The organism is Paenibacillus sp. JCM 9796 (assembly GCF_055379675.1).
On record NZ_AP043723.1, the window covers coordinates 1,838,412 to 1,953,754 of the forward strand.

Sequence of the window (115,343 nt, forward strand, 5' to 3'; positions counted from 1 at the left end):
GGCTGTTTCAATCGGCCCCAGCGAAGGAAGCTCAATTCCTGCATCGGTGCGGCTGCTTTGAATTTCGGAAGCGAGCAGGAGCCCCTTGATGCTTTCCACCTGAATAACCAGCTCTCCCAGCTTTTCCTGAACATGCTGGTAGCTGTCGGCTCCGATCGATTGGGCGACTGCAACCGACACCCCTGTGACAAACTCCAGCTTCGCCAGCAGTCTAACGACGGTTTGATGGAACGCGAGCGCCCCGGCGGTCCGGTTCATGCGCAGCTTCCAGACTCCGTCGATGTCTCCCTTCAGAAAAACGCGCTCCCAAGGAACCAGCACATCGTCAAAAAACAAAACGGCGTCCATCTCATCATATTTTTCACTTAGCGGATGATCGTCGCCGCTAAGGGAGGCGAAGGATTCTCTGCATATGATGTGCAAACCGGGGAGATTAGCGGGAACAATCAGGAAATGGGCGTATTCCCGCTCGGTTTCTTTTAGCCGATAGTACGGATAAACGAGAAAATCATGGGCGTAGGGGCCGGCTGTTGCAATCATCTTGGCTCCCCGGACGACCACCCCTTCCTCCGTTTCTTTGACAATACGCAGCACGGAATCGGGATTCCGGTGCTCGCCCGCGCTTTTGGTCCGGTCGATCTGCGGGTCGAGCAGCGCAGTCGTCAGAAATAAATCCTGATCCCTCGCCTGTTCGTAATACCGCGATATTTTATCGGCGAAATGCGGATCCAGCGAAGTGAACTCGTGCCGCGCCGCATACCAGCCCGTCACCAATGAACGGGCAAATTCGGACAAGCGGCTCATCACGCCGTGGGTCTCGGTCGCCCAGTAGGAAAACGCGGCACGCCGCCTTTTCAAATCCTCCCGGTTTGCAGGCACCAAAAATGCATGATGAGCATAAGTACCGGTTTCGGCATTTCGGAACCCGATTTGCGCTTGAATTTGCTTGTCGTCCAACATGTCAAACAAATGCTTGATCGTCGTTAACGTGCCCTGGAACGACGGGTGTGCCGTCACATCGTCCAGACGCTGCCCGTCTATCCAAACGTTTCGTTCATCTCTAAGGCTTTGAATAAAGCGTTCGCCTCGTGTCAGTGTCACACCGGACTCCCCTTTCATTATGCCAAACTGACGTTGCCCACTCGTTGATTTCTGAATTGCGGCAGCAATAATTGCCCGACCCGTTCGGCTTCTTCCAAATGGGGGAACCCGGAAAGAATAAAATGCGTGACGCCGATGTCGATATACTCCTGCAAGCCTTCCCTGACCTGTTCAGGATTTCCCACGACGGCCGTACCCGCCCCTTTGCGAACGCGGCCGATGCCTGCCCATTTGTGCTTGCCGAACCGGTAATCCCCTTGCAGCAGCCGGTTCATTCTCTGCTGGGCCACCGAATCGGCCTCCCGGTAATACTCGCTCATTCTTAGCTCGACCGACGGGTCAATGTCGGAAACGAGCTTGTCGGCGGCTTCCCACGCTTCCTTCTCTGTGTCCCGGACAATAACATGAATGCGGATGCCAAACTCCAGCGTTCTTCCATACTTGCCGGCCCTTGAACGGACATCCTCGATTTGTTCGGCCACCTCCCGGGCATCTTCCCCCCACTGCAAGTAGACGTCGCCGTATCGGGCGGCCGCCTCCTTGCCCGCATCCGAAGACCCGCCAAAATAGGCAGGTATTTTGGATTGAATATTGCGGGGGACGAGCTGAGCATCCTTTAAGGAGAAATAAGGCCCCTCATAATCCGTCTTCTCTTCTTCCCAGAGCTTCCACAACACCTCCATAAAATCTTCCGTTCGTTCATATCTCTTATCATGGGGAAGGAAATCGCCGTCCTGCCCGAGCTCGCCGGGCGAGCCTCCGGTGACAATATTAATGTCAATTCTTCCGCCGCTGAACCGGTCCAGCGTTGCAGCCATTTTGGCGGAAAGCGAAGGCGCGATAAAACCCGGACGGATCGCGATTAACGGACGGATGGTAGAGGTATGATGAACGACAGCCGACCCGACCATCCAGGAATCCAGGAATGGAGTTCCTACCGGAATTAAAATCCCGTCAAACCCGGCTCTTTCCGAAGCCCTCGCCACTTCGACGATATAATTCAGGTTCGGTTCCCTCTCCGGTTTCTTCAATCCGATCCGTTCTCCGTCTCCGTTGGTCGGTGTAAACCAAGAGAAATGCAGCTTCATATAATCCCCCTCCGAGAATAAAAATGGTCCGGCACCGCAGCTTGCAAACCGAGTAAGCTATCTGCCAAATAGCAAAAAAGACACAATACGCCAACGGCCATATTGTGTCTCCAGTGATCCGGTAGACAAAATTCAGATATATTTCATCATTATTCCTATAATTATACTTTGGATTTTGTAAATTTCAAGCATTTTTTATCATTGCTGTAAAAGACAAATAACCCGTACCGGCTTGCGCCAGTATCGGGTTACTTTCGTTGCTGATTTAATTACCGTATCAAACCATGATTTTGCAAATATCATTGGTGAATTCTACGGGATCCTGAATCGGCAAGCCTTCGATCAGGAGTGCCTGATTGTATAACAGGTTGGTGTATAGATTCAGTTTCTCTTTATCTTGTTCATATGCGGCTTTTAAGGATTGAAATACCTCGTGATTGACGTTAATTTCCAAGACCTTGTCCGCTTTTACATCTTGGGCGTTAGGCATGGCCTTCAATATTTTTTCCATTTCTATCGTTAGCTCACCCTCCGTAGACAGGCATACCGGATGAGTTTTCAGTCTCTTAGACGCTTTGACATGCTTCACTTTGTCCTTCAGAATATCTTTCATATGTGCAAAGAGGTCCTTGTTATCGTTCTCTTCTGCATCGGCTTGATTTTCATTAGCTTCGGATTCAATGCCTAAGTCACCGCTCGATACCGACCTGAATTGTTTATCTTTATAGGTCATGATCATTTTGATGGCGAACTCATCGATATCATCGGTAAAGTACAGGATTTCATAGCCCTTATCGGCTACCAGCTCGGTTTGCGGGAGCTTCTCAATTCTTTCAAGCGATTCGCCGGAGGCATAGTAAATGTACTTTTGATCCTCAGGCATTCTCGATACGTATTCATCCAGGGTAACCAGCTTCTTCTCCTTGGAGGAGTAGAACATCAAGAGGTCTTGCAGCACTTCTTTATTTGCTCCGTAATCGCTGTATACCCCATATTTCAATTGTCTGCCAAACGATTTATAAAATTGCTCGTATTTCTCTCTTTCATCGTTCAACAAGCTTTGCAGTTGACTTTTGATTTTGTTCTTAATGTTCTTGGCGATCAGACTTAATTGTCTGTCATGCTGCAGCATCTCCCTCGAAATGTTCAGCGATAAATCTTCGGAATCTACCATCCCTTTGACAAAGCTGAAATAGTCAGGAAGCAAATCGGAGCATTTATTCATGATCAGCACGCCGTTGGAATAAAGCTCTAGCCCCTTCTCATATTCCTTCGTGTAATAGTCGAACGGCGGATTCTCCGGGATATAGAGGATGGCCTGGTAGACCACAGCACCGTCGGCACTAATATGGATATGCTTAAGCGGCTTATCGAAACCATACCGTTTTTCCGTATAAAAATTGTCATAATCTGCAGCTGTAAGCTCGTTCTTATTTTTTCTCCAAATCGGGACCATACTATTCACGGTTTGTTCTTCGTAATAATCCTCGAATTCATTTTCGCTGCCTTCTTTAGGTCTCCAGCCTTTCAGATCCATCTTGATGGGGTATCTGATGAAATCAGAGTATTTTTTGATAATCGCTTTGAGCCGGTACTCTTCCAGATACTCATCATATTGATCCTCTTCAGTGTTCTCTTTAATTTTCAAAATAATGTCCGTACCTACCGCGTCTTTCTCGCACGGCACAATGGTATATCCGTCCGCACCCCTGGATTCCCACTTGAAAGCCTCATCGCTGCCCAGAGCTTTGCTGATGACCGTAACGACATCGGCCACCATAAAAGCCGAATAAAATCCAACCCCAAACTGACCGATGATATTGTGCCCGTCTTTCAATTCATTTTCTTTCTTGAATGCCAGTGAGCCGCTCTTGGCAATAACCCCCAGGTTATTCTCAAGCTCCTCCTGCGTCATACCAATCCCCGTATCGGAGATGGTTAATGTTCGGTTTGCCTTATCCGCCGTTACTTTGATGTAGTAATCTTCTTTGTTAAATACCAATTGATCATCGGTTAATGCTTTGTAGTATATTTTGTCAATGGCGTCACTGGCATTCGAAATGAGCTCTCTCAAAAATATTTCTCTCTGTGTATAGATGGAATTAATCATCATTTCCAGTAATCGTTTCGATTCTGCTTTAAACTGTTTTTTGGCCACGATCAGGTCCCCTTTCCCTATATAAATCATGAAATACTTAACACGGCTAAGGGTTAGCACTCCAATCATCAGAGTGCTAATCCTTATTTCTATATAACACATACGAATTTTGGGTGTCAATATGTTGCTGCATGAAGATGGGCCAAAGTTCTTCGAAGCGGTGTTTACCGGGTTATCCATATATTTGTGATTGAACCATTGACACTGCCGCATGATCCGGGCGAACATTCTCTCAGGCTCGATCTATTAAGCGCTGAACAAGATGGAGGAGGAAGGCCTTATTGCGGCTGAGGCGGAAGAGCGTACAGGTGCGCGGCTTCGCAAAATTTACGCGATCACGGATGCTGGAAGAGTCCATTTCAATGAACTGCTGCTTCATTCACTGAGCACCCCTCCTCATTCGGCAAAATCCGACTTTACTTTGGGATTAGCATGAATCCATATGCTCCCTAAGGATGATGCGCTTGCCGTGCTTCGCCATAATTTATCGCAGCTGGAACAGCAGAAGCAGCTTTGGGAATTAGGGAAACGGATCAAGGGAGAGGGACGGACTTTCATCCTTTGTGGAAGCAGGCTTTGATAATGCCATTGAACTGATGGAAGCGGATATCCGCTATATAACAAGGCTCATCGCCTTGCTGCAATTGTGATTTTTTTTCATCCCTTTAGCCAAGGTTGGATATACAAATTAAACTATAGGAGGACGGATTCGAATGTTGATGCAACATGTACTGCGAAGCATCGTTGAGAAGCAATATTTGAAAGGATTAAGTCAAAAGGTAGACCGCAAGCTGGTGCGGCAAATTGAGGAGCTGTACAAGGAGATTGTGAAGACGAATCAGCACTGGGCCATCGATCGACCTTCCGTTTTTAATCTTGCGATATCCTCCCTTGTTCTAGCTTCTTATAAAGTGCTTAAGCCGGTATTGGCGGAGGACCAGTGGCGGAATGTGATTCGGTATGCCTTGATCGAGCGAACACAAGAGAAGCAGCGGTTCTTCATGAGACTGTTCTTAAAGCTGGACCCCAATCCCTTTGCCCGTATCGGGAAGATTTCCAAGACCAACAAATCAAACATTACGGAGAAAATCAATTCACGCATGAAATCGTCGTGGATACAGAGAAGAAATATGTGCTGCGGGTGCATAAATGCTTTTACCATAATTTCTTCCGGGAACATGATGCCGGAGAATTAACCGTGATCTTTTACGGGCTGGATAACATTTGGGGCTATTTGCTGAAACCGGGGAATCCGCACGGCGTTCATTTTGAGAGGCCTGCGATGCTATCCACAGGTCAGCCTGCCTGCTCTTTTGAATTCGAAAAGCTGAACACCAACTATTAAAAAAATGATATAATAGGATGGAGCTAGAGGGGGTAACATAATGATGAACCTGTTCCTATCTGGGCTATTTTTGAAGTAATAAGTCTAGGTGAATTCGGCAACTTTGTTTCTTGTGATAAATCCTTGAACCTGCTGGCATACAGAATATCTCCTTCAATACAATAGCCGACTATTTGATTTTGGTAGTGTACTTGCAAAAAAATTTCAAGACGCCAAAACTCGACTTGTTAAAGGTAGTGTCACGCTTTGAAAGCATTATTAACAACTTTCGAAACCAGATTCCCACTAATGTATACAATCTAATTCTTTACACGGACACAAGAAACAAGATAAATTTACTTAAAGCATTTATCCGCCTTTAGCTTCTTGCATAGTTTGGCTGGGAAGTGTATAGTATATATACGGAATAGCGGTGGATGTCTTCGGACTACACCTAAGGGAATTGGATGAGTCCAATTCCCTTTTCATTTTTTCAAACTGCAATCTCGTTTTTATTAACAATAACTTCCTCTCCACGCTTTACCACTATTTGTGATACGGTTCACAATATACCACTCTGCAACTTTTCTCTGCAATTTCAAGCCGTCTTGGGTCAGCTGTTTCCGAAATACCGTGACATCTTCGCCTGATCGAATACAAAAAGCCGCAAGCCCCCAATTATTGAAGGCCCACGGCTCTCGATACTAACCGTTATCTAATCTCTTGAAGTCTGCGTATTGCAGGCAATGGATTATTGCAAGTCAGAAGCGTGACCCCGCAATCGAGCGCATATGCCACCTGCTCCTCCGTATCGGGGCAATAGCACCAGGGAAGAAGCCCCTTTTCTTGAAAAGCCTTCACTCTATCGGCGGTCAACAAGCGCATCGGGAAGGTGTGCGCACGGAGTTCTTGAACGATTCCGATGAGTTCATGGAAGCGGCGGCAAACTGGATTGAACAGCGCGTTGAACCATAAATAGGGGCTGTTCCCAAAGCCAGGAATATGGCTTGGGACAGCCCCGCGTCTGTAACCAATAACCGATTACGGCTGCCCGGCTACATTTCTATTCGGTTCCGCTTGTACCTTTGGTTTGGCTGTCAGCAGCTCGCTGCCTTTCGCCGAGACGTAGCCTAGAAGGGCGCCCACGATTAACCCAACGGCACTGCCCGTAAAATTTAATCCGGTTCCGAAGTAGGTGGCCGTTCCAAGAAATACGCCCGGGACGTACGATAAAATAGCGGCCTTCGATACCAGACACATGACGCCGGCAACGATGCCTAACGCCACACCTAAGGCGACGGTTGATTCCAAACCTGCGGAAGAGGTGATGACATTCGAAAACTGGATGATCAGGAACCCCCAAACGACACCGCTAAAGTTCGTAATCAACGTCGTTTGCAATCCTTTCCCTCCGCCGCCTGCGGCAAAAAAGCATGCCCATGATACGAAGGCCGCAAACGTAACCCATCCCCACATGATGCTCAAGGAAGTCCACACGCCTGCCAAAACTGCGACCACGACCGCTAATGCGATCCGTGCCGGCATATCATCACCCCATCATCATTCATAATGATGAATCAAATAAGACTTACGCAATTTTATTAGCGCTCGCGATCATCTTCGCCAGTTCACAATGGCGCAGCTTTTCCTTCTGGCTCTCGATGTCGATGTTGTACAATCTGGCCGCATTTTCCCCGAGGATTTTCTTCTTCACCTTCAGATCGAGCGTCGCACCGGTTTCTTTCTGAATATCTTCCGGCAGCTCCATGGCGATGAACTTCTCGATCAGCCAGCCCGGCTCCCATATCGCATAGTCGCTTCCGAACAGAATCCGGTCTTCGCCGATCCAGTACAGCAGCTCGCTGATGATTTCCGCGAAATAGCGGGGACGCGTATGGATGAACGGGAGCGCAACCGCCAAGGCCCCGTACACGTTCTTCTCTTGCGTCGCGATCCAGCAGAAATCCTCCAACCGGGGAAGTCCGACGTGCTCCACGATAAAGTTCAAATCCTGGAAAGCGCTTGCAACATCGTCGATATCGGCGACATCGAACGCATCCCGGTTCAGCGGGGTGATCGTCGGCCCCTTATGCACGTGGATGTTCTTGATCCCAAGCTGGACGCACTTCTCGAGGTAGCGATAAGACCAGTCGTCGGATAATTTATACCCTTTCGAATCCTTGTACCAGTCGGCCGTATACAGCTTGATGCCGGACCACTTGTATTTCTCGTAATCCTTCTCAAGCTGCTCCAGGCCTCGCTCTCCATGGCGCGGATCGAACGTTCCGTTACAGATGAACCGCCCCGGATATTGCTGCGCAAGCGCCTCGTTGGCATCGAAGTCGCCGAAGCCGTTCTTGTAGAACTCTTTCAAATACACCGGCTGGAAGATCGCCATGTCGCTGTACCCTTTGACAAACACATCTTCGATCAACGTGCCTGCCTCATATTTCAGAAATTTGTCCTTCGGCCAGAGATGCTCTTTCGGGCTCAGGTTTTTGTGATAATCGTAAAAACAGCTGATGAACTGATCCCCTTGAACGTTCAATTGGTTCTCCTGGCTGCCGTCCCATAATGCAATGTGCGCGTCGATGATGAAAATTTCTTCTCCGTTCGGTAAGCGATACATAGCCATTCCTCCTTGAAAGGTGTTAGCAAAAGGAAACGCTTACAACAGAACAAAGGCGGAAGTTCTCTTTCGTCCCTTCCACCCTGAAACGCATGAATCGCATGATGTTCGTTCCCAATGCTTACTTACAAGTATAGCTATGGCCATAACCGAATGAAATGTGCATTTATCTAAAAAACAATGCCGAACATTGGATAATTTCTGTAGAAAGAACCATCAGGAAACGCTTGAATTGTCCACCGCTTCGAGCAGCAGGTCGGCCAGATGCACGGCTCTCATTCTCTCCTCCGCTCCCTCGCGAATAATGCCGAGTTTCATCTGCAACAGACAGCCCGGGTTGGCCGTTACGATCGTTTGCGCACGTGCTTTGTTGACCTTTTCCATCTTATAGTCCAGGATTTGCATCGACATTTCTTTCTCCGTTATGTTATAGACCCCGGCCGATCCGCAGCAATGATCCGCCTCTTCCATCTCCTGATAGTGAACGCCTTTAATGGAAGCCAGTAATGTCCGTGGCGCACTGGCTGTGCCCATGACATTCCGCAGATGGCAGGAGTCCTGATACGTAATGACTTGCTCCGGCAGCGAAAGTCCTCTTTCGGCAAATTGAAGCTCAACAAGAATCTCGGAAAAATCCCTCACTTTGCGGGCAAATGCTTCGGCTCGATCTCTCCACTGCTCTTCATCCTTCAACAAGTGGTCATATTCAACCAATAAGGCGCCGCACCCGCCCGCATTCAACACGATATAATCGACATCCAGCGATTCGAAGGCCACGATGTTGGCCTTGGCTAACTGCTTGGCCATATCTTTCTCTCCGCCGTGTGCGTGCAAGGCGCCGCAGCAGCCTTGGCCGGGAGGAATCACGATATCGCAGCCTGCCTTCTGAAGCAGCTTCATCGTGGCATCGTTCGTCTCCATAAACATCGTATCCATCAGACAACCGGAGAAGAAAGCGACCTTCTTCCTTGCTTGTCCTTCGGCAGGGATATGGGTAGGACGGTTGCTCAACGCGCTGACGCTGGCAATCGGCGGTAGCGTTCGTTCAAGCTCCGCGATATTCCCAGGCATTATTCGTAACAATCTGCTTTTTTGAACGACGCGCTGCAGACCGCTCTTTTGATAAAACCTAAGAAAATAATGCAGGCGTTTGAGCCGGTCTTTGCGCGGGAACAATTGTTTAAACACAAGCCCCCGTATCACCTTCACGTGCATGCTATGCTTTTTCTTTTGTTGAATCACGTCCCGGGCTTCCTCAAGCAGATGACCGTATTTCACGCCGGACGGACAAACCGGCTCGCAAGCCCGGCAGCCGAGGCAGAGGTTCAGCTGCTTCTCCACATCATCGTCCGGTTCAATGACCCCGTCGACAACCCCCTTCATTAGCGCGATCCGGCCGCGCGGAGACGCCGCTTCATATTGATCGGTTTGGCCATAGGTCGGACACGTCGGCAGGCAGAAGCCGCATCTCATACAATTCATTAGCTCGTCGTAATCCAGCCGTTCTTTAAAGCCCTGTCGAATCTCACTCTGCACCTGCTGATTCATCCGTTAATCACCACTCTTTTGCGGGCATCTCTTGCGAACATTTTTCCGGGATTCATGATTCCGTTCGGATCAAAAGCTTGTTTGATCGCCTTCATCGCTGCTACGCCTTCCTCTCCAACCTTTAACGATAAATAAGGCAGCTTCATCTCGCCAACCCCGTGCTCTCCGGTAATGGTACCCCCCAGCTCGATCGCTTTCCGGAAAATTTCATCGAACGCTTGTTCGACCAGGTGCATCTCTTCCTTGTTTCTTCCATCCGTCAGGCAGGTGGGGTGCAAGTTTCCGTCACCGGCATGACCGAATGTACAGATCGTTACCTGATACTTTTCTGCAATCTGATTAATGGCACGCACCATTTCGCTAATTTTCGATCGAGGGACCGTCGCATCCTCCAGAATCGTCGTAGGCCTCAGCCGCGCAAGCGCGGATAACGCCGCCCGCCTTGCCGTACTTAATGCCTCGGCTTCCGTCTTCGACTGGGCGATCTTCACGGATCTCGCATGTCCGTCCTTGCAAATTTGAGCGATTCGTTCCATGTCCCTTTCCACGACTTCAGGCGGTCCGTCCTGCTCAATGAGCAGCACCGCATTCACATCGGTCGGTAAACCGACCTTGGCGAAATCCTCGACGACTTTACACGTAGGCTGATCAAGAAATTCGAGCGTGGCCGGGATAATCCGGTTTGAAATAATCGCCGACACCGTACTGGCCGCTGCGTCGAGATCTTCAAAAAGCGCCAGCATCGTTTTTTTCGTTTCCGGAATGGGAATGAGCTTTAGCGTCGCTTCCGTTACGACGCCTAGCGTCCCCTCGGAGCCGACAAACAGCTTCGTTAGATCATATCCTGCCACATCCTTGGGCGATTTCCCGCCCGTTCGCATACAATCTCCGTTCGGCAGAACGATTTCCAGCCCAAGGACATAGTCCTTCGTGACGCCGTATTTTAAACCTCTAAGCCCTCCCGAGCATTCATTAATGTTGCCGCCGATGGTTGAGATTTTCATCGAGCTTGGGTCCGGGGGATAAAATAAGCCCCTTGCCTCCACGGCTTCGATTAATTTCTTCGTAATGACGCCCGGTTGAACCGTAACGGTCAAATTCTCTTCGTCAATCTCCAAAATTCGATTCATATGATTGAACACAAGGACAATGCCGCCTTGGGTTGGACATGTACCGGCACTTAAATTGGTGCCGGAGCCTCTTGGAACAATCGGAATTGTATGCTGATTGCATATTTTTAATACCGCCTGGATTTGTTCCCTGTTCTTAGGCATGATGACGGCGTCAGGGAGCGCCTGGTAGTTCGGCGTCGCATCATACGAATAAGATAGTTTCGCTTCATTCGAGTCATGATACTGGGCGCTTCCGACAATTTCTATAAGCTGACTTCTGATCGCTTCCGTAATCACGAGAAGTCCCCCTTTCGTTATCACCATTATAGAAATTGCCCGTTGAAATAACTATGTGCGAACATACAAAGATTTTCAATTCGGATCCTGATTTATTGAATGATTATCCAATTTTAATAAAGAAAGTGCGATTAAAAATAACGTAATGCCTTCCGGACATTTGGGATTAATGCCCGTAAGCTCTTTGATCTGGTTTAGGCGGTAGTGAAGCGTATTGATGTGAATATGAAGCGCATCGGCGCTATCTTTAATGGACAATTGATGCTTATAATAAATATGGATCGTCTCAAGAAGCTCTTGATCCGATTGAATTTCCGATAAAATCCGGTCGATAAACTCTTGCCTCGTTTTTGCGCTGATCTCCTCTAACACGATATCGAGCAATAAATTTTCATAATAAACGATTTCATGATGCTTTTGAGCCACCTTCAACGCTTTCTTCGCTTCGTTGTACGTATGATTCATTTTGAAAGGCTCGAAGGTCTTGCCCACGCCGACGGCTAAATTAATGCCGTAATGCTTTTTAAAATATTGATGCCATTTTGCCAATTCCCGGGAAAGCTTTGTTGGCGAATTATTATTTTTGGCATTTTTGATCAGAATGAATTGGCCGTTGCCCCAACGAATGAAAAAATCGGTCGGATCGCGTTCAAAACTTCTTTGAAAAAAGTCGGTCATCAGCGACTGCGCTTCTCGCAGCACCTCGTCGCGGTGATGGACATCCACTTGGAAAAGGACGCAAATATACGGAATCTCAACGGAAACCCCCAGGATTTGGCCTCGGTCGATAAACTCCTGATCCACGTCCTGGATATGAATCCACTCGTAAAAAAAGGCTTCAAGCCCCCTTGTTTCCCACTCCTCCTTCTCTTTCTGCTGGGCCTCTCTAATAATGAGCTCGGTCATTCTCCGAAGCAGCTCCGCGTAAGGCTCAACAACAGAAGGAGTACCTGTGATGCCAATGACGCCTATCACCTTTTTGTTGTAATAAATCGGCAAATTGATTCCCGGCTTCACCCCTTTTAACCGCTTCGCATCCTCATCGGAAATGTACAGCTTATGACCCGACTTCATGACAATCGTCGCACCTTCATGAAAAGAGCCAATTCGGTTTTTGTCCGTTGATGCGATAATGATCCCCTGACCGCCTACAACAATCAGCTGCTCGGTCATGACCGATTCCACTTCATGGATAATCTTCTTGGCTAATTCCGGTAATAATTGCAGACGAATCACCCAACCTTCTCAAAAGTGATAAATGGGAAAAACCAGCGCACTCCGGTGTCAAGCCAGAGTGCACTGGTTCCAGGTCAGCAATCACGTGTAACCAGCTGCTCGAACAACGATTACACCGTTACTTTCTCGTTCACATTCAACAGATTGAGGAATTCTCTCATAAATCCCGGCAGATCCGGCCATGCATGACCCGTTACCAGGTTGCCGTCAACGACAAGCATCTGCTCGACATAATGGGCTCCCGCCGCTTCCACTTCCGGACGGCAGCAAGTATAAGCGGTCATCGAGCGGCCTTGAATATGCTCGCGCACGGTCGTCAACACCAGTTGACCGTGGCAAATGACGCCCATCGGCTTGTTCTCCTGCAGGAAATGGGCCGTAATTTCTTGTACTTTTTTGTTCATGCGGATGTATTCCGGCGCGCGTCCGCCCGGGATAATCAGCGCATCGAAATCGGCTGCGTTAATGTCGTCGACGGAAGCATGCGAATCGATTTTATAGGCGACCAATTCCGTGAAGGTTTCCATTTGCGGAAGGAAATCGTGACAAACCGTTTGAAGCTTCTTTTTCGTAGGCGAAGCAATCGTCACGTCGATTTGCTCCTCCAACAAGCGATAGTAGGGATAGAAAACTTCCAGGCAATCTACGGCATCACCAGTTAGAATAAGCACCTTTTTACTCATCTTCATCACCGATCCTTTTGAATGTGTTTTGTTTATGATGATCAAGAATGTATGAACATTCCCGATAGCATATGGAACTGCACTGCTTATGACATCTCCGTGCCTGTGGCTTCCAAATCGTAACGGGCCTCTAGCAGACCGCGGCAATAGTGGCCGTTAAATTCCATGCTTAATCTTGTCCTTTTGGCGCCCAATAAGTAATCCGAGAATCCTTCCAGTGTCAAAGCATCCCCTTCCGGAGTTGTAAACGCCTGAACGCCGGAATGGTGGAGCTGCGCTTTCTTCTCCAAATATCCCTCTCGCATGCCGCTTCCCTCTTCCGAGAGCGGGAGCTCATGCAGCTGCTCCAAAGTCATCGCAAGGATCGCTTCATTCGACCAGCCTGCAGCCAATAAATGCTTGATCAGCTTTTCCTCCCGGGCATAGAACGCTTTGATTTGGAATGTCCTCCGAAGCTCGTCAAGATCTCCATCGGACGCCCCGAACTGACTCGTGGATTCGCTGAAGCGCTTCCCCTTCGAAACCCCTTGATTGATTTCGTCGGAAGCACAGTGGTCGATCAAATTTACTTTGACCTCCCGGACCCATTCCAATCGGGAGACACAGGTCCGGATATCTTCCGCCATGATGAAAGCGAAGTTGGGGGAGCACCAATAGGTCGGCAAACGGAATACGACTTCCACTTGATCGTCATGGATCTTCGTATGATCGATAAACCCCAATTCGGTTAAGGGCTGATCAAGCTCCGGATCATATACCTTATCGAGCTGCTTGTATACCTGCTGTTCCTTGGTCATCAACATAGCATGCACCTCCTGTGAGTGAGCTGTTGTAAAGAAGCTTACGCGATTTTATTAGCGCTCGCGATCGTCTTCGCCAGTTCGCAATGGCGCAGTTTCTCCTTCTGGCTCTCGATGTCGATGTTGTACAATCTGGCCGCATTTTCCCCGAGGATTTTCTTCTTCACCTTCAGATCGAGCGTCGCGCCGGTTTCTTTCTGAATATCTTCCGGCAGCTCCATGGCGATGAACTTCTCGATCAGCCAGCCCGGCTCCCATATCGCATAGTCGCTTCCGAACAGAATCCGGTCTTCGCCGATCCAGTACAGCAGCTCGCTGATGATTTCCGCGAAATAGCGGGGACGCGTATGGATGAACGGGATCGCAACCGCCAAGGCCCCGTACACGTTCTTCTCTTGCGTCGCGATCCAGCAGAAGTCTTCCAACCGGGGAAGTCCGACGTGCTCCACGATAAAGTTCAAATCCTGGAAGGCGCTTGCAACATCGTCGATATCGGCGACATCGAACGCATCCCGGTTCAGCGGGGTGATCGTCGGCCCCTTATGCACGTGGATGTTCTTGATCCCAAGCTGGACGCACTTCTCGAGGTAGCGATAAGACCAGTCGTCGGATAATTTATACCCTTTCGAATCCTTGTACCAGTCGGCCGTATACAGCTTGATGCCGGACCACTTGTATTTCTCGTAATCCTTCTCGAGCTGCTCCAGGCCGCGCTCTCCATGGCGCGGATCGAACGTTCCGTTACAGATGAACCGCCCCGGATATTGCTGCGCAAGCGCCTCGTTGGCATCGAAGTCGCCGAAGCCGTTCTTGTAGAACTCTTTCAAATACACCGGCTGGAAGATCGCCATGTCGCTGTACCCTTTGACAAACACATCTTCGATCAACGTGCCTGCCTCATATTTCAGAAATTTGTCCTTCGGCCAAAGATGCTCTTTCGGGCTCAGGTTTTTGTGATAATCGTAAAAACAACTGATGAACTGATCCCCTTGAACGTTCAATTGGTTCTCTTGACTGCCATCCCATAATGCAATGTGCGCGTCGATGATGAAAATTTCTTCTCCGTTCGGTAAGCGATACATGGCCATTCCTCCTTGAGATTCGTTGTTCAAAAAGAGTGAAATCGACAAAGGGAAACGCTTACAGCCTGACTGTGATTTGAAGTATACAGCCTCAATACGAAGAAAGAAATATATTTTCATATAACAAATTTACCATAACAGGCTATATTTTTTGTATGTTCATACAAATGAAGGAAAAACCAAGCCCGTCTATTGGCCGCCGAAACCTATATAAAATCCGATTTTGCCTAATTGCGCCGCGCGCTCCATCCGCTCGAACGCCTGCGCATATTGCTCTAACGGTACGACCCGATCCAGCACGGGTTTGATTTGATGGGATTCAATAAACTTGATCATATCCCGGTACTCTTCTCCGCTTCCCAGCGTCGTCCCCAGCAAATTATGATGTCCATAGAAGAAGTCGCGCAAGTTGAGTTGGACGACATCTCCCGCAGAAGCTCCGAACGTCACTATGGTGCCTCCCAGGCGCAGCCGTTCAAGCGACTTGTGAAACGTCGCCGCGCCGACGCTTTCAATGACGACATCCACCTTCGCTCCGTCAAGCGCCGCGCCCCAATCTTCATGGCTGTCGATCGCCCGGTCGGCGCCGTATTCCAGGGCTTTCCTGCATTTCTCCTGCGAGCGGGAGGTTACATACACGGTAGCGCCCGCCGCTTTAGCAAATTGAAGTAGAAACGTGGCGGCCCCGCCGCCGATACCCGGGATCAGCACCTTCATGCCGGGCTGGATACGGGCTCTCGTAAACAATGCGCGATACGCTGTGAGCGCAGCCAATGACAGCACGCCGGCTTCTTCCCATGTTAAAAATCGAGGTTTAGGGGCGACATTGTCGCCGGGCACGATGACCTTCTCCGCAAAGGTGCCGTGCGTCGGCAAGCCGAGAATTTCAAAGCCCTCGGGAGGCGCATCGCTGTTTACCTTCCATCCGAGACCCGGGTTAATCATCACCTCGTCACCGGCTTGGACATGCGTCACGCCTTCGCCGACGGCATCGATAATACCGGCGCCGTCTGAACCGATAATGAGCGGCGGATCTGTCGGCTTATGACGTTCCAGGACAAAAAGATCCCGATGGTTCAGCCCCGCCGTTCTTATTGTGACCCTTACTTCTCCCGCCTTGGGCTGCAGCTCTTCCATCTCCCGAATGGATAAACCTTCCAACCCGTTCTTCCCTTCATGAACTAGCGCTTTCATCCAATCACTCCTTTTTCGAGTCTTATGTTTACAAAAAATGTATGGAAAATCAAGTGGGCTCGGCAAATATTTGTTTCGTGAACGCGATCCATTCTCTTGCGGCCAACGATTGATACCCTTCCCGTCTCCAGGCCATCACGGGCTGCCACGGAATTTCCGGACTGACCAGGGAAATCGCTTTCACTTTATTCGGATCTAATAATCGGCAAATGGTGCCCGGTAGAAACGCGATGCCGAGGTCGGCTCTTACCATCTCCCTGATTAAATCCCACTGGGAGCTTTCGGATACGATGCGGGGAACGAAGCCCGCCGAACGGCATGCGTTCTTGATCCGGTCATGCATGGCGAAATGGCTGTTAAAAAATATAAACCGCTCCAGTTCCAGTTCGGCCAGCTCGATTCGCTCCCGGTCCGCTAACCGGTGTGCGGGATGCATCACGACCTTTAACTGATCCCTCACGATCGGAAATGAATCGAATACCGCCTGATCGACCGGCCATAACAATATGCCTACGTCCAGCAAGCCTTCTTCGATGCTTCTCTCGATCTTGCTCGCGCCGTCCTCGACCATCTTCATCGTGATCCCCGGGTAACGATCCTGGAATTTTTTAATCACGTCCGGGAAGAAACTCGATCCGGCCATGGGCGGTAAGCCGATTCGAATGCTGCCCTTGTTCAAGAAGGTCAGGTCATTGATTTCCGTTTTTAAACTTTCGAACATTTGCAGAATCGGACCGGAATGCTGCAAGATCGCTTCGCCCACATCCGTCAATTGGATCTGTCTTCCGCTCCGGACAAAGATGTCCGCATTCAATTCTTTCTCTAAATTTTGGATCATTTTGCTTATGGTCGGTTGCGTAACATTCAGATTTTCTGCGGCTCTGGTAAAGTTGTTGCACCGCACGATTTCTGCGATGTATTGCAAGTGACGCAACTCCATCGGCATCCCCCTTTTTCAACCATAAATAAATGGAATGAATTTGATTCTATATATTCATTTTACATATGGAACTCCTTTTTGTATACTCGCTGTAATCAGTGGCGGAAGGGGTGCGATCCATGAAGTCATGGTTGATCACAGGCGTGCAGGTGTTGTTTTTTGTTGTAATTGCCCAAATAGCGGACGTCATCGTCCAATGGCTTGGTATCCCGGTGCCGGGCAGTATCGTGGGGATTGGAATGTTGTTCGCGCTTCTGAAGTGTAAGATCATTCGCCTGGAGTGGATCGAATTGGGCTCCCAATGGCTGCTTGCCGAAATGTTGCTGTTTTTTATTCCCGCCTTCGTAGGCATCATCGATTACAAAAGCTTGCTGGCGGATCACGGTATCGCCATCGTCGTCATCATCGCCATTAGCCTGCTTGCCGTCATGATTTGCAGCGGTTTCATCGGCCAGCAGCTGTCCGCCCGGAAAGAAAGACAGGTCGAGTGATGGAAGCGATCTTATGGCTGGGTTGTACTGTTGCGATTTATTGGGTGTCCAGACGAATTTATGGCCTGTATCCTAAGCTGTATTTAACTCCGCTGCTCGTTACGCCGATTGCCGTCATTGCGCTCGTCGAAATCGCCGGCGTGTCTTTCGAAAGCTACAACAAAGGAGGCGAATGGCTCACAGGCATGATGGAACCCGCTACCATCGCGCTCTCCGTCCTCTTATACAAGCATCTCGACGTGCTTCGAAACCATGCTTATGTCATCGCCGCAAGCGTAAGCTGCGGTTCCCTCGCCGCCATCGTCACATCGGCCGGTCTCGCCCACCTGTTCGGCTTACGTGCGGAGCTCGTCTCCAGCCTCGCCCCGCGTTCCGCAACGACACCCGTCGCCCTTGCCGTCTCCCACATGACCGGCGGCATTACGTCCGTCACCGCGCTTGCTACGTTGATTACCGGATTGCTCGGCATCCTCGTCGGTCCGCTGATCATCAAGTGGTTCCACTTTCAAAGTCCCGTCTCGCGCGGCGTCCTCCTGGGAACCAGCGCTCACTCGGCCGGCATACGCCAAGCGTTGGAATATAGTCCCGTCTCCGGCTCCATTGCGATGGTTTCGATGATGCTGGCCTCGTTCATCACGCTGTGCGGCACGCCATGGATCGTTTGGTTGTTCCGGTAAAGTTGTTGGGCGGACAACGCCGCCGATGGGTGCGCCCGTGCGACCACACCAAAAACCTCCAGCATTCCGCTTGGAAGCATAAGAACCCGAACGATTGAAAACTCAATCGTTCGGGTTCTTTGCTTGCGGTAGACTATAACAGTTTCAATCCAATATCCTTTGTTAAACCCATTTCCGATAACATCTGCTGTAGTCGGATAAAACCTTTGTTTTACTGGTTTTTTTGTCCCTTTTTTACGACTTAAGCTGAACAATCATTTCAATCTCAACCGGCGTATTAAAAGGCAGTTCCGGAGCGCCTATCGCGGATCTTGCATGCTTGCCGGCATCCCCAAAAATTTCTTCAAGTAAGGAGGAGGCGCCATTAATGACATAAGGCTGTTCCACAAAACCCGGTGCGCTATTGACAAACCCCAACAATTTCACGATTCGCTCCACGCGATCCAAATCCCCAATATGATTCTTAAGAACGGCTAAGAGATTGATCATTGTCTGGCGGGCAGCTTGTTGCCCCTGCTCAACCGACAGATCGCTGCCCACTTTACCCATATATATCAGTTTACCATCTTTACGGCAATCATTGCCCGATGTATAAACCAAGTTGTTAACCGTCACAGCCGGTATATAAATGGCTGCCGGTGCCGCCGGTTCAGGCAATTCAATATTTAGGCTTTTTAAACGATCTTCTATGTTTCCCATGTTTTTTTCCTCCTACTGATTTCTTGGATCGTATAAATTATCGAATACGACGGTTGCCGCTGTTCTCAAAATAATCGGGATTATCACCCAATTTATGCAACAACGGAGCTGTAATTACATTTAGCTGATCGCGAACTACAGGCGACAAAAGATACGAAGCCGCTTCCAAGTTTGATTTTAACTGCCGCACGTCGCGGCATCCGCAAATTGTCGTCGCGACTTTCGGATTCGATAACGCCCACGCCAAAGACAATGTGCTGACGGATACGCCTAGATCGTTCGCAAGCTCTTGAATATGATTCAGCGCTTGCTGCAATTCGATTTCCGCGCCTTCTTCGCCATGGCGGCAGCCTTGATCTCGGCTATAATGAAAATGTCTGGATCGTGCCCGCCCTTGCGGAATGTCGTTAAGCGAACGATATTTTCCGGATAAAATGCCCTGATGCAAACCCATATAACCAATGACACCGATTCGATGGTCAGCGCAGTACGGAAGAATCTCGGTCTCGACTGCTCTGCAGATCAGATTGTAAATTAACTGGTTCGCAACAACTTGTACACCGGTTTTCCTGACTTCTTCCATCTGTTCTATTCCATGATTGCTGATGCCGATGTAACGAACCTTGCCTTCTTGCTGCAGTTCCTTTAACGTATGGAATACTTCTTCTACTGTCGGCGGATCGGCTATCAGACTTTCATCATTGCTAAAATGTAAGATCGATTGGGCGTTGATCGGCCAGTGAAGCATATACAAATCGATATAATCGGTTTGCATGCGCCGCAAACTTGCTTCGCAATGTTCCCTTAACGTCTTGGATTTCGTATTCGAAGGTTTGATTTTAGTGCCGATAATAGCCTTATGCCGTCTTCCCTTTAACGCCAATCCGAGGGATCTTTCACTCTCACCATCATTGTACATCTCCGCCGTATCAAAATAATTAATTCCGTTATCCAGCGCCATGCTGACCACTTCAACCACATCTTTTTGACTCTGGTCTCCCCAATAGCTGTTGCTATCTCCACCGAACTGCCAGCAGCCCATCCCCAAAATACCAACTCGCAGTTCGGAACTCCCAAGCATTCTGGTTTCCATTTTTGTTCACGTCCTGTACACAGTCAAATTTTATATCTGTCATTTGAGAGTGATCTTCGTAATGGCTTACCTGGATAAATTCCCGTAAAGATACCGTTCTCCAGAACGATTTCCCCGTTCACCAAGACCGCTTCGATTCCACTTGGATTGACCGCGGGTTCGGCATACGTCGAATGATCATCAATCGTATTTTTATTGAAAAGGGTTATATCCGCGACCATCCCCGGCCGGATCAATCCGCGATCGAATAAACCCAATCGATTCGACGGGAGATAGGTCATTTTATAAATCGCCCGTTCCAAATGCAAGGTGTTTTTTTCTCTTACATATTTGCCAAGGACCTGAGGGAACGTGCCGTACAGTCTGCGATGCGCCTTCTTCCCTTTTTGCGGAATGCCGTCGGATCCGAACATTTGCAGTTCATGCTGCATGACGGTTTCCATTTCATCCAGATCTTGCTGAAACATGATGAGAATGATGCGGCCCTCCTCTTCAACCAGCAAGTCCAAAAACAAATCCAAAGGCGGGATGTGCCGTTTTTCAGCAATTTCCTTGATGCTGCTGCCTTCCAATGATTTGTTCTTGTCTGATTCCACGGTGCAAATCATCATATTTTCCCATCCGATCAAGTTGCTCATGCTCTCCCAAGCATTATTCGGAATACCGTTGATCAGGTTGTCTTTGATTTTCGCACGAGTTTCTTCATTTCGCAGCCGCTCCAGCATTTTTCCGTGTCCACCTTCGAGCGCCCAAGGAGGAAGGATTGTCGTCGCTGTCGTACTGCCTGCATGGTAGGGATATTGATCAAATGTAATGTCGATGCCCTCCATTTTAGCCTTTTCAATTAAATGCAGTGCTTTTCGAGCCTTACCGAAATTAGAATTTCCTACCGCTTTCAAATGCGAGATTTCCAAAGGCACGCGCGCTTCACGCGCAATTGTGATCATTTCTTCGATCGATTCCAATAAATAGCTCGCTTCATTCCGCATATGGGAAGCAATAAATCCGCCTTCTTCGGCTACAACCTTACTTAATTCGATCAATTCCTCCGTATCGGCGAATAAACCCGGGGCATAAATTAATCCCATCGACATGCCGACAGCTCCACTGCGCAAAGCGTCTCTGAGCAAACCTTTCATTTTTTCCATCTCGGCAGACGTAGGTTTACGATTATCATATCCCATGACCGCAACCCTTATAACCCCATGTGCAACAAGAGAAGCAACATTGATGGCGCTTCCAACCTTTTGGAATTCCGCGAAAAAATCATCTAACCCCGAATAGCCCAGCTCCCCTTTTTCCGGTGCTCCGAACAGTCCTGCTGCGTATTTATTAAAATAATGACGGGTTTCCGGCAGCACAGGGTAAAGCCCGAAGCCGCAATTTCCGATAACTGTCGTCGTTACCCCTTGCCGAATCTTCACGTCCATATATGGGTTTTCTAAAACATGCAGATCGTCATGTGTGTGGATATCGATAAAACCGGGGGCAACAACAAGCTGATCCGCTTGAATCACCCGCTTCGCTTGAACGCTTTTTAATATACCGATGGATCGGATCAATCCGTCTTTGATAGCAACATCCGCGTGATAACCTGGAGCCCCGCTGCCGTCAACAACCAGCCCGCCCTGAATCAAAATGTCGTACATCATATTTCCTCCATGTATCTTTCTATCTTTTTAAATGATTTTCCCGCGGGCCTCCACTTTCCATTCGTCGATGACTTCATCGTTCCGGACTACAAATACCCGGTCCATGAGGTTAACTACCGGACACACGTGATTGGGGATGATCTCCACCCGCTGGCCGATCTGTAAATCTTCTGTATGATGAACCTTCACCATCCCATGTTCCTCGCTCAGACGCTCAATCACCGCCGATGGAGCTTGTTTGATGTATCCATACCCTGGAGAGGTGGATATGTCCGACGTTAATGATTTGCTGCCCGTGTCGAGAATCAATCGTTCCGCTGCCGGACGACTGACAACGGTAGCCAAAATAGAAAACGCACATTCCGCCATCGGCGTAGCGAGCTGCATCTCACGAACGTCGTTAAACACGTAAGTCCCGGGTCTCCACTCCGTCACACCTTCGACAGCTACACCGGCTCGGCATGCAGGTGTTGTGCCCGTGCTGACTTCTTCAATGTTGAAACCATGTTGACGAAGCATGTCGGCGATCCCTACCATCATCAGGCCCGCCGCTGTTGCCGTTCTAACGATTTGTTCCGTGTCTTTCGCTAAATTAACGTGTCCTTCGTGAGTCATAATGCCTTTAAGCCGCACATGATCAAAAAGCGAGATGCTCTGAGCCAGCTCCAATGCCTCTCGTTCGGAAGCAACCCCATCCCGATTGTCTCCGGTATTGATAATCATATACAGCGGTATCACTACACCGCGCTTTTTAGCGGCTTCATGCAGTCTTTCCGCTCCGTAAACGCTGTCGAAGGCTACCGATACGGAACAATCACGCGAAAGATTCAAAATCCGTTCCACCTGAGCTTCTCCGACAGTCGGAAAGGCAAGCAAAATATCCTTCGCACCGTACTGTGCCATGACTTCAGCTTCACTGATTTTGGCACATGTAATACCAGCCGCTCCGGCTTCCAATTGCATTTTGGCGATAGCCGGAATCTTATGCGTTTTAATATGCGGACGAAGCTTCTTGCCTGCTTGCTTTGCAATCTGCGCCATCAATTGTATGTTTTTTTCCACTATATCTAGGTTGACAATTGCGGCAGGGGTGGATAGCTGATGTAAATACATGTGATCCTCCTTGTATGTCTGGAGGGGAGCAGAGCTCCCCAACGACAGGATGCCAATAGAACCTTTATTCCTTCCAAACGTTCCAATAGAATGGGAATGCGGTGCCTTCCAGGCCTTTTACCTCTTTGGTCTTTACACTCAATACGAAGAAATCGCCGACCTTGAGCAACGGAACTTCTTCCCAGAAGTAGGCTTGCAGAGCGTCCAAATGCTTTTTACGCTCTTTTGGATCCATCTCTGAGTTCAATTTTTTCACCATTTCATCTTTCTTAGGGTCTACCCAGAATCCAGGCCAACTGCTTTCCCAAATCGGCCAAATTCCCGGGTCCGGAGTGAATGTTGTCGCACCCATAAAAATTTCATATTCCTCAGGCTTCATTCGTTTGGAAACGATCGTTGCATAGTCTACTACCTGCAATTCAATATTAAAGCCGATTTTCTTCAACTGTTCCGTTGCAACCAGCGAGTTTTTATACATAAAGTCATATTCTTTCGTCGTCAGCCACCGCAGCTTCTCGCCTTTATAGCCGGCTTCTTCCATCAGTTTTTTGGCCTTTTCCAGATTGGCTTGATTATAATTTTCCTTCCCAGCCTCAGACCACCACTCCTTCTGTTCCTTGAACATTATACTTGGGTCCAAACGATAAAATTCTTCGGAGGCAAAAGCGGCCTGCATCATCGGTTTCATATCCAAGGCCAGTGAAAATGCTTGGCGCAATCTCTTATCCGTGAACGGTCCTGACTTTTTGTTAAACACAATTTGCGTAAACCAATAGGGCTTGGTGATCAACGCATCTACTTGATTGTTTGCTTGAATCTGCTTGTACATGTCGGAGTTCACTTGCTCGGCAAAGTCGAATTGCCCCGTCTGTACGCCATCCAAACGCACCGAAGTTTCCGGAGTCGGGATAAACAAAATTTCATCCAAATAAGCTTTGCGGCTGCCACCCATACCTTTGGCCGGTCCTTCAAGCGGTTTATAGTCTTCAAAACGGGCTAGCTTGATATATTGATCCGGCTTGTGCTCAACAAAACGGTAAGGTCCTGTGCCGATATATTGTTTAATCTCACCGTCTCCGGCAGCTTCAACAATTTCCTTAGGAAAAATCGCGGACTGCTGATTCGGGAACGCGAGCAGAATCGGTACGATAGGCGATGGACTCTTTAAAACAATATCAATCGTAAGATCGTCAACCTTTTTTAACTCTTGCAAATTCTGAAACAGAATTTTTCCGTAGTTTGCTTTCTTCCCCCAACGATTTAGAGAAGCGACGACATCATCCGCGGACAGTTGTTTGCCGTTGTGAAATTTAATCCCTTCACGTAAATGGATGGTGTACGTATTCTTAGCTTCATCAAAAACATAATCCTTGGCCAGCATTGGAGTAGCATTGTAATTTTCATCAATAGTAAATAGTCCTTCATAAATATGCCAACCGATCTCTTGCGCGGAATAAGCTGTCGTTTGAGTCGGATCAAGCGTTGGCGGTTCCCCGGTAGTTGCGACCTTTAACGTGCCGCCCATCTTAGGCTCACCTGCTGCATTCGTTCCAGGGCCGGACGACGGTTTTTCTTGACAAGCGGACAACAAGACTGAAAGCATAAGAATTAGAGACAAAAAAATCTTGAATCTTTTTTTACTTTCCACTTTGATCGCCCCTTATTTTATATTGAGTACAGACTGAGTCTGATGACTCTGAATTTAAAGTACAAGAAGAGAGCAGCAGTTATAGCCATATCCATAAATGTCCTAAAATAACGAGTTTTCGATTTAATTGTACAGATGACAAGAAACCAATTGATCGCCTATCTGCTTGGCCGCAGGTTTTTCGATTTTGCAAATATCCATGCAGCTAGGACACCGCGGATGAAACGAACAACCGCTGGGCGGATTGGCCGGATTAGGAACGTCTCCGCTTAAAATAATTCGCTCCCGGTCCCTCTGATCAACCGACGGAATGGAAGACAATAACGCCTGCGTATAGGGATGAAGCGGATTTTCGTATAACGTTTCTTTTGGACCGATTTCCACAATTTCTCCAAGATACATCACCCCGACACGGTGACAGATATACTTCACGACACTTAAATCATGGGAGATGAATAAATACGACAACCCGTATTTTTCCTGCAAATCGATCATCAGATTCAATACCTGAGCTTGTACGGATACGTCTAATGCGGAAACCGGTTCATCGGCAACTATTAATTTGGGATTTAAAGCAAGTGCCCTTGCAATTCCGATGCGCTGCCTCTGTCCGCCTGAGAATTCATGCGGAAACCTCGTTCGATAAGCAGGGCGAAGCCCTACCTCTTCCATCAACGAAATAACACGTTTGTTACGTTCTTCCGTCGTATATAAACCTTGTAATTTATACGGTTCCGTCAATATTTTCTCAATCGTCATCCGAGGGTTTAGCGAAGCGTACGGATCTTGGAAGATCATCTGCATTTCTCTACGCATCGTCCGCAGCTCTTTTTCCTTCGCCATCGTTACATCCTTTTCGCCAAACGTGATAGACCCGCTTGACGGTTCGATCAATCGGATCGCCAACCTGCCCGTTGTCGACTTTCCGCATCCGCTTTCGCCTACCAATCCGAATGTCTCGCCTTTGTTAATCGTGAAAGAGACATCGCGAACGGCCTGTACCTTCTTCTTCTTAATGCCAGCCCCTACTGTAAACACCTTTTTTAGATTTTTTACCTCAAGCAGCGCTGAAGTCATCCTTATCCCTCATTTCCAGTGGCATTCCAGCATTTTGCGGCATGATCATCAGTAACATGCACCATTAAAGGTTCATTTGCGCATTTTTCCGTTGCCGAACCGCATCTAGGCATAAAACGACACCCTGACGGCATTTTACCAAACTGTGGAACGGTCCCTGGTATTGTATCCAATCGTCTGCGCGTTTCCTTCAGCCTAGGTATGGACTTAAGTAGCCCGATTGTATAGGGATGCTGCGGATTGTTCAGAATTTCTTTCACCTTTCCGCTTTCCACGATTTGACCGGCATACATGACAATCACCCGATCGCACATTTCGGCGACGACACCCAAATCATGTGTAATGAACAGCATGGATGTTTTCGATTCAAGATTAATTTTCTTTAACAATGCCAAAATTTGTGCTTGAATCGTTACATCCAACGCGGTTGTCGGCTCGTCTGCAATCAGCAGCTTCGGATTGCAGGATAATGCCATCGCAATCATTACCCGTTGACGCATCCCCCCTGACAATTGATGCGGATATTCATTCATAATATTACGCGAACGATGAATACCGACGCTTTCCAGAATGGAAAGCACATGATCATTCGCTTCTTTATGGGTCATTTTCAAATGAAGTTTAACGGATTCAGTCAATTGATCACCGATGGTAAACACCGGATTAAGCGATGTCATGGGTTCTTGGAAAATCATAGCGATTTCTTTACCCCGTATGGCACGTATTTGTTGTTTATTCAGTCCTGTCAATTCAATATCGCGGAATTTGATCGATCCAGCTGTGACTCTCGTAGATTCATTTGGCAAAAGCCCCATAATAGACAAGGAAGTAATGCTTTTTCCACATCCCGACTCCCCGACTAAACCGACAATCTCACCCTCCTGAATCTCGAAAGAGACGTCGGCAAGGGCTTGAACTTGACTTTTGGGCGTTATAAACGAAAGCTCCAAATGGTTGATTTGCAGCAAGGGTCGTGTCATTTCCATTTCCGCCTCCCATTTCACCGATACTTGATTCGCGGATCAACCCACGTATATATGATGTCCACGATCATATTGATGAGTATAAACACTACAGAAATAAACAAAACAATGCCTTGAATAAGCGGGTAATCCCGCCTGGACACGGCGCTGATCATCATTCTGCCGATGCCCGGTAAACTAAACACCGTCTCGATGGCGATTGCTCCACCCATTAATACTGCGACAGTAATTCCAATTACCGTTAAAATCGGGATGAATGCATTGCGCAAAATATGCTTAAATACGATCACCCCATTCGACAATCCTTTGGCCTCTGCAGTTCGAACGAAATCCTCATGAATGACGTCAAGCATGCTGGTTCTTGTAATCCTGGCGATAAACGCCGCCTGCACGAAGCCAAGGGACACAGCCGGTAAAGTCAATGAACGAATACATTCGAAGAATCCTTCTGATAAAGGAACATAGCCTGTAACCGGGAACCACTGTAAGTTGACGGCAAATACCAGAATCAGCATCAGGCCAAACCAAAACTCCGGCATGGACACGCCTATCATCGCTCCGGTCATCGCGATCTGGTCAATCGACTTATTACGGTAAATGGCCGAAATGATGCCGGAAAGCAAACCGATCACGATTGCAATGATCAAAGCGTAAATCGTCAGTACAAGGGTCGTTTCTATATGATCCAAAATAACCGTCAACACAGGTTTTTTTAGAAAGATGGAGTCACCGAGATCGAGTGTAACCAGTTGTTTCAGAAAGGCAAATAGTTGGATCAGCAGCGGTTCATTTAAACCCATTTTCTCTCGCAACTGTTCAACCTGTTCGACAGTTGCATCCGCTCCCAGCATAATGGATGCAGGATCCCCGGGCGCCAAACGAAGCATAAAGAAAATAAGCAGCAAGGGAACGAACAATGTCGGCAGCAACGAAAGAAAGCGTTTGATAATATAGGACATCATGCGGCTCGGCACTCCTTTCACTCAGGGCTCAAACATAATAATTGACGAATTGACTCCGTATCATCCGGACTTTTGAGCTGATGAACAACAGGTGACATTTCCCGGTACACCTTGAAATCTTTATATCCGTGGCCGGTGACCATACATACTACTTTACTGTCCTGCGAAATGCGATGGTTTTGCTGCATTTTGATGAATCCTGCAAGGGAACAGGCTCCGGTCGGTTCGGCAAGCACGCCTTCCGATTGGGCCAATATTCTCATTGCATTCCGGATTTCATGATCCGTAACGGAAACCGCTCCCCCACCGGATTCTCTTATCAGCCTTAGCGTATAAGTGCCGTCCTTCTCATAACCGATCAGCGGATCAGAGATCCCGGATGCGATTGTTGCCGGTTGATCCCAAGCTGTCACCTCCATGTCGCCCGAATAAAACGCTTTCACGATTGGGGAGCAGCCAGCCGCTTGTACGGCGATGATCTTCGGAATCCCTTTGCGCGCATCACCCGATTCGCGCAAAGCTTCTTGGAAGCCTTGATAAACCCCTTTCACTAAAGGGCCGGAACCCACTGGAACAAACACGTAATCAGGAATTTCTCCTCCCGTCTGTTCATACAGCTCATAACCAACCGTTTTTAGCCCATCCGTTCCGTACGGATTCAAATAAGTTGTCGTCACATTGACATAATTAAACTCCTTAGCCAACCGTTCAGCAAAACGATACGAATGACTGTAGTGTCCATCAATAAGCACAACCGTTGCGCCATACCCGGAAATTTGGGTTAATTTCTCAATGGGCGTATGACTCGGAGCGACGATAATCGCTTTTAAACCAACTTTTGCGGCATATGCGGCTGCAGAAGCTCCGGCGTTCCCGCTTGAGGCGCAGATGATTCCGTTGCAACCTAATTCTTGTGCCCGACTGATCGCAACACTGACCAACCGATCCTTAAATGATCCCGTCGGATTGGTTGTTTCATCCTTTATATACACAATGCCTCTAAAGCCTGATAGCGACTGCTCCATGCGCAAGGCACGATGCATCGGAGTCATTCCTTCATACAGCGAAACGATATGATCCGGACTGCGGACCGGCAATTTCTTGCTATAGCGCCACATGCTTGTCTGTAAAGCACCATCTGTTTCCACGCCATTGGGATGGATAACCTCGAGAATCCCTCCACAATCATCGCATTCGTATAACATTTCCGGCGGCAAGACTTTTCCGCATTCGACGCATCGTAAATTCACCTCTTCTCACCTCCAACACCGTTGTTATACCTTCCGCAGCTTTGGATCCAGCATATCCCTCAAACCGTCGCCGAACATATTCAAACCTAACACCGTTAACATAATGGCCGCTCCCGGGAATACGGCGATCCACCAAGCCTGCACGATATAAACTCGCGAATCGCTGAGAATATTTCCCCAACTGGGCGTTGTCGGAGGAACACCCACTCCAAGAAAGCTTAGAGCAGCCTCACCCAACACCGCATAGGAAAAAATAAATGTAGCTTGAATAATGATAGAAGACAGGCAGTTGGGTAAAATATGAGTGAATAATATATATATTTTACTTGCTCCAAGCGCCCGCTCCGCCTCGATAAACGGATATTCCCTAACGACGAGAACCGAACCGCGCACGACCCGCGCTACTCGCGGCATATAAACGATGCTTAATGCGATGATCACGGTCGTTAAACTTCCGCCCAGCACTCCCATCATGGCAATGGCGAGCACCAGGCCGGGAAACGACATCAATCCATCCATGATTCGCATCAATACATGATCGAGCGTTTTATAAAAGCCAGAAAACAATCCGATTAGCGATCCTGCCCCGACTGCCAGCAACATGACGGTCGCTCCAATAATCAATGATGTTTTACCGCCATGAATGACCCTGCTGTACACATCGCGACCGAAGTCGTCTGTGCCGAAAATATGCTGCATGCTGGGTGACATTAAACGTTCTTCCACTTTGACTCCATTAGGGTCATAACTCGTCAAAAGTGAAGAAAATACAGCCAAACAAATGACAAATACAACAAGCCCCAAACCGATCAAAACCGTTTTTCTTCGGAATAAATGATATATCATCCCAAATTTGTCTCTCTGATATTCAAACGAATCGTCGTCAGCTGTAAAATTGGGTTTATTAGGATGTTTCTCCAAGGCAGGTACATTTGCCATTACACTCACCACCTTTTAATCTATCCGTTCTTCCGTTACATCCAGTGATGCAAAATTAATCCGGTAAATCCTTCGTGGTCTGCCTTGACCCGAGCTGATTTCCTCTCCGATCGGTTCTGCGAATCCTTCCTTATGGAGATGAGTCAAGATCCGTCTTGCGCTTCGTTGGGAAAGTCCCAGTTCGTTGGAAAGCTCTTCGGCAGTAAAATGATAGCGGCGTTCATTTTTAAACAAGTGGAATAGCTTCGCCATGGTCGGAACATTAATTCCGCTTTCTTTGGCCATCGTCTGTAGCTGTGTGCTTATCGTTCTCACAATAATTCTGCTGGTGTGCCCCCCTAATGGTCCAAGAAGTTCTTGATTGTCCAGAATGATGAATGCATGACCGTCTCCGGATTTTTCCGCCTTTAATAAAGCTTTTCTTGCACCTTCTTCAGCAATAGAAGAAGTATTGCCCGTGCCAATTCCGATACTCAGCACAATGTTTAAATCTTTAAGTGCCGTTAGATCCGGGACCTCTTTGAAGCCGTTCGTCACTTGTTTCAAAACACCGTAAGTGGTATAGAACAAATACAATCCTTCATTTAATTCCGTCAGCCCCGCCTTAAGCTTCTCCGCATAGTTCAGCAAATGCTGATGAATCTCAATTTGATATCTGCGAGAATGAATGATCGATTCCTTTACCAGGGTAGGGGACTTGACTTTGATTAGCCCAATTGCAATTTGTGAGCCTTGATACTTCGAGCGTTCGTATGCGGCATTCAATTGATTTATAGCGTTGATGATTGATGTTTTCGTTGCAATCATGTTATAACACGGTATTTGCTTGCTCACCAAATGATCATATACGATCGAACGGCAGGTCAAAGCGAATGCCGTTGTTCCGTTGTTATAAAGTTCCATATGGAACGTCGTATAATCATCACTCACTTTCAGTTCAGTCAGAGGTTTAATTTTAAGCCGCTCAAACGGAAGCTGCAATTCTTCGCATACATTACGAAGAGTGCTTTCAGGAATCGTATCGATACTGACTCTTTCCAAATCAACTCCCATTTTCTGCAGTTCAAACAACGCTTTCATGAGCGATACTTCATCATGGGATACAAAATCTGCCGGAACCATGATGGCCGCAGCCTTATTGGCCAGATAATAAGGTACAGGTCCACCATAAAGAATCACATCTACCTGATGATTAAGTTCAAGTGTCAGTTCGACGGATTGGCTTTCGTGAACATACCATCTAAGGTAAAACTCCAAATCCAGCGATGCTACCTCGTTTACAGCCTTTAAAATCTTTCCTTTAAAATTTTCGTGCGAAATAATGCCCATCTTTAACATCTTCACTATCTCCCCTGTTATACAAATCGGTCGGTTAAGCGCACCTCCTCTCAAACCCAAAGTCCGCATTCGATGAACGACTCAACAACACTTATACTGCAACGGAACAAATACACCGGGCCGTTCCGCAGTCTTATGGTTGTGACGGGCGACAAGCCGACCATTAACCATCACGTACTTAATCCCATCGGGGTACTGTCTCGGTTTCTCAAACGTCGCGCGATCCCTGATTTCCTGTTCGTTGAAAACCACCAGATCAGCAAAATAACCTTCCTGCACAATCCCTCGCCGTTTAAACCCAAACCTTTGCGCTGAGAAGGATGTCATTTTCCGGATGGCCTGTTGAAGCGGCATCACTTTCTCATCACGCACATACTTACTGAGCAATCTGGGAAAAGTACCAAAATGGCGGGGATGAATTTTTTCCGAAGACAGCGGCAGCCCATCCGAACCAATCATGGAATAATCCGAACGGAGAACCGCTTTTACATCTTCTTCTGACATTTGATGTAAAATCATTGTAACGCAGCCTTGCTCCTCCAGTAACAAATCCATTAAACATTCAACCGGCTCCTGTTTGCGATGTTCGGCAATTTCCAAAAAATTCATGCCTTCAATCGCTTTATTGGTATTGGCCTCTCCGTTTACGGCCGAGACGACCACTCGATCCCAACCGAGCATCTCCACAAAATTATCCCAGCCTTTAACGCTCCTACCCATGTCATTTTTGATTTTGGCCCGCTGTTTCGGGTTGGATAGCCGCATGAGAGCTTTCTCCACTCCACCTTCGGAAACCCAGGACGGAAGGACCGACATCAACGTGCTGCTGCCTGCGGTATACGTGTAAATATCGCAAGTTACATCAAGTCCTTGAGCCTTTTTAGATTCGATCCATTCAAGCGCATGATGAATTTTCCCCCAATTGTTGACTCCGATGAGCTTCAAATGACTGATATGAAGCGGAATTTCCGCCGCTTCGGCAATATCGAAAACTTCGTTCATGGACTCCAATAAGCTGTCTCCTTCTGCCCGCATGTGGCAGTTGAGAATACCTCCATATCGAGCAGCCACCTTTGACAAAGCAATGAGCTCCGCACGATCCGCATAACAACCAGGTGCATACAGCAAGCCTAAAGATAATCCGATTGCGCCCGCTTGCATGGCCTCTTCCACTAAAGCTTTCATCTCTTCGATCTCTTGGCTTGTCGCAGGGCGGCTTTCAAAACCCATTACTGCAATGCGAACCGCCCCATGAGCAACCTGCGATACCAAGTTCATCGAAGTTGACCGCTCAGATAAAACGCTTACATATTCCTTGAAGCTTTTCCAGCCCCATTCGGGGGAATAAGTCCCTAATACTGGTGAGATATATTGCAACAATTGTTTACGTGTAAGCTTATTTACAGGCGCACAACCAAAACCGCAATTTGCTAATACTTCTGAGGTAACACCTTGAAAAAGCTTTGGTTCATGATCAGGATTGGATATGACTGCAAGATCATCATGCGTATGAACATCTATAAAACCTGGACAAACGATCTGATGCTCTGCATCGATAACATGAAGCGACTCCCCTTCAAGATTTTTGGATACGCTTACAATTTTACCGTCTTTAACGCCAATCTCCCCTCTGAACCAAGGATTTCCGGTGCCGTCGACAATTCTGGCATTAATGAATTTGTAGTCATACATCCTTCCGCCCCCCATTTTAGAGTTTGTGATGATTAGCGCTAATTATAGACATAACCATAAATGTCCATAAATATTAGTTCATCGTTTATTTATTTTTAAGTTCATTATAGTAGTTTTTTTAAAAAAATCAATATCTAACTAGCAACGAACAGACTCCTGCGGTCATTTGACTAAAAGTAAGCGGGTTCTTTTCCCCAACCAAAAAACTTTCCAATTCCTTCTTTTGGTGCTGCCCTTGACATGGAACCTCTACGGGCATGAATTCCTCGCGATAGGGCGATGCGGGTAAACAGGCATCGCGAGGCTAGCGAGCTTATCATGCCCGTCTCTCCATGTAAAGGGCTTATCCATCTGCTAGACCTTTATGACCAGCGGTGGCACACTGTGCTCTTGCATAGCTTGTACAATCGATATCACCCATCTGATCATCATCTTAGAGCCCGCCATGTTCACCACTTCTGCTATCCTGCCCATCTTCGATAATAGGATGCCGGATTTCGACTCTAAATCCTGTATTCGGATTCGGATGCACCAATAATCCGAACTTATGCCCAAAATGCAGCTCTAGCCGTTTATGAACATTCACTAATCCGATTCCGCCAGTTCCGTCCCTCTCCGCAGGATTGCCCAAGTTCAACAAGGGCCCGCCATGATAGCCGGGCCCATTATCTTCAATGATGAAGACAATTTCATTCCCATCCCGTTTCGCGGTCAGCTTAATCTTCCCTTTTCCTTCCGGATGCTTGCTGATGCCATGCTTCACCGCATTCTCCATAATCGGCTGCAAAATTAATTTAATAATCTTTTTTTTGCGAACATCCGGTGCAATTTGGCTGAACACTTGGAAAGAACGATTGCTGCGAAGAAGCTCAATGTCAAGGTAATTTCGGGCATGCTCAATTTCCCGCTCAACGGTCGTCCATTCATCCCCATTGTTCAGACTGAACCGCAGCAAACTGGCTAATTTAGTGACCATCGCGGCAATCGTCGTCTCGTTGCTGTGTTCGGCTCTCCACTTAATCGCATCAAGCGTATTGTAAAAGAAATGGGGGTTGATTTGATGATTTAAGGTCTGCAGCTCCAATTGCCTTTTGTCTGATTCCATGGCTTTCGTCTTGTGAAGCAATTCCAGCATACCCGATACCATCTGATTGTAGCCGCGAACAAGCTGGCCGATTTCATCTCGTCTCTCTTGATAGAGAGCAAAAGGATTTAGCAGCCCTCTCTTCACTTCATTCATATGCAGAACCAAATTTTTAATGGGAATCGTAAAGGTGCGTACAAGTATAACAAGAAACAGCGTGACAACAATCATACTGATCATCACAATCCAGAAGGTGAAATCTTTAATTTGGTAAATGGTTCCCGTGAGCTCATCCCTTGGGACAGCCGCAATGAGCTTCCAGCCATCCCTGTTCAGCCCGACTTCTCCCTTCTTCCATTTTTCCGTCGGAAAATATTCTTCATAGTAATACTCCTTATTGTAGAAGCTTGTATCCGTATTAGAGATGATATGATTTCCGCTATCCACCAGCATGACTTTATAGTTCTTAAATGAAGATGGGAAGACTAATCCCCCACGGACTAAATACTCCGGAATCTCCAGCGTTAGAATGCCGATGGTATCATAGGCGGAGTTCCTGATCAAGGCGATATAGATAAATACCGGGCTGGACATATCCCGATCCCACTCATGAATCCATACCCCCTTTTTTCCCGCTGCTTGAATGAGAGGATATAGCTGCGAATAAGACTCCGAATTCTTAGTCAATACATCCATGCGGTAAGCGCTGGTTAGCTTGATTTGAAGTCGCGTTTCCACCACGGAGAACGGAACCTGATCCGCTTCATTAGCTAAGGGGTAGGTCTCCAGATAGTCCTGAATTTCTTTGGATGCAGCTAAGCGTCGTGACTCCTCTTCCACACTAACCATTATTTTTCTAACCAGCTTGGCATTTAATGCGAGATTATCCTGAAGAAACTGGGAGGTGACGGATTCAATTTGCTGCTTAGACTTCTCAAAAGAAAGCATGCCTAGTACGGCGATCGGGATTAACATCGATACAGACATAATCAGAAGCATTTTAATGAACAGCGTGTTAAAATTCGTTCTCTTCCTCATTTGCCATACCTGAACTCTTTCGGAGTTTCACCTGTTTTCTTTTTGAACAGCGTGCCGAAATACTGCAAATCATTGTAGCCAACAGCCGTGGCAATCTCATAGATTTTCATACTTGTCTCTCTTAGCAGCGTCTTCGCGCGGTTAATCCGGAGATCGGCAAGATAATCCGTGAAGGTCTGGCCGGTTTCTTTCTTGAACACCTGACTGAGCCACACGGGATGAATCGATAACTCGTCCGCGACTTTACCTAATGTAATATCTTCCATATAAGCGGCAGCCATTTTCTCTAATGCACGTTCCACAATCGCATTCATCCTGGGAGCGAACAGCTGTCGGCCTAGATTGGTGAGGTAGTCACGCAAAACCTGCTGATACTCTTGAATCGTGCTGCACTCGTCGAGCATCTCCCACACTCTCATCGGAATTTCTTCCAATTCCTTGGCCGTTCTCTCACTCAGGCTGATATGAATTTGCGAAAGGTAATTTAAGACGCCGCGAGTAACATCCTCTTTGCTCTCCGTTCCTTCCAGCATGACGGTGCCTCGGATGAATTGTTTGACAGCCCGTGCAATCGCCTCCTCGTTCTGCTCGCACAACAAGGAGGCCATCTGGTCCGGCGTCACATAACCGCTTGATTTAGATGGATTGGACTCATAGAAGAACTCCGAATGGTCCGATAAGGAATGGATTCGGAATGCTTTCAGTGCATCTTGGTAAGCGGAATGGATATGTTCGAAAAGCTCCATCTTTGCGCTGATCCCTATTGCCAATTCAATTTTCTGATAACTTTTGACACTGTGGATAATCGAATGTATCAACTCTTGAACCTTGTCGTTCCCTGTTATTACAACCCAACGATGCTTGGAATCCTTGAAAAATACAGTAGCAGCGTAGTCCATCAATACTTCATTCAAAATGTTCCCGATAGCGAAGGTTTGCAGCGCATAATTACTCCCGATCGGCTTACCGTCCGGATAGCCTTTGGTTTCCATCACCATAATAGAATAGGGTTGGTCCGCCAGCCATGCCAGGTTCCATAGCTTTAACCTTTGGTAAATATGCTCTTCAAGCGGCGTATATTTTAAACAGAAATCGGCCAAATAATTATCACGCATCAACCGATTTCCCATTTGGGCAAAGGTATACTGCTGCTGCAGATGGTGATTCTGTTCTTTTTCTTGCTGAATCAGGAGTAGAAACTTGCGGATTTTCTCTGCGAACTCCTCCGTATGGAACGGCTTTAACAAATAATCGGCGGCTCCAACACGAATGCTTCTTTGTGCATATTCAAAATCGTTGTATCCGCTTACAACAATGATTTTAGGTTGATAATGTTTCCCAACGAAATGCTCGACAAGGTCCAAGCCTGTCATGCCCGGCAGCATAATATCTGTAACGATCAAGTCCGGCCGGTGCTCCGCAATGATTCCCATTGCCTCTTCGGCATGGTTTGAAGTAAACAGGGACAAATTCATCCCCATCGATTCGACCGCTCTTCTCATCCCCATTAATGAGTTCGGTTCATCTTCAACGACAATGACTTTCATTGGTAATCACCCCTTGCAATTGAAGTCTCTGGTATACGAGAAGTACAGGTGAGTGTGCTGCTATCGTCTATTATAACACGTGTTAACCCATGATGAGGTAAGCTAGGATTTCATAATCAGGCACTGGAGAAGCCAATAAGAATGAACCCCTAGATCGGATTCCCGTTCCAGGGGTGCTGCTCTTTCCTTGCATCCTATTTCCCTTGCTATCCGTCCAGCCTTCCTCATAACCCCGGGAGAGTGAACGCACGGCCGTACAGCATGTTTTAGCAGTCCCGGATCCCGCCTTCATTAGGGATTAGGACGCAGGTTTTTTACCGAACGCAACCGCCAGAATAATAATCGCGCCGCTGACAATCATCTGCTGGCTGACGCTCAGTCCCATAATAATGAGCCCGTTATTAATGGTCCCAATCAGCAGAGAACCAATGATCGTACCTATGATTGTACCCGCACCGCCGAAGAGGCTGGTTCCTCCCAATATAACCGCAGCAATCGCGCTGAGCTCATCGCCCTGCCCGAAGCTGTAACGCGCACTTTGCATCATGCCGGCATAGAGCATTCCTGCGATCGCTGCAGCACCACCGGAAAGCAGGAACGCATAAAACTTGATTCGCTTCGTATTGACACCCGAATATTCAGCAGCAAGCCGGTTCCCCCCCGTAGCCAGCACCTCACGTCCGAACGGGGTGTGCTTGAGTATGTAATGCCCCGCCCCTAAGAACACGAGAGACCATAACAGTAAGACGGGTATGGAGCCCAAATTGCCGGAACCGAAGAAGAAGTTAAAGTTGGCATTCTTGATCACAACCGGATTGGTGTTGGTCAGCCACATATCCACACCACGCAGCAGCTGCATCATTCCCAGGGTCACAAGAAAGGAAGGAATGCCTACTTTCGTAACAAGTATGCCGTTAGTGGCGCCAATCAGCAGGCCAGCCAGCAGACCCGCGATAACTCCTCCTGCCATGCCATATCCGGCATTCATGGCCATGGCCGAAATCAGAGCGGAGAATGCCGTTATCGAACCGATGGATAAATCCAGCTCCCCCGCGGAGATGACGAAGGTCATGGCAATGGCCATAATGGAAATCATCGTCGTAGCCCGGACGATATTAAACAAATTGGAAGGCAGGAAAAAACCGTCCGCAGCAATCGTAAAAGCGAAAAAGATCAAAACAATTGCGAATGCGATATAAACAAAGTAATCCCTCCAATGGAAAGGAAAGCTTAACCGAGAAATCGAAATGAGCTCCTTGCTTTTAATATCCTTGGATTGCATGATGAAGAACCTCCTCGGTCTCAATATCCCGTCGATATATGTCTTTCATGATTTCGCCGTTATATAGAACAAGAATTCTGTCGCTTAACGCCAGAAGCTCCTGCAGTTCGGAAGAAATAACAAGAACGGATATTCCTCTGTCGGCAAGCTCACGGACGATCTCAACAATTTCTGATTTTGCTCCTATGTCTACGCCGATCGTAGGTTCATCCAGGATCAGCAAGGTAGGATTTTTAGCCAGCCATTTAGCCAGTACGATTTTTTGTTGATTTCCGCCAGACAGCAGCTTTACAATCTTATCAGGGCCGTCTGTTTTAATATTCAGCTTCTGAATGTAATGGTTCGTCATATTCGTGCCTGCATAATCATTCACGAACAGATGCTTTGATAACTGATAGATGTTCGTCAGCATGACATTGCTTCGAACCGAATGATCGAGAATCAATCCTTGTTTGCGCCTATTCTCCGGGACTAGAGCAACCCCTTGACCTATTGCATCGCGAACGTTCTTGATTTTCTTTCCTCGGATGAGGATTTCTCCTGCTTCCGGTTGGCGAATGCCGAAGATGGCTTCCGCAATTTCTGTTCTTCCGCTGCCCATTAAACCTGCCAGGCCTACAATTTCCCCAGGGTAAAGATCAAAGCTAACATTCCTTACTCTGCTCCCATAAGCCAGATTACGCACCTGCACAACGGGTTCGGGAGTAAGCTCGTATTGCCTCTCCTGCCACTCGAAAGAGGCTGTCTCTTTGCCCAGCATGGACACAATAACCTGCTCCATCGAGATCCGGCTGCATTCCTCCGTTAAGACGTTCTGTCCGTCCTTCATTACCGTGATGCGATCACAGATTTCAAAAATCTCCGCCATTCGATGTGAAATGTAGACGATCGATATCCCTGCATGTTTAAGGCGTTTGACCAATTGAAACAGGGATCGGGTTTCACTTTCCGATAAGGAGGCCGTAGGCTCATCCATCACGAGAATTCGCGCATTTTTGGATAAGGCTTTGGCAATCTCGACCATTTGCCAGTAACCAACGCTCAGCGAATCAACCGTTGCGTTAGGATCAATCTGGACATCCAAATCGTTCAGAATTTCCCTGGATCTTCTAACCATCTCCTTGCCGTCGATGGAGAAGGGCAAGCCTCTCCTGGGTTCGTGCTTCAAGAAGATATTTTCTGCAACCGTGAGTGTAGGGATTAGGCTGAATTCCTGGAAGATCATCGCGATACCGCTTCGTTCGGCATCCTTGGGCTTGTTGAACTCCACCTTGCTGCCTTCTAATAAAATGGTTCCGGAGTCTTTGGTGTACACACCGGTAAGAATTTTCATCAACGTTGATTTCCCTGCACCGTTGCCTCCCATAAGGGCATGAACTTCACCTTTGCGCAGCTCAAAGTGTGCATTCTTCAGTACAGGCACACGACTGAACGACTTATTGATGTTCTCCATTTCAAGAATGTGTGGGATCGTCATGGTCTCACCGCCTACGTGTATAAATGGATGGCACGGCAGAGACGTCCCCCCCCCTGCCATGCCTTCGTTACGCTCTTATTTCATCAATGCTTCAAGAATATCGGCCGGGGCATCCTTGTGATAGATCACCTTGTAGGACTCTTTAAGGTTTTTCCGGTTGACGGCCAATGAACTAACCGCGACATAAGCCGGCGTCGGCTGGCCGATCATCGCCAGTGCCGCCAATTTAGCTTCTGCGACACCTTGGTCGAACGGACGCTGCGAGCCGATGCCGGCGATAAAGCCGTTCTGCGCCATGTCAAGCGCCACTTCATTACCAAGATTATCATTTGAAATCTTAAAGTTCGCAGGCGTCTTACCTGCAACGCGAGCTGCTGCTACGGCCCCCATTGCCGGTACATCCCAGCTGGCATACATCCCTTTCAAGTTCGGATATTTCGTCAGCAGGGCAGCCGCTACTTCCTGTGAACGGTTCGGATCCTGGAAGCCCTGTACCTCAACCAGCTTAATGTCAGGATACTTGGCTGCCAGACGAGCTACGAACCCTTGATAGCGCTGATTGGTCACATAGAAGTTCGGAGCGTAATAGAGCGCTGAAACTTCACCCTTGCCTCCTACGGCTTTGGCTAATTCATCCGCAATGTTCATGCCAAGACCGAAGCTGTCTGCGGACACCACAGAAACGTAGTCCTTGCCCGGCAGCATGCCTTCCGCCGGCTGGTCCATAAAGACGATCTTCGTGCCTGCATTGGCCAGAGCTTTGTATGCGCTTGCCGTTGTCTGAGCGTTGAGCGGAATACTTACAACAATGTTCGGCTTCTTACCGGCAATAGCTTGAAGATCGGAAATTTGCGTCGTATCCTTGAAATTTGCATTGGTTTCAGCGACGACTTCAATACCCAGCTTGCGGAACTCCGACTTCAAACCGGCGAGCTGCTGCTCGGACCAATCATCCCCGAGGAATCCCATAGCGATTGCTGCCGTAAATTTGCCTTCCTTGATCTTGGCAGCTTGCTCTTCCGTAATGATAATTTCGCTGGCAGGAGTTGCTTTCTCACCATTAGGACCGCTGCTTACAATCACATCGGAAGGATTGTCCAATTTGACGGCTTCCAATTGATCAGCCGTTGGTTCCTTATACCATGGCGGCTGCTTTAGTCCTGCATGAGTACTGCCATCCGCTTCAGATTTCACGGATGACCCGGCAGCATTCTTGTCAGCTTCCGCTGTACCCTCAGCTTTACCGGAAGATGTACCGCTGTTATTGCCGCAAGCCGTCATGAACATGAATAGAACGACAATGGCTACAAGAACCGGCTTATTCCATTTCACATTCCGTTCCCCCTTTGATCGTCGATAGAATCAGACCCTTACTTACAACATCACGCCACTGCATTCATGTGGCGTGATGTCAAGATATTATTTACTGATAAAGTTAAGCAGGATTTCGCTCAATTCGTTCGGACATTCCTCTGCCAATTGGTGGCCCCAAGGCAGGCTTGCTTCCTCCACGTTCTCTGCAACCAGTTTCATCTCGCGTGTATTCTCTTCACCAATGAAGTAAGTACTTCCGAGTGCGAGAACCGGCATTTTCAACTTGTTGTCGAGTGCTGTTTTGAAGAAGGCCGCATCTTGGAATGTCGCGCGGTATACTTCGAACATCGCCCGCAGTCCGCCCGGTGCAGCGTAGCAGCGCACATACTCTGCAATGGCCTCTTCGGAAACGGCAGTAGGATCATAGCACTCATGACGGATGAAATGAGAGAAGTACAGCATTTCTCGACCCGAGATCAGAAGTTCCGGGAAATCACGAACATTGTAGAAGTTGATGTGCCAAATCCAGTGGTTCGTGCGCACATTCTCTTCCGTCAGGTGCGACCAATCTTCCAACCCGAATCCAGGGAGAAGCATTTCAGTGTATACGAACTTCTTAACCCGATCTTGATATTGCATGGCGAGCGCCATGCCCACCGCTGCTCCCCAGTCTTCACCGACAAGGAAGAACTTCTCATGTCCGAGAGCCGTCATCAGTTGAGCAATATCTTCCGCCATGTTAGGCATATCGTAACCAGTCAATGTCCGAGCCGAATCGCCGAAACCGCGAAGGTCTGGTACGATTACCTTATATTTATGAGACAGCTTTGGCAATACATTACGCCAGTAGTAAGAGGTTTTCGGTACACCGTGCAGAAGGACAACCGGCTCACCTTCTCCAGCAGTATAGTAATGGAGACGAACTCCGTTAACGGTTTCGCGGCCATGTGTGACAGGGTTTCCATTGTGATCCAAAATCTTTTGAGCCATTTTTTCTCCTCTTTTCTTCTGAGATATTGAAAGACATATTGAGAAATGTCCGCTTGGGGCTTTCTCTCGTTGTCCTCTTTACACTTCAATTTTACCTGTGCCGGCCTGTTCCATGAACATGGGGCAATTAACGTTTCTCATGGTTTTTTTAGTGTATTTTGTAATTTTCGCTCGAATCGGAAAAGAAAATCCCTTATTTTCCTGTGACTCCTGTTATACGATACTGTCCAGACGCAAAAAGAGGTGCCGCGGCACCTCCTATATGTAATGTTAGGGCTTTTTTTCATTCGGTATTGTTCTGTATGGTTAGCTATTTCAATGTCTTGAAGGCCCAGATATGCAGCTTGTTTGCCCCTCCTACGATATGTTCATGATGTTTGTTCCAGAATGGGGAATCGGGATTCAAGCGCTCTGTTTTTATCATTTGATAGCGTCCAATGTCCGCGATGAGGAATTCCTCCACGATCAGATTAGGCTGGTCCGTCCCCTCATAGATTTTGTATTCCCGTCCACCATGCTCGTCTGTATTTCGTTTCAAATCGGGCAGAAGTTGCATAAAAGTATCTCTTTTCTCTGAAACGATTTTGTATTCGATAAAAACCTTGACCTCCACTTCAAGTTCCTCCTCTTCATTACACATTCATTTCCTATCCCTTTATTACGGCTGTTTTCGTTCTACCGGGTCCTGCCAACGTTTGGTTAGCGTATTATCGATGCCGAATTGGTCCAATGTCCGCGCCACAATATGGTTTACCATGTCATCTAATGTCGTCGGTTTGTTGTAAAATGCGGGCATCGGCGGCAGGATAACCGCGCCCATCCGCGAAAGTGCCAGCATATTTTCCAGATGTATGTCGCTTAGCGGAGTTTCGCGAACGAGTAACACGAGTTTTTTGCGTTCTTTTAATATGACGTCAGCTGCTCTGCCGAGAAGTCCCTCGGCGAAACCGACACGGATAGACGCCAATGTTTTCATGCTGCAGGGGGCAATGATCATACCGTCAACGCGAAACGAGCCGCTAGATATGGATGCAGCCTGGTTCATCGGATTAGGGCTCCGGTTGCCAAAATCAATTTTGTATTCAAGTTCCGCTTTTTTACACTTAAAACAAAAGGCAGCCCGATGATATGGAACGGAGCAGATCGGATTCGGCAACTGGACCATTGCCTGGACTCAGCCAGGTCTTGTCGGGAGATTTGATATTAACCCCGAATTGGACTTGGCATTCTCATCATAATCCGACCAATGAACAAATCATTTGGATGGATATTATCGATGGCTCGATGTATTCCGTGGAAATCCGACCTTGCATAAATACCGACCGCCACCGAACCGGAAAAAGTACGGCCACGGCTATCCGTCACATTTTCGAATAAAAATCCGCGCCGCTGCTCTTCTTCCAACCCCCGAAATTGCCATCTTACTAGCGGCATCAATTCCGTATCCTTATTGACAGATTTTGTGATACGGTGCAGCTTCTCTTTGGAATCCAACAGTTTTATGTGAGTACGCAAATCCTGTTTCACTGACATCTTTTTCACTCCTTTTTTTATAAAAAAACAGCCTTTAAGAATCTTTCGATTCTTAAAGGCTGTTTTTTGTCTGCGAGAGTTAGTAGTTGAAGCTACTAAAGCAGATAAAGAGCCGAATATGAATTAACATTTTGTATATATGAAACCGCTTTCTAAATAAAGAATACGTTGTCTTTTCTTAATTTAACATACAACGGAGTTAATTTCAAGATAAAAAAGAAAGCTAACAAAACTTGTAGTCGTAAGCCGTGTTATACAGCTGGACGATCTCCTCGTGGGTCGGAATCTTCAGATTATTCGCGGGACTGCCGCTGTCGAGAGCATCGAACGCCATTTTATGGACAGCGTTCGCCCATTTGTCCCGTTCGATCCCCCACTGGTTTATATTCGGTATGCGCAGAGAACGGCACAATTTTTTGATGGCGTCAATCGTCATGTCCGCGCGCTCCGGGATGGCGGTACCGGTCGTGTCCAGCCTCATGGTCTGCGCAATATGGGCAAGCCGTTCCTCCGCGCTGCTTTTCGTATAATCTAACACAGCCGGCAGCAGCATTGCATTCGATAACCCGTGCGGCACATGAAAGAGTGCGCCCACCGGACGCGACATCCCGTGGATCAGCGTAACCGACGCATTCGAGAAAGCGGCTCCCGCCAGCATGGCGCCGAGCGCAAGTTTTTCTCTCGCCTCCACATCGTCTCCCTGAATGAAAGCTTGATGCAAATGATTCATAATCAGTTCTATCGCCGACAGCGCATACAGGTCCGTTACAGGCTGCGAGCGGCGCGAAAGGTACGCTTCCACAGCATGGCACAGCGCATCGATTCCGGTAGCCGCCGTAACGGCCGGGGGACAGGAAACAGATAATAATGGATCGACAATGGCTATCGCAGGAAGCAGCGCCGGATCCGAAATCATCATTTTCACATCGTTCGCCGTATCGATGATGACTGTGACTTTGGTGACTTCAGATCCGGTTCCCCCCGTGGTGGGCACGGCAATGAGCGGGATCGGTTTGGTGCGGAACCGGTTTTTGCCGCCGACGTATTTGCTGAGATGGCCTTCGTTGGTCATGAATACCGCCACGGCCTTGGCAGTATCGATACAGCTTCCTCCGCCTAAAGCGATGATGACGTCGCATTGCTCCTGACGGCAAATTTCCAGCGCTTCCTGCACGTGAACATCGGTCGGCTCTGCATCCACATTCAAATAGGTGGCGTATGGAAACGAATACCGGTTCAGATGCTCGATGCATAAATCGACGTTACCGATCTTTGCCATGATCGGATCGCTGATAATGAACGCTTTGACGCCCAAGAGGCTTGCCTGCTCGCCTACTTGGGTGAAAGCTCCCCGCCCGTATAAGACCTTTCCGGGCATAAGCAATTGATGGATCGATGTCATGCCGGGCCTCCTTATTGTTCTGTAGAATGGGTGTTCCGTTCAGGGATAAAGCAGATGCAAGGCGGATTTGACTCATGAATTGGATCGCCACTTGTATAAACGTATATTGTATACGCTTCCATATTTAGTAATAATACCATGCCCGGGCGACTCTAAACAAATTTCCGGTTTGCCCGGCCGTTTCGTGTTCTCCGTACACAAACAAAGACCCCACGATTCTACTCGTAGGGCCTCTTTCATGAGCTTTCATTTCTGCTAGGTGCGGTTCCATCCTGCCGTCAGGTGGCGTGACTCTGGCTGGTAACCTGTTACTTGAACCAGCCCTTCTCCTTGAACCGCATAATCGCTTCGATCCGGTTACTGACCCCGAGCTTATCCAGAATAGTGGAAATGTAATTGCGGACGGTTCCGGTTGTAATGTACAGCTCGCTGGCGATTTCCTTCGTATTCTTGCCGTCGGCGATAAGGACGAGCACTTCCTTCTCCCGCTCGGTCAACGGACTTTCTTCGCTATAAGCCTCATCCACCAGCTCCGAGGCGTAGATGCGCCTGCCGGCCATGATGCTGCGGATCGAGTCAGCGAGCTCCTCGCTGGGGCTGTCCTTCAGTAAATACCCGTTGGCGCCTGCCTTGACGGCCCTCTCGAAGTAGCCGGAGCGGGCGAACGTGGTGAGAATCATCACCTTGCAGCCGGATCCCTTCAATTCCTCGGCCGCGTCCAACCCGCTCTTGCCCGGCATCTCAATGTCCATGATGCAAATATCCGGCTTATGCAGGTGAACCAGCTTCACGGCCTCCTCGCCGTTGCTCGCTCGACCTACGACCTTCATATCCTCTTCCAAATCAAGCAGGGAAGCCAGCGCGCCCAGCAGCATCCGCTGGTCCTCGGCAATCACAATTCGGATCATGTCCCCGCCTCCTTCTCCGCTGGTTTGAAGACGTTCGGCACTTTCATCACGAGTAACATTCCATGATCGGAACTGATTTCCAAACTTCCGTTCACAAATTCAAGCCGCTCTTTCATGCCCCGCAGTCCGTTCCCCCGGACGCATAAGGATTCATCCGCTATGCCGATCCCATTGTCCTTCACCCGGATAACCAACTCGGTTCGCGATGGTTCGATGGCAATCGAGCACATCGATGCGCCGCTGTGCTTCACCACGTTGGTGACAGCTTCCTTCAGGCACATGCTGAGCACATTCTCGGTCATCAAGGAGGTGTCGGTCAGCTTAGGGTCCCCTTCCAAAACGAACTCAATTTGAGCGGCTCTACAGATCTGCTCAATTCGAAACATCTCATCCTCCAGCTTCGTACCGCGCATTTGGGTAACCATCTCCCGGACTTCCTTCAACGCGGTTCTGGCCGTCTGCCGGATTTCCTGGATTTCGATCTGGGCCTGGTTCGGGTTCTTATTTATTAATTTACCCGCCAAATCGCTCTTTAAGCCAATTAAGGAGAGCTTCTGCCCTAACGTATCGTGCAGATCGCGGGCGATGCGTTGGCGTTCTTCCAGCTTGACCAGCTCGGAAATTTTCTTATTCGCATTCTCCAGCTGTCCCTGTAATTGATCCCTTTTGTTCCGGTCGTAGGTGGTGACGGGAAGTAGGATCACGGCAATCAGACTGAGCAGGACGAACGGGAGCTGGGTAATAAATACAGGATTTTTCGATACGAACCCATAGTTGATAGTCGCCAGCGTGCTAACCAGATGAATGGAGTACAACGTAATAAATCCGATCCGATTTTGTATATTGCCGATAAAAAAAGCCAAAAAGAGGGAGAAATACACATAGCCGAACTGCAAGGTCATCGTGATGGAAATCAATATTTGCACGCTTGTCCAAAAGTACACCAGCCAGCCTTTGGAAACAAAGGACAGCACGTAGCAAACAAAGAACACGATAATCATGATGAAGCCGATCACCACTTCGTACGTAGAGGATGACCGGAATATGAAATAAAACGGAAGGATGTAAAAGACGACCCACACATAAGGACTAAGACCCGTATTTTTGTGAAAAATTTGATACCACTTCTGCATGGTCGCCCATCCTTTGTTCTTTGCCGATAAAGTTACTTGTATCATAACATAAAGGTTTGGCGCAGAGTTACTTTCCTTGCAGACTCGGGCTATGTTTTTTTATGGAATGGACTGCAGGATCGGTCTTGCCGAGCACCCGTTTGATGTCTCTGAAACCGACAAACGTTTTGTTACGCTCATCCCATAGATGGAAACGAAGCGACTTCAGGCTGGTGCGGAGCGTAATGGTCGTCGCCATTTGAAGGGGCGGCGTAGCCTCATGCGCCTTCTCCAGGTTATAGTTCGGTACTTTCGGACTTAAATGATGAACGTGATGAAATCCGATGTTGCCCGTGATCCATTGCAAAACCGTGGGAAGCTTGTAATAAGAGCTCCCCTCCACCGCGGCTTTCACATAGCTCCATTCTTCTTCGTTCTCAAAGTAGGAATCCTCGAACTGATGCTGGACATAGAACAGCCAGATGCCCAACAAGCCGGATACGAAGAAAATCGGCCCTTGAACCATGACGAATGCTTGCCAGCCGACGGCCCAGATCAACAGCGCATACAAAGCGACCAGGAGTACATTCGTCAAATAATTGCCCATGCGCTCCCTGCGTCTCGCTCCCTTGCGGTTAAACCGGTACTGCAGCAGAAAAACAAAGCTCGGTCCGAGTCCGAACATGACGAGCGGATTCCGATAAATCCGGTAAGCGATTCGCCGCCACAATGAAGAAGCCGCATATTCGTCCACGGTCAAAATCCATATATCGCCGATCCCCCGTTTATCGAGGTTGCTGCTCGTCGCGTGGTGGATGGCATGAGCATTTTTCCACTGTTCATACGGACAAAGCGTAAGGACACCCGTAATGGTGCCGAGTATATCGTTAGCCAGGCGGTTCTTGAAGAACGATTGATGACAGCAGTCGTGAAAGATGATGAACGTCCGAACCACAAACCCGGCCGCAACGATCGCGATCGGCAGCGTTAACCAATACGAAACGGACAGGCTAAGATACGCGCCGTACCAGAGCAGCACAAGTGGAACCAGGGTGTTGACAAGCTGCCGGATACTCGCTTTCGTATCGGTTTTCTCATAAGGAGCGACGTTCTTTTTCAGATGGGCTATGCTAGCTTGGTGCATTGCGGGCTTCCTCCTCGATATGACGCGCGGGGAACGTTGTTGAACACCGGACGCAGTTTTCTATCTTCAATTATAGAAAATGCAGCCCGTTCGCTGTAGTCATAAACGTCAAGTAGAAGGTATGACATTTGTCATATAGGAGGAGGCTTGCGGTTCGTATTCTCGCTAGCAGCCATTGTGATCGTGCCACCCTTTCGACATGCACACAAAAAGACCAATCAACAAAATCCTGACTGGTCATGATGTTCTCTGGATTAAGCGATGCTCATTTGCTGCCTGGAACAAAATCGGCCCGGTTAATGAAAGTTAACATCAATTTTTTTCTTCGTATCGGGTTTGGTTTTAGGCATACGAATTTCAAGTACACCATTCTTATAAGTCGCTGTAACGCCTTCTGAAGATACGCTTGAAGGCAAGCTGATGGAGCGTTGAAAACGGCCGACAAAACGCTCCTGCCTGTGCAAATTTTCTTCTTTGACTTCGTTTGCTCTGTTGATGGACCCGGTAATGGTAAGGATGTTGTTGTCAATATCGATATTCACATCTTCTTTCTTTTCTAATCCCGGTATATCGCAAGTAGCCACGACTTCATTTTCGGTTTCATGGACATCAACCCTTAAACTGCCGAGATTTTGACCGAATCCTGTTTTAAAAGTCGACAAGTCTCCTGTGAAGAAACGGTCAAGCTCCCGTCTCATGTTTTCGAGATGCCGGAATGGTTCATAAGGGATTAGCTGCATCTTAAACGTTAGCCTCCTAGATCGTTGTTTTTGGATGAACAAGATTATAATTTCTCGAAAACCAAGCAATTATGCAAGGAAGCGTTTGATTAAATAACTATTGTGGAATGGCTTCCAAGAAAACCCCTTTTACCCGCTCGTTAACTCCCTCTATGGAGAATCGTTTTCCTCTTAGATACGCTTGTTTCCTTAGATTTTGAACGTTTTTCTTTCGTACAAGACAACCATTAGATGGGACAAGATTGTAGAAGATGAAAAATATGGGGGCGAAGAAAGCGCAAAAAGACATCCACCCTGACCACTCGTTTTAAAAAGTGGACATTCTGGAGATATATGGTCGCACCTTTGGATCTCCACATAGCCTCATGGCGGTCAACCCTCCCATGTCTCACAGAGTCTACGCTCCCACATTCCTTCATTCAACCTGTCCATGAGGTGGAGGTCGGATATGCTGCCCGACAGGATCTTCGTCCGTATGTTAGTTTTGTTCCGACTCATCCGTGCTTCAATTGTCTGTAACGTGGTTATTTACGTTCGTCTTCTATGAAAAAACGTGAAATCTAAGCTGCTACGACACTTCCATGAACCGTGGGATATCCTGCAACATCTTTTCTTCACTAAACCGATGCCCCTTTTTCAGGACACCAAAGAGAATTCGAATTAGCTTACCGCAAAGCGCAATGAGTGACTGCATTTTTTTCAATGGATTAGTTGGCCGTTTTGTATAGTACTGATGCAATACCTTAAAGGCACGATTCTTTGCCACCAGTGGCATCATGACGCGAAATAGCAGCGCTCGTAGTCGCTTACGACCGCGCTTCGTGATCTTCGTCTGTCCCCTGTGTTTGCCAGAGGTGTTTTCTTTTAGGTTTAAGCCCGCCAGCTTAATGATTTGCTTAGGGTGCCGGTAACGCTCGATATCGCCGACTTCAGCGAGGAAACCAGCTATGCTATCCCGACCAATTCCTTTAATGGCCATTAATTGCTTCACATGAGGGATTTGCTCCAGGAGCTCGTCCAGTTTTGCTTCAAGCTCTGCAAACTTACTTTCAAGCAACTCGTACTGTGTTAACAACAGCTTAAGCTCGAGCTTTGCTAATTCTGTACCTTCTCGTATGCCAACAGAACGACTTGCAGCTACTTTCAAACACCTCATACGTTCCATGCCGAGACCTCGCTTAGCCACCTCTCTAAGATGCCTTAGCAAGGCTTCCTCTGACTGAGCAACCAGTTCATGCGGCAACAAACAAAGACTCAGCATTTGGCGTGCGGACTTGCATTCCCAATCCTTAAACACCGTGAGGAACTCTGGAAAGTACCGATCCAACCAATTATGAACCCGGCCTTGCACCACTCGCAGGTCGGTCGACAGATGATCGCGAATTTTCATCGCTTCCCTTAGTTCGGCATATTTGCCTTGGAGAAGATTAGGTACGGCGTATCTTCCATCTTTGACAAGCTGTGCAATGACTTTGGCATCTTTAATGTCGTTCTTGGTCGGCGAATTGTCATCTAATTCTTTGCTTTTCTTCACGTGCAGCGGATTAACTACGCCGCATAAAACTTGTTGTTCTCCCAGGTAATACGCGAGGTTCAGCCAGTAATGACCGGTGGGTTCCATGCCAACTATGGCGTCCTTGAATCCTTGCTCCGTCGCAATTTTCCGGAACCATCTAACGAACATTTCAAAACCTTCTCGGTTATTCTCAAACGTAATTGGCCTCCCGAGCTCGACTCCGCGGTAGTCTTGCGCTCGGGCCACATGTTTGAATTTTGCGATGTCGACACCGACAATTAAGGTAGATGCAGTGATTTGAGTTATTCGCTCGTTTTGGGTAGAATTCATGATGTAATCTCCTTGGTTTGTTTTTGGATCCGGTCGCTGGCCAGCATCTGGGACCCACATACATCATACCAAGGAGTCTTTTTGTTTCTCAAACCTCGTATTTCATCTTAATAGGAATGCTGCCCGTATATCTCTAATAACCTGCCCCCGACTTTCATGCTGTCGTGATAATCTTCTATGAATTTCCTCGACTCTACCCCCTTCTGAAACCGTGTCTCCGGCGATAATAATAAAGATTTCAGCACGTCATAGAACGTATCCGGATTGGCATTGCAGATCGGGGGTTGAGTCGGATACCGGCTCATCAGATCATCCCGCACATAGGCGATGACGGGCTTTCCGAAAGCCATCGATTCTACACAAAGCAAGCCATAAGAGCCGGTTATAATTTGATCGACAATAATGTCCGCTTGTCGGTACAACTGTTTAGCTTGCTCATGGCTGGTTTTATCTACACGTTGATAACGGAACGGAATTTCCCGCTGAAGCATTTCGATCGTCCGTTCTATCACATCCGTTCCTTTCACTTTCGGGTTGGAAGGCGCATGAATCACAAGAGGATTACTCTGAAGAGGGTTAGGAAAGACCGGAATGAATTTGGAAGTATCGATCGCTACCGGCAGGATATGAACTTGACGGTAATAGTCCGAGACGAACGGCAGCACTTCATAATCCTGTACAATCGCCGTGGAAATATATTTTGAGACCGTCATCAGCTTCTCATGGGTCTCCTGCTCGGGCACAAATCCCACGGACAAATACGGGTTCAGCAGCTGTGCCTTTGCGGTTCGAACATCGCTTCCCCAGTGATGCATAATGGCGTGTTTCCCTGCTGCGGCCACCATCTCCAAGTCCCGGTAATCCGTCATTGCCGTTAATAAGTGATGGTAGTGAAAGATGTCGAAATGCCTTAACGCCTCGCCCATAATGTTAACGATTTCCATCCCGTCAGCCGGTATAATATTTTCTTTATAATTTAATGCGGTATGGTAGTAGTTTAACCCGATCGCTTCATGGCCGTAGCTTTTTAACGCCCCGCATAAACTCCCCATTTGGCCCGCGATTTCAATAGGCAGATGGAGTATTTTCATAGAGCTCACCCTTCTCTCCGGAATTTCATGATTTTAATAAGAATGATCTTATACTGTTTTATGATGACGAACGATTACTTGCTATTCCATTCGCTGAAAATGGGACATTGCCGTATTCCGTATGAAATTGCATGTGCATATCTTGTAATGAAAAAGAGGTTCTATGTATGAAAGGGTGCGTGAATAGCAGTGGAAGGCTCTGTATATGGATATTATCATCCGGCAGCCCAGGGCGTGCAAAATCACATTTGCGTTTTGCCATGCGGCGGTATATTTGAACATCCGATCTATAAGTGGACCGTTTCCGATCTGAAGTATTATGTGAAATATCATGCAGGGGATCAACCTGTCGACAGCATGTTTAACGGGTTTGTATTTAAAGGGTATTCTGTTGAAAAAGGGCGCTATATGCATCCGCTGCATGCCGCTTTCGGTCAACAAGCCAACCGGCAGGACTGGGAGCAATGGACGGAATCCTTGTTTGCTCCGGATACAAACCTGAAGGCCTTGTATGCTTTAGCCGATGATTCACCTTTGGACGTTTGGGTCTCCATCCCGTATCCGTTTATAGATGATAAGGGTTTCGGGGAATTGCACGGCAGCGCGCTTTACTTTGATACGACAGAACGACGATTTGCCGCCATTTCATGGTGGATAGATCAGTTTATCGCACGGTGGCACGCAGAATCCTATTTATCGCAAAAATTGCATTTTCGCGGTTTTTTGTGGCAGCGGGAATCGATCAATGAATATGATGACGAACTAGTGAAGCGGACCAATGCCTATATCCGAACCAAGGGCTTTCTTAGTTTGTGGCTGCCCTACTACGCCTCGTATGGCACGACGAATTGGAAAGACTTCAATTTTGACGTTGCAGCTTATCATACGAACTATTACGGCAACACGATGTATGACTATCAATGGGTGAACGCCGTATCCTATTCCGCCAGCTATTACAATACGGGAATTCAAATGATTTATGGAAAAGGTCCTATCTATAACGGCACTCATCATCTGGATCATTTCAATTTGGGATTACCGGAGTATCAGGATTATATGAAGCATTCCTTCATCGTCTATCAGTTCCCGAATCAAACCATGAAGACCATCTATAGCGAAAACATCGTCGACTATATTCGGATCTATATGTTCATTAAGGGATTGTATACCAAAATTCCATATCCCAATATGGTCTATTAATCTGCCTATATATTTATCAAATTGATGGATCGGGGGAATTCAGGTGCACGCATTTCATAAAATCCTGGTTCTTTCAGCACATACCGATGATATAGAACTGGGATGTGGAGCAACGGTCAATAAATGGATTAACGAGGGAAAAGAAGTGCATTATTTGGCATTTTCCGCGGCGGAAGAATCCGTGCCCTATCCATTCCCGAAAGATCAACTGCGCAAGGAAGCGTTTCAGTCCACAGCCGTATTAGGGATCAACGAACAAAACATTCAAGTTTTGAAGTATCCCGTCAGACGATTTTCCGAGTACAGACAACATATTTTGGACGATATGGTGAAAGCAAAAACTCAAATCCAACCCGAGTTGATCATCCTTCCCTGTCTCAAAGATGTCCATCAGGATCATCAAGTCGTCAGTATGGAAGGAATCCGGGCATTCAAGAATCATTCGATATTAGCTTACGAGCTGCCCTGGAATCTGTATTCCTTTAAAAATATGTGCTATTCCTTAGTCGACGATGTTCATATGGATCATAAATACAAAGCGCTTCAATGCTATAAAACGCAAGAAAACAGACCGTACTTTAATAAGGATTTTATATACGGACTAGCTAAAATGAGAGGCGTACAGGTAAATTATGCTTATGCCGAATGTTTTGAAATGGTCAGGTGGATCATCTAAAGAAGCCCTCCCATGGCAACTCTGCTTTTAAGCAGTTGCTTGGGAGGGCTTTATAGGTAGGATGCCATTCATTTCACGGGTCGTGCCTTCCACTCTTCGGCCAGCATACCATATACCACATGATCTATGAATTGATCGTACAGCCATGCGGATTGACGAGCAATTCCTTCCTCTTTAAATCCAAGCCTTTCCGGCACAGCACGGCTCTTGAAGTTTTCAACAGCCGTTCTGATTTCAACCCGATGCAGGTTCATTTCCTGAAATGCGTGGTCCACAAGAGCCGCGCAAGCTTGGGTTATAATTCCTTTTCCCTGGAATTGCTGGCCCAACCAATAACCGATGGATATATGTTTTTGACGCCAATTGACACTGTTGAATCCGATGATTCCGCAGATGGCGTCTTTATAAAAAATACCTGCTGTGAAGCCTTCATGGTCAGCCCATTGTTTCCTGGTTCGGCCTATGAACGATTTCGTATCTTGCGCACTGCGCATCCCATCGACCCACGACAGCCATTCCCGCAAGTTATCGCGATTATGGTCTATTAAATCATAAAGCTCTTGATCATAACGATATTCCAGCAATCTCAACTGCGTATCTTCGTTGATCTGGTACGAAAACATGCTCCTCCCCCCTTCTGCCGCATGCACTTAAGCATCCTTTTGCTGAATCATCCATTGGCGGGTTTTGTGCAGACCTTCTTCCAGCGAATGGGCTGGCTTCATGTGGAGATCCTGTTCCAGGAACGTGATGTCGACGGCCCTGCGATATACTTTATCCACCACTCGTTTCGGCTTATATTCAATCGGATAATTCTCGTGTCCCATGATTTTGCCGATCGTTTCAGCCAGTTCATGAATGCTGACTTCCTTGCCCGTCCCCACATTATATAGCTTGCCTATGGAATCGGGGTGAACGCTTGCCGTGAGGATGGCCTCCATTGCATCGTCGATAAATGTAAAGTCTCTCGTCTGCGTACCGTCGCCGAATATAGGAATCGGCCGCCCATTCTGAACCGCATCAAAGAATAGGGTTACGACTCCGCAGTAAGGATTGCTCAATAATTGGCCAGGACCGTACACATTCGATAATCGAAGGGTCGTAACAGGCAGCTGGTACATATGATAAAACATTTGACAATAATGCTCCGTGGAAAATTTGCTTGCGGAATAAGGCATCGTAATCTGATGAAAGCTCTCGGGGGTCGGTATGACGGGTGCATTGCCGTAAACGGATGCGGTAGAGGTATAAACAAACCTCTTTAAGTTAGGGCAATGGGATTTGGCCTTCTGAAGCAGCAGGAAGCCTCCATACAAATTAGTATCGAAATCTTGTCTTACATCCACGGCCGATAAATACAAATTTCGGCAGGCCAGATGAAAGATCCACTCCACTTTAGGCATAATCTCCTCAAGAAGTTCCTCATTCGTAATACTGCCCTGAATAAAGGTGATTTGGTCCGAGTCAGGCAGAGCACGGGGATTCCCCGTAGACAGATCGTCGATGACATAAATATGTTCAGATCGGGGCAGCAATCTCTTCACCAGCTGCGACCCCAGGAAGCCTGCGCCGCCTGTGACCAGTACTTTTCCAAGCTTCATTCATTCTCCTCCTTACGTTTAAATTGTTTCCTTGTATCGTATTCAACTGGTAGAGAAAATGGAATTCTTTCCATAGCGGAAATCTGTTAGATCGGTCGCCTGATGATACCGCGGCTCCGGTTATTCAGCGGTCTGCCTGGAAGATTGGCGTAAAATATCGGCCGCCGCATGCCCCGTGTTAAACAACAAATCCACAACCGATAAATGAGACTCGAACCCTTCGTAGAGCTGCGGGTATGTCGGCGGCGAGAAATCGTAATATTGAAGCGTTATTCCTGCATCCTCAAATTTCTTTGCGTCCTGATATGCCGCGGCGCCTTGACCGGACAAGTAAATATGACCGCCCACCCTTTGTGCGATTTCAATTAATCGCCCATTCGAAGCGTCGCTTAGCGTAAATTCGGAGGTGGAACGGATTTGACAAGGAATTTGCAGCCACCCGGCGATCTGACCAATCAAGGCTTTGTTTAACTGACTCAAGTTTCTCGTATTCATGGTTTCATAGATTTCAAACAGCTTAGGACGGTAAAGCTCATAATAAGGCGCTTTGGCGTAGCACGTGTCAAGCGTTCTCATATGCTTCTTTGCCCAATGACGATCGGCGCACTCGATCTCATCGATGTTCTTGTGCGTGCTTCCATGGATCGGCACAGTCAACCACTGCGCCCCCTGCTGCCCTTTGATTTTATTGCGATTAATGAAGCTGTTCTTGCTGTACTGCACGTTATCCAAGAAAACGAAAATATCCGATTTTAACATTTTGTAAAAATACCCTGTCCAAGGCAAATAGTTAGGTTGATGAACGGCAACCGTGACTTCATGATTCATCCTTTCACCTCCGTTCGTGAACTGAAGCATCCATGCATGGTATTCATCCGGAGACATCGAGGTGAATGATATCGGGGGAGTATATGGGTAAAATTGGTAAATTACTAGTTTTCCCAAGAAATCAAAGGAAAGGGTCATCCCTCAAGCCGTTTGTTGAAACGCTTGAGAGATGACCCTATTCATGTAACTTCTGAAGATTAAATCAGTTCAGACTTCTGGAGAAGCCGCTGAACAATCGCTGCCACCTCTGCCCTTGTGATGTACGCTTTTGGCGCAAGTTGGTCGCTGTTCCTGCCAGACACAATTCCTGCCTGCAAGCAATCGGCAATACTCTGCTCCGCCCACTCTGCAGCGTTATTGGCATCTATGAATGGACGTAACAGTTCTCCAGTCTCCTGGGACGGGAGCTTCGCTTTCAGATCGGTGATTGTCATCGCTTTAGCCATGATCGTCATCGCCTGTTCCCGCGTAATCTTGTCCATCGGGCGGAAAGTGCCGTCTTCAAACCCGCCGATCAGGTTATACAAGTATGCTGTTTGAATAGCCTCGTTATACCAGTCCGATGTTGCCACATCCGTAAATGGAGCGGCTCCGCTCTCCGGCTTCAGCCCCAATCCCCGCACCATGCTTACCGCAAACTCCGCGCGCGTAATATCTTGATCGGGATTAAACAAGCCATTGCCGATGCCGTTAATGACCATCCGCGAACCCATGTCGTTCACGGCATTCTTCGCCCAGTGCTGCTCGACATCCTTGAACATCAGCGGATGCCATACCACGGAATACGTACTGTTCGTCAAGCTGTTCACTTTGGCGTAATATTTGCCGTCGACGATCACGATCTTCGTTGGTACATGCCGAACGGTTCCATCCGGTTCAACCACGATTCCCGTCGTGATTTTATTAGGATCTATGCCATCCGGAATGGCAATGGTTCGTTCCACATACGCATTGAACTTGGACACTTCGACCCTGGTATCGCCGTAGATGCCTCTCACCGTAAAGTTGAGCAGTGGGGCGACAATCGTGAACTCTCCTTGAGCCGCTGAGTTCTGGACGATCTTCACCGTCTCTGCTGTAGGTGCGGCAATTTCGATCTGAATCTTGATATCCGGAAGTGCCACGTTCTTCCCGATTTGGTCTGATATTGAATTGATGTTGATCTGCTGCGCTGGCAGCGTGTAGGTCGCCTTCTCCGTTTTGATTTCTAAAACCGCCAGCTTTTGCTCCATGTTTTTGACCATCTGGCCGTTAAGCTCTCCGACTACAACATCAGATTTTGTATTCATCGGAATTGTAATCACGGCACGCTGTCCTTCGATCGAGAGCTTCTCTTCCAGCTTTTTGTGATCAACCGTAATGGTCGTGACCGTTTGCTCATTCACTGTCGTAGTTGCTGCCGTTCCTGCATTCTCCGCCTTGCCATTGACAAGAACGTCAACTCCCGTGTTCGTTGTCTCCGGTGTGCTCGGCGCAGCCGGTATGCCTGGCGTGTACGGCTCTGTCGATGGACTGCTGTCGCTGTCGCTGGACGGCGCCCTCGGTGTTACAGCATTGGAGGCAACGGAAGCCGCACTGCTGCCTGCGCTATTGATCGCTTTTACCGTAAACGTATAGGTCGTTCCATTCGACAGACCGATTATCGTCATCGGGCTTGTTGCTCCTGTGACCACGATATTTCCTGGTGAAGAAGTAACTTCATAACCTGTGACGGGACTCCCTCCGTTGTTCGCAGGAGCCGTAAAGGAAATGGTTGCTTGGCCGTTTCCTGCAGTTGCGGCGATGAGCGTTGGAGCTGCCGGAACCGTTTTGGGCATTGCGCTTACTTCATTGGAGGCATCGCTCTCTCCTCCCGGATTGCTTGCTTTGACTACAAAGTAGTAGGTCGTTCCATTGATCAAGCCCGTCACTTCATAGCTGTATACCGACCCTAGAACGGTGGTTACCTCAGTTTCATAAGTTCCTGCATTCACACTTTTGAATATTTTGTAGCCTGTCGAACCATCTACCGGATTCCAAGCAAGACTGACTGTTGCATCACCTGCTGCAACAGGTTGCAATACCGGCGCTCCTGGTGACGGAACTTGTGGAGTTGCACTTACTTCGTTAGAATTTGGACTTTCCGAGCTTCCGTTCAGAGCCCTAACTACAAAGTAATAAGTGGTTCCGTTTGTAAGTCCTGTAATTTCAGTACTGTATACCGATCCGCTTACCGTAGTTGCTTCTGCACCATAAGCGTGGGAAGTTGTACTTGTGAATATTTTATAGCTTGTCGAACCGCTCACTGGATTCCAAGTGAGACGAGCTTGTGCATTTCCTGCCACTGTACTGACTATTGCGGGTGCTCCCGGCGCCGTATTCACCGTCAAGGTCGCGCTGGTCGACGGGAGTGTAAGACCGCCGGATCCGCTCACAACGACGCGGTACGCGTAACCGTTCATTCCTGACGCGGCTCCGGTAATGCTCAGCGTGTCCGTTGCTGCGCCGCTGTACACGCCCGTGTCAGTGATATCTGCGAAGCCTGAACCCGTGTCTACCTGCCATTGGTACGTCAATGCCGTTCCCGTTGCGGTTACGGAGAAGCTCGTATTGCTGCCTTCGTTAACCGACTTATCGCTTGGCTGGCTTGTGATCGTCGGTGCCGTATTCACCGTCAAGGTTGCGCTGGTCGACGAGGTAGACAGACCGCCCGCTCCACTCACAACGACGCGATACGTGTTGCCGTTCATCCCTGCCGCAGCCCCGGTAATGGTCAGCGTATCCGTCGCTGTTCCGCTGTACACGCCCGTGTCGGTAAGATTCGTGAAGCCCGTACCCGTATCCACCTGCCATTGGTACGCCAGACCCGTTCCTGTTGCGGTTACGGAGAAGCTCGTATCGCTGCCTTCGTTGACCGACTGGTTGCTTGGCTGGCTTGTGATCGTCGGTGCCGTATTCACCGTCAAGGTTGCGCTGGTCGACGGCGTAGACAGACCGCCCGCTCCGCTCACAACGACGCGATACGCGTAACCGTTCATCCCTGCCTCGGCTCCGGTAATGCTCAGCGTGTCCGTTGCTGCGCCGCTATACACACCCGTGTCGGTAAGATTCGTGAAGCCCGTACCCGTATCCACCTGCCATTGGTACGCCAGACCCGTTCCTGTTGCGGTTACGGAGAAGCTCGTATCGCTTCCTTCGTTAACCGACTGGTTGCTTGGCTGACTTGTGATCGTCGGCGCGGTATTCACCGTCAACGTCGCGCTGGTCGACGGGATAGACAGACCGCCCGCTCCGCTCACAACGACGCGATACGCGTAACCGTTCATCCCTGACGCAGCTCCGGTAATGCTCAGCGTGTCCGTTGATGTTCCGCTGTACACGCCCGTGTCGGTAAGATTCGTGAAGCCCGTACCTGAACCCGTGTCTACCTGCCATTGGTACGCCAGGCTCGTTCCCGTTGCAGCAACGGTGAAGTTCGTATTGCTGCCTTCGTTAACTGACTTATCGCTTGGCTGACTTGTGATCGTCGGCGCGGTATTCACCGTCAAGGTCGCGCTGGTCGACGGGATAGACAGACCGCCTGCTCCGCTCACAACGACGCGATACGCGTAACCGTTCATCCCTCCCTCGGCTCCGGTAATGCTCAGCGTGTCCGTTGATGTTCCGCTGTACACACCCGTGTCGGTAATATTTGTGAAGCCCGAACCCGTGTCTACCTGCCATTGGTAGCCCAGACCCGTTCCCGTTGCGGTTACGGAGAAGCTCGTATTGCTGCCTTCGTTAACCGACTGATTGCTTGGCTGACTTGTGATCGTCGGCGCGGTATTCACCGTCAAGGTCGCGCTGGTCGACGGCGTAGACAGACCGCCCGCTCCGCTCACAACGACGCGATACGCGTAACCGTTCATCCCTGCCTCGGCTCCGGTAATGCTCAGCGTATCCGTCGCTGCGCCGCTGTACACACCCGTGTCGGTAAGATTCGTGAAGCCCGTACCCGTATCCACCTGCCATTGGTACGTCAGACTCGTTCCAGCCGCAGCAACGGTGAAGCTCGTATCGCTGCCTTCGTTGACCGACTTATCGCTTGGCTGGCTTGTGATCGTCGGTGCCGTATTCACCGTCAACGTCGCGCTGGTCGACGGGAGCGTAAGACCGCCTGCTCCGCTCACAACGACGCGATACGCGTAACCGTTCATCCCTGCCTCGGCTCCGGTAATGCTCAGCGTGTCCGTTGCTGCGCCACTGTACACGCCCGTATCGGTGATATTCGTGAAGCCCGAACCTGAACCTGTGTCCACCTGCCATTGGTACGTCAGATTGGTTCCCGTTGCGGTTACGGAGAAGCTCGTATCGCTGCCTTCGTTGACCGACTGGTTGCTTGGCTGGCTTGTGATCGCTGGCGCCGTATTCACCGTCAACGTCGCGCTGGTCGACGGGAGTGTAAGACCGCCCGCTCCGCTCACAACGACGCGATACGTGTTGCCGTTCATCCCTGCCTCGGCTCCGGTAATGCTCAGCGTATCCGTCGCTGCGCCGCTGTACACGCCCGTGTCGGTGATATCTGCGAAGCCTGAACCAGTGTCTACCTGCCATTGGTACGTCAATGCCGTTCCCGTTGCGGTTACGGAGAAGCTCGTATTGCTGCCTTCGTTAACCGACTGATTGCTTGGCTGACTTGTGATCGTCGGCGCGGTATTCATCGTCAAGGTCGCGCTGGTCGACGGGATAGACAGACCACCGGCTCCGCTCACAACGACGCGATACGCGTAACCGTTCATCCCTGCCTCGGCTCCGGTAATGCTCAGCGTGTCCGTTGATGTTCCGCTGTACACACCCGTGTCGGTAAGATTCGTGAAGCCTGAACCCGTGTCCACCTGCCATTGGTACGCCAGACCCGTTCCCGTCGCAGCAACGGAGAAGCTCGTATCGCTGCCACCGTTGACCGACTGGTTGCTTGGCTGGCTTGTGATCGTCGGCGCGGTATTCACCGTCAAGGTCGCGCTGGTCGACGGGAGTGTAAGACCGCCGGATCCGCTCACAACGACGCGGTACGCGTAACCGTTCATCCCTGCCGCAGCCCCGGTAATGCTCAGCGTATCCGTCGCTGTTCCGCTGTACACGCCCGTGTCGGTAAGATTCGTGAAGCCCGTACCCGTATCCACCTGCCATTGGTACGCCAGACCCGTTCCCGTCGCAGCAACGGAGAAGCTCGTATCGCTGCCTTCGTTGATCGACTTATCGATTGGCTGGCTTGTGATTGACGGCGCCGTATTCACCGTCAAGGTCGCGCTGGTCGACGAGGTAGTCAGACCGTCCGCTCCGCTCACAACGACGCGATACGTGTTGCCGTTCATCCCTGCCTCGGCTCCGGTAATGCTCAGCGTGTCCGTCGCTGCGCCGCTGTACACGCCCGCATCGGTGATATTCGTGAAGCCCGAACCCGTGTCCACCTGCCATTGGTACGTCAGATTGGTTCCCGTTGCAGCAACGACGAAGCTCGTATCGCTGCCATCGTTGACCGACTGGTTGCTTGGCTGGCTTGTGATCGTCGGCGCCGTATTCACCGTCAAGGTCACGCTGGTCGACGGCGTAGATAGACCGCCGGATCCGCTCACAACGACGCGGTACGCGTAACCGTTCATCCCTGCCGCAGCCCCGGTAATGGTCAGCGTATCCGTCGCTGTTCCGCTGTACACGCCCGTGTCGGTAAGATTCGTGAAGCCCGTACCCGTGTCCACCTGCCATTGGTAGCCCAGACCCGTTCCCGTTGCAGCAACGACGAAGCTCGTATCGCTGCCATCGTTGACCGACTTATCGCTTGGCTGACTTGTGATTGACGGCGCCGTATTCACCGTCAAGGTCGCGCTGGTCGACGGGATAGACAGACCACCGGCTCCGCTCACAACGACGCGATACGCGTAACCGTTCATCCCTGCCTCGGCTCCGGTAATGCTCAGCGTATCCGTGGCTGTGCCGCTGTACACGCCCGTGTCGGTAATATTTGTGAAGCCCGAACCCGTGTCTACCTGCCATTGGTACGCCAGACCCGTTCCTGTTGCGGTTACGGAGAAGCTCGTATCGCTGCCTTCGTTGATCGACTTATCGATTGGTTGACTTGTGATCGCTGGCGCCGTATTCACCGTCAAGGTTGCGCTGGTCGACGGCGTAGACAGACCGCCGGATCCGCTCACAACGACGCGGTACGCGTAACCGTTCATCCCTCCCTCGGCCCCGGCAATGCTCAGCGTGTCCGTTGATGTTCCGCTGTACACACCCGTGTCGGTGATATCTGCGAAGCCTGAACCAGTGTCTACCTGCCAACGGTACGTCAATGCCGTTCCCGTTGCGGTTACGGAGAAGCTCGTATCGCTGCCTTCGTTGATCGACTTATCGCTTGGCTGGCTTGTGATTGACGGCGCCGTATTCACCGTCAAGGTCGCACTGGTCGACGGGGTAGACAGACCGCCCGCTCCGCTCACAACGACGCGATACGTGTAACCGTTCATCCCTGCCTCGGCTCCGGTAATGCTCAGCGTATCCGTGGCTGTGCCGCTGTACACGCCCGTGTCGGTAATATTTGTGAAGCCCGAACCCGTGTCTACCTGCCATTGGTACGCCAGACCCGTTCCCGTCGCAGCAACGCTGAAGCTCGTATCGTTGCCTTCGTTAACCGACTTATCGCTTGGCTGGCTTGTGATCATCGGCGCCGTATTCACCGTCAAGGTCGCGCTGGTCGTCGGCGTAGACAGACCGCCCGCTCCGCTCACAACGACGCGATACGCGTAACCGTTCATCCCTGCCTCGGCTCCGGTAATGCTCAGCGTGTCCGTTGCTGCGCCGCTGTACACGCCCGTGTCGGTGATATCTGCGAAGCCTGAACCAGTGTCTACCTGCCATTGGTACGTCAATGCCGTTCCCGTTGCGGTTACGGAGAAGCTCGTATTGCTGCCTTCGTTAACCGACTTATCGCTTGGCTGGCTTGTGATCGTCGGTGCCGTATTCACCGTCAAGGTTGCGCTGGTCGACGGCGTAGACAGACCGCCCGCTCCACTCACAACAACGCGATACGTGTTGCCGTTCATCCCTGCCGCAGCCCCGGTAATGGTCAGCGTATCCGTCGCTGTTCCGCTGTACACGCCCGTGTCGGTAAGATTCGTGAAGCCCGTACCCGTATCCACCTGCCATTGGTACGCTGGACCCGTTCCCGTTGCGGTTACGGAGAAGCTCGTATCGCTGCCTTCGTTAACCGACTGGTTGCTTGGCTGGCTTGTGATCGCTGGCGCCGTATTCACCGTCAACGTCGCGCTGGTCGACGGGGTAGACAGACCGCCTGCTCCGCTCACAACGACGCGATACGCGTAACCGTTCATCTCTGCCTCGGCTCCGGTAATGCTCAGCGTGTCCGTTGAAGTTCCGCTGTACACACCCGTGTCGGTAAGATTCGTGAAGCCCGTACCCGTATCCACCTGCCATTGGTACGCCAGACCCGTTCCCGTCGCAGCAACAGCGAAGCTCGTATTGCTGCCTTCGTTAACCGACTTATCGCTTGGCTGCCCCGTAATCGTCGGTGCCGTATTCACCGTCAACGTCGCGCTGGTCGTCGGCGTAGACAGACCGCCCGCTCCGCTCACAACGACGCGATACGCGTAACCGTTCATCCCTGCCGCAGCTCCGGTAATGCTCAGCGTATCCGTCGCTGTTCCGCTGTACACACCCGTGTCGGTAAGATTCGTGAAGCCCGAACCCGTGTCTACCTGCCATTGGTACGCCAGACCCGTTCCCGTCGCAGCAACGGTGAAACTCGTATCACTGCCTTCGTTAACTGACTTATCGCTTGGCTGGCCCGTAATCGTCGGCGCGGTATTCACCGTCAAGGTCGCGCTGGTCGACGGGATAGACAGACCGCCCGCTCCGCTCACAATGACGCGATACGCGTAACCGTTCATCCCTGCCTCGGCTCCGGTAATGCTCAGCGTGTCCGTCGCTGCGCCGCTGTACACACCCGTGTCGGTAATATTTGTGAAGCCCGAACCCGTGTCTACCTGCCATTGGTACGTCAGGCTCGTTCCCGTTGCAGCAACGGTGAAGTTCGTATTGCTGCCTTCGTTAACTGACTTATCGCTTGGCTGGCCCGTAATCGTCGGCGCGGTATTCACCGTCAAGGTCGCGCTGGTCGACGGGATAGACAGACCGCCCGCTCCGCTCACAATGACGCGATACGCGTAACCGTTCATCCCTGACGCAGCTCCGGTAATGCTCAGCGTGTCCGTTGCTGCGCCGCTGTACACACCCGTGTCGGTAAGATTCGTGAAGCCCGTACCTGATCCCGTGTCCACCTGCCATTGGTACGCTAGACCCGTTCCCGTTGCAGCAACGACGAAGCTCGTATCGCTGCCTTCGTTGACCGACTGGTTGCTTGGCTGGCTTGTGATCGCTGGCGCCGTATTCACCGTCAACGTCGCGCTGGTCGACGGGGTAGACAGACCGCCTGCTCCGCTCACAACGACGCGATACGCGTAACCGTTCATCTCTGCCTCGGCTCCGGTAATGCTCAGCGTGTCCGTCGCTGCGCCGCTGTACACACCCGTGTCGGTAAGATTCGTTAAGCCCGAACCCGTGTCCACCTGCCATTGGTACGCTAGACCCGTTCCCGTTGCAGCAACGACGAAGCTCGTATCGCTGCCTTCGTTGACCGACTGGTTGCTTGGCTGGCTTGTGATCGCTGGCGCCGTATTCACCGTCAACGTCGCGCTGGTCGTCGGCGTAGACAGACCGCCCGCTCCGCTCACAACGACGCGATACGCGTAACCGTTCATCCCTGCCGCAGCTCCGGTAATGCTCAGCGTATCCGTCGCTGTTCCGCTGTACACACCCGTGTCGGTAAGATTCGTGAAGCCCGAACCCGTGTCTACCTGCCATTGGTACGCCAGACCCGTTCCCGTCGCAGCAACGGTGAAACTCGTATCACTGCCTTCGTTAACCGACTTATCGCTTGGCTGCCCCGTAATCGTCGGTGCGGCGCTCGCATCAGAGGTGGTAAAGGTCTGGTCGTCACCATATATGGTTATTCCGGCACTATTTTCAGCTTTAACACGGTAATGATAAGTGGTGTTAGGCGTCAAGTCCGAGAGAGAATGGGACGCCGTCGTATTGCCGGCATTCGCATAAGCAGGGCTGCCGCTGGTGGCGGAGACACTCGTGCCATAGCTCACGCTCGTGCCGTATTCGAAACTGACGGTGGTGTCTGTTCCGTTAGCGTTAACCGTTCCGTTCAGCGTCGCGCCTGTGGCGGAAACGCTGCTCGCCGCGTCTGTGCTGACGATGGGAGGTTTTTTGGGATGGCTCCCGATTACGAATTGAGCCACTGACGTAGAGCTGCCAATGTCTCGAGCACCCTTAATGGTAACGTGAATGGTACTGACTGTTACCGATGGTTCGAACGTAATCGTTTTGAAGTTCCAACCATCAAGCTGCTTGTCTTTAGTTGCGTTGTTTACAGTCACCGTTGCGACTGGGATAGAAGAGTTGTCAAACTTCACTTCAAATTTGTACTCTGTCCCTGCAGAAGCATTTACGGTTAGCGACTCTATAGAAAAAACGGTTCCGCTGGTCGCGGGAGCGATGTGAATGGTTCCCTCTCCCGCGATGGATAAATCGTTTGGATCCCCCAAGTAAATCCCGTAACTATCAACGCTGATTTTATTTTTTCCATTGGCATCCAGCCCGGTAAAGATAAAGTTTCCATCGGTTACACTTGTACCGGTGCCATTGATGTTCTCAAACGTGGTGGCGTCGTAGGTCACAGACAAAAGCGCATTATATCCGTCTACAACATAGGGATCCAGACTCGATTGCGCCACGGCCTTTCCTGTCGAAACTTCAAGTATCCAATCTCCGCCCAAAGATGATGAACCTGTGGCATCTGTCGATGCTGCGACAACAGCCCCCGTAATTTCCCCCAAACGATGGACGAAGTGATGACCCACGGTTCCTTGAGCGACATCACATCCGTAAAAGAGTATTTCCCCCTCTTTCTGTAATGACTTGGAGATGGTCCTAAGCTGTGAATCATAGTTGTCCAGGCTCTCTGCAGACAGTATACTGCTGCCCAAAAAAACCTTTCCCGGCGCACCGTGAGAAATAATGGTAACGGCAGCCATGTTGTGTTTCACAGCCATAACATCGGCAATCTGTTTTACACCGTCCTGCCCGCTGTCGAGATAGACGACCTCCACACCCGGTCGAACCCCTTCTGCAAGAACCTGCGCGTCCTTAACGTTGGCATCGATAAAGACAATCTCCTGCTGCCCGGAAGAAGCTCCTGCAGGGAGAACAAAGAAGCAACTCATAAGTGCTGCAAGGATTAAAAGTGTAACGACCCGCCTCTTTGACTTGCAGAACGCGGCCGCCCTTTCACTTGCTTTCCATCTTCCTAAACGGTTCATGCATAATCCCCTTCCAGCACTTCATCTGTTCTCGTAAAATTCAATAAATCTCGTTGCTTTGAAGTTCAAGCTTAACGGACAAGCAAATCAATCACTCCCCCACAAATAGACTCAACATGACTGCACCACTTCTTGTTAAAGTCATAATCAACAAAAATATCCTTTTTTCTGACATTTCGACAAGTAGTTCTAAAGTCCTCCTATCGTTCATCTGATTTAATCTAGATTTGATCTTGCGCCTAAGAATCCGTTAGCCGCATGAAGATATAAGAAACAAAAAATCCCCTCCCAAGATCGTTGGAAGGGGAAAACTTTTACTCCATCCTATTCATTACCCTTTCGAATATTGACGCATATCGTCGTTGTTGACCCACCGGTCCGAGGTCCAGCCTTCCAGATCGTATTCGCTCATGCATTGGTCAACGAAGCCTTTAAGCTTATCGGCTTCTCCGGTACCCATGGCCATGCCCAGAACTTCCAACCGGATATTCTCATGATTTCCCGTATAATTGCGTTCATAAAGCTCATGCCTGCCCCCGAATTCGCTTCCCATGGCGTCCCACAGCAGCTTGATCAGCTTATTCCGGCTGACGGCATCATAGCCATTCGATCCGCGGAAATATTTATCCAGATACGGCCGAATTTCCGGGTTTTTGAAATCTTCCGTGCTGGAAGGCTGTACGATGAGTCCCCCGGCCACCACATTCTCCACAATATCCTTCACCTTCGTCCACGCCATGCCGCCGAATACGCGGTAGGCCAACGTAGCATCCATGTTAGGCAGCAGGGACCCGTTCGCGCCGGGGGTTGGATCTTTGACAGCCGCCGTAGACAAGGCCCACATCATATCCCGCCAAGCGAGAACTTCGCCCACTTGGACTTGAACGCCGCGGAATTGATTCGTACCTGCCATTTCAATGGCTTTGAGCAGCAAGCCTGACACAAAGTCCAGCTTCACGGCCAGGCGGGTGCTCCCATGCAATCCGGCCCGATTGGAATATCCGGAATGGAGCAAGAACGAGTTGGCCTTCTCCATATCGCGGTAAACCAGCACGTTCTCCCATGGAATGAGCACTTTGTCAAAAATAAGTACGGCGTCATTTTCATCAAACCGGCTGGAAAGCGGATAGTCAAACGGCGAGCCTGTAACTGCAGCCGTCATCTCGTAGGAAGGTCTGCACAATAATTTGACGCCGGGAGAGCCCATTTCTACGATGAACGCCAGCGCATATTCCTCTTTTTGCACCGGCACCGGGCCATAATGCGCAACAAACGTATAATTGGTCAGCATACAACCGGTGGCAACCATCTTCGCGCCGCTGACGATGAGTCCGGCATCGGTTTCTTGCTCGACATGGACAAAGACGTCGCCCGCTTCATGCAGCGGTTTATGGCGGTCCACCGGCGGATGAATAAACGCATGATTGAAATACCATACTTTTTCTTGCGCTTCCCGGTACCATCGTACGGCATTGCTTTTGTAGGGGCCGTAAAACTCCGAATCAGGTCCCAGTCCGCCCAAGAACGCGGCTTTGAAATCGGGACTACGGCCCATGTAGCCGTAACCAAGTCTGGACCATTCGGCTATCGCATCGCGCGCTCCGATCAAGTCGTCGACACTATGACTGGAACGAAAAAACTTATGGGTATACCCCCCTGATCCGGTATCGGTTTCCGTCGTCAGGACATCTTTATACTTCGGGTCATGAAGAGCATCGTATAAGCGGGCCACGCTTCGCGCCGAGTTTCGAAAAGCCGGGTGAGCCCATACATCCTTAATGCGTTCGCCGTCAAGCCACACTTCCCGCCCATCCTTCAAGCTTTCCAGGTATTCTTGGCCCGTTAAAGGGAGAACGCTTTGGTTCGTTATCATGTGGATGTTTTACTCCTCTCCCTCCGTGTTTAACACGGGGTGGTATCTTCCATGGAGCCTTGCGGTCCGTACCAGATCAGCCCGCTGTCCAGCTCCTGCTCGCTCCATTCGATCGGCTCCCAATCCGGATCGAAAATCAGATAGCCACCGCTGAACAGCTCGAGTCGATGCCCGCTTCCGGGGTCCTTCACATAAAGAAAGAAGGCTTGGCTGATGCCGTGGCGTCCCGGTCCACCCATTTCGAGCGGAATATTGTATTCCCGCAGAATATCGGCTGCACGCAGGATATCCGTCACATTGTCCATATAGTAGGCCAGATGGTGAAGACGGCTGGACTGTCCTTTCGGATCAAGCATGACGCCGATATCGTGAACCAGCGGTGTGACGCTCATCCAGCCTCCGGCCACGAATCCGTTGCTCAAGCGGACCGATTCCCTCATCTTGAAGCCCATGTTGTCGGACAACCACTGATGAACTTCACCCGGATTGGATGTCCACACATTCACATGATCAATGCGGCGGGGCGCGATTCCGTTAGATGGGCGGTACACGTTATTTTTAAGCCGGGATTTCTTGTCCTCCGGGGCTTTCGGTTTTTCGATGTCATAATAAATTTCAAAAGGATAGCCATTAGGCAGCAGGAACCGGATCGCCCTGCCCTGCCCCTTTTCTTCGCCTGGTTCGATCCATTGGATTGGGGTGCCTTGCGCCTTCAATTGTTCTGCGAACAGGTCTACATCACTCGCCTGTTTCGCCCTCCAGGCCATATGGTCCACTCTCGCTTCGCTGCCCGGCGTGAGACTGAGCGTATGATGCTCCCAGTCACCCCAAGCGCGCAGGAATACCGTATCCCCCTGATGGTCAACCTCTTCCAAACCAATCACATCGCGAAAAAACCACAACGACTTCTCCATGTTAGGCGTGACGAGCGCGGTATGCCCCAGTTTTGCAATTTCAGCTGCCATAGTGAACCCTCCTGAAATTTATTTAGTTAATCTTGCAATAAGCCGGCGACTTTACCGACTCCCCTAACGCCCATGCCGCCGTCAGAATGAATAATGGTTCCCGTTACGGTTCTCGAGCGTTCCTTCGAAGCAAGGTACACATAAGCCCAGGCGTGATCCTCCGGCGTACCTACGACCTGCAGAGGCGTGGTGGACCGCATGATGTCAGGAAGATTAGGTACGGCGGCCATCGACATGTGATGCTGCTCCAAGCTTTTTAGCCCTGCCAAATCGGTTATGGTGCCGCCCGGGGCTACTCCGTTCACCCGAATCTTGGGGGCTAATTCATAAGCCAGCTCTGTAATCAAACCGCGTACGGCAAACTTGGAAGCCACATACAGAGGGCCTCCTCCAGCCGGATAAAAGCCCGAGTTGGATACGGTCAACACGATGCTCCCCTCAGTTTTTAACAGCTCGGGCAAAGCTGCTTTCGCGCTGAGCAAGTTGCTTTTGACATTGACGGCGAATAATTCATCGAACGCGCTGCTAATTTTCCCGGCCGGTATATTCGGCAAATCGGCGAAGTAATCCCACACGCCCACGCATACCACCAAAATATCCAACCGGCCAAAAGCGTCTATCGTTTGCCCAACCGCCCGTTCATTATCCTCATAAACGGTAGCGTCTCCTTGAACAGGCTTGACCGAAGCTCCCAAACCCTGCAAGCTTGAAACCTTCTGGGGGTTGATCTCCAAAACGGCTACGGATGCTCCTTCCTGAACAAAAGTATCCACCACGCCGCGACCAATGCCGGACCCCCCGCCAATCACCAAAGCAACCTTTCCATCCAACCATCCCATCCGCAAACCCTCCCTCTTCCATATTGTTGCTGCTAGGTATGATGGGCTTTCGATCCAAAAGGAGTTTCCAGAAATTGAGAAAATACAGCTTTTTGCTGCCACGTTATACTTTCAAGCTCCATAGGATCGAGTAAAATTTGATACCCTAGTTTCGGGGAACGAATCTCCAAGCGAATCCCATTACGGGTATTCACCTTGCGTATTGTAACCATGGCAAACTCGTTGGAAATTACCATTTCGCCCTCTTGGTTAAAGGATTCCAATGCCTGTTCCCCCTTATCTACATAAAAAATGACAGATTGTGCGTCGCCAAGGTAGTCTGATCCAGAAGTACCGTGCGTTTCGCCAATTTCCAATTGCCGTCTACCCAGCGCAGAACATCTTGCCGTTTCCCGGACAGGATGTCGAAAGCCGGAGAATCCCCTCGACTGCGGTAAAAAAGCAGATTGGAATCAACCTGCACCTCGCTGTCATTGCCCCCCGGCCGAACCCTGATGTTCGACACGAAATGCCGCGTCCGGGAAGGGGGAATTTCCGCCCAAGCGTATTCGGATTCAAGCCGGTGAACGCGCTTCTCCAAAGTATAGAAAGTATCGTCCATATGGGACATGCTGTCGAGAAAACCAAAGCCTTGCCCCACCTCTTTGGTCACTCGCAGCGGTATCCGGTACACTAAATCATCCGTCATCAGACTGAGCCATTCACGAAAAGCTCCAGTATCCAGCAGATCGGCTTCGTGAAAAAGGAAATTACAAATTTCCATGTAGCTTTGGTCCTTGATCTCCAGCTTCATACCTTCATCCCCCTTCAAAGGCACAGGACTTATAAACACACTATATCATGAATTTTGTAAGCGATTCCATTTTTTCGAATGATAGTTACGCACGCTCCATGTATTCCAGATACTTGCCATAAAAAGACCGGGAATTCGCTTCAAGATAGGCCTTCGGGTATGCTGTACCCGGGCCCGGCCAATCTGTCAAAGGCTGTATCCCCGACGTCATCCCCATCTGGTAATTCAATAAATGATTTCTTGCCATGGACCCTTTGGCTACCTTGGAAATGCTCCGCCAATTTTCCGTATCGTCCTGTTCCAACGTCCCGGAAGAGCCGAAAGTTAACACGTAACCCCGGTAGGAGGCTTCCTTAAACCAGTCCGGAGCGTCTTTCTCGACTAAAAACCAGGACCAGATTTCGATCTTGCCCGGGCCGATCGGGTTCCACGTCCTCATCGTTAAATAAGGTACCGGGCGCCCGCCCTGCTCTATAATTGCCGGCGCATTGAGCAGACTGAGATTCGGAAACATACCGGCATGCGATGGGAAAAAATGATAATTCTCATTCCCGATCAGCAGCTCGACTTGTTCCGGCTTCAGATTTCTTTTGAGCGATTCCACAATGTTGGGGGGATATCCGTTAAACGATTGCGGAGGCGAGTAAATAAACCCGGCGCCGCCCGGATCGGCATAGACTTGAACGCCATCTTTATGAAAATCGGCATTCGGTCCCGGAAGGACTCCGATTTCAATCGTACTTCGGTGACTCACCCCGGTATGATATCCGTCGCCGATGAAATTATCAGCCCCTAATTTCCAATCGGCATCCACGACCCAACGCTGAGGAGCGCCTACAACCTCCAAGCCCTGCTCGCTCTTTTTCAAATAAATATCCAGGTACCATTTGAACCCGCCCAAATATTCGTCCAGCGATACCGCATCCGGATCCAGACATGCGAAGATCATCCCATGATAAGTATCGTACTTTGCCGCGCTCTTTAAGCCCCATTGGTCCCTATGGAGACCGTCGCCGTACAACTCCTTGCCGTAAGGAACCCCGACAAGATTTCCATTGTTTTTATAAGTCCAGCCGTGGTAGGGACAGCGAAAATGCGAGGTATTGCCCATCTCCACGTTGCAGATCTGCATGCCGCGATGCGAACATGAATTGAACAAAACCTGGACGCCGCCGTTCTCGTCTCGGATCACAATAAAGCTGTCATCCACGATATATCGCACTACATAGTCGCCCGGGTTCGGGATTTCCGATTCATGGCCCAAGAACATCCAGGCTTTCGTGAAAATTCGGTCTTTCTCCAATTCGAATATTTCCGCATCGTTGAAAATATGACTCGGAATCAATCCCTCCTGCAATTTAGAACGGAACAATTCCAAAGCAGCCTCTGCCCGCGATAATTTGCTTTCGTCCGTAGCCATCTTCAAAACTCCTCTCTAAAATTAGATCAAGGGTTTGCAAGCATATGCTTGGCTGGTTATGGAGTCTTCAAAAAGCGCACCGTCGCCTCCGTAAATTGCTCAGGGTATTCCAGCATCACCCAGTGTCCGCAATTGGGCAGCACATATAAGGAAGCATTATCTACGAGGTTGAGAATTTCCCAGGAATCTGCGGCTGGAACGACCTTGTCGTTCTTGCCGTGGATGAGCATGATGTGGTGACGAATCGATCTCAACTCTTCATCTTCATAATACATGCCGTTCTCCTTCACCCATTTCATTGTAGCTTGATAGGCGCGCATCACCTCCGGCTTGGCTGTGAATTTCAAACGGTAATTCACCAGGTCATCACTGATTTCAAAACGGTCATTCGTTAAGGAACGGACGATTTGATGCATTTGATCCCAGCCGTATTCATAATCTTGAAGAGTTAGCAGCGCTTTGCTTTGTTCTCCTTCCTTCGGTCTGTGACGCCCCGCTGATCCAAGCAATACTATTTTTTGAACCAGCTCGGGTCGTTGGATCGCTACACCAAGCGAGGCGGCTCCCCCCATTGAATTGCCAACCAGATGGACCTGCTGTAAATCCAAAGCCTCAATGAAAGCGATTACATGTTTGACCCTATTATCATTCGAGTATTCATAGTTCTGTGGATCGGGGGACTCGGTAGAACCAAACCCTACCATATCCAAGGCGAGTACCCGGTATCCTTCTTTCGCAAACTGCGGCATGAGGTGATTCCAGTTCCCCCATCCGTCAGCACCGGCGCCGCCCCCGTGAATAAAAATGATCGGCTCGCCTTCCCCCACCTCCCAGTAATGGGTGTTCAGTCCGTGAACATGAACATATTTCTCCTGAATAGCTTCCTGCATATTGGGCGCCTCCTATTTCAAGATGATTCAACCGTAATCACTTATCCAAGCTCTGAATTTTCTTCGGCATGTGATCAAGTCAAGGAATCTTCAATACTAACATTTTAGTTTTCCTCCTATTCATTATTTTTCCTATATTTAAGCTGGTTAATTATGTTATTCGCTGCGTTTATTGAATTCTAACATTTTAGTCATGAGTTGTCAATATTTTCTGTTAATTCATTTTGCCGTTTTAAATGGTGGGCGACCCGCACCATATGGTTTTCCATAAGCTGCTTGGTCAAGGCCCCGTTTCCGTCCTTCAGACCGTGGAATATCATCCTATGCTCGGCAAGGGAACGCTTGATCTGGCCGTCCATGAACAACTGATCCGTTTCCGCCGCATACTCCAGATAATCCCAGTGCTGCTCGACCAAACGCTGAACGTAAGACAAGCCCGAAGCCAAATGGATGGTCCGATGAAATTCCCGGTTCAGATTCGCGTATTCATGCGAGGTCAGTCCGGATTGCTCCATTTGTCCGAGTATAGCCTCTATGGCATCCAACTGTTTTGCGGTGATTCTAAACGCTGCCCACTCTGCGGTAACGGCTTCCAGCGCCGCACGCGTCAGCAGCCGTTCGAACACCTCCTCTGAAGCGGGCCTGCGGACAAATGCCCCCACCTGCGGCGTAATGGAAACATACCCTTGTTGTTCCAACCGCGTCAGGGCTTCTTGTACGGGCGTACGACTCATGCCCAGCATCGCGCATACATCGTTGACGCTGATCGACTTCCCCACATCCCATGTACGGTCGATGATCCGATCTCGCATATACAAATAAGCCTCTTCTCTTTTCACTTCAAAAACCGCCTTTCTATGACTTAAGGTTTCTCGTATTCCAGCCCGCTTCGGCCTGACCCCTTAAGTGATCCATGTTCTTATTCAGAGGCTAACATTTTAGTATTCACAAATCAACATTTTAGTTATTTTCGCTCATACAAAAGCCCGATGAAATGTACCGTACATTCCATCGGGCTGGCTATAGCCGTCCGTTTTAGAAACCTGTTTACGAATAAACGCCCGGTTCGGGAATTTCTCCATTCAGCACCCAATTCCCAATGTTACGCAGCTTGTATACGGTTGGATTATGGAGCGTATGTGTTCGGACATTGCGCCAGAATCGATCAAACCCATATTGTGAAGCCGTGGAGCGGGCGCCTGTTACTTCAAGGATGCCGCTGCTGATGGCCAACCCCGCTTTGGCGGCAAATGCATTCGCGGTAGCGATGAGGACAGCTGATTCCCCACGCTCGCTCCGTTAATTTGAATTCTTTAGCCCATATCTCGTCCAGATTGTTGGCGGCTTGTTCAACCAGAAGTATCGCACCTTGGAGCTCTAACCAGAACTCCCCGTACTGGCGAAGGATGAACGGATCTTGAGCCGCTTGATCTACACCCGAAGCGATCCATGGGCGGGACTTGGTCAACGTATAATTTCTGGCTTCCGCAATAGCTCCCTCAGCGCTTCCGACAAATATATTCGCCAGAATCGATTGCGACAGAATAGGGTCTAGTGTGGAAAAAGCGTAATGTCTCCTGGAATCAATATCCAGTATTTCGTGGTTTTCTACGAGGACTTCCCCTTCCGAGAAGTCGGAACAGCCCCTACATGAAATCCACCCGACACATCATCATTCCATGAAATCAGCAGCATATCTGAATCCTGCGATCCCGAACTGAAGCCTTTTTTACCAGATACATTTGCGCCGTCCGCGGCTTTCTTACCCATAATGCTGCGCTCTAAGGGATTGGATGAATTCCCCCAGAACCAGTTGTGCTTGGCTGTTTCTCTGTAGAAATAAGCTTGCTGCCCCCGAGAGCCTTTGTAATGTGCTTGTACCAGCATGAAGAAGTGGTAGCCCAGTACATGCGCGAGTGAAGCATCCACCTTTGCCAACTCACCAATGATACGAAGCGCTAAGGACCATGGCTGTCCGTCCCCGCCATATTGCGTGGGAATAGACTGGGAACATTTAATGTCGTTAATCGCTTTGAAGCCTTGATACATAAGGCTTTCCAACGGTGATGGTATTGAAATCGCGAGTTCACCTGCAACAATAGAGTGCAAAAAATTACTCTCTTTTATCTGCGTTGTTTAGCAAATAGAAGGGAGTATTTTTTATGACTAAAATCAATGAACTGATTGATGATTTTAAGCTAAATCAAGAAATTTTGGGTAGAGACAAGATGTACGTTGATCTCTGCATGTTTCGACTGCACAGATGGGAGAAGTTCACGGTTGAGGTGTTAGGTGTTACTGAAACAGAGGAAGTGACTCAGCTTCATATCAAAAAGTATATACAGGAGTGTCAGCGTATCGGGAGGGAAGCGAACAGAACGATAAATAATAACATTGCTACGTTAAAAGTGTTTTTTCTGTATTTGGTGAGCGAAGAGTTTATCGATGAACAGGATAACCCGATGCGTAGGATTCGAAATCTCAAAGAAGAGAAGACGGTCATCGTCACTTTCAATGATGATGAAGTGTCGCGGATAATAAATGACCTGAAAGAAGAGACGTATTCTAATGTCCGCGACAAACTAATTCTTATTATGCTTTTTGACACTGGTATAAGGGTCTCTGAGCTGTGTAACATCAAAAACAATGATATAGCAAGGAGACACATTTTAATTCATGGGAAAGGCTCTAAACAGCGTCTGGTGTATATAAGCAATATCATGCGGAAGTACATGAGGAGGTACGAAGCATTAAAGCAGGAACGATTTAAAAAAAGACAACAGGATGAAATCGAGGAATACTATTTCCTAGACCAATCCGCTGTAAGATTGTCTCGCTCCCGCATTAATAAAATTTTGAAAGAACATTGCAGTAATGCTGGGGTAAGAAAAGAAGTTAGGTGTTCGCCTCATGATTGTCGTCATTATTTCGCCCAGAAGCAGTTGCGAAATGGCATTGATATTTATAGTTTGAGTAGGCTAATGGGTCATTTTGATACGCAAATAACTTCGAAGTATTTAAGGGGATTAGAGCAAGATGACATTTTGCAGACTGGACGTTTGCATAGTCCGCTGAATGGAGTGAAGATAAAACAAGGTTTAATGGGGGGACTAAAATGACAATGTTTCACATTGACCTTGATAATGCAACTACCCAACGATTGCTACAGATCGCTCAGCGCCATTGTAAGCTCGCTTTGGAACATTCCAAGGTAAATGTCCTGCCAGACCGTAGAGGATCCATAAGAGCCTATATTGAACGTCTCTGGGCAGAGTGGGATGCTTTGTTGGAGTCCTTCAAGCAGGAGGGCGTAAAATGAACGAGGAATTTGAGGAATATTAACAGCTTACTCGGTTTAACTTGTCTTGTACGTTTTTAGGGTTAATAGAATATTTATAACCTTATTGAGTGTCTTCGCGAGGTCTGGCTCTTTCCATAAGTTTTGTTGCATCAACCGAGTTTACTGTAATCATTTCACATTTCCCCTTTAATAAGAATTTTGATTTTTTTCTTCAATACATCCGAAATCATGTAAGCACTATTTCCTAGCCATCTACTTATGTGTTCTCTGGATACACCACATGAGGTAGCAATGAATCTAATAGAGGTTCCATATTTCTTCTTGAACCCGTGTACCGCTTGTCGTAGTTCATTGTCATTCATTTGAATCATCTCCTTAACGTGATTTATGAAGCTAGAGTAAAGGGCTGAGAAATTTTCAGCCCCTCCTCATCAAACCGTACGTGAGGTTTTCCCTCATACGGCTTTCCGATGTTCGTCATTCATGTGCATGCGATTTACAAGAGCGTCTTTAGTCCGTGCATTTGGCTAAGAAGTTTAACTTCATATCCGGAACTGCGCCAGTTCCTTCGCTGGCGCTTCTTTGCGTACCATTTCGTCAGCCGCGTCCGGATGTACCAGTCTAGCTTTGCCATCCACTTTACGCTGTACGGCGTGGCGTAATAGTTCTTCCAACCTTGTATTCTCAGGTTGAGCCACTCCACATGTTCTTGGAATGAGATGTGTCGCATGTTTGGCGGCGCGAGTCGTTCCTTTACCACTTCCCGTATGTGCTTTTCTGCTTTTGCGCAGAGCCGTTGTTGGGTTGTGTAGTACACGTGGTTCTGTCCCGTTTCTGCTCTCGTTTTCCGGTGGTGCATGCCGAGGAAGTCGAATCCTTCTTCTCCCGTCCACAGACCAACAATTCGCGTCTTCTCGGGGTGCAAGACCAGTTCCAACCGCTCCATAATCGTTTGTATTAGTTTGTAAGCATGAAGCGCGTCTTTCCTTGTCTTGCACACCACGACGAAGTCGTCTGCGTACCGCGTTAATTCCCCAACACCTTTACCATGTTTCTCTCATAGGCGGTCGAAGTAATTCAGGTAGATGTTCGCCAGTAGCGGAGATATAACTCCGCCTTGCGGCGTTCCCAAGTCGGAACGTCTAACCGTTCCTTCCTCCATCACACCTGCTTCGAGCCACCCGCGGATCAGCTTAAGAACACGTCTGTCGCTGACTCTCATTTCTACCAGCTTCATCAGCTTCTCTTGGTTGATGTTGTCAAAGTAGCCTTGGATGTCGACGTCGACCACCCAATTGCCCTTGCGGTTGCAGGCTTTGCGAATTCGCTCCAGCGCTTGTTTCGCGCCGCGTTTCGGACGAAAGCCGAATGAGCATTCCTGAAAATCGTTTCAAAGATTGGTTCCAGTATGGACTTCGTTGCCATTTGCACGACGCGGTCTCTTACCGTTGGGATGCCGAGCGGACGCTTTCGTCCGTCTTTCTTCGGGATATAGTGGCGGCGTACGGCTGGGGATGGTAGGTTTTCCTCAGGAGTCGCTCTTGGCATTCTGTTAAAAATCGGTCTTCACCGATTTTCGCAATGTCTGCCAACGTCTCTCCGTCGATTCCCGCCGCTCCCTTATTAGCTCGTACCCTGTGCCAGGCTTCCCGCAGCACATCCATTCGGTGAACTTTGTCGTACAGCGCATGGAACTTTCTGCTTTTGCTTATCTTGGCAGCATGACCTAGCTTCTCTTGGAGTTGTTGAACTTTTCCCATTGGTGTCGTTAGCCCTATGGCATTCACTCACTCGTACCTCCTTGAAAAGCTTGAACAAAGCAGGGCGCCTTCCCTCCCGCAGGTTGTGTTGTCCTGCGTTCATTGGTACTATGTGCCCCTCGGACTCCCTTCCTGTAGATGGCTCACTTCGCACCTTTGGCTTATAGAGCATCTCGTTACGAAAAAAAAAACTTTCCGTACAGGGGAGGGTCTCCCCAGTTCACTGCATCCTCTTTCATACCATGCCGATCCCTCTACGCCGGAGGATTCTTCACTGTCGCTCCAAGATCTGAACAGCTTCCATGGCCTTCGTCTTTATGCGCTAGACTCGGCTTCCTCTCTTTCCTCTTGCGAGGCCTTTTTGACGACGCGGCAGGATTCACTTCATGTTACGGCCTGGCATGTCGCTCGCCTTGTCTCCGACAGGGCTTTCGTCGATACGCTTTTACGCACGGCTTTCGCCATACGCAAGTATCCTAGCTACGCGGGGACTTGGCTCCTCCCGCGACCGGACTTTCACCGGCTAGAAGATGCGTGCCTCTGGGCACGCCGAAAATAAAAACTCTCCGAGTTGGTCGGAGAGTCGCTCATTCATATTAGCGTGAAGTTAGCTGTGAGTTCTATTGTTTTGGTAACTAGAAAAAATAGCATATCCAGCTGACGCTTTTGTAGGGTACTATGTTGTTCGCCGCCGGATTATTTGTCGGCAAAAGCGCAACAATTTGCCATTCGGGATGGCGGCGGCTACCCCATTGTTTTACCGCCAATAGCCTAATTCCTTCTGTACAATGACGGAGGATTAGGCTATTTTAGTTAAAAAAAAGAAAAAGTGCTCCCGAACCTTTGGCGAGGATCCCCGGGAACACTTCTCTCAAAACTCATGTATAAAATACTCCATTTTGGACGTTCTTGCAAGGCCTATTTACGTTTGTACGAGGATCGAGCCCCTGAGATCGAGCTTTGTTGTGAAGCATGCGGGCGATCCCTTCATAAGCACGGACGTTACTACCGGTCGGTGACGACGAAGCATAACCTTTACCGGATTCCCATTTACCGGCTTTACTGCCCTGACTGCGGGAAAACCATATCTCTTCTTCCAGATTTCTTGGTACCGTGGGCCCGTTTTGCGACATGGGTGCGGGAGGCGGCGATCACCCGGAAATTCCAAGGGCTTTCGTATCGACAGGCGAGGAAAACCACAACCACGCCTGCTCTTCGTTATTCCCATAGTACGATGAAGCGATGGTGGAAGCGGCACATCCGGATAGCTTCTTCTGTCGCCTTATGGGTCGCAGGGCAGCTTATCTCTGCGGGGGTCGAAGGAGATCTTCTCCGTATGTATCCTCCAGGCGCAGCTAAAAAACCCGCAGATACCCTCATTTGGCTAAGGCAACTCCTGTCCTGTTACTTCCCTGTCTATTCTTGGAGACAAGGGGTCTTTGCGCTGCTCAATTCAAGGCTGCCCGGTGCTGAATTTCTCTAACCCCCCTTTTCGTCTCCGCCAAAATCCAGAAAAACATCAAACGCCGCATGGACGCCTGTCGAAAAAGGGAACATTCTGGCGGTTTGGCCCGAATCCCACAAAATATGCCTCCTGCACAAGACCATCGTGCCCATGGGATACTGTCTGAGACCTGGATAGAGAGGAGACAATGTTATGAATGAACAAGAACGACAGGCGATCGCCAACTTTCGTTATGGCTTGATCGCACCGCTCGTCAGCCGGAAACTGGAGACGGGCGAACAAATGGCTTTAATGCGGGACATTGTAAGCCACGTGTACAACACGCCAGACGGACGGGAGAAGCGGATCAGTTTACGAACGCTGGAACGATATGTCCACGATTACCGGGAAGGTGGCTGGGAGGCTCTGCTTCCCTCGGTACGGGCAGATAAGTTGCAAGCAAGAGAGACTTCGGACGATGTGCTTGAGAAGGCGAAAGCCCTCAAGCAAGAGCATCCCGGCCGCAGCGTCAGACAGATCATCGCGATTTTGGAGCTCGCCCGGTTCGTAGAGCCGGGAGTTCTGAAAGAAAGTACGCTTAGCAAACAGCTCAGACGCCACGGCATGACGCGAAAGCAGCTTATGAGCAGTGGCTGGAGCGAGTTTCGCCGATTTGAAGCAACACACCGCAACGCCATGTGGCAAGGTGATGTACAGCATACGCTCCATTTGCCGCATCCGGATAAACCGGGCAAAAAAGCAATGGCTTATCTGGTCATCTTCATCGACGATTATTCCCGGTTTGTCGTACACGGGCAATTCTACTTCGAGGAGCGTGTGGCCCGGCTCGAGGACTGCTTAAAGAAGGCCATTCTGAAGCACGGCGTTCCCGAATCGATTTATGTAGACAATGGTGCAATTTATTCCTCGCATCACTTTGAGCGGATCTGCGGGCGTCTAAGGACGGAGCTCAAGCACACAAAGCCCGGCCGCCCCCAAGGACGCGGAAAACAAGAAAAGTTCTTCCGGTTCGTTGACCAAAGCTTTGTCCCGGAAGCTTACGCTTTGATCGAGCAAGACAAGATTCGAACGCTGTCCGACTTGAATCGGTTTTTCTCTGCATGGCTCGAGATCGCTTACCACCAGAAAATTCACAACAGCTTCAAACAGCGCCCGATCGACCGCTACCAGAAAGATGATCACCCGATTCGTACAATCCCGCCGCATGAGCTCGTGGAGGTCTTTCTACTCGAGGAAACCCGCAAAGCGGATAAAACCGGCTGTATTTCGTTACTAGGGCAAACGTTCGAGGTGGAAACGAAGCTGGCCGGCAGCCAGGTGCAGGTCCGATTTGATCCGCACGATCTGAGCTTGATCCAAGTATGGAAAGATGAAGTTCGTTATGAGGATGCCAAACCGCTGAAGCTCCGGGATCCGAAGCAAAAACCAAAGAAGTCTGAGATGGAAACAGCCAACCCGGTGCCTCCCAAGACGGGACTGAACTATGTCGAGCTCCTGGTTGAAGAACAAAAGAGACAGCATCGCGAAACACAAGGGGCGGCTCTTTCGCTCGCTATGAAGGAGGTAAAACAGCCATGATTCGAAGCTTCTTTGGATGGGAGCGAAACCCGTTTACAAGGGAGATTGAGATCCGGCACCTTCATCGCTCCCAGCGCTTTGAGGAGTGCGTTGCGCGGATGCAGTACATGGTCATGACAAGGTCGATTGGCTGTGTCACAGGCGAGATCGGCTGCGGAAAATCTACAGCCGTCCGTTGTCTAAAAGACCAGCTCGATGCAAACAAATACCGGTTCCTCTACTTGTCTGACGCGAATCTGAAGCCCCGGGACTTCTACCGGGAACTGCTTCACCACTTTGGGCTGACACCGAAATTTTTACGCAGCGAAGCAAAGCGGCAGTTTCAGCACCTGGTATGGGATCTCTATGAAAACCAGCAGAAAGTGACCGTTATTGTAATTGATGAAGCACACCTTCTGTCCGGCGATATGCTGCAGGAGGTCAGATTCCTAACGAACTTTAATATGGATTCGGTGTCGCCGCTTGCGCTGCTTTTGATCGGGCAGCCGGAACTGCAGGCGACACTACAGCTTCGCATATTTCGGCCGATTACCCAGCGGATGAACATCCGCTTTCACCTGGAAGGACTATCTTTACAAGAAACGAGGGATTACATTGGGCACCAGCTTGAAGTAGCTGGCAGCACGCATCCGGTGTTTACGACCGAAGCGATGGACGCGATCTATGCGCATACGAGGGGAATTAGCCGTGAGGTGAACAACGTATGTACAGCCGCCCTTCTCGAAGCTGTTCTGCGGAAGGATAAATTGATTGATGCCGTTCACATAAGCCGCGTCTTGACGGAATTTAAGGAGCAGTGAAGCGATGATGGAAGCATACGAAATGCGGTTCCATAAAGGAACCCGTCGATGGAGGGTGTACAGTGGCACAGAGTTGCTTTACCCTCTACACTGCGGAGATGCGATGATGTTTCAGGTAGGAAAGTTCTTCATCCCGTCTAATCTGGAAGTTGATAGTGAATGGTACGTGAAATTTGGCGATACGAAGTTCTGGTTACACCGGAAGGCTACATACCGCGTACAGCCGATCTTTTGAAACCTGTTCCTCAGAGCAGGTTTTTTTAATGCCGCTAGGCAATAGACAAATACCGATCGCTAAGAAAGTGACGGTGGCATTAACAAAAAGCCACCGTCATTGGCGGTTCCGAATTCACCGTCAAAGAAAGTGGCTGATGACATGATTAGGTCAATATGCCTAATAATATCACAAAGATAAATGGAAGTCCTTACCTATGCGAGTTCAGACTTTCATAAACCGAACATCAGCCAATTGAAATAGAAAAGGCATCTGCCTCAGAAGCAGAGCCTACGGTAACAGAATCTATTAATTAGCGAAAAATGGGTTTTCGGTGAGCGAATCCGTTTCTTTGGGTTGGAATCCGACCATTGATGTAAAATTGATGTAATACATCAATTTTACATCAATGGTCCCGGCAAATTTAAAATCTTATCCAAAATCCCCTACCCTTACTTGAATCCCAATATAGCAGCATCATATTTGTTTTAAATATTGGCCCGACCAATTTCTATTTTCTTCTCTTTCCAATTACCTCAAAACGGAATTCGCAAAAGAAATATGGAAGCGACCTTCTCTTATATGTTTTATAGAAGCTAATGCAGGAGACGATTTTGCCATTCCTTATTCCTACTCGGGGGAATTCAATTAATTTATACATCCTTTCATGGTCTTACTAGTCGCTGATATATATCTCCAGTTAATTTTGCAAGTGGACGCTTGTAAGCATCAGAAGGTTTAAGATAATTTCCAAACAATACTCGTTTCATTTCATCTTCATTTTTGAAAAGCCGTCCAAAATTTTTTTTGTATTCTTTGAGTTGACTTTTACTGTAAAACTCACACTTTTTTGCAATTTCAAAAACTATATCTTTATGTAAGAGATACTGAGATTCTAGACCGAAAACATTAATATTGCGTTTCATCCTATCACTATATTCAAGTTTAACTTCGATATCTTCTTCTTTTAAAAAAAAGATGGCAGATTTCGGCACATAATTAACCATAATTTCTTTTTCAAAATTTATTCGTGTATCGTAAGGTGATATTGATATCCTTCGGTTATGTTTTAAAAGATTACAAGCTGGGCAGGAAGGAATCAAATTATAAAATGACATCGCTAAAAAAGGATACTTGTCCTTTGAATAAAAGTGATCGAGCTGCGAAGTTCTTTTAATTCCTTGTTCCCCAAGGTCAACATTGTTTATAAAGTTTCTATTACAATAAGGACAAACGGTAATTCCTAATTTTCTACATAAGGCCACCGCATTATAATAATTGCTCCCTATAGATTTATTGGATTTTGCGAATAAATTTTGATAAACGTTTACTAAATAATGGATTTCGCTTGGATAGCTAAATCTTCTGTATTTGTAAACAATCTTCCCAAGGAAATCCACATTAGCTAAAACAACACTCTTAAGACTGATGTGAAGTCCATTATTTAAAAACCAATTATTTACTTTATTATACATTTTTCGCTTTTTTAATTGATCTTCAAGCTCTTTGTAGTGTTCAGATGCTATATCCTCCATTTTTTTATGAGTAATACCTATCATCGGCTATTCCCTTCTCGTTGGAATTTAATTTTATCATTAAATAATTCCACTAATTTCTCTCTAATTAGTTCATCCCCGACCAATGAAATAATATATTTAGACTCAACCGTTTCTTCTTCGGATAATGACTCCTTTTGAACTAATCGGTTAATTACTGAATTTACTTTATCGAGCGCGAATTCACCGATCGTCGCAGTCATAAAAAATTTATCTATTAAAATAGAATGAATATTATTAGCAAAAGTCTGCTCAATTTCTATTTTTTTAATGACACACTTACCAGTCGTTAAATGTTTGTCTAAGGCGATTACATTTTCCTTTGGTAAGTCAGAAATAACGAAAGGTGAATGAGAAGTAATAATAATTTGGTAACGTTCATACCCTTCTTCTAATCTATTTAAGAAATTCATTACCTCAGACAGTAGTATCCTACTCCATTCAGGATGCATTGACTTGTCAGGCTCATCTAATAAAATGATTGCAGTTCTTTTTTCTTCGTATCGATTTAATGTAAGCCCATAGAATAAAGCCGAAAACAACTTAATAAAAGCCTGTTCACCATCACTCATGGGGCCAATCGAAATGACTAAAGCATTATTGAGATAATTAACTTCAGGACTTTGACATTCATCGATAAAATTCAGGAAATCTATAACTTGCTTATCTTCAAGAATGTTGATCGGGATATTAATTTGTGTTTTATCGTCAAAAAATTCTGCATTTAAGTTTAATAGATAAGAACAAGCTAAAGAAAATGACTCAAAGAATTTGTCATGATTAGTTACATCCGTATATTTCTTTATTTCATCTGAGATAATCTTTTGAACCTTTAAATAATATTCGACTTCAGTAATGTTAATTACTCAACTTTCGCAGAGCAAAAACTAGCCTAAATCCTTGCAGCCACAGGGCTACTAAGCAATCAGATACATGGCTTGCAAAATAGAAAAACACCGCTTCGTTTGGTAAAGTGAAAGTGCGAGCAATCACTATCAAACAGAAGAGGTGTCTTCCATCATGATAGACCATCAGCCCGATCTTAATCAACTGCCAAACGAATTAAAGTCTGCTTTTCAAGAACTGAACGTCATGAAACATCTTCGACAAGCTGGGTTGCGCAAGCGATTTGGTTTCAGCTGTGCCCGACTGTTCCAACTCGTCTTTGTCCTGTTGTTTCATCAAAAGAACTGGTTTCGTCTGCTCGAGAGCAGCAAGGGAGAATCGTTTCCCGGCAAAGATGCGGTGTATCGCTTCCTCAATCATGCCGGCTTTGCCTGGCGTCGCTTTCTGACATCACTCAGTGTCGCCACGGTACGGAAGGTCAGCACTCTTACGTCTGTCGACCGGGACACCGTCTTCATCGTTGACGATTCGATGTTCGAACGCAATCGCAGCAAGGCTGTTGAGTTGCTCGCCCGATTCAAAGATCATGCCACCGGCGCTTATTACAAAGGATTTCGTATGCTCACCATGGGCTGGTCCGACGGGCATACCTTCTTGCCGCTCGACTTCGCGCTGCTCAGTTCAAGCAAGTCTGCCATCAACGGCATGAGCGAGAACATCGACAAACGATCGCACGGCTACAAGCGCCGTCAGGAATCGCTCCGATCGGCTCCGCAGGTCATTGCGTCCATGCTGGATCGCGCTTTGGCAGCAGGGGCGACCGCCTCCTACGTCTTGATGGACAGCTGGTTTACGCATGCGCCTCTCATTGGCGAAGTCATTGCCCGCGGGCTCGACGTGATCGGCATGGTCAAGAATGACAATAAGCGTTTCCTGGTTCAAGGCCGGAAGCTGTCGCTCAAAGAACTGTACGCGGCAGCGTTTCCTGTGGTGAGCAACAAGCGTGGCATTCTCCGCTGCATTCGAACCGAGCTTGCCCCAGACATTCCGGTTCGCGTGGTGTTCGTTCGTCATCGTACGAAGAAGAATGAATGGCTCGCTATTTTGACGACAGACCTTTCCCTTTCCGTAGAGGACGTGATCCGCATCTACGCGATTCGCTGGGACATTGAGGTCTTCTTCAAGTGCACCAAATCACTGCTTCGTTTGCAAAAAGAGTTTCAAGGCCGCTCCTATGATTTGCTGATCAGCCATACGACGCTTGTGTTTTCGCGCTACATCCTGCTGGCTTGGCAGCATCGGCAAAGCACCGATGCGCGCTCCTTCGGAGGCTTGTTTTATTTGCTATGCGACGAAGTCGGTACGCTCGATTGGGCGGTTGCCTTACAACAATTGCTCGATCTCATCAACGAAATTGCCACGAAGGCCGGCAAAAAGCTTTCGGCTCTGATACAGCGTCAACTCCAGCAATGGATTGCCGTTTTGCCCAGTTACATCAAGGCTTGTTTGCCGATTTCATGCTGCGAAAGTTGAGTTAATTAGATCAGTTTCATTTATCAGCTTTTTATAATTACTATTACTAATTATCGCTTTCTCTTTTTCAAATTGCTTTAAGGAAGCGTAACTGTAATATATGTACTGTTCCATAAAATTAAGAATAAATTGATGCTTCAATTCCTCTTTTGTGTAAATTCTCGATACACGATCTAATATTTTTGTAAATTTTTCATTCTCTATTTTTAAATCAATGTCTATATATTCATCATTGTAATCTATACTATAATTAACTCTTACGTACACACTTTCGTTAAGATTAAATAGATGCTTTGAATTTTTTTTAAAAGTTGAGTTATTAAAATAAGTGATTAATTTATACATCGACAATTTATTAATGTCATTATGATCAATTTTCGCTCTATTGAATAGAGCGGAATCTGCATTTCTTTCAACACTATTTTTCGAATAGTTGATACCAAAATTACTATTATGATCAAAGTCTTTTATATAATAAATATGGTCATTACGATGATACTGTTCTTTAAACTGAAGGAAACTAATAAATTCAAATTTATTTTTCTTAGGAAGCTTTCTGATTAGTAGACTATATGGCTCTGTTACATAATTTAAAGAATTTAGAGAACTACCGACAGTCGGATTATTCACGATGTTCGGCTCAATTAATTCAAAACCTCTACCTTCAATAGCATAAATATCATCACTCATGTGATATAAAATAAAATATTTTGCATTAAATGCCATTTTTCTTTCTTTATAATTAAAACCGAGTAGGTCCATGAGATTTGTTTTGCCTGCCCCATTTTTTCCGATAATAGCATGGACATTTTCGATTTTTTCTTCGAATAATAAATTATTAATAGTTAAATTTCTAATTACTAGCTCCCTGTAACCCTTGTTATTATTATTAAATTTAACATCAAAATTTGATGATAATTTAAATCCAGTATTTTCAATGTTACGATAATCTGATACCCATAAATAAATCAACTCCATACATATTATCCCCTTAATTAAAGATAATTTTCTCGATCTGTATCTCCTTACTAGGGTCTGTACGCAAACCTATTTGAGCCATAAACGAATGGAAAGCAGCGTCAAAAAAGCTATGAACATGTTCGCTGTTTTTTCATAGCGAGTGGCCAGACGTCGATAGTTTTTTACTTTATTGAAAATGCATTCAATTAAATGGTGCTCTTTATACGTTTCAGAATCTAACAGGCGCTTTACCTGCCGATTGCGTTTGCTTGGGATAACCGCAGTGATTGCTCGGCTTTGTAGAAGCTCCAGAATGGCATTGGTATCGTAGGCACGATCAGCCAACACTTCGCTCGGATAGTAGTCCAGTTCTTGAAGAAAGCGATAGCCGGTGACAGAATCGTGGTCTTGTCCTGACGTCAATTCGAACGTAGTGATAGCCGAGCGCGTCCACCATCGCATGAATTTTGGTGGTTAATCCTCCACGCGAACTCGGATGGCTTGCCGGTCCTGCCCCCTTTTGCGCCCAACCTCTTTTTTCCATTTTGGAAGCTGATTGGGGTGAACTTCCAGCTCAGACGCCAACTTAGGGATTTTTCTTCCTTGAAAATTTCCAGTACCGCTTTTACTTTAAAGTCACTTGTATATGATTTTCGCATATTTTCATCATACACCTTCACACCTTAAATTTCGTCATTTTTTTGTCTGGTTTTCTTTAGCCATTTTAAGATAGCATTGGCATTTTCGAGTACATCAACAAAAATCATGAGAGCCAATAGGTATCTTCAAATAATTCAACTATATTCTCAATAGGCTCTTGAAATTGTTGCTTATATTCATCGCTTTGACTATACATCATTTCATTATATTTTCGCTCGATCATGTCATGAATATCGATATCTTCACTTAAAATGGTGTCTATATCAAAATCCTCAGCAGTAATCGAATTTATTCCCCGTTTGTCTAACTTAGCATTCATTATCTCTGTAATCTGGTCGTGAATATCATCTACAGTGCCTTGAAGAACAAAATTTGTCATTTCATAAACATCCTCATATTCTTCAAGCTCATCATAGTTGTCCTCAATTTCAGATGTAATTTTGGATAGAATATCTTCTTGGACATCCCAAATGACTTCTGATGTAATTCTTTCAATTATGCTTGATTGTACTATTGGGAATTTATAAAAGGCTTCTTTTAAAGATGCATAATATCTTTCTTGAATATCAACAAGGATATCCCAAAAAACATCGCACCTAGCGATGGAATCCATAATGACTTTTAAATACTTTTCATCTGCCAGAATCTCTTTTAAATCATATTCGTTATCACTTTTTATCAATTCTGCAAAAACAATTGGAAATTCATATGCAAAATAGAGCCTTGAATTTGCTTCAATACTGTCATACTGTGTTGCAAATATTTCGTGAACGAAATGTTGAATATTTGATTTGTGTATACCGCAGGCAACCAAATCAGATTCATTAAGGTGTATTAACAATATTTTTAACACATATAAATACGGTGGAGGTGCAAACATAAATTCCATATTTGAAAATACTTGCTTAGAAAAAGTAGTGAGTCGTTTGAAAATTCCATCTTTTATTTGTGTTATAAGAAGATTTTTTGGCACCTTACAGGTTATTAATCGCTCTATTTGTTCGTAATACATTGAGTGATTTATTATTGCTTCCATTTCATCACTGTTCTCCGATAAATGGTTTAATAAGAAATCATTTATTGACGGGTTTAGGACACCAACTCGTTGTTCACCATGAAACACCTCGAGCTTAACGAGCGATTCCGTTAATCGATTAATAGAATTATTGAAATAGTTTATTGTTGTATCAGACTTTTCATCTTTTATTCTTTTCTCAAAACATTCCTTCAAGATTTCAATGGGCACATTTGTATTTGTTAAAGAAAAAAGAGTATTCAATAAAATACGATCCAGTTTTTCTAATCCTTCATATTCTTCTTTCCAAATTTGTGACGGATTTGCTAAGGTTTCAAATATTTCGCCTACATAGTTTTGAGGATTAGTTTTCGTAACAAAGGGTTTACAGGTTATGTACTCCATAATTCGTGGAATAAAATTCTCGTGGATTACAATTTTACCATATATTCTATCTTGTATCACAGCTTGATAGTGTTCACTTAATAGAATTCCTTTTTCAAAAGCTCGCTTTAAATGGCAATGTAGAATATAAGCTTTTTCCACAAAAGTTAAATCTGCCATCTGTATTTCACATATATCGTTTAAACTACTAGTAACCTCAGAGTTAATTTTGGTATTTTGAAGGGCTTCTTGATATATTACACCTCTAGTATTAATAAGTAATTTTATATGATCGTATGCTCTTAAAAACCTAAACAAATCACTCAACTCACTAGAATTTATATTTTTATATTCTGTAATGGATTGTCCTAAAAAATCATTAAGTATTATTAGCGTTTTTTCTTGAGGTAGTTGTTCCCTTAAAAAGTTTTTTGCATTTCCTATATTCAATTTCTCAGAACGCAGAATTTTAAATCCATTGGTCTTATAGTCATAAGCTATCTTTTCTGATGTAATTGTTTTGCCAATTCCGGGCTGCCCTATAAGTATAACTATGTTATCTTGTTTTAAGGCTTCTAAAGCACGAGTATAATAGCTTGTTTTGACAAAAAAAGCATTAACATTTTTATCTAGTATATCAGTGAAAAATTTATCGCTCTCATTTTTACTCGATAAATTAATGGGCTTTACAGATGCAACACTGTTGCCTATTTCAAGAAATTTTGCTCTTACTGTATCTGCATTAATCATTCGATGAATAGGTTCTTTGGATGCTTGCCGTTTTTCAAGTTCTTTATCCAGCGCATCGATAATATACTGTTCTTTTCCAGAAACCGTTATAGTGTTATACAAACGACATCTTTGAATTTTTAACAGCAATGTAGCTTCAAGCTGATTCTCATCTTCCTGGTCAAACTTCCAATCAATCTGTTCAAGGAACTGGATCCACATCTCATCTGTGTACTGTTCAATTACATCTAAAAAGCCGGTCTCATTTTTTCCTGCATATTGATTTTTATAATCTTCTAACACAACGCATTTAAGATAAGGAAGAACCGTTGGATAATCTTTATCTATTAATAAATTTATTAGTTTTTCTTCTGGCAGTTCTAATTTGTTTCTTTTTAATAAATCAGTAGTACGCTCATTCGTAATTCCAGTATTCGTGTAAAAACCATAACGAATATGTTTACCAAAACGTAAAGAACAATCCAAAAAGCTCACTAAACTATTCTTTACTTCATCAGAGTTTAATGAAAAGCATTTGGATTCATAACTCTTGTCACTTTCTATGTATTCCGAATTTTTGCCATAGCCATCTTCTTTGTTCAGATAGATGTCTTCAATATGCTCACATGCTACAAGCACAGATACATTGGGGGATTTTTCAAGCTCATCAAATATTAACTGGATAGCTCTAAGACGTTGCAGCCTTTCTCCCTTGCTTTGTTCACCCACTACCCGACTGATAATACTTCTCTCCATAGGCTTCCATCCTTATTTATTGAATCTTATGCACTATGGCATTTCGACGGCATCCCACATTATTCCTTTTTATCATTCGTATTCTGGGCTATAAGGAGGGAATATCCTAAATAGGGAATATGGGTTCTTATTTTAACATGTTGAGATTAACATATCTACAAAAGATGATTTTAAACATATCTCCTTGAATTAATTGGTCAACATCAAAAAAACACTCGTTATGTCACATTCGACCGAGTGTTTAATATGAATATGTTTTGTTGTAATGCTTTAATATATAGATGTGTTGCTTTATTATTAACGAACTTAAAGTTATTGAAATATTAAGTATTTTCAACAAAAAGGATTTTAGTCACCTATCAGAAAGGTGGCGTCCGAAAAAAACACCTCTGTATCCAGATGCCTACGAAAACCTTCGATTTTCAAGCTATAAAGTTGCATATGTAAACTCACCCATTCCTCTAATTTAATATCTAGAAGAGTTCGACAAATGGTTACATTTTCCTGCAAAATAAAAAGATGAGCGACAATAGCAGTATTTCTCTCTATCACTCATTTTCATTTCATATCAATACTGCCAGTGTCATCAACGAAGAACAAATCTGCGCCGACTACATCACTGGATTTTAGGTTGTTAATTCGCGAAGAATGTCATCGTAATAATGCTCAATTAACTTCTCTTGATAGGCGGACTTCCGATATTCAAGCATAACTTGAATCAGTGCTTGAAGTTGCGGTTCTTTAATATTGGTTAACATCTTTTCAGAATCAAACATTTCATCAGATAAACTTAGCAGATAACTTTCTTTATCGAACCTCCATGGCTTAATTTTAGATTTTAAGCGCTTTACAAGACTTTCCGCGATAGATAAGCCTTGTGGGTCGTGGTCGCCAGCATAAAAAATAATATTGTTACTTTCTGCTATTTTATCGAGCAGCAGGAGTGCGGATAATTTCATTCGTCCATGAGTACACAGGATACTTGGTGTAAACGGCTTGTCTTGAAATTCTTCGATTATGCTTGAATACAACGATGAGTTCTCAACAACGAATACCTTTTGCTTATATGCTTCTACTCTCTTTATACGAAATACATCACGTAAAGGTAAATTACATATCGTCTTTTCTTCAATTGCGCCCTCAAGCACCTTAAATGAATCTTCATTATCTTTGAATCCACGAATACCGAAGCAAGAAACAAAGTTAAGCACATCATCTCGCCATATCCTGTGTGTGCTAAGGATCTCCGTGACTTCTTCTGCATTAGGATTAGTTCTGTATACCCAACCATCCCTTTCGAGCAGTAATTGTAAAAAAGAAATGAAGAGACGCCCGGCATCTGTTTTAACATCAAAGAAATGCGGATTATCGGTTACATCCGCTGCGAAAAGCGCGAGTCTTTTGGGTTGTTGAAGTGGAAGTTTATTTACTGCATTTAAGGAAGCACTTAAAACGGTTCTAAGTGCCTTTGTATCTTGTTGATAAAGTGCATGCACTTGAAGTGTGCCTGGAGACTTCTCGCTAATTTTCGCCATGATAAAGTCGGCATTGGAACCAGGATGCGTGTGATGGATTTCAATGAAGAAACGTTCTTTCTCCTGTTCAAAAGCCAATTGTTTTTCTTTGTTCGTGACGATTTTTTTGCCGGTATACGCCTCTAATAGTGTTAAGAGCTTGATGCCTGAAAATTTTGTTCCTTGGAGCTTTTCTTCAAAAAGAAGTAAGGGGACAGATAGCTTGTCCCCGTTTCTCTTAAGTTTGTCTCCGATTATGCCTCGGATGGTGATAAACTCTTCATCCGTAACGTGTTCCAGGATGGCGTTGCCGCCAATGCGTTCTAAGCCTTTGTACCGTTTTTCAAACTCAACGAAAAGACGATCAAAGCCCTTCTTCTCTTTGAAATATCTCGCAGCCTCGTTGGCTATGTTCATGACATGTTCCCCACTTAGTTAAAATAAGGCGATTTGCGATTTGAATGATTCGCTGTTGTCTTCCGGCTCTTCTTGAGATTCATCGACGGGCAGTTTCCGAATACCATTCCATGTGTAGGCTGTCGACATCACCACGTTCGCGTTGCCTAGTCGGCTTAAAACGACAATAGAAAGGTCCGGCACTTCTTCAAATGTCGCCCAAATGGCTTGTGAATTAAGCGTGTAATCAAAGTCGTACGACTCGATGACTTTGAATGCTTCCCTGATGTTCTTTTCGTCGACGCCGGCAAATGCTTCATCAAGCGCGAATATACGCGGTGCATTCGGTCTTGCATTTTGGAGTCTGGCATCTACAGCTGCAAGTAGCGGTGTATACATGGCCATCGCACGCTCGCCGCCTGAGAAGGTATTAAAATTACTTTTCTTCATTTCTCTGCGCGGCTCGCCTGTCTTGGTGTAATAAATGATGAATTGGTACCAATCGCGGTAATCAAGCACTTTCATGATGTCTTCTATAAAGGAAGAAGTGCCACTTAGTTCGGATTTGCGTTTGGCATCGTGCACTTTGGACCGGAAGTGCTGCGCAACTTTCTTTCTGTCGGTATCCGAGAGAAGGACTGGGTCTTTTTCGAGGATACGCATCAAATCCGCTGTGTCCAGTTCGTCCTCGTTTGGATTGCTTTTTGGCGACCACACCATGTCAAACTTCAGCCCACTTGATATTTGGGTGCGTTCCATGATTTCGTTGATGTGCAGTACCCATTCTTTTGCGTTGCGGATTTTTCCTTTGATGATTTCTCCGACATGATTAATGAGAATGTCTTCGTAAATCTCGATATCCTTCTCTGCCATTACATCGGCGAGAATTTTATCTCGCTCTTCGAGTTTGGTTTTGGAGTAGTTCGGCGATACCCGGCGAGCTTGGTACTCCAGCGTAACCTTTTCACGCTTCGCAATCATTATCAGTATGTCACAAAGGCTGTTTTGATCAGCAGTTAATTCCGGCGCGTCCAGTTCAAACTCGACCGGCTCCATGCTGAGATTGTATTCAGGCAGCCCTTTGTCTGCTTCACCAAAGACGGCGCCCATATCACTCTTAATTTTAACTCTATCTTTTTTCGTAAGAAGATTACCAAACTTCTGCATAACGACAGTTGCAAGAGAAACAGAGTCCGCATCTAACGGTAAGCTCAGTCGTTCTCCGAATTCTTTAACGTCTTGCAAAAGTGCTTTTTCCCAAGCGCCAACAAACCACGTTAAGAAGCGCTTTTTTTGTTCGCCAAGCGGCAAACGGTCTTTTAACGTTTTCAAGGCATTATCTAATTCCCCGAAAGAACGATTAAGGTCGGAGAGAACATTGGGTAATTCGTCTAGCTTGTCGGCAATCGACTTTGCAAGTTCGCGTATACCGTCGGCATCCATCTCTTTTAATTGTGTTTCGTAGCTATCAATCCTTACGGTAAGGCTTTTTAGTTGACCATCAAGTGCAAGTACCGCCCCTCTAGCCTCTTCGATGGCATCGCCGATTTCCTGAATTTTTTCATCTTGGTTTTCGAGCAGTGTTTGCTTATCGAAATATGAACGGCGGGCGCTTTTCATGTTTGTGAGAGCCGATCTAAAATTGCCGATGTTTTGACATTCCTGATAAATCGCTTGCTCGTTTCTGTCTACGGAAAGGGATTCAAATTCTGAGTTGATTTTAGCAAGCAGTGCATCAAGAACCGTTTTTTGTTCCTTGAACTTATCATTCAAACGCACTATGTCCGGTTCTAAAATATCGGCAATGTAGCTAACGATGGTTTCCAGTTTCAGTTTCGCGTCTTTAAGTGCGGCGAACTTCGGAAACCGTCTGAACTCTTCTTCTACTGCCCCTATAATGACTTTGCTTTCATCAATGTCGGTTTGGAGTCGCGCTATTTCATTATCCAGCCCTGCAATCTTCTCCATCAAGGAAGCTATCTTGCGCAGGCGTTCTTGTTCACGCGCATGTTTGCCAATATATTTTGCCACCCCATAGTGAGGGGCCGTACCAAAGACAAAGGAACCTTTGAAAGCACCGTTATCCGATACATAATGTGCATCAGTGTCCGAAATCGAAATCCCTTTAAGGACCGCTAAGACATCTGCTTCCGTTATTTCATCGCCACTTGCAACATCAAAGTATTGTGTTAGGTTGTTTGTAGTTGCGGGATTGTTGCTGCTTTGGACTGCCTGAGTCTGCGCCGCGCCTTGATAGGGAGCCGGCACAATAAGCGAGGTCAAAATACCCGCTTCCGCGAGCACGGATTCTAAGCGTGATTTCTGCTCGTCTGAGAGGCTTTGTTTGAATTCAACCGCAGCATAGAAAGGGACAAAGGGGATGCCTGTCGCTTTAAGTTCTGCGATTTGTTTTTGTTTTGGTTCAGGAAGTTCAGGTTCAATTTCCTCGCTTGCTTCAAGCGCCGCCTTTTCCTGTTCTGCACGTGATTTCTCATCCATTTTGGCCTGCTTTTGAGAAGCGAGCGATACTTGTGTAAGCTGAAGATTGGAGATTTGCTCATCCCGCTCCCGCAGGATAGGTGCAAGCATCTCTTCCTCGGTTACCGATTCCAAGTAGCCATTCATCATCCGCTTAACCGTCGTAGCGCTATTAATGCTAAGTGTGAAGGTGTGAAGGTCTTTTATCCAGGTCTCAACTTCGACATAGCTATTATTACGTTCGCGGTCGTATTGGTCCGCTTGGTCACTTCTAAGCTGCCTTTGTGCATCCAATGCCGTTTGCTTTTCTCCGATTTGTTCGCGCATGTCGGTAAAGGTGCGTTTCTTTTGCTCGTAATCGGACCACTGTTTATGAAGCGATTCAAGCTGCTGAAGGCGAACCCGTGTCTGCGTCTCCCAATGGGAAAAATCATACCTTCCTTCATTTACATGCCGTTTGTAATGGTCAATGAAAGCGTCATAAATATCCGCGAACGAAGTGTCGTAAGCGATTTCTTCTAGGTTTTCTAGTACGGCTTTCATTTCTTTTTCAATTTCCCAAAGGTCGTCTTCAATTCTGCGGCGGACATCCTGTTCGAATGATAATGCTTGTTTTTTGTTGTCGAAACGGGACGACTTGTCTATTTTGTCGCCCTCTAGCTTTTGAAATGTGTTTTTAGCCGAATTGAGTGCATCTTCAAGATTACTAACTTCTTCATGTTTAAGTTCAGACCTTGCTTCTTTTAGCCCTTCGATTTCACTTTTAATCGCTTGGATTTGAAGCTCGGTAGCATTATATGCTTCGGTTTTATCGGCAATTTCAGCAAGTGTGGCGTCATATTCGGCGTTCACGTTTTGCAACTCTTGCATATAATCAAGGAAATGTTTTGCCTTATCCGCAAACACGTAAGAAACGTAATCGTCGTAGCCTTTGTCGAGTTTAACGGCGAACGATAGGTCGGCTTGCGTCTTCACGATTTCGCGCTGGGTTTGATCTTGTGCTTGGACGGTTGTTGTCAGAGCCGACAATTCCTGTTCGGTTAGAGAAGGCAACGAATGATTAAGAGTGTCCTTCAAATCATCAGGTCCGCCACCTTTTGTAAGCTTCGGGCTTTTCAAACGAACGAGCACATCGGTATACAGTTTAAGACCGGATTCATCTGGGAATCCAAACAAGCGATCGTTCATGTGTTTGGCATACTGGTTTAAATCCACCACATTACCAGAGTCTCCAACGTCGTTTGTGAATTGCTTTCTATCCTTTGGGATGTTTTCAAAGGAGCCGTCGAGCATTTCGGCTGTGTAGAGAGAAAGCGAATTTTTTCCTTTATTAATACGGCGATTCGGAATAACAAAGCCCCATGCATCCTCCATCTTTCGGTTTTTGCGTTTGGCGTGCATGCCAATGCCGGTTGTCATGTACTCTTCTTTATCGCCTAATTTGTACTCGACAACTACGTAACCAATGCGCTCTGTGATATCTTTGTTGAGTGATTCTTCCCCAAGTAAAATATCATAAAACTTGCGGTCACTTGATTCAAACGGGTCCAGACGTTTAGGGTCTTTATTGCCATCGATAAGAAAAGTGAAGACCGTATTCATGGCAACGGACTTTCCCGCGCCATTGTGACCTTTAATGAGCAGTCTGCCATTTCTAAATTTATATTCTTCGTTTGGGAAGTACCAATAGTTAAAGAAAATAATGCGGTTTGGTTTCCAGCGTTCGGAATCCCGTTTCATAGTTAAGCCCCCTTCGAGCTCTCTTCTTTCGATTTTTCAAAAAAACGACCGATAACGTCGTAAAGTTTGATTTCCCTATCCTGCGTAACATCGGCTAATTTCCAATCCATTAGTGTATTTACAATACTATTTTTGATTTCGGTAATGCTCATGCCTTTTAAACCGCTTGTCCACGTATGGCTGTGCTCACCAACCAAGTGCCGGCACATCATATCCATATCCGTAGAAGTCAAAACGACAGTGCCGTCTTTTTGCTCTGCGAGTGCATCGTCATTATCAATGATTCTTAACCGAAGCAAACTTGCGAATTGGATAACCAAATTAGCTTCCGAATTGCTTGCGGGAAAAAATTTACGGAACGTGCCGACACTGTCTCTCACCAAAAAGGCACTGGCGTCGTAAACGTCAAGGTTCATTTCATAGTAGGTTTCAGCGTGTTCATTAAGATAACGCCCATATTGCTGAAGGTACTCAAAATCCGCTTGAGGCACCTCGTGTTTGTACAGGGCAGGTTCTAAAAACAGTTTACGGTACAAGACGTGCTTTCTTTCAATTCCAAGCTCGCGTTCTTGCATCTCTTGCAACAACACGACATCATGAAGGGTCATCTGTGTTTCTAGCCCAAAATTGATGTTGCGCATAAAATATTTCACGAGTCCGGTAGAGCGAAGCAAAGCGTCTCCGGTTTCTTTGTCTTGGAAATCTTCGATGTTTTTATCTACGACTTCGATTAAGCATCGACGAACCGTTTCTTTTAAAGCGCGAACGAGCGATAAACGATTTCGATAACCATCGTTGCCTTTCCAAGTCAGTGTTGGAAAAAAATCCACTAAACTGTAATCCGCCCCGCTTCGGGGATAATAAGAAACAACAGCTTGGCATACATCAGATAGTGTGAATTGCTTCGACGTTTTGCCATCGAGGAATGCGAGTACACAGTAAAACATGACATAGTCTTTTGTTTCCCTGAAATCAGAGATACCGTTTGCAGCTTGCGGTGTAATTTGAAATTTTTCAAGCTTTGCGAAATCCGCGCCCAAGACAAGCTTAAAGCGGAAATAATCTTTAAAATAGTCGCGTAAAGCGACTTCGTTTTTCTTTATCTCATAAAACGATTCCGGATTATCTTTTCGTACAATCCAAAAATTGTCGAGCAGTTGATGGATGCACTCAAGAAATTCCTGCGAGGGCTTTTTCACGTGCTTTCACCTCTGTAAATGTCAATTGAAAATCGGGTAACCAAAGGATACCATCTGTGCATCGCATTTCGACGTTTTCTTTGCCCAGAATGTGGAGCTTAAATTTAACGCCAAGCTCTGTAGAACCTTCGTAGACGCCAAAACCGATTTCATTAAGCAAAGCCGCATCAATCCAATCAAGAAGTGCCCTGCGAACAAATGGTTCGACCATGTCCATTTCTTTAATAACGAGATATGGCTGGCTGACCAGTTCTAAGAGCACGCTTTCTTCGAATGCTAGTCGTTCTTTCATTAACCGCTGCTCTTCGAGTTGTTCCTGCGTGACTTTGGTTACCTTAAGATTACGCTTCGTTTGCGTTTCGCCGATCGGTCTCACCCGGTACGTAACATCCACTTCGTCGGGCTCAAAGTCCCAAACGGTTCCGTCATTTCTATCCGATGGTTTTCTTGCGAGTTTAAAATGCTGAATGCCATCAAATCCAAACAGATAAGAAAAAATTTTGTGTGCTTCGTCAAGCGTTGAAGCGTGCGCCATATCCGCCAGCCGCAAAAATTCGGTCACACGACTTTTCTTAACGAATTGCCGCTCCGCATGAAAATGGGCAAGCTTAGACATTTTGCTGATGGCATCGCGCGTACGAACTTCCATTTGAGACGCTTTGCTTGGTTTCGTACCATTAGCGATAAACCAGTTGCGGATACCTGTCCAAACATCAAAAAAGGTCTCTGTATATTCCTGGTCCGACACCACCGCTGTTGTCGGAATACTTTTTTTGTAGCGAATGAGTTGCGTAATAATCGACTCGATCTTTTTCTCCGAAATGCGCGTGATAATATTAATAATGGATGGCGAATTCCGATTGAGTTCTACAATGAAATCCGTTAAGTAAGAACGGAATTGATTCTTGAACACAATAAAAGCGTCTGTCTCCATTTTACTGTCCAGCTTGTCGCCACTGATGTGATTTAAATAATCAGAAGCGTCGTTGTCGAGCTTTGTAAAACGTTCGTAGAGTTCATCCCATGCTGCATAAAGGTCCTCTAAATCCTTAATATCCAAATCCACCGAAACAGAAAATCCATTTACTCGTATAAGCGCATTGTACAAGCGTTCCGTTAAATTTTTGTCGAGGGAGCCTCCGCGAATTCGATTGAGCTTTTTTTCCAAAAAAATAAGCGTTTTTTCAAACTCGATGGTATACTCCGTCAATGAATACGTTTTTCTGTTTTTTATGAGATCTTCGAGCGTTGCAGCGTCCGTATTGTCTTGATTTAGAATTAAATTTTTATTGCCTACGAGGACGGATAAATCGCCGTCAAGCTTCTCAATGGTGTAATCCCCAAACTCCGGGAATTGCTGAAGATAGGTATAGATTTCAACTGGCAGAACATCGTTATTAAAAATACGATGCTGCTCATACATATATCTTAAAATTGCACGATAGTATTTTGTATCTTGCGTAGAAAGATAAATGGCTTCAGGCACTTGACGCATAACTGAAATATCCATTTTATCTGGGTTCTCCCCTTTCTATTCCGTAATGCTGCCTTTTCGGGCATATGCACGACAACGCTTACTATCTCTTAAGAGATGCCACGTTTACGATACCCTTTGTATTGAAGTTTTTTAAATAATAGTACTTCCGTAAGCTACCGTAAACGAACCCACGCAAATCATCATTATTATTCATCGCGGCTGTAATCTCCCTAAGATTCTTCTTTATTGCTGCTCGTCGTATTTACGGCTTGCACTTACCGCATTTCTTAAACTCATAATGCGGATAGTTATTTCCCGACCAAAACGATGCCTCCTCCACGAGCGAGAAATCATACCACCCGCCATCACCTTTGATTTCTCTAATTCCTTTAAGGCCTGTTTCTTCTTGAAGAACATGACCGCATGTGGATGTATGTGCTGTACATAACTTGTCAGGGATATGGACGTTTACCCAAATCAATGTTCTCCCCCCAGAGCAGATCATATTTTCAATCTATAAATCGCTTTGTTCTCCAAACCACGAATAACCGGTGTCCATTCTTCACTTTCCGCGGTTGTTTGAAGCATGTCCTCTACCATCTGCAGCTTAGCATCCATCGCATCGATATAGTGAAGGGCCACAGCTTCCGGTAATTGCGGTTGAACAGGGCTTCCCCATTCACCCAAATTATGATGAGACAGAATCAAATGTTGTAGTGCCAAGATGGCATTCGACTCTAAATCGAGCCCAAGTTTGATTGTAGCTTCTGTAATCCAATTGGCAGCCATACTGATATGTCCGATCAATTTGCCTTGATTACTGTAATCAATTACCATACCATACTCCGAAATCATTTCCACTGGTTTTGCGATGTCATGCAAGATGATGCCCGCCTTAATCAAATCCGAGTTAAGAAACGGCCGTTGCTGACTAATAAATTCGCCTAGTTCAAGCATTCGAACTATATGGTAAGCTAGTCCACCATAATAAGCATGATGATGGGATTTAGCCGCGGGTGCAGAATGCAGTGTTTCTTTCACTTTCTCAAAACAAAAAGTTACAATCGATTTAATATCATTATGAGTTAGACTGTTTATGGCATTTTCAATGATTGGGATTAGTTCGTCAGCACCTACAGGGGCGGCACGGATAAAATCCGTTACGGATACCCCGTCTTGTTCCGTTGTTTTTCGGATTCGTATTACTTTTACTTGCAGTTTTTCACGGTATACTTGAACCACACCCTGCACTTTAACAAGACACATCGGAAAGAATGTTTCAATATCGAGCTTACTTGCTTCCCAATACTTTGCGGAAATGTGTCCGCTAGAATCGGCAAGCACAATGTCTAAGTAATCTTTTGGTATCGAACTATTTGTTTGTTTGGCTTCTATTTCTTTGATTATATAGAAGCCAACAAATTCATCGCCATCACAAAAATCTTTGATTAGTTTAGTCACACAATCACCTCGGTGCTCGCTGCATGGTTCACAGATTCTACAACTCCCGAATCGTGCAATGCTTGATAAAAATCAGCTATAATTCTCCTGTCTTGATTGCTAAACCGCCCAATTGGTCTTACTTTACTAAAGGTAAAGTGAAGCGTGTTTTTTGCCCTTGAAAGAGCTACGAAAAAAGCCGCGGTATCCTCTTCTCTTTGGTCAGTAAATCTAAAAAATGCTGCATCCTCTAATCCCAAAAAAAATATCGTCTTATATTCAAGGCCTTTACTTTTATGGATTGTCATTATCGGGACTGTATTTTTACCGAGCAAATTATTTATCGCCGCTCCTATAGTACCTGACTTAACGTACTCTTCCCATATATAATTTACAAATTGCGAACTTAATCTATCAATGTAATTTGATCTTAAATACTGAGGGAAGTAAGCTTTAAGGGCATCTATAGAATAAAAATCGGTAATTTTGTTGACAATCATTTTCAGATCATTCTCACTGTTTATTCCCCTTAAATCAGATTTTAGCTCCAATATAAAGTCGCTTAACTCTCTCTGTGATGTGTGTATCTCAGAAGAAGAATCATCCTCTTTCCTCAAATCCAATAATATATTCCGACAGTAGGTCCATGAACTAGCATCTCTTCTGATTACTAAAATAAAAGTATTTATGCATAGCGATATATAATCTTCTTTCAAAAAGTCTTGATATATACCCTCGTTACGAGCCTGAATTCCGAACATATTTAATTCCATCAGTAATGCGCTGCAATATGTATCAATTCGTTGCTTAACCAGAATGCATATATCATTGGGTTTGTGATTCCCATCACTAATATACTCTTGGATAAGATTTGCAATAACTTTAGCTTCCTGTACATGGTCATCAAATAAATGAAGATAGGCTTGTCCATCCGAGGCTTGCCATTTTGGATTTGTTTGTATTGATATCGGTTGTTCATTAAATCTCGAGAAAAACATTTTTTGAATTTCTACGAGCCTAGGAGCAGACCGATGATTCATTATTAGCTGATAATTTCTGGCTCCAAAGTCAGAAATGAAGGTTGGGAACACTTCTCTCATTGCCCCAGCCCAAACCATTATTCGCTGTTTGCCATCCCCAACAGCTGTGAGTACCGAATTAGAATTGTAGAAACATGTTTTAACAAATTCATACTGAATGCGCGTGGTATCTTGAAACTCATCAAGAAATACATGACTGTAGGTCATTTGTAATGACTTTCTCAACTGCGAATTACTTTGTAATAAATATGTTGCCAACCGTGTGATCATGGTAAATGAGAGCCTTGCCGTACCTGTTACATTGCCTTTCAAAAGGAGTTCCCATGCATTCTTTGTCGGATAATCATTTTCACGGGGCAATGGTAAACTATATCGAACAATTTCTTTTTCTAAAAAGCCGTTTATGTCTCGAGGTTGTAGCCAAGCAGGACGAACAAAGCCAGCATGTTCATATGCTGTTCTGATGTCGTTCTGGGTTCGGTCCATCACAGCAATATCATAGACTGAGTTAGGCCGGTAATCCTCGGGAATACCTAAATAGAAACGATCCACAAGACTCTTAGCAAATGCATCATACGTCATAGATTGAAATCTTTTTGAAAGCTCTGTACCGCAGCGTTTCTCTACTCGTTCTGCAAGATTTTTAGCGGCGTCTCTCTTAAAGCTAATTGCGAGTATTTTCCTTGGGGCTTTACATGTATTAGTTTCAAGTAAAAAACACGCTCTTTGAGCAAGCAACTCCGTCTTACCTGCCCCAGGACCAGCAATAACAAGAGCATTACTTTCGCTCTTTACAACTTGAAGAGCTGCGGATTCGAGAGTTAATCCATCAGCGGGTTCCCATATATGTTTATCAATAATTTTCATTTATTAACCTTTCCTTATTCGCCATTAAGTTTTTGTTTCACTTTAGCAACTAGTCGCTTTAATGGAGCAGGTAAACTATCTTTAAACGTCACATCACTAATATTAAGTAAGGCTAATCTATGTGTAACAGGTTTCCCTCGTTGTAAGAAGAAGTAATCATACCACACCATTAATTTTTTCTGTTCGAAAGTATAGGTTTCGCCACTGCCCCCACCTTCTTTTAAAGTATGTTTGGTTGCTAAGTCCACACGTTCTAAATATCCATCTGCCGGAGGATCATTATCCTCGATTTCGGAAATTTTACCTGCACGATCGATTCGTGGACCTTCATTTCCTTTTAGCACACTTTTATAAGCTTCAGGGAATGCCTCTAACATCATGAAATCCAAATCCAATGGGCTTGAGAAGTATACATCGTACCGCTCCAGTCTACCTAACCATGCCCTTTGATTCTCTTGATTATTTTCAGACCAAGTATGCATTACACTTAATCGATCGTCACTTAATATGGTTTGATTAGAAAGTAATAACAGCTGACTCTTGTCCGTTCCTATTTTAATCAACTGCTCTAAAGCATATTTGACTCTCCCCCATCCCCCTCCGTTACGTTCTCTATCAAGGTCCAGTAATGTAACATAAGGGATGTCCAATTCTTTTAAAAGTTTCCAAAAATGATTGACATGCCTACCTCCCAATGGCACAACAGATACCGCAATGCTATCTAGCTGCTCCTCGGTATCCAGTTCAATTGCTTTAGGGATAACAATTTCTTCGCTATCCCCTTCACCTAAAATAACTAATTTTGAAAAATAAATTTCTGGATATGCTCTTACAGCTTCTTTAACGTATTTATACGCTTCTTCGTTCTCTGCTGATCCTTGCTTAAGAGGCAATACTACCTTTTTCACTTTCGTAACTAATTCATCAATTGATATATTAAAATACCGAATCGATTCGGGCGAAACCCTCTTCACAATAGCTGGCGTATGTGAGGTTATTATGACCTGAGAATTATTCTTCGAAGCAATTCTTTTTAAGTTTACGATAATGTTCCCCAATAGATGAGGAGACACATGGTTTTCAGGTTCTTCGATAGCGAGAATTGTTAGGGCCGGAATTTGGATGTTAAATAGTGGTGCGTCCTCTTCTTCACTATTTTCCATAGCTTGTTGTTCAATTTCCAGAAACGAATCCACGAGTGACAAATAGAATAAGGACCGAAGCCCATCTCCTAATGAATCAATGGAATATGCTTTTTGCGTTATGGATGGCATAAAATCCACTTCAAACTTTTTTATTAATTGATCCAGGTCTGTGCTATTGAATCTGATGTTTGCTTCCGAGTATCGGGTATCCTTATGGTATTTTTTCCAGTGATCTTTCAGTGAATCCCTTACCCTTTCCAATCCAGCCTCTTCAAACAAGGATTCTTCAGCACGTTTTAATTGATCCTTAATGTTCTCCTTTGTTTCGGTTGACCAGTTAATACTCTTCAATACACGCCAGAGCAATGTTCCGGTCGCATTCCTTAATAACGTGGATGGATTGCGAATTGCTGGAACATAGATGATTTTTATTTGTGAGAGCTCGCTTGGCGGAATCTTCGTAGCTACTTCTTCTGCATCCTCTGATAGAGACACATAGTTGACTTTACTTTCTATGATTCCATCTGGCGTATTGCTTTGCTCCCAAGAAGCTTGTAGCCTAATTCGCAAGAACGGTGGCTCGCCAGTATTTTCAACAACAAAGTTATCAAAATACGTAGGTATTGCATAATGCGTTTCACCTTCATCGTTCTCAATTTCCGGAAATGAGAAATTCGCCTCGATGTAAAGCTCTCGTCTCTCCAAATCTTCAAGCACTTCGTCATGTGATACATAAAAATCGGATTTCTCTAACGCTCTATCTGCATTTGTTTCTCCGAACAACTTAGTTAGTGCCTGTAGTGCAGCGCTTTTCCCACTGCTGTTAGCCCCGATAAATGTTGTAATATCTTCGAAATCTATTACCGTTTCCGTTGGTCCATAACTACGAAAGTTGCTTATTCTTAATTTGTTGAGCCGCATAACAGCATCTCCTTGTACAGTGTATATTAAGATTATTTTGATGATCTAGGATTTGAGTATCAAATCTTCCTCTAAATCCACTTCCACTTCTTCCTCAAACTCAGCATCGTAATCATAATCGTCTTCATTACCGGTTATATATTTCGATAATGAGCTCAGTACACGCATCGTATACGGAAAAATGGTGTGCTTATCATAAGTCAACCCTAATCGTCTTAGATGATCCGCTAGAAGAGCAAGTTCATCCGACTCGTTTTCATTCTCTGTTCCTAACGGAATGTATTCCACAGCCCGTTGTTGAAGCAATAATTTGGATGGCGATGAAAACTTGGTTACATCGTTAGCGATTCCTTTCCATGCATTTGGTCTTCCGCCCACACCGTAATAAATACCTATAGGGTCCTTAAAAACTCCTAATGCTTTAGTAAACCTGTTCATTTCATCATCGATAATGATTCGATATTGAGGAACGTCATCCGTCGCGTTAATGCGAATAAAGCTTAATCGTGGCTCATTGGCCAAACGCTCATTAAGATAAGGAACACTATCGCATTGTATTTTTGTATTACCGATAGCCCCCAACCAACCGTGTCTTAATGTAGCGTTGATAAGCACAATGACTTGTCCCGAACTTCGTTCTAGTTCACTGTGAATCTCAGCTGTGATAAATGCTTTAAACACTTCGCTGCTTTTATTTTCTCTTCGAGGATTATCAAGAAATTTAGATTCATCCATTTTCAGTGCCGCTTCAGACAAAGTCATCCACCTATCATTACCTAACAGCTTAACACTGAGATCCGTGCCGTCTAATCTTGAAATGGCAGGCAAATATTTTTTTCCAGCTTTTATGACAGATATAGAAAACAACGTTCCAGACGCACTGATCTTATTGACGTTATCACTAAAGAGACCATAATCGTTGAAAAGATCTAACACTGCATTCAGAATGCGGGATAAATCTCCTTTCTCATCACCTGTTAACGGGTAAATAAATTGCGATAGCCGTCCTGTCCGCTTCAATCCTTCCCGAATAGCTTTCTTAGGGTCGGCCCCCTCTCTCCATTTACTCTTCTCTTCAATTTCTACAAGAGCTAATACCGAGTGGTTAGGTTGTTCATCTTTGGAAAGCTGCTTTACAATTTGATTAATACGCTTTTCTTGAGCGATCGAGTTATATCTATCTATCTCTAACTCCGATGTTATGATGTCTGGATTACAATGGACAAGTTCAACAATCAACTCTTTATCCGAATTTAATTTGAAGATGGAGTCAGAAATCTCATCAAGGATAGTTACGTTATCAAGTGATTTTTGCGCAGTAGATAGTTCCTTCTTCACTGCATCAAACATCTCTGGAGAACTATAAATTTCGATAGTTAATCGCTCTTCCTTAGGAACAACGATTGGAAAGCGATTGTCATTCATACCTCTAAGAGAAATATCAGGAATAAGTTGAAGTTCTCTTGCACCATAATCCGTTAAGAACCCTTTGGCCAGGTTATACAAACCGCTTTTCTCAGGAAGGCCGATTCCCGCTTTCACACTATTTCCACCAAATAGATTGTTGTTCACGACATAAGCCGTGATTTCTCCATTCCCTTCGGAATAGACCTTGGGATTCACAAGCAACGAATCTGCCACGAAAGACTCCCCATTCAGCACATCCCAATACAATTCGTCTAATGCGCTCTCCCATGATGTATATGAAGAATTGCGAGGAAGTCTTTCAAATTTCAATTGGGAAAATGAACGATCTAAGCTCGTAACATATGGATTTTGAACAGATACCAAAACCGAACAGGAATGCCCAGACCTCATGTAACACTTGCCTTCTTTGATTTGTACATCGCTCAAATACCTTCTTGTCCCCAAGGAAACCGTTAGTATGGCTCGATCAGCATCTCCCCCACGAGTCTTCAATGCAAATCGAATGACATAAGAAAATGGATCATAACGATGAGATTTTCGAATCGGATTAGAAATGCATTCGTGTTTATCATTAAAGATAACATGATAGAATTTCAGCTCTTCACGTAGCTCATTACCTAAATCAAGAAACTTTGATTCCTGGCAGAACTTGACTGCTGCCATGCCGGGAACCCACTGGTAGTTATCAACGAATTCGTGAACATCACCAAACGTAGAAGAAACCCAAACAAGCTCCGAATCCCTTACATCTTGCGGTAAATCAAGAATCGAATAATCCTTTAAATGTGCTAGCCATCCAAGCGTCAAATGTTTTATATACGATGAATGAATAGGTTTTGTGGAAACTAGCCAAAGCTGATCATCGAGCAACACCTTATTGTTTGAACATACGCTTACGATTTCAGGAAAAATACTTTTAAGTTTCTTTCCTAGAGGTTCTACTTTAAATGCAAGCTTAAAGCGATCTGTACGCTCTCTATTAAAGAAGTTTCTCCAGCTCTCCGGCATTTTCATATAATAGATAGTTTCGTTATAAAACAGCGTTTCATCAATCTCCAGTGCAAACAGTTCCATCTTCTTCATCGCTATATCCCTCCCGAGTGATATTATTTATTCCGTCGATAAATGGTCCGTACAAACTCAAGAACAAAGGATCCCTTTTGTGCTTCTGCATAATCGCTGCCCAACTATCCAACATGGACATCCCTTCTGGTTTACCAGCAGGCTTTGCATTGAACTTTGAATCGCAGAAAAATACTCTGGCATTTTTACCGCCGCGCAGCAATCGTCCAATCATTTGCCAAATCGGGATAAACGTATACCACGCCATAACTTCTCTTTCAGAATCGTTAAGAATCGACCAATAGTCAGGCTTTTTATATATCGCTTCGAACTTACCGCTGCTAATTTGGCGTAATTTAGAAACAGCTTTTTCATAATGAATCCCTTGTCCTGTTATTCGTTGTAAATATTGAGTCAAGTAGGAGTGGAGCGCTTGAACCAAGTAATTCATGTCATTCGGAATAGGATAAGGACGAACGAGGAAAAAGACCGATCCAAATAACGACTCTCCATTTTGATCCAATATATTGTAGCCTCTACCTACAGAGAGAAGCGGTACAATCAATACTTCTGCCCTTTCTTTGCGAAACGACTCAATCATTGTTCTAGGGAATTGATCTGTTCATGACTCCTTTCCCTTGAAAGAACTTTATAACGTCCTTGCCAACTCTGATCACTACGAAACGCCCTGGCGACTGTGGCAACATCATCATACGAATTTACCACTAAGAGTGCCCTTCGCGGATTTCCTCTACTACTCCAAAATTTCAATTCATAAAGAATATCAGATTTAAGTTGTTGAACCATCTCATATAAATTGCTGTTTCTAACCTCTTCATCGCCTATCCCTGAGACTTCAAGAAATTTATCATGGCGAGCATCAAGAATGGGTTTGAATGTTATTTGAACTTCCGGAGATGTTCGATCTGCTTTGAGCAACCATTTAGATCCCGTGTTCAAATGGTAATGCGCGGATTCAGGTGCATGGCTTGTCCCAGATAGAAAGATAACTGCCGGTCCTCGTTTCTGATCAGAATCTTCATATACACAATGCCAGTCATGTAATAATAATCTGCCAACTCCTGTATACTCGATTAATTTAAATGCTCCTGTCGTTTCCCCATCCTTCAAATCATATTTATACCCGATCATCGTTCCCGTCATGGCCTCTTTCATGAACGCTTGATAATCTTTCTGCATGGTGAATAACGGAGAAAAATCTGCGGACATTCCCAGCTTAGCTTGAATCATAGTAAAGGAAGTCAGAATGAACTTGATACATTCTTCCGCTCGGCATAAATAAATATAAAACTCCAATTGCGCATAAAATAAATCTTTGTTTACTCGCGGCCGAATTGTTCCTTTAAGCAGCTTCTCTGTAATTTGAGTCAGCAGCTTTTGCTTTTCATCGTGATTTTCCTTTTCAATTAACTCATCAACAATGCTAGATAACCTGGAATCCTGATAAGGCTCATTTGCATAATCCAATAAATGTTTGCGAATCTTCTTTTGCGATTCCTCGTCGAAGGAAATCTTCTCGCTTAATGAATCGGCCAACGCCGCCACTCTAATCAGATTACGACTGATATTCTTACGCAATGTTAGAGAACGATCTAACTTTTCATAAATTCTCCAAATCATTTGATCTAATTGGCGAAGTTTATCTTTCCACTCAGTCACAACAGGATCACCTGCTAAATGATATCGTCCATTTGTTAACTGATGAGATTCGTTAGACAACCGTTCAAAGATATCCTCTACACTTCCAAAGACATTATATTCTGATAAGAACGTCGCATCGAATTGCTTTTGGACTTCATCCGCTTCGTCCACGTATACAACATCCATTAGGTCGTACATCGCTTCATAGATCGTCCTCTCTAACGGATCAATCATCGCTGGAATTCTTGTTTTGAGTACACTTGCAGACGTAGCCACCCAAACATCTGCTTCTGCAAGTCGGGAGAAATCACGGAAAACTCCACATTGATCCGCTAATGGACATTTCACAGACTTATTTTCTTGTTTTAGCTGAGTACACGGATAGCTACTATTTCGTTCGTAATCTTCAGACAACGCTTTAATAACACATAAGTCCGACAAATGCTTTAGATCTTGAAATTCGTTGTTCGTCCAATCACTAAGCTCGATAATCCCACCGGCATTTGCAAATAAATAATTCTCTTGATGCGTCTTTCTGGATGACTTGCCGATGATTGGAACAGCATGAATACCTAACTCGCGTAGAATTTTGATACGCTCTATCACTTGGGAAACGCTGCCTTCAATAAATCCGACTCTGGCACCTTCCTGCTTCACGAGACGATACGTCTCCATGAGCATGAAAGTAGATTTCCCTGCTCCCAATGCACCGCCTATATGCTGGTTTCCTTTGTAAACAAACTCTATATCCCAATCTATTGACTCGAGTACAACTGCAGTTGCTCTGTTCGCCCAAGATGAAGATTTCCCGGCTATTTCATCCATTTCTTTGCCCAACGAAAGCCCATTGAAGGGCAACTCTAGACTAAGTTTCTTCTTCTCACGATAAGAAGGTAATAAACGCTTTTCTTTTACTGCTAAAGCTTCCGGGATGCTGCCATGAAAGCTTTGAATAAATCCTCCTCTTAAGATTCTGGAGTATTCGAATTTCCCTTGAGTCGCAAAAGGAGTAGTATTGATTTGTCTGGGAATCGGTTTTTTAAGTATCTGTTCGTAAATGTTTATTCTATTAGTCAAAAATCGCGGAACCAGTTGGTTAAGCTTTCCCTGTTCATCAATATCAAACAAACGATATTTCATATCAATAGCTCGATAGGCTTCAATCCGCCTAACCAGTATTTTCTTACTCTTTAACTCAGGGAATAAAATTCTAAGTCTGACTACGAGATCCTTATGTTCGATGTACTTTAAGATCGGCTCATCATAACCGACCAATAACGACCAACCCTGATCAATATGAAGCATCGAGTCAATCAAATGACAGCCCGTCATAAATAGCTCCAGGCTTATTATTGTTGATATGTCGGCTTTGGGCAGTTCTAGCGAGAAAAACTCTTTGTTTATTTCTTCAGTTAAATCCCAATAGGTTTTCCTCACCAGAGCACCTCCTTCAACGTTTTTTCCAATTCATTCTCCATAATGATTTTTATAAGTTTCCGTGTGTCTTCTTTTAAAAAAGTTGATGCTCTCATACCGTAAGATGGATATAGATCATTTCGGTATTTGGGAATAACAACGTACACCTGTTGACCATACTTCTCCAAATATGATAATGGTTTTTGATTAAAGAAATTCGCCAGCGTTCTTGGATCTTTGAAGTCTTTGACATCCAAAAATATCTTACTCTTACTGTCATTATGTGAAATTGCAAGATCATACTCATCAATATGAGGATATAATTCTACTCCGTACCCTTTCTGCTTTAACCATTCGGCAATTTTCATTTCTGAAATCCCAGGTAACAGCACATACCTCTGTATACCGGGAAACAGCCGGAATACTCGTTCATCTTTATAGTTGAACAAATCAAATCGCTCGAAATCAGCTAACGAGTGACAGATATTTTCTTTGTTGCATCGCCATCGATCATGCTTGTATGTTAATGTCCAACCACAATGCGGGCATTTACGATAATTATCCATCTGTAGAGTTACCTCTTCATAACATTGACGCACTAACGCGCTTAATTCGCGGTCACGAATGGACTCAGCAAATTGCGCGAGTTGAAGCGCAGACAATACTGCATTCTGAGGCCTGGACAAAAATGTGCGTATTTGAGTATATTCTACTTGCAAATTCCGGTTTTCATCTCTGCAAAATTGCAAAATAGCCAGCATATTCTTCTGCTGCGCTTCATCAGGGGATATATAAGTATTAATGAAATCTTCTGCATCAGGAGATATCCCAATAAACTCTTCAATTAGTGAGGATTCGCCAGGATAATATTCAGTAAGCCCTTGAATCGCCCATTCAGAAGATGGTTTATGCAAAATATGAAGAAGCCGATACAAATCCGTAGGAATCTCAGCCCCTGACCTTCCGGCTTCTTGTATAAACATAAGCATGCCCCTGTGAAGCTCCTCTGGGACATGATCATAGTTTTTTGTCCATTGTTGTAATCCAGTGATAAGGTGATAAAGCATATCTTGTAGTCTATTCAATTGAACACGCTCCTTGAAAGTACTTAACCATCATTATGACACGACCATTTGACCTCTACTTGTCACCGAATGCTTGTTCCCATAAAAAAAACGAACCTCAAAATAATTGAAGTCCGCCATGGTGTACATTCTATTATAATATCCCACGTTTTATACCACGCTTGAAATGATGAAATACCTCAGAAGGATACATGTTTAATGCGCTCATGAGTACAGTGCAGAAGCCTACAAGAATAACGGGGCCTTCACTGTTAAATTCAAACTCAATGCCCCTTTCTTGTAAATAAGTTATCAGCCTATCGAAATCGTCCTGATATTCCGGATATAGCGGATAAGCTCGTTCGTGGATATGCTGTATAAGATCCCATGCTCCTAGCTTGAAAAACTTCGGCTGCCGCTCTTCAATATCAGACAGGTTGCCATACGCAGTTTCAAAAGCCAGATCAATAAACTTTTGGCTGTATCGAAGTTTACTCCACCCCGGTTGCGCCAATGGGGCTCCAAAAACTTGCTCTATCTCATCTTGCAACTCGTCTAAGAGCGGGAATCGCGATGCGTATCCAAGACTTTCAACTAGCCCAGAATAATACCATTCTTGGCTCTCACGTCCCCGTTTGAATCGCTTCCACGTCTCTTCGCCATACTGCTCCAAATCCCGTCTGATCGAGCGGATATTGTGCAGCTTATCTGCGCAAGACACCTGACGAATGGCCAGATTGGACGTTTTCAGACCCTCAAGCGTGTGCTGTTTTCTCTCCTCCCAAGTGGCTCCTTTGTCGGGTTCAGAGCACCCCAGGACAATTTCAAGAACAACGGAGCCAAACAGTTCAAGCAATTGTTCATCGGTCGTCTCGGTTTCCTCAAGCGTATCATGCAGGATCCCGGCAGCTACGACTTCTTCCTTACAACCCGCTTTCAGCAAAATCATTCCTACCGCATACGGATGACTGATATATGGAATTTCTGTTCCTTTGCGCGTCTGATTTCGATGTGCATAGGCGGCAAATTCGATCGCCTTTTCAATGAGTGAATTACAACTCAATCCATGTTTATCTTCGACATCGGCCATCCTAACTGACTCCTCTCCGCTTCAAATCAGTGCCTCAACGGATTCGCTCATGATATTCGTTAACTTATTCGCTAATTCCTTATTCCATATGCCCGGCTTTAATGTATATACCCCCATGCGATGCTTCTTCATATAGTCGTCTCCGAACAGTATCGAATTTTCCTTACCGTCTGCAGGCGTAATAATATATACCTCTTCTACCGCCCTGCTGCCATCAGTTGATCGCACGATTCCATCCCGATACTTATGCATTTCTCCTAGCGCCATCGGTAGATTGCGATCGACGCGATACTTTGGATCAAAAATAAACAATTGCCCTTTGACCTCAAGAACGATATCCGGGATCATATCATGCGTATACGTGACGAAATCGAGCGTTGACGGTTTGAACCTTCGTTGATAAGCAAGAGTGGCGCCGCCAACCAGCTTAATTCGGCTCTCTTTTTTCTCGGACAAATTCAAGACTAGACCATCCTGCTCAAGGGTAAAGAGATCGGAAGAATCTAGCAATGAGCCGTTTTCCCGCAGTATCTTGACCAGTTGCATGAAGACCCATATTTCATAAAGATGATACGTGTCTTTCAAAGGAATCGAGTTTTGAAATCCGATCGAGTACTCATTAAATTGATAGAGCTGCTGAAACCAAGAAAACCAATTCCGATAGATCGGATGTTTGCGAAACACTTGTGATACGACGACCGGGCCAGCGTGAGGCTGTAGCTGCTGCAGAAAAGAAGAGCGAAGCCACCCGTTCACACGATCAAGATAATAACCGGCTTTGGATCGTATCGCATCCAAGGATACGCTCTGGTACTCACGCAGAAGATGCTGTAGCTCGAGCAGTTGCCGAAGCAACACTCGGTTCTCATATACGCTGTACGTGTCCTCGCGCACACCAGACCATACGAGCTCGGGAACGGGAATTTCTCGACTCATTCCGTTGCCTGGATGTCGTTCCGACCAAGCAAGTAGCGCCGGCGTCACATGATTCACGTTTTCTCTGCGAATCCATTGATCAGTCGTGGTCAGCCTGCGAAGCGGTCTGGCTTGAATGTCTCGAAACCATTGCTGCAGCCGATAAAAGGAACGATCGACATAGTCCCACTGCGCCAATGAGGTTTTTCGAGCGAAACCTTTGTTATCAAACTTCAGAAAAGCTCCGCAATGTTGAAAACAAGCCGCCGCTTCCGCAAGAATATCCGCTATCATTTGCGTGTAGTCTGCTTCGGTTATTTTCCGCTTGTCTGGAAACAAGTACGTCTCATGGGTTATTCGTTCAGCTTGTTCAATTGTGAAAATCAGCAAGCCAGACTGGAAAGGCGCCGTCCATTCGCCTTCCCAGCCTGTTACCGTTCGCACCATCGAGATCGGCATGCCAAGCGCAAAAAATTGGAATGGCTCGCGGTACGACGTTCTCCAGCGATAGACTCGCGCTTCCTCAAATCGCATTTGATCAATCGGAGTCCATATCCCCGTGTCCGAGCAGTAGAATTCAGGATTATCTCCAGAACTGGGTAGCGCCATACCGATCCAGTTCTCCTTTCATGCGCAGCAAATGATAGAGCGATTCCGATCCGTCGCCGAATAACGCGGCTGTCCAATCGATCAAGTCGGTGAGCAAAGCATCAATTCGCTCATCCCCGCGAATCTTGGGCAGCACTTTCTCGGCAATCACGCGATCGACTGCTTCCTTCTTCTCCATGCGAATATCCGAATCTAGTTCCTCGTTGGCGTACAGCTTGCGGAGCATCTCATTCATCGTCCGGTAACCGAAATGAAGCTCATACCGGCTTAGCTTTACATGAAGTGCCTGAAGCATTTTCCATTCTTCCTGCAAGGTGACCTTATACTTAGACTCCGCCGCGTTCCAGAACTGATTCAGATCGACATCAGACAATGTCATCACGAAGGCTCTGTCCAACACCTTATCCGAGATACTGTGCGTCGTCTCGTCAACGTTAATCGTGCCAATCACATAGAGATTATGAGGGATTTGCAGTTCTTGTGGTACATCCGTAACATGGCTCTCCGTATGCAAACGTATGGGCTGCCTCGATTCGATCGCGCTTAAATAGTCGCTTAAGTAATATTCGACACGTGCCAGGTTCATTTCATCGAGTACGACGAACATAGGCTTGCCTTCCTGAATTGCTTGCAGCACTGCATTCAGGAACGGCGTCCGCACATACCTTTTCTCCAGAGCGCTGTAATAACCAAACAGGGAGGTTGAATCCGTCCAATCCGGTCGAACTGGAATTACTCTCAAATAAGGATTAAGTGCATCGTAAGATTTGCCATATACGGCATTTGCATAAAGCAGACAAAGCCTTGTTTTTCCCGTGCCAGATATGCCGTTTAAGATGACGAAGTGTTTATCTTCCAAACTCGTCAAATTCAGATGGAAATCTCGCACGATTGCATCCTGATAAGTAAATGGGCTTTCACGGACGTTAGAGAGGATAGCACCCAAGTTAAAATCATGCTCAAAAACTTCTTCCATTGCAGGCTCTTCCTCATCCACATGATCCTGGTTCTGAATTAACAATTGAGCTTGGCTATCTTTAGGAAGAGTAATCATTCCTGTACAATCTGCAAATATTGCGGCAGCTGAGATCAACCTACCTTTCACATTTGCGATTGGCTCAGTAAACTGCAGCTTCTCATTATCCCAGGCACCCACTAAAAAAGAATTCCCCTCAAGTTGAAAACCATGTTTAACTAATTCTTCAAGCGCTTTAGATTGATATTCTTTATTCTTACTAGAAGAATATTGATCTTTACCACGAAACTTAAAGCTTTTTGTTATCGCCCACAGTATAAGACCATTTCCATGTAAGTTGCGAATATTGTAAAAAAGATGTCCGTAGCCATTGACGAACACACCAATAGCTTCATTAGGTTCTCGCAAATAATTTTCCAGCGTCCCATCAGTCACCAATTGACCTTTGTCATAGATGCCATATTTTTGACGACGTTGGTTAGGTTTGATTTGATCCACTTGATCGAACTTAACTGTATATTCCT

At 46.5% G+C, this 115,343-nt stretch carries 92 protein-coding genes and 2 pseudogenes (2 of these 94 cut by a window edge); 15 read left to right on the top strand and 79 right to left on the bottom strand.

Features of this window, described 5'->3' with window-relative positions; genetic code table 11:
- The 3 genes from ACZ439_RS08900 to htpG all read right to left on the bottom strand — a co-directional run.
- On the bottom strand, positions 1 to 1,101 hold the 5' portion of the coding sequence (locus ACZ439_RS08900; protein ID WP_464620901.1) for a 4-hydroxyphenylacetate 3-hydroxylase family protein. 405 nt of this gene lie to the left of the window's left edge; only the first 1,101 of its 1,506 coding nucleotides appear in the window; the start codon lies at positions 1,099 to 1,101; its stop codon lies beyond the left edge, outside the window.
- Between the two features lie 17 nt (positions 1,102 to 1,118).
- Positions 1,119 to 2,189 carry an LLM class flavin-dependent oxidoreductase gene (locus tag ACZ439_RS08905; protein WP_054800242.1) on the bottom strand — a complete coding sequence of 357 codons (1,071 nt, stop codon included), beginning with the start codon at positions 2,187 to 2,189 and terminating at the stop codon, positions 1,119 to 1,121.
- A gap of 277 nt (positions 2,190 to 2,466) precedes the next feature.
- Positions 2,467 to 4,347: a molecular chaperone HtpG gene (htpG, locus tag ACZ439_RS08910; RefSeq protein ID WP_464620902.1), complete on the bottom strand. Its 1,881-nt coding sequence runs from the start codon at positions 4,345 to 4,347 to the stop codon at positions 2,467 to 2,469.
- Between the two features lie 262 nt (positions 4,348 to 4,609).
- On the opposite strand from htpG, the gene ACZ439_RS08915 reads away from it, so the two are divergent.
- The 4 genes from ACZ439_RS08915 to ACZ439_RS08930 all read left to right on the top strand — a co-directional run bounded on the left by ACZ439_RS08915 (position 4,610) and on the right by ACZ439_RS08930 (position 6,646).
- Positions 4,610 to 4,783 carry a PadR family transcriptional regulator gene (locus ACZ439_RS08915; RefSeq protein ID WP_201319322.1) on the top strand — a complete coding sequence of 58 codons (174 nt, stop codon included), beginning with the start codon at positions 4,610 to 4,612 and terminating at the stop codon, positions 4,781 to 4,783.
- A 277-nt stretch (positions 4,784 to 5,060) separates the two neighbouring features.
- Positions 5,061 to 5,543: a hypothetical protein gene (locus ACZ439_RS08920; RefSeq protein ID WP_054798030.1), complete on the top strand. Its 483-nt coding sequence runs from the start codon at positions 5,061 to 5,063 to the stop codon at positions 5,541 to 5,543.
- The gene (locus ACZ439_RS08925) at positions 5,480 to 5,692 is read left to right on the top strand and encodes an L-2-amino-thiazoline-4-carboxylic acid hydrolase (RefSeq protein WP_155614421.1); all 213 of its coding nucleotides are present in this window, start codon (positions 5,480 to 5,482) and stop codon (positions 5,690 to 5,692) included. Before ACZ439_RS08920 ends, ACZ439_RS08925 begins: the two co-directional genes overlap by 64 nt.
- Before the next feature lie 825 nt (positions 5,693 to 6,517).
- Positions 6,518 to 6,646, top strand: coding sequence for a hypothetical protein (locus ACZ439_RS08930; RefSeq protein ID WP_464620903.1), 129 nt, complete (start codon positions 6,518 to 6,520; stop codon positions 6,644 to 6,646).
- Positions 6,647 to 6,712: 66 nt separating this feature from the next.
- On the opposite strand, the gene ACZ439_RS08935 is transcribed toward ACZ439_RS08930, so the two are convergent.
- From ACZ439_RS08935 to ACZ439_RS08980, 10 genes are all read right to left on the bottom strand, one after another.
- Entirely contained in the window at positions 6,713 to 7,216 is a 504-nt protein-coding gene (locus ACZ439_RS08935) for a DUF1097 domain-containing protein (protein ID WP_127610819.1), read from the bottom strand.
- A gap of 43 nt (positions 7,217 to 7,259) precedes the next feature.
- Positions 7,260 to 8,300 carry an amidohydrolase family protein gene (locus ACZ439_RS08940; protein WP_328133195.1) on the bottom strand — a complete coding sequence of 347 codons (1,041 nt, stop codon included), beginning with the start codon at positions 8,298 to 8,300 and terminating at the stop codon, positions 7,260 to 7,262.
- A 216-nt stretch (positions 8,301 to 8,516) separates the two neighbouring features.
- The gene (locus ACZ439_RS08945; protein ID WP_464620904.1) at positions 8,517 to 9,848 is read right to left on the bottom strand and encodes a (Fe-S)-binding protein; all 1,332 of its coding nucleotides are present in this window, start codon (positions 9,846 to 9,848) and stop codon (positions 8,517 to 8,519) included.
- Positions 9,845 to 11,257 carry a glycolate oxidase subunit GlcD gene (gene glcD / locus ACZ439_RS08950; protein WP_127610591.1) on the bottom strand — a complete coding sequence of 471 codons (1,413 nt, stop codon included), beginning with the start codon at positions 11,255 to 11,257 and terminating at the stop codon, positions 9,845 to 9,847. The genes ACZ439_RS08945 and glcD overlap by 4 nt, the downstream gene beginning before the upstream one ends.
- A gap of 75 nt (positions 11,258 to 11,332) precedes the next feature.
- Positions 11,333 to 12,493 carry a CdaR family transcriptional regulator gene (locus tag ACZ439_RS08955; protein WP_464620905.1) on the bottom strand — a complete coding sequence of 387 codons (1,161 nt, stop codon included), beginning with the start codon at positions 12,491 to 12,493 and terminating at the stop codon, positions 11,333 to 11,335.
- A gap of 110 nt (positions 12,494 to 12,603) precedes the next feature.
- Positions 12,604 to 13,176 (bottom strand): DJ-1/PfpI family protein, encoded by a 573-nt coding sequence (locus ACZ439_RS08960; protein WP_127610593.1) that lies wholly within the window; start codon positions 13,174 to 13,176, stop codon positions 12,604 to 12,606.
- Positions 13,177 to 13,262: 86 nt separating this feature from the next.
- Positions 13,263 to 13,979, bottom strand: coding sequence for an iron-sulfur cluster assembly protein (locus ACZ439_RS08965; protein ID WP_230876028.1), 717 nt, complete (start codon positions 13,977 to 13,979; stop codon positions 13,263 to 13,265).
- A 38-nt stretch (positions 13,980 to 14,017) separates the two neighbouring features.
- Complete coding sequence (locus tag ACZ439_RS08970) at positions 14,018 to 15,058, bottom strand: amidohydrolase family protein (RefSeq protein ID WP_155614415.1); 1,041 nt, start codon at positions 15,056 to 15,058, stop codon at positions 14,018 to 14,020.
- Between the two features lie 189 nt (positions 15,059 to 15,247).
- Positions 15,248 to 16,252 (bottom strand): zinc-binding dehydrogenase, encoded by a 1,005-nt coding sequence (locus ACZ439_RS08975; RefSeq protein WP_127610597.1) that lies wholly within the window; start codon positions 16,250 to 16,252, stop codon positions 15,248 to 15,250.
- Between the two features lie 49 nt (positions 16,253 to 16,301).
- On the bottom strand, positions 16,302 to 17,192 hold the full coding sequence (locus ACZ439_RS08980; RefSeq protein ID WP_127610599.1) for a LysR family transcriptional regulator: 891 nt from the start codon (positions 17,190 to 17,192) through the stop codon (positions 16,302 to 16,304).
- 119 nt (positions 17,193 to 17,311) lie between these two features.
- Between ACZ439_RS08980 and ACZ439_RS08985 the strand changes: the two genes are divergently transcribed.
- Together ACZ439_RS08985 and ACZ439_RS08990 are read left to right on the top strand one after the other, a co-directional pair.
- Positions 17,312 to 17,683 (top strand): CidA/LrgA family protein, encoded by a 372-nt coding sequence (locus ACZ439_RS08985; RefSeq protein ID WP_464620906.1) that lies wholly within the window; start codon positions 17,312 to 17,314, stop codon positions 17,681 to 17,683.
- Positions 17,683 to 18,360, top strand: coding sequence for an LrgB family protein (locus ACZ439_RS08990; protein WP_054797802.1), 678 nt, complete (start codon positions 17,683 to 17,685; stop codon positions 18,358 to 18,360). Before ACZ439_RS08985 ends, ACZ439_RS08990 begins: the two co-directional genes overlap by 1 nt.
- 234 nt (positions 18,361 to 18,594) lie before the next feature.
- Here ACZ439_RS08990 and ACZ439_RS08995 read toward each other — a convergent pair whose 3' ends face one another.
- The 28 genes and pseudogenes from ACZ439_RS08995 to ACZ439_RS09130 all read right to left on the bottom strand — a co-directional run bounded on the left by ACZ439_RS08995 (position 18,595) and on the right by ACZ439_RS09130 (position 51,314).
- A complete protein-coding gene (locus tag ACZ439_RS08995) occupies positions 18,595 to 19,059 on the bottom strand; it encodes a RidA family protein (protein WP_054797803.1) in 465 nt (154 codons plus the stop codon).
- A gap of 37 nt (positions 19,060 to 19,096) precedes the next feature.
- On the bottom strand, positions 19,097 to 20,152 hold the full coding sequence (locus ACZ439_RS09000) for an aldo/keto reductase (protein ID WP_141335910.1): 1,056 nt from the start codon (positions 20,150 to 20,152) through the stop codon (positions 19,097 to 19,099).
- 23 nt (positions 20,153 to 20,175) lie between these two features.
- A complete protein-coding gene (locus tag ACZ439_RS09005) occupies positions 20,176 to 21,801 on the bottom strand; it encodes an N-acyl-D-amino-acid deacylase family protein (RefSeq protein WP_181410194.1) in 1,626 nt (541 codons plus the stop codon).
- Positions 21,802 to 21,831: 30 nt separating this feature from the next.
- Positions 21,832 to 22,917 (bottom strand): alanine racemase, encoded by a 1,086-nt coding sequence (locus ACZ439_RS09010; RefSeq protein ID WP_464620907.1) that lies wholly within the window; start codon positions 22,915 to 22,917, stop codon positions 21,832 to 21,834.
- Between the two features lie 64 nt (positions 22,918 to 22,981).
- Positions 22,982 to 24,565 (bottom strand): ABC transporter substrate-binding protein, encoded by a 1,584-nt coding sequence (locus ACZ439_RS09015; RefSeq protein ID WP_155614412.1) that lies wholly within the window; start codon positions 24,563 to 24,565, stop codon positions 22,982 to 22,984.
- Between the two features lie 123 nt (positions 24,566 to 24,688).
- The gene (locus tag ACZ439_RS09020) at positions 24,689 to 25,642 is read right to left on the bottom strand and encodes an ABC transporter ATP-binding protein (protein WP_141335914.1); all 954 of its coding nucleotides are present in this window, start codon (positions 25,640 to 25,642) and stop codon (positions 24,689 to 24,691) included.
- A 2-nt stretch (positions 25,643 to 25,644) separates the two neighbouring features.
- Positions 25,645 to 26,622, bottom strand: coding sequence for an ABC transporter ATP-binding protein (locus tag ACZ439_RS09025; protein WP_054797829.1), 978 nt, complete (start codon positions 26,620 to 26,622; stop codon positions 25,645 to 25,647).
- A 20-nt stretch (positions 26,623 to 26,642) separates the two neighbouring features.
- Positions 26,643 to 27,587: an ABC transporter permease gene (locus ACZ439_RS09030; protein ID WP_464620908.1), complete on the bottom strand. Its 945-nt coding sequence runs from the start codon at positions 27,585 to 27,587 to the stop codon at positions 26,643 to 26,645.
- A gap of 17 nt (positions 27,588 to 27,604) precedes the next feature.
- Positions 27,605 to 28,837 (bottom strand): threonine synthase, encoded by a 1,233-nt coding sequence (gene thrC, locus ACZ439_RS09035; RefSeq protein ID WP_054797815.1) that lies wholly within the window; start codon positions 28,835 to 28,837, stop codon positions 27,605 to 27,607.
- A 24-nt stretch (positions 28,838 to 28,861) separates the two neighbouring features.
- Positions 28,862 to 29,776, bottom strand: a complete 915-nt coding sequence (locus tag ACZ439_RS09040) for an ABC transporter permease (protein ID WP_201319335.1) — start codon at positions 29,774 to 29,776, stop codon at positions 28,862 to 28,864.
- A gap of 15 nt (positions 29,777 to 29,791) precedes the next feature.
- Positions 29,792 to 31,114 carry a helix-turn-helix domain-containing protein gene (locus tag ACZ439_RS09045; protein ID WP_054797816.1) on the bottom strand — a complete coding sequence of 441 codons (1,323 nt, stop codon included), beginning with the start codon at positions 31,112 to 31,114 and terminating at the stop codon, positions 29,792 to 29,794.
- 81 nt (positions 31,115 to 31,195) lie between these two features.
- Positions 31,196 to 32,806 carry an N-acyl-D-amino-acid deacylase family protein gene (locus ACZ439_RS09050; RefSeq protein WP_464620909.1) on the bottom strand — a complete coding sequence of 537 codons (1,611 nt, stop codon included), beginning with the start codon at positions 32,804 to 32,806 and terminating at the stop codon, positions 31,196 to 31,198.
- Between the two features lie 433 nt (positions 32,807 to 33,239).
- Positions 33,240 to 34,928 (bottom strand): sensor histidine kinase, encoded by a 1,689-nt coding sequence (locus ACZ439_RS09055; protein ID WP_127609306.1) that lies wholly within the window; start codon positions 34,926 to 34,928, stop codon positions 33,240 to 33,242.
- Complete coding sequence (locus ACZ439_RS09060) at positions 34,925 to 36,475, bottom strand: response regulator (RefSeq protein ID WP_054797823.1); 1,551 nt, start codon at positions 36,473 to 36,475, stop codon at positions 34,925 to 34,927. The genes ACZ439_RS09055 and ACZ439_RS09060 overlap by 4 nt, the downstream gene beginning before the upstream one ends.
- A 298-nt stretch (positions 36,476 to 36,773) precedes the next feature.
- A complete protein-coding gene (locus tag ACZ439_RS09065) occupies positions 36,774 to 37,757 on the bottom strand; it encodes an ABC transporter permease (RefSeq protein ID WP_127609302.1) in 984 nt (327 codons plus the stop codon).
- Positions 37,738 to 39,234, bottom strand: a complete 1,497-nt coding sequence (locus ACZ439_RS09070) for a sugar ABC transporter ATP-binding protein (RefSeq protein WP_127609300.1) — start codon at positions 39,232 to 39,234, stop codon at positions 37,738 to 37,740. Before ACZ439_RS09070 ends, ACZ439_RS09065 begins: the two co-directional genes overlap by 20 nt.
- A gap of 75 nt (positions 39,235 to 39,309) precedes the next feature.
- Entirely contained in the window at positions 39,310 to 40,566 is a 1,257-nt protein-coding gene (locus ACZ439_RS09075; RefSeq protein WP_141335920.1) for a substrate-binding domain-containing protein, read from the bottom strand.
- Between the two features lie 87 nt (positions 40,567 to 40,653).
- Entirely contained in the window at positions 40,654 to 41,538 is an 885-nt protein-coding gene (locus ACZ439_RS09080) for an alpha/beta fold hydrolase (protein ID WP_054797830.1), read from the bottom strand.
- 310 nt (positions 41,539 to 41,848) lie between these two features.
- Positions 41,849 to 42,151, bottom strand: a complete 303-nt coding sequence (locus ACZ439_RS09085) for an MFS transporter (protein WP_054800118.1) — start codon at positions 42,149 to 42,151, stop codon at positions 41,849 to 41,851.
- A gap of 45 nt (positions 42,152 to 42,196) precedes the next feature.
- Positions 42,197 to 42,580, bottom strand: a pseudogene (locus ACZ439_RS09090) (UbiX family flavin prenyltransferase); the annotation flags it as partial.
- Between the two features lie 161 nt (positions 42,581 to 42,741).
- A complete protein-coding gene (locus ACZ439_RS09095; RefSeq protein WP_054797827.1) occupies positions 42,742 to 43,071 on the bottom strand; it encodes a hypothetical protein in 330 nt (109 codons plus the stop codon).
- Positions 43,072 to 43,294: 223 nt separating this feature from the next.
- Positions 43,295 to 44,473, bottom strand: coding sequence for an iron-containing alcohol dehydrogenase (locus tag ACZ439_RS09100; RefSeq protein WP_127609294.1), 1,179 nt, complete (start codon positions 44,471 to 44,473; stop codon positions 43,295 to 43,297).
- 308 nt (positions 44,474 to 44,781) lie between these two features.
- Entirely contained in the window at positions 44,782 to 45,381 is a 600-nt protein-coding gene (locus tag ACZ439_RS09105) for a response regulator transcription factor (RefSeq protein ID WP_054797828.1), read from the bottom strand.
- Positions 45,378 to 46,514, bottom strand: coding sequence for a sensor histidine kinase (locus tag ACZ439_RS09110; RefSeq protein ID WP_127609291.1), 1,137 nt, complete (start codon positions 46,512 to 46,514; stop codon positions 45,378 to 45,380). Before ACZ439_RS09110 ends, ACZ439_RS09105 begins: the two co-directional genes overlap by 4 nt.
- A gap of 67 nt (positions 46,515 to 46,581) precedes the next feature.
- Positions 46,582 to 47,637, bottom strand: coding sequence for a Delta(5) desaturase DesA (gene desA, locus ACZ439_RS09115; RefSeq protein ID WP_127609289.1), 1,056 nt, complete (start codon positions 47,635 to 47,637; stop codon positions 46,582 to 46,584).
- Positions 47,638 to 47,933: 296 nt separating this feature from the next.
- Positions 47,934 to 48,377 (bottom strand): Hsp20/alpha crystallin family protein, encoded by a 444-nt coding sequence (locus tag ACZ439_RS09120; protein WP_127609287.1) that lies wholly within the window; start codon positions 48,375 to 48,377, stop codon positions 47,934 to 47,936.
- Between the two features lie 568 nt (positions 48,378 to 48,945).
- Entirely contained in the window at positions 48,946 to 50,223 is a 1,278-nt protein-coding gene (locus ACZ439_RS09125; protein ID WP_464620910.1) for an IS110 family RNA-guided transposase, read from the bottom strand.
- A gap of 107 nt (positions 50,224 to 50,330) precedes the next feature.
- A complete protein-coding gene (locus ACZ439_RS09130; RefSeq protein ID WP_464620911.1) occupies positions 50,331 to 51,314 on the bottom strand; it encodes a glycosyltransferase family protein in 984 nt (327 codons plus the stop codon).
- A 189-nt stretch (positions 51,315 to 51,503) separates the two neighbouring features.
- Here ACZ439_RS09130 and ACZ439_RS09135 point away from each other — a divergent pair, with 189 nt between their 5' ends.
- Both ACZ439_RS09135 and ACZ439_RS09140 read left to right on the top strand, forming a co-directional pair.
- Positions 51,504 to 52,514: a DUF4855 domain-containing protein gene (locus tag ACZ439_RS09135; RefSeq protein WP_464620912.1), complete on the top strand. Its 1,011-nt coding sequence runs from the start codon at positions 51,504 to 51,506 to the stop codon at positions 52,512 to 52,514.
- A 43-nt stretch (positions 52,515 to 52,557) separates the two neighbouring features.
- Positions 52,558 to 53,190: a PIG-L deacetylase family protein gene (locus ACZ439_RS09140; RefSeq protein ID WP_054798572.1), complete on the top strand. Its 633-nt coding sequence runs from the start codon at positions 52,558 to 52,560 to the stop codon at positions 53,188 to 53,190.
- A gap of 68 nt (positions 53,191 to 53,258) precedes the next feature.
- Here the strand turns inward: ACZ439_RS09140 and ACZ439_RS09145 are convergent, their stop codons facing one another.
- The 15 genes from ACZ439_RS09145 to ACZ439_RS09215 form a co-directional block, all read right to left on the bottom strand.
- Positions 53,259 to 53,813 (bottom strand): GNAT family N-acetyltransferase, encoded by a 555-nt coding sequence (locus tag ACZ439_RS09145; RefSeq protein ID WP_054800430.1) that lies wholly within the window; start codon positions 53,811 to 53,813, stop codon positions 53,259 to 53,261.
- Positions 53,814 to 53,840: 27 nt separating this feature from the next.
- Positions 53,841 to 54,791 carry an NAD-dependent epimerase/dehydratase family protein gene (locus tag ACZ439_RS09150; RefSeq protein WP_054798571.1) on the bottom strand — a complete coding sequence of 317 codons (951 nt, stop codon included), beginning with the start codon at positions 54,789 to 54,791 and terminating at the stop codon, positions 53,841 to 53,843.
- A 120-nt stretch (positions 54,792 to 54,911) separates the two neighbouring features.
- Positions 54,912 to 55,619 carry a WbqC family protein gene (locus ACZ439_RS09155; RefSeq protein WP_464620913.1) on the bottom strand — a complete coding sequence of 236 codons (708 nt, stop codon included), beginning with the start codon at positions 55,617 to 55,619 and terminating at the stop codon, positions 54,912 to 54,914.
- Between the two features lie 197 nt (positions 55,620 to 55,816).
- Positions 55,817 to 65,947, bottom strand: a complete 10,131-nt coding sequence (locus ACZ439_RS09160) for a DUF4347 domain-containing protein (RefSeq protein WP_464620914.1) — start codon at positions 65,945 to 65,947, stop codon at positions 55,817 to 55,819.
- A gap of 427 nt (positions 65,948 to 66,374) precedes the next feature.
- Positions 66,375 to 67,916, bottom strand: a complete 1,542-nt coding sequence (locus ACZ439_RS09165; protein ID WP_464620915.1) for a 4-hydroxyphenylacetate 3-hydroxylase N-terminal domain-containing protein — start codon at positions 67,914 to 67,916, stop codon at positions 66,375 to 66,377.
- Between the two features lie 29 nt (positions 67,917 to 67,945).
- Complete coding sequence (locus ACZ439_RS09170; RefSeq protein ID WP_464620916.1) at positions 67,946 to 68,881, bottom strand: VOC family protein; 936 nt, start codon at positions 68,879 to 68,881, stop codon at positions 67,946 to 67,948.
- A gap of 26 nt (positions 68,882 to 68,907) precedes the next feature.
- On the bottom strand, positions 68,908 to 69,720 hold the full coding sequence (gene hcaB / locus ACZ439_RS09175) for a 3-(cis-5,6-dihydroxycyclohexa-1,3-dien-1-yl)propanoate dehydrogenase (protein WP_054798428.1): 813 nt from the start codon (positions 69,718 to 69,720) through the stop codon (positions 68,908 to 68,910).
- 32 nt (positions 69,721 to 69,752) lie between these two features.
- Positions 69,753 to 69,983, bottom strand: coding sequence for a hypothetical protein (locus ACZ439_RS09180; protein ID WP_236596025.1), 231 nt, complete (start codon positions 69,981 to 69,983; stop codon positions 69,753 to 69,755).
- A 17-nt stretch (positions 69,984 to 70,000) separates the two neighbouring features.
- A complete protein-coding gene (locus tag ACZ439_RS09185; protein ID WP_196426876.1) occupies positions 70,001 to 70,513 on the bottom strand; it encodes an aromatic-ring-hydroxylating dioxygenase subunit beta in 513 nt (170 codons plus the stop codon).
- Positions 70,514 to 70,598: 85 nt separating this feature from the next.
- Positions 70,599 to 71,933, bottom strand: coding sequence for an aromatic ring-hydroxylating dioxygenase subunit alpha (locus ACZ439_RS09190; protein WP_127610294.1), 1,335 nt, complete (start codon positions 71,931 to 71,933; stop codon positions 70,599 to 70,601).
- A gap of 56 nt (positions 71,934 to 71,989) precedes the next feature.
- Positions 71,990 to 72,823: an alpha/beta fold hydrolase gene (locus ACZ439_RS09195; protein WP_201319368.1), complete on the bottom strand. Its 834-nt coding sequence runs from the start codon at positions 72,821 to 72,823 to the stop codon at positions 71,990 to 71,992.
- Between the two features lie 191 nt (positions 72,824 to 73,014).
- Positions 73,015 to 73,662 (bottom strand): GntR family transcriptional regulator, encoded by a 648-nt coding sequence (locus tag ACZ439_RS09200; RefSeq protein WP_054798422.1) that lies wholly within the window; start codon positions 73,660 to 73,662, stop codon positions 73,015 to 73,017.
- Between the two features lie 208 nt (positions 73,663 to 73,870).
- Complete coding sequence (locus tag ACZ439_RS09205; RefSeq protein ID WP_464620917.1) at positions 73,871 to 74,056, bottom strand: hypothetical protein; 186 nt, start codon at positions 74,054 to 74,056, stop codon at positions 73,871 to 73,873.
- A complete protein-coding gene (locus tag ACZ439_RS09210; protein ID WP_054798421.1) occupies positions 74,031 to 74,291 on the bottom strand; it encodes a hypothetical protein in 261 nt (86 codons plus the stop codon). The genes ACZ439_RS09205 and ACZ439_RS09210 overlap by 26 nt, the downstream gene beginning before the upstream one ends.
- 140 nt (positions 74,292 to 74,431) lie before the next feature.
- Complete coding sequence (locus tag ACZ439_RS09215; RefSeq protein ID WP_464620918.1) at positions 74,432 to 74,932, bottom strand: hypothetical protein; 501 nt, start codon at positions 74,930 to 74,932, stop codon at positions 74,432 to 74,434.
- 53 nt (positions 74,933 to 74,985) lie between these two features.
- Here ACZ439_RS09215 and ACZ439_RS09220 point away from each other — a divergent pair, with 53 nt between their 5' ends.
- A complete protein-coding gene (locus tag ACZ439_RS09220; protein ID WP_464620919.1) occupies positions 74,986 to 75,942 on the top strand; it encodes a tyrosine-type recombinase/integrase in 957 nt (318 codons plus the stop codon).
- Positions 75,943 to 76,297: 355 nt separating this feature from the next.
- On the opposite strand, the gene ACZ439_RS09225 is transcribed toward ACZ439_RS09220, so the two are convergent.
- From ACZ439_RS09225 to ACZ439_RS09235, 3 genes and pseudogenes are all read right to left on the bottom strand, one after another.
- Positions 76,298 to 76,486 carry a hypothetical protein gene (locus ACZ439_RS09225; RefSeq protein WP_464620920.1) on the bottom strand — a complete coding sequence of 63 codons (189 nt, stop codon included), beginning with the start codon at positions 76,484 to 76,486 and terminating at the stop codon, positions 76,298 to 76,300.
- 134 nt (positions 76,487 to 76,620) lie between these two features.
- Positions 76,621 to 76,983, bottom strand: a complete 363-nt coding sequence (locus ACZ439_RS09230; RefSeq protein ID WP_464621122.1) for a group II intron maturase-specific domain-containing protein — start codon at positions 76,981 to 76,983, stop codon at positions 76,621 to 76,623.
- Positions 76,984 to 77,037: 54 nt separating this feature from the next.
- Positions 77,038 to 77,457, bottom strand: a pseudogene (locus tag ACZ439_RS09235) (reverse transcriptase domain-containing protein); the annotation flags it as partial.
- 35 nt (positions 77,458 to 77,492) lie between these two features.
- On the opposite strand from ACZ439_RS09235, the gene ACZ439_RS09240 reads away from it, so the two are divergent.
- The 5 genes from ACZ439_RS09240 (at position 77,493) to ACZ439_RS09260 (ending at position 81,962) form a co-directional block, all read left to right on the top strand.
- Positions 77,493 to 77,645: a hypothetical protein gene (locus ACZ439_RS09240; protein WP_464620921.1), complete on the top strand. Its 153-nt coding sequence runs from the start codon at positions 77,493 to 77,495 to the stop codon at positions 77,643 to 77,645.
- A 1,119-nt stretch (positions 77,646 to 78,764) separates the two neighbouring features.
- Positions 78,765 to 79,367: a DUF6431 domain-containing protein gene (locus tag ACZ439_RS09245; RefSeq protein ID WP_464620502.1), complete on the top strand. Its 603-nt coding sequence runs from the start codon at positions 78,765 to 78,767 to the stop codon at positions 79,365 to 79,367.
- 174 nt (positions 79,368 to 79,541) lie between these two features.
- Positions 79,542 to 80,927: a transposase gene (locus ACZ439_RS09250; RefSeq protein WP_464620503.1), complete on the top strand. Its 1,386-nt coding sequence runs from the start codon at positions 79,542 to 79,544 to the stop codon at positions 80,925 to 80,927.
- Positions 80,924 to 81,727 carry an ExeA family protein gene (locus ACZ439_RS09255; protein WP_054798675.1) on the top strand — a complete coding sequence of 268 codons (804 nt, stop codon included), beginning with the start codon at positions 80,924 to 80,926 and terminating at the stop codon, positions 81,725 to 81,727. Before ACZ439_RS09250 ends, ACZ439_RS09255 begins: the two co-directional genes overlap by 4 nt.
- 22 nt (positions 81,728 to 81,749) lie before the next feature.
- On the top strand, positions 81,750 to 81,962 hold the full coding sequence (locus ACZ439_RS09260; protein ID WP_464621115.1) for a DUF5348 domain-containing protein: 213 nt from the start codon (positions 81,750 to 81,752) through the stop codon (positions 81,960 to 81,962).
- A 644-nt stretch (positions 81,963 to 82,606) separates the two neighbouring features.
- On the opposite strand, the gene ACZ439_RS09265 is transcribed toward ACZ439_RS09260, so the two are convergent.
- Both ACZ439_RS09265 and ACZ439_RS09270 read right to left on the bottom strand, forming a co-directional pair.
- Positions 82,607 to 83,500: an HNH endonuclease gene (locus ACZ439_RS09265; RefSeq protein ID WP_464620922.1), complete on the bottom strand. Its 894-nt coding sequence runs from the start codon at positions 83,498 to 83,500 to the stop codon at positions 82,607 to 82,609.
- Positions 83,497 to 84,069: an AAA family ATPase gene (locus ACZ439_RS09270; RefSeq protein ID WP_464620923.1), complete on the bottom strand. Its 573-nt coding sequence runs from the start codon at positions 84,067 to 84,069 to the stop codon at positions 83,497 to 83,499. The genes ACZ439_RS09265 and ACZ439_RS09270 overlap by 4 nt, the downstream gene beginning before the upstream one ends.
- A gap of 448 nt (positions 84,070 to 84,517) precedes the next feature.
- Between ACZ439_RS09270 and ACZ439_RS09275 the strand changes: the two genes are divergently transcribed.
- Entirely contained in the window at positions 84,518 to 85,876 is a 1,359-nt protein-coding gene (locus ACZ439_RS09275) for an IS4 family transposase (RefSeq protein WP_028406325.1), read from the top strand.
- On the opposite strand, the gene ACZ439_RS09280 is transcribed toward ACZ439_RS09275, so the two are convergent.
- The 18 genes from ACZ439_RS09280 to ACZ439_RS09365 all read right to left on the bottom strand — a co-directional run.
- Positions 85,859 to 86,854: an ATP-binding protein gene (locus ACZ439_RS09280; protein WP_464620924.1), complete on the bottom strand. Its 996-nt coding sequence runs from the start codon at positions 86,852 to 86,854 to the stop codon at positions 85,859 to 85,861. The genes ACZ439_RS09275 and ACZ439_RS09280 overlap by 18 nt on opposite strands.
- 69 nt (positions 86,855 to 86,923) lie before the next feature.
- Positions 86,924 to 87,298: a transposase gene (locus tag ACZ439_RS09285; RefSeq protein WP_464620925.1), complete on the bottom strand. Its 375-nt coding sequence runs from the start codon at positions 87,296 to 87,298 to the stop codon at positions 86,924 to 86,926.
- Between the two features lie 12 nt (positions 87,299 to 87,310).
- On the bottom strand, positions 87,311 to 87,421 hold the full coding sequence (locus ACZ439_RS09290) for a hypothetical protein (RefSeq protein ID WP_464620926.1): 111 nt from the start codon (positions 87,419 to 87,421) through the stop codon (positions 87,311 to 87,313).
- Between the two features lie 178 nt (positions 87,422 to 87,599).
- Positions 87,600 to 90,380, bottom strand: coding sequence for an nSTAND3 domain-containing NTPase (locus tag ACZ439_RS09295; RefSeq protein WP_464620927.1), 2,781 nt, complete (start codon positions 90,378 to 90,380; stop codon positions 87,600 to 87,602).
- A 626-nt stretch (positions 90,381 to 91,006) separates the two neighbouring features.
- A complete protein-coding gene (locus ACZ439_RS09300; RefSeq protein ID WP_464620928.1) occupies positions 91,007 to 92,311 on the bottom strand; it encodes a TIGR02679 domain-containing protein in 1,305 nt (434 codons plus the stop codon).
- Positions 92,312 to 92,329: 18 nt separating this feature from the next.
- Complete coding sequence (locus tag ACZ439_RS09305; protein ID WP_464620929.1) at positions 92,330 to 96,508, bottom strand: TIGR02680 family protein; 4,179 nt, start codon at positions 96,506 to 96,508, stop codon at positions 92,330 to 92,332.
- A gap of 2 nt (positions 96,509 to 96,510) precedes the next feature.
- Positions 96,511 to 97,707, bottom strand: a complete 1,197-nt coding sequence (locus tag ACZ439_RS09310; protein ID WP_464620930.1) for a TIGR02678 family protein — start codon at positions 97,705 to 97,707, stop codon at positions 96,511 to 96,513.
- On the bottom strand, positions 97,679 to 99,217 hold the full coding sequence (locus ACZ439_RS09315; RefSeq protein WP_464620931.1) for a TIGR02677 family protein: 1,539 nt from the start codon (positions 99,215 to 99,217) through the stop codon (positions 97,679 to 97,681). The genes ACZ439_RS09310 and ACZ439_RS09315 overlap by 29 nt, the downstream gene beginning before the upstream one ends.
- 468 nt (positions 99,218 to 99,685) lie before the next feature.
- On the bottom strand, positions 99,686 to 100,645 hold the full coding sequence (locus ACZ439_RS09320; protein ID WP_054798777.1) for a 3'-5' exoribonuclease YhaM family protein: 960 nt from the start codon (positions 100,643 to 100,645) through the stop codon (positions 99,686 to 99,688).
- Positions 100,642 to 102,531, bottom strand: coding sequence for a UvrD-helicase domain-containing protein (locus ACZ439_RS09325; protein ID WP_464620932.1), 1,890 nt, complete (start codon positions 102,529 to 102,531; stop codon positions 100,642 to 100,644). The genes ACZ439_RS09320 and ACZ439_RS09325 overlap by 4 nt, the downstream gene beginning before the upstream one ends.
- 14 nt (positions 102,532 to 102,545) lie before the next feature.
- Entirely contained in the window at positions 102,546 to 104,597 is a 2,052-nt protein-coding gene (locus tag ACZ439_RS09330; RefSeq protein ID WP_464620933.1) for an ATP-dependent nuclease, read from the bottom strand.
- 45 nt (positions 104,598 to 104,642) lie between these two features.
- Complete coding sequence (locus ACZ439_RS09335; protein ID WP_464620934.1) at positions 104,643 to 107,108, bottom strand: pPIWI_RE module domain-containing protein; 2,466 nt, start codon at positions 107,106 to 107,108, stop codon at positions 104,643 to 104,645.
- Positions 107,074 to 107,610 (bottom strand): hypothetical protein, encoded by a 537-nt coding sequence (locus ACZ439_RS09340; protein WP_464620935.1) that lies wholly within the window; start codon positions 107,608 to 107,610, stop codon positions 107,074 to 107,076. Before ACZ439_RS09340 ends, ACZ439_RS09335 begins: the two co-directional genes overlap by 35 nt.
- Positions 107,611 to 107,684: 74 nt before the next feature.
- Positions 107,685 to 110,186 (bottom strand): pPIWI_RE_Z domain-containing protein, encoded by a 2,502-nt coding sequence (locus ACZ439_RS09345; protein WP_464620936.1) that lies wholly within the window; start codon positions 110,184 to 110,186, stop codon positions 107,685 to 107,687.
- Positions 110,183 to 111,250, bottom strand: coding sequence for a restriction endonuclease-related protein (locus ACZ439_RS09350; RefSeq protein ID WP_464620937.1), 1,068 nt, complete (start codon positions 111,248 to 111,250; stop codon positions 110,183 to 110,185). The genes ACZ439_RS09345 and ACZ439_RS09350 overlap by 4 nt, the downstream gene beginning before the upstream one ends.
- 133 nt (positions 111,251 to 111,383) lie before the next feature.
- The gene (locus ACZ439_RS09355) at positions 111,384 to 112,319 is read right to left on the bottom strand and encodes an HD domain-containing protein (protein WP_464620938.1); all 936 of its coding nucleotides are present in this window, start codon (positions 112,317 to 112,319) and stop codon (positions 111,384 to 111,386) included.
- Positions 112,320 to 112,340: 21 nt separating this feature from the next.
- Positions 112,341 to 113,843, bottom strand: a complete 1,503-nt coding sequence (locus ACZ439_RS09360; protein ID WP_464620939.1) for a DUF2357 domain-containing protein — start codon at positions 113,841 to 113,843, stop codon at positions 112,341 to 112,343.
- On the bottom strand, positions 113,818 to 115,343 hold the 3' portion of the coding sequence (locus tag ACZ439_RS09365; RefSeq protein WP_464620940.1) for an McrB family protein. Its footprint extends 739 nt past the window's final position; only the last 1,526 of its 2,265 coding nucleotides appear in the window; its start codon lies off the right edge, out of view; the stop codon is at positions 113,818 to 113,820. Before ACZ439_RS09365 ends, ACZ439_RS09360 begins: the two co-directional genes overlap by 26 nt.

What these genes read in the sequence shown, in the direction of transcription:
- ACZ439_RS09125 (WP_464620910.1), bottom strand. Translation starts at nt 50,223, where the DNA reads ATGAATTCTACCCAAAACGAGCGAATAACTCAAATCACTGCATCTACC.
- ACZ439_RS09270 (WP_464620923.1), bottom strand. Translation starts at nt 84,069, where the DNA reads ATGAGTGATGGTGAACAGGCTTTTATTAAGTTGTTTTCGGCTTTATTC.
- ACZ439_RS09155 (WP_464620913.1), bottom strand. Translation starts at nt 55,619, where the DNA reads ATGAATCATGAAGTCACGGTTGCCGTTCATCAACCTAACTATTTGCCT.
- ACZ439_RS08920 (WP_054798030.1), top strand. Translation starts at nt 5,061, where the DNA reads ATGTTGATGCAACATGTACTGCGAAGCATCGTTGAGAAGCAATATTTG.
- ACZ439_RS09325 (WP_464620932.1), bottom strand. Translation starts at nt 102,531, where the DNA reads ATGAAAATTATTGATAAACATATATGGGAACCCGCTGATGGATTAACT.
- ACZ439_RS09240 (WP_464620921.1), top strand. Translation starts at nt 77,493, where the DNA reads ATGAGCATTCCTGAAAATCGTTTCAAAGATTGGTTCCAGTATGGACTT.
- ACZ439_RS09305 (WP_464620929.1), bottom strand. Translation starts at nt 96,508, where the DNA reads ATGAAACGGGATTCCGAACGCTGGAAACCAAACCGCATTATTTTCTTT.
- ACZ439_RS09315 (WP_464620931.1), bottom strand. Translation starts at nt 99,217, where the DNA reads ATGGATATTTCAGTTATGCGTCAAGTGCCTGAAGCCATTTATCTTTCT.
- ACZ439_RS09020 (WP_141335914.1), bottom strand. Translation starts at nt 25,642, where the DNA reads ATGACTTCAGCGCTGCTTGAGGTAAAAAATCTAAAAAAGGTGTTTACA.
- ACZ439_RS09130 (WP_464620911.1), bottom strand. Translation starts at nt 51,314, where the DNA reads ATGAAAATACTCCATCTGCCTATTGAAATCGCGGGCCAAATGGGGAGT.
- ACZ439_RS09010 (WP_464620907.1), bottom strand. Translation starts at nt 22,917, where the DNA reads ATGTATTTACATCAGCTATCCACCCCTGCCGCAATTGTCAACCTAGAT.
- ACZ439_RS08960 (WP_127610593.1), bottom strand. Translation starts at nt 13,176, where the DNA reads ATGAGTAAAAAGGTGCTTATTCTAACTGGTGATGCCGTAGATTGCCTG.
- ACZ439_RS09065 (WP_127609302.1), bottom strand. Translation starts at nt 37,757, where the DNA reads ATGCAATCCAAGGATATTAAAAGCAAGGAGCTCATTTCGATTTCTCGG.
- ACZ439_RS09330 (WP_464620933.1), bottom strand. Translation starts at nt 104,597, where the DNA reads ATGCGGCTCAACAAATTAAGAATAAGCAACTTTCGTAGTTATGGACCA.
- ACZ439_RS09165 (WP_464620915.1), bottom strand. Translation starts at nt 67,916, where the DNA reads ATGATAACGAACCAAAGCGTTCTCCCTTTAACGGGCCAAGAATACCTG.
- ACZ439_RS09355 (WP_464620938.1), bottom strand. Translation starts at nt 112,319, where the DNA reads ATGGCCGATGTCGAAGATAAACATGGATTGAGTTGTAATTCACTCATT.
- ACZ439_RS09255 (WP_054798675.1), top strand. Translation starts at nt 80,924, where the DNA reads ATGATTCGAAGCTTCTTTGGATGGGAGCGAAACCCGTTTACAAGGGAG.
- ACZ439_RS09000 (WP_141335910.1), bottom strand. Translation starts at nt 20,152, where the DNA reads ATGGAAACCAGAATGCTTGGGAGTTCCGAACTGCGAGTTGGTATTTTG.
- ACZ439_RS08965 (WP_230876028.1), bottom strand. Translation starts at nt 13,979, where the DNA reads ATGTTGATGACCAAGGAACAGCAGGTATACAAGCAGCTCGATAAGGTA.
- ACZ439_RS09295 (WP_464620927.1), bottom strand. Translation starts at nt 90,380, where the DNA reads ATGGAGAGAAGTATTATCAGTCGGGTAGTGGGTGAACAAAGCAAGGGA.
- ACZ439_RS08905 (WP_054800242.1), bottom strand. Translation starts at nt 2,189, where the DNA reads ATGAAGCTGCATTTCTCTTGGTTTACACCGACCAACGGAGACGGAGAA.
- ACZ439_RS08945 (WP_464620904.1), bottom strand. Translation starts at nt 9,848, where the DNA reads ATGAATCAGCAGGTGCAGAGTGAGATTCGACAGGGCTTTAAAGAACGG.
- ACZ439_RS08980 (WP_127610599.1), bottom strand. Translation starts at nt 17,192, where the DNA reads ATGGAGTTGCGTCACTTGCAATACATCGCAGAAATCGTGCGGTGCAAC.
- ACZ439_RS09360 (WP_464620939.1), bottom strand. Translation starts at nt 113,843, where the DNA reads ATGGCGCTACCCAGTTCTGGAGATAATCCTGAATTCTACTGCTCGGAC.
- ACZ439_RS09040 (WP_201319335.1), bottom strand. Translation starts at nt 29,776, where the DNA reads ATGGCAAATGTACCTGCCTTGGAGAAACATCCTAATAAACCCAATTTT.
- ACZ439_RS09225 (WP_464620920.1), bottom strand. Translation starts at nt 76,486, where the DNA reads ATGAATGACAATGAACTACGACAAGCGGTACACGGGTTCAAGAAGAAA.
- ACZ439_RS09100 (WP_127609294.1), bottom strand. Translation starts at nt 44,473, where the DNA reads ATGACATCGATCCATCAATTGCTTATGCCCGGAAAGGTCTTATACGGG.
- ACZ439_RS08995 (WP_054797803.1), bottom strand. Translation starts at nt 19,059, where the DNA reads ATGGGAAACATAGAAGATCGTTTAAAAAGCCTAAATATTGAATTGCCT.
- ACZ439_RS08990 (WP_054797802.1), top strand. Translation starts at nt 17,683, where the DNA reads ATGGAAGCGATCTTATGGCTGGGTTGTACTGTTGCGATTTATTGGGTG.
- ACZ439_RS09260 (WP_464621115.1), top strand. Translation starts at nt 81,750, where the DNA reads ATGCGGTTCCATAAAGGAACCCGTCGATGGAGGGTGTACAGTGGCACA.
- ACZ439_RS09060 (WP_054797823.1), bottom strand. Translation starts at nt 36,475, where the DNA reads ATGAAAGTCATTGTCGTTGAAGATGAACCGAACTCATTAATGGGGATG.
- ACZ439_RS09070 (WP_127609300.1), bottom strand. Translation starts at nt 39,234, where the DNA reads ATGACGATCCCACACATTCTTGAAATGGAGAACATCAATAAGTCGTTC.
- ACZ439_RS09185 (WP_196426876.1), bottom strand. Translation starts at nt 70,513, where the DNA reads ATGAAGCTGGAGATCAAGGACCAAAGCTACATGGAAATTTGTAATTTC.
- ACZ439_RS08975 (WP_127610597.1), bottom strand. Translation starts at nt 16,252, where the DNA reads ATGAAAGCGCTAGTTCATGAAGGGAAGAACGGGTTGGAAGGTTTATCC.
- ACZ439_RS09220 (WP_464620919.1), top strand. Translation starts at nt 74,986, where the DNA reads ATGACTAAAATCAATGAACTGATTGATGATTTTAAGCTAAATCAAGAA.
- ACZ439_RS09105 (WP_054797828.1), bottom strand. Translation starts at nt 45,381, where the DNA reads ATGATCCGAATTGTGATTGCCGAGGACCAGCGGATGCTGCTGGGCGCG.
- ACZ439_RS09250 (WP_464620503.1), top strand. Translation starts at nt 79,542, where the DNA reads ATGAATGAACAAGAACGACAGGCGATCGCCAACTTTCGTTATGGCTTG.
- ACZ439_RS09195 (WP_201319368.1), bottom strand. Translation starts at nt 72,823, where the DNA reads ATGCAGGAAGCTATTCAGGAGAAATATGTTCATGTTCACGGACTGAAC.
- ACZ439_RS09030 (WP_464620908.1), bottom strand. Translation starts at nt 27,587, where the DNA reads ATGATGTCCTATATTATCAAACGCTTTCTTTCGTTGCTGCCGACATTG.
- ACZ439_RS09335 (WP_464620934.1), bottom strand. Translation starts at nt 107,108, where the DNA reads ATGAAGAAGATGGAACTGTTTGCACTGGAGATTGATGAAACGCTGTTT.
- ACZ439_RS08970 (WP_155614415.1), bottom strand. Translation starts at nt 15,058, where the DNA reads ATGTATCGCTTACCGAACGGAGAAGAAATTTTCATCATCGACGCGCAC.
- desA (WP_127609289.1), bottom strand. Translation starts at nt 47,637, where the DNA reads ATGCACCAAGCTAGCATAGCCCATCTGAAAAAGAACGTCGCTCCTTAT.
- ACZ439_RS09120 (WP_127609287.1), bottom strand. Translation starts at nt 48,377, where the DNA reads ATGCAGCTAATCCCTTATGAACCATTCCGGCATCTCGAAAACATGAGA.
- ACZ439_RS09230 (WP_464621122.1), bottom strand. Translation starts at nt 76,983, where the DNA reads ATGCACCACCGGAAAACGAGAGCAGAAACGGGACAGAACCACGTGTAC.
- ACZ439_RS09275 (WP_028406325.1), top strand. Translation starts at nt 84,518, where the DNA reads ATGATAGACCATCAGCCCGATCTTAATCAACTGCCAAACGAATTAAAG.
- ACZ439_RS09055 (WP_127609306.1), bottom strand. Translation starts at nt 34,928, where the DNA reads ATGAGGAAGAGAACGAATTTTAACACGCTGTTCATTAAAATGCTTCTG.
- ACZ439_RS09190 (WP_127610294.1), bottom strand. Translation starts at nt 71,933, where the DNA reads ATGGCTACGGACGAAAGCAAATTATCGCGGGCAGAGGCTGCTTTGGAA.
- ACZ439_RS09265 (WP_464620922.1), bottom strand. Translation starts at nt 83,500, where the DNA reads ATGATAGGTATTACTCATAAAAAAATGGAGGATATAGCATCTGAACAC.
- ACZ439_RS09160 (WP_464620914.1), bottom strand. Translation starts at nt 65,947, where the DNA reads ATGAGTTGCTTCTTTGTTCTCCCTGCAGGAGCTTCTTCCGGGCAGCAG.
- ACZ439_RS09110 (WP_127609291.1), bottom strand. Translation starts at nt 46,514, where the DNA reads ATGCAGAAGTGGTATCAAATTTTTCACAAAAATACGGGTCTTAGTCCT.
- ACZ439_RS08915 (WP_201319322.1), top strand. Translation starts at nt 4,610, where the DNA reads ATGGAGGAGGAAGGCCTTATTGCGGCTGAGGCGGAAGAGCGTACAGGT.
- ACZ439_RS09080 (WP_054797830.1), bottom strand. Translation starts at nt 41,538, where the DNA reads ATGGCTCAAAAGATTTTGGATCACAATGGAAACCCTGTCACACATGGC.
- ACZ439_RS08985 (WP_464620906.1), top strand. Translation starts at nt 17,312, where the DNA reads ATGAAGTCATGGTTGATCACAGGCGTGCAGGTGTTGTTTTTTGTTGTA.
- ACZ439_RS09245 (WP_464620502.1), top strand. Translation starts at nt 78,765, where the DNA reads ATGTATAAAATACTCCATTTTGGACGTTCTTGCAAGGCCTATTTACGT.
- ACZ439_RS08935 (WP_127610819.1), bottom strand. Translation starts at nt 7,216, where the DNA reads ATGCCGGCACGGATCGCATTAGCGGTCGTGGTCGCAGTTTTGGCAGGC.
- ACZ439_RS09145 (WP_054800430.1), bottom strand. Translation starts at nt 53,813, where the DNA reads ATGTTTTCGTACCAGATCAACGAAGATACGCAGTTGAGATTGCTGGAA.
- ACZ439_RS09300 (WP_464620928.1), bottom strand. Translation starts at nt 92,311, where the DNA reads ATGAACATAGCCAACGAGGCTGCGAGATATTTCAAAGAGAAGAAGGGC.
- ACZ439_RS09150 (WP_054798571.1), bottom strand. Translation starts at nt 54,791, where the DNA reads ATGAAGCTTGGAAAAGTACTGGTCACAGGCGGCGCAGGCTTCCTGGGG.
- ACZ439_RS09005 (WP_181410194.1), bottom strand. Translation starts at nt 21,801, where the DNA reads ATGTACGACATTTTGATTCAGGGCGGGCTGGTTGTTGACGGCAGCGGG.
- hcaB (WP_054798428.1), bottom strand. Translation starts at nt 69,720, where the DNA reads ATGGGATGGTTGGATGGAAAGGTTGCTTTGGTGATTGGCGGGGGGTCC.
- ACZ439_RS09170 (WP_464620916.1), bottom strand. Translation starts at nt 68,881, where the DNA reads ATGGCAGCTGAAATTGCAAAACTGGGGCATACCGCGCTCGTCACGCCT.
- ACZ439_RS09280 (WP_464620924.1), bottom strand. Translation starts at nt 86,854, where the DNA reads ATGGAGTTGATTTATTTATGGGTATCAGATTATCGTAACATTGAAAAT.
- ACZ439_RS09095 (WP_054797827.1), bottom strand. Translation starts at nt 43,071, where the DNA reads ATGTCAGTGAAACAGGATTTGCGTACTCACATAAAACTGTTGGATTCC.
- ACZ439_RS09025 (WP_054797829.1), bottom strand. Translation starts at nt 26,622, where the DNA reads ATGACACGACCCTTGCTGCAAATCAACCATTTGGAGCTTTCGTTTATA.
- ACZ439_RS09050 (WP_464620909.1), bottom strand. Translation starts at nt 32,806, where the DNA reads ATGTATGACTACAAATTCATTAATGCCAGAATTGTCGACGGCACCGGA.
- ACZ439_RS08940 (WP_328133195.1), bottom strand. Translation starts at nt 8,300, where the DNA reads ATGTATCGCTTACCGAACGGAGAAGAAATTTTCATCATCGACGCGCAC.
- ACZ439_RS09285 (WP_464620925.1), bottom strand. Translation starts at nt 87,298, where the DNA reads ATGCGATGGTGGACGCGCTCGGCTATCACTACGTTCGAATTGACGTCA.
- ACZ439_RS09045 (WP_054797816.1), bottom strand. Translation starts at nt 31,114, where the DNA reads ATGTTAAAGATGGGCATTATTTCGCACGAAAATTTTAAAGGAAAGATT.